This window comes from Streptomyces sp. 2P-4, from assembly GCF_030167965.1.
Lineage (GTDB): Bacteria > Actinomycetota > Actinomycetes > Streptomycetales > Streptomycetaceae > Streptomyces > Streptomyces globosus_A.
This window is the reverse complement of sequence record NZ_CP095011.1, coordinates 4846396-4956615: the sequence shown is the minus strand read 5'-3', so window position 1 is coordinate 4956615 and position 110220 is coordinate 4846396. Positions and strand designations below refer to the sequence as shown.

The 110220-nt window shown below is 72.7% G+C and carries 107 protein-coding genes and 4 tRNA genes (2 of these 111 cut by a window edge); 60 read left to right on the top strand and 51 right to left on the bottom strand.

Translation table 11 applies throughout. The features are described 5' to 3' along the window. Positions 1-108, bottom strand: partial view of a hypothetical protein gene (locus MUK52_RS21940; RefSeq protein WP_284579359.1) — the 5' end (the start) only. 300 nt of this gene lie to the left of the window's left edge; only the first 108 of its 408 coding nucleotides appear in the window; it begins with the start codon at positions 106-108; its stop codon lies off the left edge, out of view. Between the two features lie 399 nt (positions 109-507). Then, a complete protein-coding gene (locus MUK52_RS21935) occupies positions 508-1263 on the bottom strand; it encodes a GntR family transcriptional regulator (protein ID WP_284579358.1) in 756 nt (251 codons plus the stop codon). A gap of 79 nt (positions 1264-1342) precedes the next feature. On the opposite strand from MUK52_RS21935, the gene MUK52_RS21930 reads away from it, so the two are divergent. The 4 genes from MUK52_RS21930 to MUK52_RS21915 all read left to right on the top strand — a co-directional run bounded on the left by MUK52_RS21930 (position 1343) and on the right by MUK52_RS21915 (position 3154). Then, complete coding sequence (locus tag MUK52_RS21930; protein ID WP_284579356.1) at positions 1343-1621, top strand: hypothetical protein; 279 nt, start codon at positions 1343-1345, stop codon at positions 1619-1621. Positions 1622-1926: 305 nt separating this feature from the next. Further along, positions 1927-2097: a hypothetical protein gene (locus tag MUK52_RS21925; protein WP_312845886.1), complete on the top strand. Its 171-nt coding sequence runs from the start codon at positions 1927-1929 to the stop codon at positions 2095-2097. 8 nt (positions 2098-2105) lie between these two features. Continuing rightward, entirely contained in the window at positions 2106-2831 is a 726-nt protein-coding gene (locus MUK52_RS21920; RefSeq protein ID WP_284581750.1) for a GntR family transcriptional regulator, read from the top strand. Beyond that, a complete protein-coding gene (locus tag MUK52_RS21915) occupies positions 2828-3154 on the top strand; it encodes a hypothetical protein (RefSeq protein ID WP_284579352.1) in 327 nt (108 codons plus the stop codon). The genes MUK52_RS21920 and MUK52_RS21915 overlap by 4 nt, the downstream gene beginning before the upstream one ends. 176 nt (positions 3155-3330) lie before the next feature. On the opposite strand, the gene MUK52_RS21910 is transcribed toward MUK52_RS21915, so the two are convergent. From MUK52_RS21910 to MUK52_RS21900, 3 genes are all read right to left on the bottom strand, one after another. Further along, positions 3331-3717 carry a hypothetical protein gene (locus MUK52_RS21910; RefSeq protein ID WP_284579350.1) on the bottom strand — a complete coding sequence of 129 codons (387 nt, stop codon included), beginning with the start codon at positions 3715-3717 and terminating at the stop codon, positions 3331-3333. Positions 3718-5946: 2229 nt separating this feature from the next. After that, complete coding sequence (locus MUK52_RS21905) at positions 5947-6300, bottom strand: hypothetical protein (protein WP_284579348.1); 354 nt, start codon at positions 6298-6300, stop codon at positions 5947-5949. Further along, positions 6297-6767, bottom strand: coding sequence for an NUDIX hydrolase (locus MUK52_RS21900; protein ID WP_284579345.1), 471 nt, complete (start codon positions 6765-6767; stop codon positions 6297-6299). The genes MUK52_RS21905 and MUK52_RS21900 overlap by 4 nt, the downstream gene beginning before the upstream one ends. Here MUK52_RS21900 and MUK52_RS21895 point away from each other — a divergent pair, their 5' ends adjacent. From MUK52_RS21895 to MUK52_RS21845, 11 genes are all read left to right on the top strand, one after another. After that, positions 6768-7565: a GntR family transcriptional regulator gene (locus MUK52_RS21895; protein WP_284579343.1), complete on the top strand. Its 798-nt coding sequence runs from the start codon at positions 6768-6770 to the stop codon at positions 7563-7565. Positions 7566-7703: 138 nt separating this feature from the next. Next, the gene (locus MUK52_RS21890; protein WP_284579341.1) at positions 7704-8048 is read left to right on the top strand and encodes an SCO3933 family regulatory protein; all 345 of its coding nucleotides are present in this window, start codon (positions 7704-7706) and stop codon (positions 8046-8048) included. Between the two features lie 3 nt (positions 8049-8051). Then, positions 8052-9407, top strand: coding sequence for an FtsK/SpoIIIE domain-containing protein (locus MUK52_RS21885; RefSeq protein ID WP_284579338.1), 1356 nt, complete (start codon positions 8052-8054; stop codon positions 9405-9407). Positions 9408-9490: 83 nt separating this feature from the next. Beyond that, on the top strand, positions 9491-10195 hold the full coding sequence (locus tag MUK52_RS21880; RefSeq protein ID WP_284579336.1) for a DUF2637 domain-containing protein: 705 nt from the start codon (positions 9491-9493) through the stop codon (positions 10193-10195). 14 nt (positions 10196-10209) lie between these two features. Then, on the top strand, positions 10210-10386 hold the full coding sequence (locus MUK52_RS21875) for a hypothetical protein (RefSeq protein WP_284579334.1): 177 nt from the start codon (positions 10210-10212) through the stop codon (positions 10384-10386). Positions 10387-10389: 3 nt separating this feature from the next. Next, a complete protein-coding gene (locus MUK52_RS21870; RefSeq protein ID WP_240110302.1) occupies positions 10390-10581 on the top strand; it encodes a mobile element transfer protein in 192 nt (63 codons plus the stop codon). Positions 10582-10601: 20 nt separating this feature from the next. Continuing rightward, positions 10602-10760, top strand: a complete 159-nt coding sequence (locus tag MUK52_RS21865; RefSeq protein WP_107058081.1) for a hypothetical protein — start codon at positions 10602-10604, stop codon at positions 10758-10760. A gap of 11 nt (positions 10761-10771) precedes the next feature. Beyond that, positions 10772-11116, top strand: coding sequence for a SpdD-like protein (locus MUK52_RS21860; protein WP_284579325.1), 345 nt, complete (start codon positions 10772-10774; stop codon positions 11114-11116). 88 nt (positions 11117-11204) lie between these two features. Next, the gene (gene repSA / locus MUK52_RS21855) at positions 11205-12602 is read left to right on the top strand and encodes a replication initiator protein RepSA (protein WP_284579322.1); all 1398 of its coding nucleotides are present in this window, start codon (positions 11205-11207) and stop codon (positions 12600-12602) included. After that, on the top strand, positions 12599-12808 hold the full coding sequence (locus MUK52_RS21850) for an excisionase family DNA-binding protein (RefSeq protein ID WP_284579320.1): 210 nt from the start codon (positions 12599-12601) through the stop codon (positions 12806-12808). The genes repSA and MUK52_RS21850 overlap by 4 nt, the downstream gene beginning before the upstream one ends. Then, entirely contained in the window at positions 12808-13944 is a 1137-nt protein-coding gene (locus tag MUK52_RS21845) for a tyrosine-type recombinase/integrase (RefSeq protein ID WP_284579318.1), read from the top strand. The genes MUK52_RS21850 and MUK52_RS21845 overlap by 1 nt, the downstream gene beginning before the upstream one ends. Positions 13945-14044: 100 nt before the next feature. Here the strand turns inward: MUK52_RS21845 and MUK52_RS21840 are convergent. Further along, a tRNA-Val gene (locus MUK52_RS21840) sits at positions 14045-14119 on the bottom strand. A 104-nt stretch (positions 14120-14223) separates the two neighbouring features. On the opposite strand from MUK52_RS21840, the gene MUK52_RS21835 reads away from it, so the two are divergent. The 3 genes from MUK52_RS21835 to MUK52_RS21825 all read left to right on the top strand — a co-directional run bounded on the left by MUK52_RS21835 (position 14224) and on the right by MUK52_RS21825 (position 16699). Further along, positions 14224-15471 carry a coiled-coil domain-containing protein gene (locus MUK52_RS21835; RefSeq protein WP_284579315.1) on the top strand — a complete coding sequence of 416 codons (1248 nt, stop codon included), beginning with the start codon at positions 14224-14226 and terminating at the stop codon, positions 15469-15471. Positions 15472-15896: 425 nt separating this feature from the next. Further along, the gene (locus tag MUK52_RS21830; protein ID WP_114058893.1) at positions 15897-16442 is read left to right on the top strand and encodes a DUF4383 domain-containing protein; all 546 of its coding nucleotides are present in this window, start codon (positions 15897-15899) and stop codon (positions 16440-16442) included. A 47-nt stretch (positions 16443-16489) separates the two neighbouring features. After that, positions 16490-16699, top strand: coding sequence for an FmdB family zinc ribbon protein (locus tag MUK52_RS21825; protein ID WP_114057415.1), 210 nt, complete (start codon positions 16490-16492; stop codon positions 16697-16699). 41 nt (positions 16700-16740) lie between these two features. Here the strand turns inward: MUK52_RS21825 and MUK52_RS21820 are convergent, their stop codons facing one another. The 4 genes from MUK52_RS21820 to MUK52_RS21805 form a co-directional block, all read right to left on the bottom strand. Beyond that, positions 16741-17400, bottom strand: coding sequence for an O-methyltransferase (locus MUK52_RS21820; protein ID WP_114057416.1), 660 nt, complete (start codon positions 17398-17400; stop codon positions 16741-16743). After that, the gene (locus MUK52_RS21815) at positions 17397-18227 is read right to left on the bottom strand and encodes an HAD family hydrolase (protein ID WP_114057417.1); all 831 of its coding nucleotides are present in this window, start codon (positions 18225-18227) and stop codon (positions 17397-17399) included. Before MUK52_RS21815 ends, MUK52_RS21820 begins: the two co-directional genes overlap by 4 nt. Further along, a complete protein-coding gene (locus MUK52_RS21810; protein WP_502963630.1) occupies positions 18224-20806 on the bottom strand; it encodes a phosphoribosyltransferase in 2583 nt (860 codons plus the stop codon). The genes MUK52_RS21815 and MUK52_RS21810 overlap by 4 nt, the downstream gene beginning before the upstream one ends. A gap of 106 nt (positions 20807-20912) precedes the next feature. Next, the gene (locus tag MUK52_RS21805; protein ID WP_284579309.1) at positions 20913-22091 is read right to left on the bottom strand and encodes an HpcH/HpaI aldolase/citrate lyase family protein; all 1179 of its coding nucleotides are present in this window, start codon (positions 22089-22091) and stop codon (positions 20913-20915) included. 195 nt (positions 22092-22286) lie between these two features. Here MUK52_RS21805 and MUK52_RS21800 point away from each other — a divergent pair, with 195 nt between their 5' ends. Beyond that, a complete protein-coding gene (locus MUK52_RS21800; protein ID WP_114057420.1) occupies positions 22287-23096 on the top strand; it encodes a TerD family protein in 810 nt (269 codons plus the stop codon). A gap of 84 nt (positions 23097-23180) precedes the next feature. Here MUK52_RS21800 and MUK52_RS21795 read toward each other — a convergent pair whose 3' ends face one another. From MUK52_RS21795 to MUK52_RS21770, 6 genes are all read right to left on the bottom strand, one after another. Further along, positions 23181-23915 (bottom strand): TerD family protein, encoded by a 735-nt coding sequence (locus MUK52_RS21795; RefSeq protein WP_114057421.1) that lies wholly within the window; start codon positions 23913-23915, stop codon positions 23181-23183. A 162-nt stretch (positions 23916-24077) separates the two neighbouring features. Next, the gene (locus MUK52_RS21790) at positions 24078-25190 is read right to left on the bottom strand and encodes a DUF475 domain-containing protein (protein ID WP_114057422.1); all 1113 of its coding nucleotides are present in this window, start codon (positions 25188-25190) and stop codon (positions 24078-24080) included. A gap of 26 nt (positions 25191-25216) precedes the next feature. Further along, on the bottom strand, positions 25217-25792 hold the full coding sequence (locus tag MUK52_RS21785) for a TerD family protein (RefSeq protein ID WP_114057423.1): 576 nt from the start codon (positions 25790-25792) through the stop codon (positions 25217-25219). 156 nt (positions 25793-25948) lie between these two features. After that, positions 25949-26524 (bottom strand): TerD family protein, encoded by a 576-nt coding sequence (locus MUK52_RS21780; RefSeq protein WP_114057424.1) that lies wholly within the window; start codon positions 26522-26524, stop codon positions 25949-25951. A gap of 172 nt (positions 26525-26696) precedes the next feature. Next, entirely contained in the window at positions 26697-27155 is a 459-nt protein-coding gene (locus tag MUK52_RS21775) for a peroxiredoxin (protein ID WP_114057425.1), read from the bottom strand. Between the two features lie 151 nt (positions 27156-27306). Then, positions 27307-27735 carry a DUF3052 domain-containing protein gene (locus MUK52_RS21770; RefSeq protein ID WP_185902675.1) on the bottom strand — a complete coding sequence of 143 codons (429 nt, stop codon included), beginning with the start codon at positions 27733-27735 and terminating at the stop codon, positions 27307-27309. Positions 27736-28173: 438 nt separating this feature from the next. Here MUK52_RS21770 and aceE point away from each other — a divergent pair, with 438 nt between their 5' ends. Next, positions 28174-30906, top strand: a complete 2733-nt coding sequence (gene aceE, locus MUK52_RS21765; RefSeq protein WP_114057427.1) for a pyruvate dehydrogenase (acetyl-transferring), homodimeric type — start codon at positions 28174-28176, stop codon at positions 30904-30906. A 131-nt stretch (positions 30907-31037) separates the two neighbouring features. Then, the gene (locus MUK52_RS21760) at positions 31038-31850 is read left to right on the top strand and encodes a potassium channel family protein (RefSeq protein WP_114057428.1); all 813 of its coding nucleotides are present in this window, start codon (positions 31038-31040) and stop codon (positions 31848-31850) included. On the opposite strand, the gene MUK52_RS21755 is transcribed toward MUK52_RS21760, so the two are convergent. Both MUK52_RS21755 and MUK52_RS21750 read right to left on the bottom strand, forming a co-directional pair. Then, on the bottom strand, positions 31831-32301 hold the full coding sequence (locus tag MUK52_RS21755) for a peptidase inhibitor family I36 protein (RefSeq protein ID WP_284579298.1): 471 nt from the start codon (positions 32299-32301) through the stop codon (positions 31831-31833). The two genes, MUK52_RS21760 and MUK52_RS21755, sit on opposite strands and share 20 nt — an antisense overlap. 189 nt (positions 32302-32490) lie before the next feature. Next, complete coding sequence (locus MUK52_RS21750) at positions 32491-34107, bottom strand: MFS transporter (protein ID WP_284579296.1); 1617 nt, start codon at positions 34105-34107, stop codon at positions 32491-32493. A gap of 144 nt (positions 34108-34251) precedes the next feature. Between MUK52_RS21750 and MUK52_RS21745 the strand changes: the two genes are divergently transcribed. The 3 genes from MUK52_RS21745 to MUK52_RS21735 all read left to right on the top strand — a co-directional run bounded on the left by MUK52_RS21745 (position 34252) and on the right by MUK52_RS21735 (position 37204). After that, positions 34252-34896 (top strand): TetR family transcriptional regulator, encoded by a 645-nt coding sequence (locus tag MUK52_RS21745; RefSeq protein ID WP_284579293.1) that lies wholly within the window; start codon positions 34252-34254, stop codon positions 34894-34896. A gap of 133 nt (positions 34897-35029) precedes the next feature. Beyond that, positions 35030-36268, top strand: a complete 1239-nt coding sequence (locus MUK52_RS21740; RefSeq protein ID WP_114057432.1) for an alpha/beta hydrolase — start codon at positions 35030-35032, stop codon at positions 36266-36268. A gap of 75 nt (positions 36269-36343) precedes the next feature. After that, complete coding sequence (locus MUK52_RS21735) at positions 36344-37204, top strand: DUF4429 domain-containing protein (protein ID WP_114057433.1); 861 nt, start codon at positions 36344-36346, stop codon at positions 37202-37204. 114 nt (positions 37205-37318) lie between these two features. Here the strand turns inward: MUK52_RS21735 and MUK52_RS21730 are convergent, their stop codons facing one another. Both MUK52_RS21730 and MUK52_RS21725 read right to left on the bottom strand, forming a co-directional pair. Next, positions 37319-38335: an aldo/keto reductase gene (locus MUK52_RS21730; RefSeq protein WP_114057434.1), complete on the bottom strand. Its 1017-nt coding sequence runs from the start codon at positions 38333-38335 to the stop codon at positions 37319-37321. Then, positions 38332-38742 (bottom strand): MerR family transcriptional regulator, encoded by a 411-nt coding sequence (locus tag MUK52_RS21725; protein ID WP_284579286.1) that lies wholly within the window; start codon positions 38740-38742, stop codon positions 38332-38334. Before MUK52_RS21725 ends, MUK52_RS21730 begins: the two co-directional genes overlap by 4 nt. A 70-nt stretch (positions 38743-38812) precedes the next feature. On the opposite strand from MUK52_RS21725, the gene MUK52_RS21720 reads away from it, so the two are divergent. After that, entirely contained in the window at positions 38813-39640 is an 828-nt protein-coding gene (locus MUK52_RS21720) for a serine hydrolase domain-containing protein (RefSeq protein ID WP_284581749.1), read from the top strand. A 21-nt stretch (positions 39641-39661) separates the two neighbouring features. On the opposite strand, the gene MUK52_RS21715 is transcribed toward MUK52_RS21720, so the two are convergent. Beyond that, positions 39662-40321, bottom strand: coding sequence for a pirin family protein (locus MUK52_RS21715; protein WP_284579284.1), 660 nt, complete (start codon positions 40319-40321; stop codon positions 39662-39664). A gap of 70 nt (positions 40322-40391) precedes the next feature. Here MUK52_RS21715 and MUK52_RS21710 point away from each other — a divergent pair, with 70 nt between their 5' ends. The 5 genes from MUK52_RS21710 (at position 40392) to fabF (ending at position 45277) form a co-directional block, all read left to right on the top strand. After that, positions 40392-41597: a PucR family transcriptional regulator gene (locus MUK52_RS21710; RefSeq protein WP_114057437.1), complete on the top strand. Its 1206-nt coding sequence runs from the start codon at positions 40392-40394 to the stop codon at positions 41595-41597. Positions 41598-41686: 89 nt separating this feature from the next. Further along, positions 41687-42604 (top strand): ACP S-malonyltransferase, encoded by a 918-nt coding sequence (locus MUK52_RS21705; protein ID WP_114057438.1) that lies wholly within the window; start codon positions 41687-41689, stop codon positions 42602-42604. A gap of 19 nt (positions 42605-42623) precedes the next feature. Then, the gene (locus tag MUK52_RS21700) at positions 42624-43628 is read left to right on the top strand and encodes a ketoacyl-ACP synthase III (RefSeq protein ID WP_114057439.1); all 1005 of its coding nucleotides are present in this window, start codon (positions 42624-42626) and stop codon (positions 43626-43628) included. 55 nt (positions 43629-43683) lie between these two features. Continuing rightward, on the top strand, positions 43684-43932 hold the full coding sequence (locus MUK52_RS21695) for an acyl carrier protein (protein ID WP_114057440.1): 249 nt from the start codon (positions 43684-43686) through the stop codon (positions 43930-43932). A gap of 79 nt (positions 43933-44011) precedes the next feature. Further along, positions 44012-45277 carry a beta-ketoacyl-ACP synthase II gene (fabF, locus tag MUK52_RS21690; RefSeq protein ID WP_114057441.1) on the top strand — a complete coding sequence of 422 codons (1266 nt, stop codon included), beginning with the start codon at positions 44012-44014 and terminating at the stop codon, positions 45275-45277. Between the two features lie 68 nt (positions 45278-45345). Here the strand turns inward: fabF and MUK52_RS21685 are convergent, their stop codons facing one another. Further along, positions 45346-45840, bottom strand: a complete 495-nt coding sequence (locus MUK52_RS21685) for a DUF3145 domain-containing protein (protein WP_284579275.1) — start codon at positions 45838-45840, stop codon at positions 45346-45348. A gap of 251 nt (positions 45841-46091) precedes the next feature. On the opposite strand from MUK52_RS21685, the gene MUK52_RS21680 reads away from it, so the two are divergent. Then, on the top strand, positions 46092-46991 hold the full coding sequence (locus MUK52_RS21680; RefSeq protein ID WP_284579273.1) for an SGNH/GDSL hydrolase family protein: 900 nt from the start codon (positions 46092-46094) through the stop codon (positions 46989-46991). 68 nt (positions 46992-47059) lie between these two features. Here the strand turns inward: MUK52_RS21680 and MUK52_RS21675 are convergent, their stop codons facing one another. After that, positions 47060-47710, bottom strand: coding sequence for a hypothetical protein (locus MUK52_RS21675; RefSeq protein ID WP_284579270.1), 651 nt, complete (start codon positions 47708-47710; stop codon positions 47060-47062). Positions 47711-47848: 138 nt separating this feature from the next. On the opposite strand from MUK52_RS21675, the gene MUK52_RS21670 reads away from it, so the two are divergent. Then, entirely contained in the window at positions 47849-48562 is a 714-nt protein-coding gene (locus MUK52_RS21670) for a carbon-nitrogen hydrolase family protein (RefSeq protein WP_114057445.1), read from the top strand. A 15-nt stretch (positions 48563-48577) separates the two neighbouring features. Here the strand turns inward: MUK52_RS21670 and MUK52_RS21665 are convergent, their stop codons facing one another. The 3 genes from MUK52_RS21665 to MUK52_RS21655 form a co-directional block, all read right to left on the bottom strand. Continuing rightward, positions 48578-50170, bottom strand: coding sequence for a DUF2142 domain-containing protein (locus MUK52_RS21665; protein WP_114057446.1), 1593 nt, complete (start codon positions 50168-50170; stop codon positions 48578-48580). A 13-nt stretch (positions 50171-50183) separates the two neighbouring features. Continuing rightward, positions 50184-51890, bottom strand: coding sequence for a hypothetical protein (locus MUK52_RS21660; RefSeq protein WP_162793291.1), 1707 nt, complete (start codon positions 51888-51890; stop codon positions 50184-50186). Positions 51891-52218: 328 nt separating this feature from the next. After that, the gene (locus MUK52_RS21655; RefSeq protein WP_350205816.1) at positions 52219-52821 is read right to left on the bottom strand and encodes a DUF1707 and DUF4190 domain-containing protein; all 603 of its coding nucleotides are present in this window, start codon (positions 52819-52821) and stop codon (positions 52219-52221) included. 130 nt (positions 52822-52951) lie between these two features. Between MUK52_RS21655 and MUK52_RS21650 the strand changes: the two genes are divergently transcribed. After that, the gene (locus tag MUK52_RS21650) at positions 52952-53671 is read left to right on the top strand and encodes a PaaI family thioesterase (RefSeq protein WP_114057447.1); all 720 of its coding nucleotides are present in this window, start codon (positions 52952-52954) and stop codon (positions 53669-53671) included. An 89-nt stretch (positions 53672-53760) separates the two neighbouring features. On the opposite strand, the gene MUK52_RS21645 is transcribed toward MUK52_RS21650, so the two are convergent. Further along, positions 53761-54108: a winged helix-turn-helix transcriptional regulator gene (locus MUK52_RS21645; protein ID WP_114057448.1), complete on the bottom strand. Its 348-nt coding sequence runs from the start codon at positions 54106-54108 to the stop codon at positions 53761-53763. Between the two features lie 96 nt (positions 54109-54204). On the opposite strand from MUK52_RS21645, the gene MUK52_RS21640 reads away from it, so the two are divergent. Next, positions 54205-55089: an NAD(P)-dependent oxidoreductase gene (locus MUK52_RS21640; RefSeq protein ID WP_114057449.1), complete on the top strand. Its 885-nt coding sequence runs from the start codon at positions 54205-54207 to the stop codon at positions 55087-55089. Between the two features lie 3 nt (positions 55090-55092). Here the strand turns inward: MUK52_RS21640 and MUK52_RS21635 are convergent, their stop codons facing one another. The 3 genes from MUK52_RS21635 to MUK52_RS21625 all read right to left on the bottom strand — a co-directional run bounded on the left by MUK52_RS21635 (position 55093) and on the right by MUK52_RS21625 (position 57645). Then, a complete protein-coding gene (locus tag MUK52_RS21635) occupies positions 55093-56070 on the bottom strand; it encodes an EI24 domain-containing protein (RefSeq protein WP_284579260.1) in 978 nt (325 codons plus the stop codon). A gap of 68 nt (positions 56071-56138) precedes the next feature. Further along, entirely contained in the window at positions 56139-56561 is a 423-nt protein-coding gene (locus MUK52_RS21630) for an organic hydroperoxide resistance protein (RefSeq protein ID WP_284579258.1), read from the bottom strand. A gap of 64 nt (positions 56562-56625) precedes the next feature. After that, positions 56626-57645, bottom strand: coding sequence for an NADP-dependent oxidoreductase (locus MUK52_RS21625; protein ID WP_114057452.1), 1020 nt, complete (start codon positions 57643-57645; stop codon positions 56626-56628). A gap of 94 nt (positions 57646-57739) precedes the next feature. Here MUK52_RS21625 and MUK52_RS21620 point away from each other — a divergent pair, with 94 nt between their 5' ends. After that, positions 57740-58162 carry a MarR family winged helix-turn-helix transcriptional regulator gene (locus MUK52_RS21620; RefSeq protein WP_114057453.1) on the top strand — a complete coding sequence of 141 codons (423 nt, stop codon included), beginning with the start codon at positions 57740-57742 and terminating at the stop codon, positions 58160-58162. Between the two features lie 42 nt (positions 58163-58204). On the opposite strand, the gene MUK52_RS21615 is transcribed toward MUK52_RS21620, so the two are convergent. Then, positions 58205-58975, bottom strand: a complete 771-nt coding sequence (locus MUK52_RS21615) for an SCO2400 family protein (RefSeq protein ID WP_284579254.1) — start codon at positions 58973-58975, stop codon at positions 58205-58207. Positions 58976-59053: 78 nt separating this feature from the next. On the opposite strand from MUK52_RS21615, the gene MUK52_RS21610 reads away from it, so the two are divergent. Both MUK52_RS21610 and MUK52_RS21605 read left to right on the top strand, forming a co-directional pair. After that, positions 59054-59662 carry a hypothetical protein gene (locus MUK52_RS21610; RefSeq protein ID WP_284579252.1) on the top strand — a complete coding sequence of 203 codons (609 nt, stop codon included), beginning with the start codon at positions 59054-59056 and terminating at the stop codon, positions 59660-59662. Between the two features lie 429 nt (positions 59663-60091). Then, positions 60092-61129: a rod shape-determining protein gene (locus MUK52_RS21605; protein ID WP_114057456.1), complete on the top strand. Its 1038-nt coding sequence runs from the start codon at positions 60092-60094 to the stop codon at positions 61127-61129. Positions 61130-61211: 82 nt separating this feature from the next. Here the strand turns inward: MUK52_RS21605 and MUK52_RS21600 are convergent, their stop codons facing one another. Further along, entirely contained in the window at positions 61212-61652 is a 441-nt protein-coding gene (locus MUK52_RS21600; protein ID WP_114057457.1) for an Lrp/AsnC family transcriptional regulator, read from the bottom strand. A gap of 70 nt (positions 61653-61722) precedes the next feature. Between MUK52_RS21600 and MUK52_RS21595 the strand changes: the two genes are divergently transcribed. The 3 genes from MUK52_RS21595 to MUK52_RS21585 all read left to right on the top strand — a co-directional run bounded on the left by MUK52_RS21595 (position 61723) and on the right by MUK52_RS21585 (position 65439). Beyond that, positions 61723-62379 (top strand): LysE family transporter, encoded by a 657-nt coding sequence (locus MUK52_RS21595; RefSeq protein ID WP_284579249.1) that lies wholly within the window; start codon positions 61723-61725, stop codon positions 62377-62379. A 197-nt stretch (positions 62380-62576) separates the two neighbouring features. Continuing rightward, positions 62577-63929, top strand: coding sequence for a carboxyl transferase domain-containing protein (locus tag MUK52_RS21590; RefSeq protein WP_114057459.1), 1353 nt, complete (start codon positions 62577-62579; stop codon positions 63927-63929). Between the two features lie 322 nt (positions 63930-64251). Next, entirely contained in the window at positions 64252-65439 is a 1188-nt protein-coding gene (locus MUK52_RS21585) for a carboxylate-amine ligase (protein WP_162793293.1), read from the top strand. A gap of 130 nt (positions 65440-65569) precedes the next feature. On the opposite strand, the gene MUK52_RS21580 is transcribed toward MUK52_RS21585, so the two are convergent. From MUK52_RS21580 to MUK52_RS21560, 5 genes are all read right to left on the bottom strand, one after another. Next, positions 65570-66322 (bottom strand): pentapeptide repeat-containing protein, encoded by a 753-nt coding sequence (locus MUK52_RS21580; protein ID WP_114057461.1) that lies wholly within the window; start codon positions 66320-66322, stop codon positions 65570-65572. A gap of 205 nt (positions 66323-66527) precedes the next feature. Next, entirely contained in the window at positions 66528-67364 is an 837-nt protein-coding gene (locus MUK52_RS21575; RefSeq protein WP_114057462.1) for a DUF4397 domain-containing protein, read from the bottom strand. Between the two features lie 854 nt (positions 67365-68218). Continuing rightward, positions 68219-68292 (bottom strand) — tRNA-Ile (locus MUK52_RS21570). A gap of 184 nt (positions 68293-68476) precedes the next feature. Next, positions 68477-68549, bottom strand: a tRNA-Asn gene (locus tag MUK52_RS21565). Positions 68550-68554: 5 nt separating this feature from the next. Beyond that, positions 68555-68627 (bottom strand) — tRNA-Asn (locus MUK52_RS21560). Positions 68628-68771: 144 nt separating this feature from the next. Here MUK52_RS21560 and MUK52_RS21555 point away from each other — a divergent pair. From MUK52_RS21555 to MUK52_RS21540, 4 genes are all read left to right on the top strand, one after another. Next, positions 68772-69071: a YtxH domain-containing protein gene (locus MUK52_RS21555; RefSeq protein ID WP_114057463.1), complete on the top strand. Its 300-nt coding sequence runs from the start codon at positions 68772-68774 to the stop codon at positions 69069-69071. A 75-nt stretch (positions 69072-69146) separates the two neighbouring features. Next, positions 69147-70601 (top strand): FGGY family carbohydrate kinase, encoded by a 1455-nt coding sequence (locus tag MUK52_RS21550; protein ID WP_114057464.1) that lies wholly within the window; start codon positions 69147-69149, stop codon positions 70599-70601. 134 nt (positions 70602-70735) lie between these two features. Beyond that, the gene (locus tag MUK52_RS21545) at positions 70736-72469 is read left to right on the top strand and encodes an ABC transporter ATP-binding protein (protein WP_114057465.1); all 1734 of its coding nucleotides are present in this window, start codon (positions 70736-70738) and stop codon (positions 72467-72469) included. Further along, a complete protein-coding gene (locus MUK52_RS21540; protein WP_114057466.1) occupies positions 72466-74388 on the top strand; it encodes an ABC transporter ATP-binding protein in 1923 nt (640 codons plus the stop codon). Before MUK52_RS21545 ends, MUK52_RS21540 begins: the two co-directional genes overlap by 4 nt. Positions 74389-74446: 58 nt before the next feature. Here MUK52_RS21540 and MUK52_RS21535 read toward each other — a convergent pair whose 3' ends face one another. The 3 genes from MUK52_RS21535 to MUK52_RS21525 form a co-directional block, all read right to left on the bottom strand. After that, positions 74447-75610, bottom strand: coding sequence for an RNA polymerase sigma factor (locus tag MUK52_RS21535; protein ID WP_246042682.1), 1164 nt, complete (start codon positions 75608-75610; stop codon positions 74447-74449). Between the two features lie 159 nt (positions 75611-75769). After that, positions 75770-77848 carry a molybdopterin oxidoreductase family protein gene (locus MUK52_RS21530; protein ID WP_114057467.1) on the bottom strand — a complete coding sequence of 693 codons (2079 nt, stop codon included), beginning with the start codon at positions 77846-77848 and terminating at the stop codon, positions 75770-75772. A gap of 237 nt (positions 77849-78085) precedes the next feature. Then, positions 78086-78823 carry a SanA/YdcF family protein gene (locus MUK52_RS21525; protein ID WP_114058897.1) on the bottom strand — a complete coding sequence of 246 codons (738 nt, stop codon included), beginning with the start codon at positions 78821-78823 and terminating at the stop codon, positions 78086-78088. Between the two features lie 456 nt (positions 78824-79279). Between MUK52_RS21525 and MUK52_RS21520 the strand changes: the two genes are divergently transcribed. From MUK52_RS21520 to dnaG, 4 genes are all read left to right on the top strand, one after another. Further along, positions 79280-80011 (top strand): sirohydrochlorin chelatase, encoded by a 732-nt coding sequence (locus tag MUK52_RS21520; RefSeq protein WP_114057468.1) that lies wholly within the window; start codon positions 79280-79282, stop codon positions 80009-80011. 54 nt (positions 80012-80065) lie between these two features. Then, on the top strand, positions 80066-81454 hold the full coding sequence (locus tag MUK52_RS21515; RefSeq protein ID WP_114057469.1) for a deoxyguanosinetriphosphate triphosphohydrolase: 1389 nt from the start codon (positions 80066-80068) through the stop codon (positions 81452-81454). Between the two features lie 93 nt (positions 81455-81547). Continuing rightward, positions 81548-82822, top strand: coding sequence for an NAD(P)/FAD-dependent oxidoreductase (locus MUK52_RS21510; protein ID WP_114057470.1), 1275 nt, complete (start codon positions 81548-81550; stop codon positions 82820-82822). A gap of 33 nt (positions 82823-82855) precedes the next feature. Further along, complete coding sequence (gene dnaG / locus MUK52_RS21505; protein WP_284579230.1) at positions 82856-84772, top strand: DNA primase; 1917 nt, start codon at positions 82856-82858, stop codon at positions 84770-84772. A gap of 9 nt (positions 84773-84781) precedes the next feature. On the opposite strand, the gene MUK52_RS21500 is transcribed toward dnaG, so the two are convergent. Further along, positions 84782-85186, bottom strand: a complete 405-nt coding sequence (locus MUK52_RS21500; protein WP_284581747.1) for a gamma-glutamylcyclotransferase family protein — start codon at positions 85184-85186, stop codon at positions 84782-84784. A 382-nt stretch (positions 85187-85568) separates the two neighbouring features. Between MUK52_RS21500 and MUK52_RS21495 the strand changes: the two genes are divergently transcribed. Next, positions 85569-86087, top strand: a complete 519-nt coding sequence (locus MUK52_RS21495) for a GVDTG sorting domain-containing protein (protein WP_114057472.1) — start codon at positions 85569-85571, stop codon at positions 86085-86087. Between the two features lie 140 nt (positions 86088-86227). After that, a complete protein-coding gene (locus MUK52_RS21490; RefSeq protein WP_114057473.1) occupies positions 86228-86854 on the top strand; it encodes a class F sortase in 627 nt (208 codons plus the stop codon). 72 nt (positions 86855-86926) lie between these two features. Here the strand turns inward: MUK52_RS21490 and MUK52_RS21485 are convergent, their stop codons facing one another. After that, positions 86927-87703: a sulfite exporter TauE/SafE family protein gene (locus tag MUK52_RS21485; protein ID WP_114057474.1), complete on the bottom strand. Its 777-nt coding sequence runs from the start codon at positions 87701-87703 to the stop codon at positions 86927-86929. A 191-nt stretch (positions 87704-87894) separates the two neighbouring features. Between MUK52_RS21485 and MUK52_RS21480 the strand changes: the two genes are divergently transcribed. The 3 genes from MUK52_RS21480 to nirD are packed head-to-tail and all read left to right on the top strand — an operon-like array spanning position 87895 to position 92146. Beyond that, positions 87895-89250, top strand: coding sequence for an NAD(P)/FAD-dependent oxidoreductase (locus MUK52_RS21480; RefSeq protein WP_114057475.1), 1356 nt, complete (start codon positions 87895-87897; stop codon positions 89248-89250). A gap of 2 nt (positions 89251-89252) precedes the next feature. Continuing rightward, on the top strand, positions 89253-91802 hold the full coding sequence (nirB, locus tag MUK52_RS21475; RefSeq protein ID WP_284579224.1) for a nitrite reductase large subunit NirB: 2550 nt from the start codon (positions 89253-89255) through the stop codon (positions 91800-91802). Beyond that, positions 91799-92146, top strand: a complete 348-nt coding sequence (nirD, locus tag MUK52_RS21470) for a nitrite reductase small subunit NirD (protein ID WP_114057477.1) — start codon at positions 91799-91801, stop codon at positions 92144-92146. The genes nirB and nirD overlap by 4 nt, the downstream gene beginning before the upstream one ends. Positions 92147-92173: 27 nt before the next feature. Here the strand turns inward: nirD and MUK52_RS21465 are convergent, their stop codons facing one another. From MUK52_RS21465 to dusB, 4 genes are all read right to left on the bottom strand, one after another. Continuing rightward, positions 92174-92581, bottom strand: coding sequence for a VOC family protein (locus MUK52_RS21465; RefSeq protein ID WP_284579221.1), 408 nt, complete (start codon positions 92579-92581; stop codon positions 92174-92176). A 330-nt stretch (positions 92582-92911) separates the two neighbouring features. Then, positions 92912-93970, bottom strand: a complete 1059-nt coding sequence (locus MUK52_RS21460; RefSeq protein WP_114057479.1) for an ArsR/SmtB family transcription factor — start codon at positions 93968-93970, stop codon at positions 92912-92914. A gap of 390 nt (positions 93971-94360) precedes the next feature. Next, positions 94361-97069 (bottom strand): pyruvate, phosphate dikinase, encoded by a 2709-nt coding sequence (gene ppdK / locus MUK52_RS21455; protein ID WP_114057480.1) that lies wholly within the window; start codon positions 97067-97069, stop codon positions 94361-94363. Between the two features lie 376 nt (positions 97070-97445). Then, positions 97446-98588, bottom strand: a complete 1143-nt coding sequence (dusB, locus tag MUK52_RS21450; protein ID WP_284579218.1) for a tRNA dihydrouridine synthase DusB — start codon at positions 98586-98588, stop codon at positions 97446-97448. A gap of 119 nt (positions 98589-98707) precedes the next feature. On the opposite strand from dusB, the gene MUK52_RS21445 reads away from it, so the two are divergent. The 3 genes from MUK52_RS21445 (at position 98708) to MUK52_RS21435 (ending at position 101222) form a co-directional block, all read left to right on the top strand. Further along, positions 98708-99760 (top strand): aldo/keto reductase, encoded by a 1053-nt coding sequence (locus MUK52_RS21445; RefSeq protein ID WP_284581746.1) that lies wholly within the window; start codon positions 98708-98710, stop codon positions 99758-99760. Between the two features lie 21 nt (positions 99761-99781). After that, the gene (locus MUK52_RS21440; RefSeq protein ID WP_114057482.1) at positions 99782-100375 is read left to right on the top strand and encodes a TetR/AcrR family transcriptional regulator; all 594 of its coding nucleotides are present in this window, start codon (positions 99782-99784) and stop codon (positions 100373-100375) included. Positions 100376-100448: 73 nt separating this feature from the next. After that, a complete protein-coding gene (locus MUK52_RS21435) occupies positions 100449-101222 on the top strand; it encodes a VC0807 family protein (RefSeq protein WP_342777136.1) in 774 nt (257 codons plus the stop codon). 67 nt (positions 101223-101289) lie between these two features. On the opposite strand, the gene MUK52_RS21430 is transcribed toward MUK52_RS21435, so the two are convergent. Then, positions 101290-102672: a glycine--tRNA ligase gene (locus tag MUK52_RS21430; RefSeq protein ID WP_114057484.1), complete on the bottom strand. Its 1383-nt coding sequence runs from the start codon at positions 102670-102672 to the stop codon at positions 101290-101292. A 154-nt stretch (positions 102673-102826) separates the two neighbouring features. On the opposite strand from MUK52_RS21430, the gene MUK52_RS21425 reads away from it, so the two are divergent. The 4 genes from MUK52_RS21425 to MUK52_RS21410 are packed head-to-tail and all read left to right on the top strand — an operon-like array spanning position 102827 to position 106008. Further along, entirely contained in the window at positions 102827-103840 is a 1014-nt protein-coding gene (locus tag MUK52_RS21425) for a metal ABC transporter substrate-binding protein (protein ID WP_284579211.1), read from the top strand. Positions 103841-103863: 23 nt separating this feature from the next. Continuing rightward, on the top strand, positions 103864-104655 hold the full coding sequence (locus MUK52_RS21420) for a metal ABC transporter ATP-binding protein (protein WP_114057486.1): 792 nt from the start codon (positions 103864-103866) through the stop codon (positions 104653-104655). Continuing rightward, positions 104655-105524, top strand: coding sequence for a metal ABC transporter permease (locus tag MUK52_RS21415; protein ID WP_114057487.1), 870 nt, complete (start codon positions 104655-104657; stop codon positions 105522-105524). Before MUK52_RS21420 ends, MUK52_RS21415 begins: the two co-directional genes overlap by 1 nt. 49 nt (positions 105525-105573) lie before the next feature. Further along, positions 105574-106008, top strand: a complete 435-nt coding sequence (locus MUK52_RS21410; RefSeq protein WP_114057488.1) for a Fur family transcriptional regulator — start codon at positions 105574-105576, stop codon at positions 106006-106008. A 118-nt stretch (positions 106009-106126) separates the two neighbouring features. Here the strand turns inward: MUK52_RS21410 and MUK52_RS21405 are convergent, their stop codons facing one another. The 4 genes from MUK52_RS21405 to MUK52_RS21390 form a co-directional block, all read right to left on the bottom strand. Next, positions 106127-106954 (bottom strand): isoprenyl transferase, encoded by an 828-nt coding sequence (locus MUK52_RS21405; RefSeq protein ID WP_114057489.1) that lies wholly within the window; start codon positions 106952-106954, stop codon positions 106127-106129. Between the two features lie 11 nt (positions 106955-106965). After that, on the bottom strand, positions 106966-107712 hold the full coding sequence (gene recO / locus MUK52_RS21400; RefSeq protein WP_114057490.1) for a DNA repair protein RecO: 747 nt from the start codon (positions 107710-107712) through the stop codon (positions 106966-106968). A gap of 85 nt (positions 107713-107797) precedes the next feature. Further along, the gene (locus tag MUK52_RS21395) at positions 107798-109315 is read right to left on the bottom strand and encodes a nucleobase:cation symporter-2 family protein (protein ID WP_284579207.1); all 1518 of its coding nucleotides are present in this window, start codon (positions 109313-109315) and stop codon (positions 107798-107800) included. Positions 109316-109847: 532 nt separating this feature from the next. Further along, positions 109848-110220, bottom strand: the 3' portion of a protein-coding gene (locus MUK52_RS21390; RefSeq protein WP_114057491.1) for a TerB family tellurite resistance protein. Its footprint extends 323 nt past the window's final position; the window shows 373 of its 696 coding nt (coding positions 324-696); its start codon lies beyond the right edge, outside the window; its stop codon occupies positions 109848-109850.

Sequence of the window (110220 nt, the reverse complement as noted above, 5' to 3'; positions counted from 1 at the left end):
GTACATCTCCGCCGCCCCGGCGCACTCGGGTTCCAAGATCCCGGTCTCGACGTCTCGGGCCACCTCCGCCATCCAGACACGCCAGTTCTCAGGGGGGCTATTCGCCATGGCGAGAAACTACGCCGCAGCACTGACAACCCAGCTCACCTGGGGGGCTCCCCGGTGCGGTTGCAGCTCAGGAAGGGCGTCCATCGGCGTGGATACCAGTTGTGAAAGCCGTAGCGTCGTCGTACTCGTGCCGAGCCTCGGGCATCAGGCCCGCACGTTCCTGATGGGTCAGTGGACACCCGATCCTCGTGGCAATCTGCCCGAGAGACTCACCCGTACTGCCAGAACGATGTCCGGCGTCCGCGGGTCGCTGGCGACCGAAAGGAGCGCTCGACGGGCCTCCAGGGCATCGGACGCATAGAGATCCATGGCCGCGTCGTCCCGGCCTCCGGTGTCGGCCTCGATGTCGAGCAGCACCGAGATCAGGTCTTGTTCTGCTGAGCATCCACGATGCCGTCCTTAACGGTTGATGGGGATCTCGTAGACAATCTCGCAGAGGGCGGCAGGGACGACGATGTCCGCCGTCTCAACGGGCCGTCCTTCGTCGCTGTAGTACGTCCGCCGAATGTGGGTGACGAGCGAGGCTTTCTGAATCCCGAGAAGAGACGCCTCCTCAGCAGTGGCCTGCCGCGGCTCCGGCTGCTCGACGGCATGGCCGACGGTAACGCCGATCTGAGCCATCCGGTTCACGACGCCGGCCCCGGCGTGTGGCCCGCCCTCGGGAAGGACGACGAGAGTTCCGCCGGTGAGGTCGTACGGCTCCCAGCTCGTCGACAACTGCGCGGGCCGACCGTCGGCGAGGAACTCGTACACCGTGCGGACGCACAGGTCGCCCTCGACGATGCCGAGCCGTGCGGCGATCTCCGCCGGCGCCGGAACCTTGGCCTCGGTCTGACTCTCCCAGTCACCCTGCTTACCCAAGGCCTTCATGTCGGCTCGGAACGGCGAAGCGCCGCTCTGCTCACGCGCTGATGAGCGGACCACGCGCACACGCTGACGGGGCTCCGCGACGTACGTTCCGGAACCCGCCCGCCCCTCCAGGACCCCTTGGGAGATCAGCAGCTCCTGCGCCCGACGGACGACGTTCTCGCCGACGCCGCACTCCTGGCCGATCTGGGCACGCGAGGGGAGCCGGTCTCCGGGCTCCCACTCGTGCTCCGCGATCCGCTGCCGCAGGACGTCGGCGATGCGGAGATAAGGAGGCTGCTCAGGCATGTGGAAAATCTAGTCCACTAGCTCTAATCTAGTTAACTAGCTTCACTCAAAGTGATCGACCGGTGACGGAGGCTCTTCTGTGCCCGCTTCGGAAGCAAGGGCCGAGGACCTCGCCGCCCGGTTGTCGGCCCTCGGGCTGGCCTCGCGTGTGGAGCTGCACGCCACCTACACGTCGATCGAAGCGGAGGTTCCGGAAGTGCTCCCCGCCGAATCGTGGCGGGAGGTCTTGGAAGTCGTGGCGGAGGCCGACCGATTCGGGCTCCTCGCCAGCAGCTTGGCCGGCCGCATCCTCTGGGCCGCAGTAAACGAAGCGGTCCCCGCGACGGGCGACGTCCGGGGACCTGGCCATCAGCGATAGGAGCTGATCAGCGTGCACAACCGTATGACCCCTACCACCGCCCACACCAGTGGGCTGCCACTGCCCGCACTCTCCTACGCCACGCACGCGAGGACCACCTACCGGTCGAGCTCGTGCGCGATCGGCGCACACCGAGAGTGCACCCCGCCGTCCCCCTCCAGGGCGCCGGCAGGCGTCCCCGTGATCTACGAAGCCTGCGACTGCTCCTGCCACACGACGGACGACGCGCCGGAATCGCAGCAGGCGAACCAGTGAGGGGACCGACCCCCAGCGGTGCCCTCGCCGCCACCATTGAGATCACTTCGGTGAACGTGCAGCGTGGCGACGTCATCCAGATCGGCGGCCAGCCGTGCCGCGTAGCCGACCTCGTGCAGCTCCCCGCGGGCGCGAAGCGGCTGTTCTTCGAGACGGGCGAGGCGCTGACGATGCATGCCCAAAGCCGTTTCACCGCCCTCCGGATGACGAGGAAGTGGTGATCCGGGCCATGCCCTCCCGCCGTGACACCATCGCCGATGATCTCCGGCACCAGATCTCAACAGGCAACTTCAAGGCCGGCGAACGCCTCCCTTCCGAGGCCGAACTCGCCACCCGCTACGCGGTCAGCACACCAACCCTGCGAAGCGCCCTGGCGCTTCTCCAAGGCGAAGGCCTGGTCGAGAAGATCCACGGCCGCGGCAACTTCGTCCGCCGCCCTCACCGCAAAATCACGTACACCGGCGGTGGCGGCGAGGCGCCCACATGGGCCACCCCTTCCGCTCCCTTACACATGACCGCCCGCACCACGAACCTTGAGGCCTACGGCCACCTGGCAGCCCTGCTGGACGTGCCGCCCCGCAGCCCCCTGAGGTTGACCGAAGTCCTCTACATCACCCACGAAGGGAAGTCGCCGCACAGCCTGGCCCGCATCTACGTCCCTCACGACTTGGCGCCGGCCGATTCGCCTTTACGCGACGAGATAGCAGCGCGCGCGGCGGACCTCCGTCCGCCGCTGGCCGAGGTTCAGGAGCGGCTCAGCGCCCGCCTCCCGACCCAGGAAGAGGCAACCGTCCTCCGAATCGCCGCATCCATGGCGGTTCTCTCACTCACCCGCGTGGCGACCGATGTCACCGGCCGCGTGGTCGAGGCCGCCCTCTTGGTCCTTGCCGGAGACAGGGCGGACGCACTCTTCACCACCCGCCTCACGATTGGGGAGAGGAGTTCGAAGGAATGACACCGAGCAACGAACTGCGCCTCCTCCCGTGGTCGGGTCCCGACGACAAGCCCTGCTACCTGAGCGCTGACAACACCATCAGCTACCTGTCCCGCCTGGCCGACAACACCGAAGAGATCCAACTCGGATTGGGGGCCGAGCTCCTGGCCCACGCCCTCGAAGTACTCGCCGACGCGGACTCGGACCCGGAGGAACTCCGCCTCCTGGCAACGGACCTGACCGGCGCCCTCCGGGACGCGGTCCGCATAGCAACCAGCCGCGGCCACCGCCTCCAGCACTCCACCTACCCGGCTCGCGAGGGGCCCCGGCCGCATTTCAGCTAGCAGCAATTCGTACAAGCTAAGCGGCCCCAGACCCAGCTGGGGCCGCTCCTGTTTGGTGCACACGGCTCCGGGGGCCCGTGTGCGTCATGCGTGTGCGCAGGTCGGGGTCGATCTGCGGCCAGATTGGAGGCTCACCGTCCGTGAATAGGCCGCGGACGGCGGGCGCCGCCTACCTTCTACCAGCCGCCACCGAAGATCGGTTGAAGGGCTGCCGCTGCGCCTGACAGCAGTGCAAGCATTCCACCCATCGTTGTCAGCGCCGTGGTGGCGTTAGGAAAGAGTTCACGGCGTAGTTCACGCCAGCGTTTCCTAACTACGGCCCCCTGGAGCTTCTGCCACTTGTGCTGCCGAATGTGGCAGCCCATCATGACGCCCTTGCTGTTGTTCCTGCACGCGCCGTCTCGCCCAAGCGCCCCGCACCAGGCCGGAGCGAGAAAGAAGAAGTAGATCGTGCACACCCCGGATAACGTCAACAGCAGGCCTGGGCCGAGATCCGACGTGAGCCAGCCGGCCAACAGGACTGCGAAGACAGCCCATCCCCAGTACTTCCCGAAGCCCTTCATGCGCACCGGAACGTAACGAGGTAGGCCTCACGCTGGAAGGGAGCATGCGAGGCGCACCGGTGGCACATGCCAGCGCAGGTGGTTTGCTGCGTGTGAGGTCCCCCAGGACATCCCGGGGGCTTCATGGCCTTGTGGGGAGCCTTGGCCAGCCTCGGTTGCACGCGAGACGACCCAAGCCTCGCGCATCCGGCCGCAGGCGGTTGCGCGGATAGCTGAAGGGCGCTAGCTTTCCAACGTGCCTCCCCGAGTCTCCCGGGGCACCGGTAACGAGCTAAGCCGCTTTGACGGTCGGGAGAGCGCAGACGAGCAACTGCGTAGGGCATCAGAGATTGGCTATGGCCGTCTCCTGGTGCACCTGCGCACCGAGACGGTCACCTGACGATTGGGGCCGTTCGAAGTGGCTGCTCGTGACTGCAAGTCGCATTACGTTGCAATCATTCTCCTTTCATCTGGTATCTGTGCGCTCCTCGTTGGACAACTGGCCATGCTATTTGGCGAGGCGCCATGGTCGTCGTTGCGATGGGCAGCCGTCGCGTTTGCTGGCGTCTTTGCTGTCGGGGCGCAAGTCGCTAAGTTCCTCGGCTTGTTCAGCTCACAAGACGACAGTGGCTGAAACGTCGGAGACGACTCTAAGCTTGGAAATCCAGGCTCGCCGACTAACCTGTCGGCTGGCTCGCAACGACGCCGGTCATCGTGGTTGCGGTACCCGCTGCTGTACGCCTCTTCGTCCCGAAGCAATTCAGACCTTCGCAGACCCTCCCTGGTATCGGCCCTGACCTGAGTAAAGACGCCCCTGCCGTCCCCGGACGTCCGCCGCTGTACGGCCCCGTTGTCACTCAGTTAGACGCGCAGCCGCGCGGCTTCTCGGGGGCCTCTAGGCTAAGATCCCGCCTCGGCCAGCTTGCTGCCCGGGTTGACCCTGGCGCCTTACGCTCACTACGAGGCGGGCTCGATGTGGGCATACTCAGGCCGAAGCTGGAGCGGGCCAGTTTTCTTCCAAACTCGGGTGCATTCAAGCGGCTCATTCGGGGACCCGATTACTCCTCCGTACTCAAATCCTTCGTCCGTTTTGAAAGAGAACTCGTGTACTCCGTCCGCAGGTGAGTGAGTGTGAGACGTCTCCGTCAACTGTGCTTCGGTAAGGCCATAATGCAGGGTGATGTGGGAGTAGAGTAGACGGCGGGCTTCGTCGGCATCGACGGGACTCCGAGGGGTGCTAGGCGCATGGCCGCGTGATCTGATCTTCTCGAAGGCTGTGCGCAGAGCGCTGCCCAACGCTACAGCGCCAACACCCCCGACAGCACTGATCGATAGCTCCAATATGTACTCGCCGAAGGACGATGAAGCGCCCCAATCGAGCGAGCTCTCTCTCGCTGAAATAGAGTTTTCGGCGGGGAATTCCCTGTCTCCGTGAAGGGTCGTGATGTTGCGCAGCTCGGAGACAATTTCCTGGCTGCTCATCTCCAGCTCGCCGACTTCCAGAGTCCAGGCCGCCTCCGGATAGTAGATCAAGTGGTCCACAAGGCGAACGGAGATTATCGACTCTGTGCGCATGCCTGTCTCCCGGTCAATGCTAGTTCCCAGCGGCACGAATGCTGTCACTATACGGATTAACGCCAGGTTGAGATGGTGTTTTCGAATTGTGGCCCCCCGGGCACCAGCCGCCCCAACTCCCATCCCGTCTGCCATCGGCCCACACGCATGTGGAGCGGTCGCGGTGCCGGGCGTCAAGGTGGAGCGCGCGACTGTACGAACGACCTTGACGCCCGGCACCGCGACCGCTCGGTTTGTCCTGGGCCGATGGCAGACGGGATGGGAGTTCTCCACCGCCACACCCCACCGGCCGGCACCCGCGTACGGCGCCCCCGCCATCCCGGAGCTGGAGCGCCCCCGCCGGAGGCATCGCTCTAACCCGGGCATCTGCGCGGGCAGCCCGATTTGATTGCGGGGCAGCCGGTGGGTCCCACGGACTGGCCCATTGACGGCGGTGTTCAGGCGGCAGCCTCTCGAATGGGACCGGGCCCCTCCCGGTGACAGGGTCCGGCCGCGTTGACACGCCGCGGCCCAGGAAGTTTCAGCTGCTGAGGTTCGCCACCCATCAACCCGCGCCGTCCAGCCGCGCGGCCGGCGGCCGGGGTGGAGCGGGGCGGAGACAGGAGCGCAGGCCCGGCCGACGGGCGCGCTCGCCGCGCCGTGCGCGGCGGGTGCCTTGATGGAGTAGAGAAAGTCTTACCGCGCTTCCGGGCTTCGCTCGGCCTTGAACTCGCTCAACAGTTCGAAGAACAGGTCGACGCCTGCCCTGCCGCTCGCTTCGGCAGCCTTTGTGATCTCGATGGCCCATCCCAAGGAGCTGGCATAGGTGTGGCCAAGTCGCGGCCACAGCCACTCGGCGAACGGACCCTGATGTTCGAAGTCCGTCATGGCCTGGGGACCGTGGATCTCGGATGCGACTCGGTAGCCGTACAGCATCGCCTGGAGCTCCAGGAGAGAACCACCTCGCACGAACATCCCTGGCCGCATGCGGACCTGCTCCAGGAAGTCATAGACGTCGCGCCACTCGCTGACGGGCTTCGCGCCGGTCATGCGGACGTGTCCAGGAGGTGGCGGCCGTCGTTGCTGCGGACGTGGGGGCCCTTGTCGTCCAGGGCATCTAGGAGGCGGATCGCGTAGACCTCAGCCATGCGCTCTTCGACCTCGGCTGGCGTGAGCCAGTCGACCGCCGTGGACTCGTCCGAGGTTCGCTCGGTGCCGCCTGAAGGCTTGCAGCGGAAGACCAGGGCGACGATTCCTCGGGTGGTGTTCTTGTAGACGCCCGTCAGTTCGTCCACCTCGACGTGGATGCCCGTCTCCTCCAGGACCTCGCGGGCGACGCCTGCTTCCGGCGCCTCGGTAAGTTCGAGGACTCCGCCCGGGAGCTCCCATGTCCCGTTGTCCGCTCGGCGGATGGCCAGGAGGCGGCCGTCTTCGCGCACTACCGCTCCGGCCACAGACACCGAGTGGAGTGGCGTTGACTTTGTTCCCGCGCTCCCGTTACTCATGCACAGGAGCATATGAGAGTGGGTAGGACTGTGGGAACTCCAGCAGGAGCTGGCAGGGCCGTACCTCGGTACGTGCAGATCGCGGACGAGATCGTTCAGCAGATTCGGTCCGGCGTACTGAAGGCCGGCGACATGGTGCCCAGCGAGTCCGAGCTCGTCGAGCGGTACGGGGTCGCCGGCGGGACCATCCGTAAGGCCATGGTGGAGGTACGGGCCAGCGGGCTCGTCGAGACCCGGCACGGCAAGGGCTCCATCGTGAAGAACCGGCCGCCCGTACGGCTTCGGTCTTCGGATCGGTTCCGTGCGTCTCACCGGCGGGGCGGTAAGGCTGCCTACCTCGCCGAGTCCGAGCAGTCCGGCGCCACGGCCAAGGTGAGCGTCCTCTACATCGGGCCTATGGAAGCGCCGGCGGACATTGCTGAGCGGCTCGGTGTCGACGTGGGGACTCAGGTGCTCGCACGGCGTCGGCTGTACTTCCGGAACGGGACTCCCGTCGAGACCGCCTCGTCATACCTGCCATGGGACGTGGTGAAGGACATCCCCGAGCTGTTCGCCGAGAACCCGGGCCCTGGCGGCATCTACGCCCGACTCGAAGACTACGGCCACACCTTCGCCGAGTTCGTGGAGACGCTCCAGGCTCGGCCGGCCGCGAAGGCGGAGGCGTCGGAGCTCGCCCTGAGTCCTGGAGCTCCTGTGGTGCACCTGCTGCGGGATGCCGTGACGAAGAAGGGGCGGGTCGTGGAGGTCTGCGACACCCTCATGGCCGCTGACCAGTTCGTCTTCCAGTACCGGATCCCCGCGATCGACTGACGCTCGCTCAACTCCCCTCAGCCCGCTGCGGTTTCTTTCCGTGGCGGGTTGACTCATGTACAGGAGTGGTGCACTCTTCTTCATGGCACTCCTATACAGGAGTGAATGAGTCTAGCCTCTATAGAGGAGGGATCCACTGTGCGTCAGATCCCCGTCGACACGTCCGCCGCGATGGTGATGGTGGCCCAGCCCCCGGCCCCGAAGATCGCCAACCGCCAGACCGGCGAGATCGCCACCGACCGGGACACCGGTGCCCCGCTCATGACCGTCGACGTCATGTTCGTCATGGACGGAAACGCCGAGATCCTCAACCTGACCGTGCCCAAGACCGGCATCTCCGAGGAGCTGGCCATGGGCACCCCGGTCGCCCTGACCGGCGTCGTCGCCCGGCCGTGGGAGAACGAGTTCAACGGCCAGAAGCGCCACGGCATCAGCTTCCGCGCCGTCGCCGTCACCTCGCTCGCCGCCGCGAAGGTCGGCTGACCCATGACCGCCTTAACGGTCACCCTCGCGCTGGTCGCCACGGTCGCCCTGCTGCTGCGGTGGCAGCGTCCGGCCTGGTACTGGATGAGCTTCGGTGTCGTCTTCGCCGTGGTGCGGATCCTCGCCCGGTACGCGTCGGTCATGGACGCGTGTGGGCTGACCGTCCCGCCCTCGCGCTGGCGCCTGGCGCTGGCCCGGATGACCGGCCGGCCCATCCCCGACTCGCGGGCGCCCCGGATCCTGCGGCTGCGGCCGACTCGTACCGGGCTCGTACTGCGGGTGAAGCTCCGGCCCGGTCAGGATGCGTTCGACTTCTCCGCCGCCTCGGACCGGCTCCGGCACTCGTTCGTCATGCAGAACGTCACCGCCCGGGAGGTCCGCTCGGGTGTCGTCGAGCTGCGGATGACCGGATACGACGTCCTCAAGCGGGTCCAGATGCCCGCGGCTGCCCGCGGTGGGGTGATGCGCGTTCCGGTCGCCATGCGGGAGGACGGGGAGGTCTACTACCGCGACTACCGCCAGACCCCGCACGCGCTGAACGTCGGTGCCACACAGTCAGGGAAGTCCGTCTACCAGCGCAATCTTGTTGCCGCGCTCGCTCCGCTGGACGTCGCGTTGGTCGGGATCGACTGCAAGCAGGGTGTCGAACTCGCCCCGCTTGCCCGGCGGGTCACTGCTCTGGCCGACAACCCTGACGCCGCCGCCGGGCTCCTCGACGCCTTGGTCGAGCACATGGAGGACGTCTACCAACTGATCTGCCGCGAGCAGAGGTTGAGCGCGGATCTGCCGGATGCGGAGATCACGGCCGACATCTGGGACCTGCCCGATCACCTGCGCCCTACCCCGATCGTGCTCCTGGTCGACGAGGTCGCCGAACTCGCCCTCTACGCCACGAAGGACGAAGAGAAGCGGCGAGATCGGATCGTCACCTCCCTCGTCCGGCTCTCCCAGCTCGGCCGCGCCGCCGGTATCTACCTGGAGATCTGCGGGCAGCGCTTCGGCTCCGAGCTCGGCAAGGGCATCACCATGCTCCGTGCCCAGTTGACCGGACGGACCGCTCACCGCGTCAACGACGAGACCTCCGCCAACATGGCCTTCGGCGACATCGCCCCGGACGCCGTGCTCGCCACGGTCCAGATCCGTACCGACCGGCCCGGCACCGCTGTCGCCGGTGACTCCTCCGGTGGGTGGGTTCGCATCCGCACTCCCCACCTCACGCTCCGGCGGGCCGTGAACATCGCGAACTCCCACGCCCACCGCACGCCCGAGATCCCCGCGCTGGACGCCTTCCGGCCCGTCCTGCCGCCCCTGGGCAAAGCCGCGGCGCCCTCGACCGTCACGGCTCCCGCGATCGCCTGAATCCCCTCGCCCCACGGCGGCGTGACCGCTTCACGCCAGGTCCCTACCCCACCCATGCCCGAACCCGGAAGGAGGGCCCTCCGATGCGTCCCATCCGCCGACCGGACGCCGTCCTCGTACAAGCCGTGATCGCCGGCGCCCTGTCCTTCGCTCACCTCCACGACCTGGCTGCGGCTGCCGGACAGTCCGGTTGGAAGGCCTGGGCCTATCCGGTCTCCGTGGACCTCCTGCTCGTCGCCGCCTGGCACCGGCTGCGGACCTCGCGGGCTGCCGGTGTGCCTGCCCGCTCGGCCTGGACGTGGTTCATGGTCGCCCTGGCCGCGTCGCTCGGTGCGAACGTCGCCACCGCCGGTCTCCTCGACCTCGGCCACGTCCCCGCCTGGCTGCGCATCCTCGTCGCGGGCTGGCCCGCCCTCGCGTTCCTCGGCGGCACCCTCCTTGTCCACTCGCCTGGGCATCCGGTGGTCGCGCCGGTCGAACCCGACACGGCCGCCGAGGAGCCCTCGGCCGTGGAAGCCGTCATCGAGCGGGATGACCCAGCCGAGCCTGAGCCGGAGATCGGCGCCGCACCGGCCCTCCCCTCGCCGAAGCCGGAGCCGGTCCCGGAACCTGCACCGGAGCCCGAACCCGCCCCCGTCGCCGTACCGCCGGCGCTCGTCGCTCACGCCCGGAAGGTCGCCGACGACTACCGCGCCCGCACCGGCTACCCGATCGACGCCGACACCCTGCGCGCCCGCCTCGGCGTCCCGCCCCTGATGGCCAACGCCATCGCCGCCCAACTCACCTGAGAAGGAGATCGACCATGCGTGACTCGACCCGGCACGCCCTGGAGCGCGCCGCCGAACTGACGCGGAACAACCGCCTGGTGGAAGCCATGGCCACCGCCGAGCCGGTGATCACCGCCGCCGACGAGTACGAGTCGGCCGAGATCCGTCAGTGGCTCATCGACCACGCCGACGACTTCACCGGCGAGGCCTGAGCGATGGCCGCTCGCGACCACTTCCACTCCGTGATGCGGATCGGTCCGGTGCAGATCGGCACCCACCGCGACCGCCACGGCCGCACCAAGTACGCCGCCGTGTGCACGTCCGACGGCTGCGGCTGGTCCACCGAGTACTCCAGTTCCTCGGCCGCCCAGCTCGCCGCCCGAACCCACCGCTGCAAGCCCCGCTGACCTCGAAGGAGTCCCGCGTCATGGACGTTCCGCTCTGGCTCGCCCTGATCGTCGTCGGCGGCCTCGGCATCAAGCTCATCCGCCCACCCTGGTGGCTCGTCGCCGTGATCCTCCTCGGCGGCTACCTCCTAGCCGACAGCGTCCTCGCCCCGCTCATCGACAGCACGATCAACAAGTAGGGAAAACCGTCATGTTCCGGCCGCGCATCCCGGTCAACCCGCTCCCGACCGGCATCGTCACCCCGCTCGTCCACCCGACCGCCAGCGGCGACATCGAGCCCCACCACACCGCCCACGCGGCGGCCTGCAACCACCACCACGCCCCGGCCCCTGCTCCGGTCCCGGCGCAGTCCTCCGCCCTGCGCCTCACCCCGGCCGGCCTGGCTGTCGTCGTCGCCAGCGGCGTCGGAGCTGTCCTCGTCGTCGGCACGGTCCTGGTCTCCATGCTCCTCGCCGTCGCCGTCAGCTCCGCCTCGGTCGCCGTCTGCGCCGTCGTTCTGCGCTCGCTCCTCAACGGCCAGCAAAGGCACCGCTAGTCGGGCCTCCGGGCGGCTCAACCGCCAAGTCTCCGCCGCCCGGAAGCCCCGCTCCTACCCAGCTCGCAGAACCAGAAGGAAGCACTCCATGATGACCGTCCCAGCTGCCTCGTCGGCGGGGTTCGACACCGCCACCCTGGGCGACATGCTCCAAGTGGCCGGGTCCCCCGACTTCGACCGCTGGAAGGAGCAGATCCACCGAACCGGTGGCTGCTCCCACCCCATCCACCTCCAGGGCTGGACCCTCACCCGGGACAAGACCACCGGCGAGACCCTCCACCGCTACTCCACCGACACCGAACCGGGCGGACGGCTCCGGATCGCCTGCGGCAACCGCCGGGCCTCCCGCTGCCCCGCCTGCGCGTGGACGTACGCGGGCGACACCTACCACCTCATCCGCGCCGGCCTCGCCGGTGACAACGCCCGGGACATCCCGGCCGCCGTCTGCGAGTACCCCCGCGTCTTCCTCACCCTCACCGCCCCGTCCTTCGGCCCGGTCCACAACCGCCCCGGCACCCGTCCCTGCCGCTGCGGCACCCGCCACCCCGAAGACGCCGCCGAACTGGGCACCCCGCTCGACCCCGACGCGTACGACTACGCCGCCGCCGTCCTCTTCAACAACCACGCCGGACAGCTCTGGCAGAGGTTCACGAACCGTCTCCGTCGGGAGATCGCCGCTACGGCTGGCCTCTCTCAGCGGGAGCTGAAGGCTGTCGCCCGGATCTCGTACGGGAAGGTCGCCGAGTTCCAGAAGCGGGGCGCCGTCCACTTCCACGCCGTCGTCCGCATCGACGGCCCGGACGGTCCCGACTCCCCGCCTCCGTCGTGGGCGACCACCGACCGCCTCACCGATGCCATCCGCGCCGCCGCCACCCACGCATACACGACCGTCACCGTCCCCGCCGCTGGCGATCAGCCGTTACGTCGCCTCCGCTGGGGCACCCAGCTCGACATCCGGCCCGTGAAGGCATTCGGCGACGGCTCCGACATCACCGAACAGGCCGTCGCCTCCTACATCGCCAAGTACTCCACCAAAGCCGCCGAGACCACCGGCAGCCTCGACCGCCGCATCGGCAACCGTGAGGCCCTGGTCCTCCTCGGCGTCCCTGACCACACCCGCCGCCTCGTCGAAGCCTGCTTCGACCTCGACCCGCTCTACCCCGAGCGCCGCCTCCTCGCCTGGGCCCACATGCTCGGCTTCCGGGGCCACTTCTCCACCAAGTCCCGGCAGTACTCCACCACCCTGAGCGAGCTCCGCCAGACCCGCGCCGACTACCGCGCCGCCCAGGAGCGCACCGCCCGCGGCCTGGACGACATCGAGCCGGACACCGTTCTCGTCCTCACCTCTTGGACGTACGCCGGCCAGGGCCACTCCCCCGGCGAGGCCGCCCTCGCCGCCTCCATCGCCCGGGACATCCAGCTCAACCGCGAAACCGCCCGTGAAGCCCTACGCGACCAACTCGTCCTGGAAGGAGCACCCGCATGACCGGCCGACTGCTAACCGTGGGCCAGGCCGCCGAACTCCTCGGCACCAGCGAGAGGTTTCCGCGTCGGCTCATCGCCGAGCGCCGGATCGTCTTCGTCAAGGTGGGGCGGCATGTCCGCATTCCTGAGCGGGCCCTGGAGGAATTCGTCGTCGCCCACACCGTCCAGCCGATCACCACTCGCCGGCGATTCGCGGCGGTGGCCTGATGGCGAACAGCAAAGGAAAGCGGCGACGCTTCGGTGCCGTGCGCAAGCTGCCCTCAGGGCGGTTCCAGGCTCGCTATCAGGGGCCGGACGGGCTGACGCGATCCGCGCCCGAGACGTTCGCCTCGCAGACCGATGCCGATCGGTGGCTCGTCCGCAAGGAAGCAGAGATCATCGACGGCAAGTGGAAGAACCCGGACGACAAGGTTCTCTTCGGGGTGTACGCCGAGGCCTGGTTCAAAGAGCGCGACTACGCGGCCACCACCCGCGAACGCAACGGCAGCGCGCTGCGGCTCCACATCCTGCCGACCTTCGCGGACGTAGTTCTGAGTGAGATCACCACACCCCAGATCCGTCGCTGGCGTGCCGGCCTCCTGGAGTCGGGTGTCGGTGAGACGACGGTGGCCAAGGCGTACCAGATCCTCCGGGCCATCATGAACACTGCGGTCGACGACGAGCTGATCCAGCGCAACCCCTGCCGCATCAAGGGCGCCGGAGTGGCCAAGACGGCTGAGCGGCCGTTCCTCGACGTCGCCGAGGTCTTCAAGCTCGCTGACGCCGTGCCGGCGCGCTTCCAGGTGTTCATCCTGCTGGCAGCCTTCACCGGGCTCCGCTTCGGTGAGCTTGCCGCGCTTCAGCGCCACGACGTCGACATCGAACGACAAACCGTCGCCGTGCGGCGTTCCCTGGCCGAGACCCGGACGGACGGCATCCTGGTCAAGACACCCAAGAGCGCGGCCGGTGTGCGCACCGTTGCCTTTCCGGCCTCGCTGGCGGAAGCCTTGGCGACTCATCTCGCCGTCTACGCTGAGCCGGGTCGGACCGGGCTGGTCTTCACCGGAGCCCGCGGTGGGCAGCTGCGGCGGAACAACTTCCGCCGGCTGTGGTTGAAAGCCCTGAAGACCGCCGGCCTCCGCGACGTCCACTTCCACGATCTGCGCCATACCGGTAACACCCTCGCCGCGACCGGCGGCGCCACGACGCGTGAGCTGATGCAGCGGATGGGGCACTCGTCCGTGCGGGCCGCGCTGATCTATCAGCACCTGGTGAACGGGCGTGACCACGCCATCGCCGCCCACGTCGACGAGCAGATCAAGAAGGTCCGGCCGGACGAGTCCGGCGACGCATCTGGCACGTAACTGGCACGACGCCCCTCCGCCGCCCTCCCGGCCAGGAAACGAACAAGGCCCAGATCCCCGGTTCAGTACCGGTGACCTGGGCCTTTGTCGTGCTACCTGCTGGTGGGCGCGGACGGTTTCGAACCGCCGACATCTGCTTTGTAAGAGCAGCGCTCTACCCCTGAGCTACGCACCCGTGGACGAGCCGACAGCCTACATGGCGGGCGCACCCCCCACGCAAACCCGTTCGCTGGGGGAGAATGGAGCGGGGCACGGTGGCGGCGGTACGGGAGAGGGATTGTGACGACGGCATCCCGGCGGTGGTTCGGCGGGCGGGGAGACAGTCGCAGGGCGGATGCCCAGGCGGCCAAGGATGCCGCGGCGGCGGCGTTCTACGAGCTGGACACCGCGCAGCGGGATCTGCGGATCTCGCTGGAGACGATTGCCGCCGGTGACGGTTCGCCCGCGGCGCGGCAGGCGGCCGAGGCGTTCGCCGCGCTGGGGCAGCGGATCGACGAGGCCAGCCATGTGTACATCGAGGCGGTCGACGCGCACGACCTGGACCGGCCCGAGCTGGACGGGGCCGTGGCGGGGCGGGCGCGGGAGGAGCTGACGCGGGCGCGCGACGGGCTGGTCCGCGTGAAGGGCGAGCTGGACCGCTTCGCGCAGGGCATCCAGCCGCTGCTGGACCGGGCGGAGACGCAGCTGGCGCGGGTCGTGCCGGCCCGGGAGCGGGCGAAGGCAGCACTGCTTGCGGCGAGCACGGCGCTGGACGAGGTGCGTGCCCGCGGGATGCGGGCGGACGAGTTCGCGGCACGGCTGGCGGCGCTCGCGCCGGAGCTGACCCTGCTCAACCAGGGCGCGGCGCGGCACGGCGTGCAGGAGACGGTGCAGCGCGCGGACCGGATCCTGCGCGACGCCGAGGGGATACGGGCCGAGCTGGAGCGGCTGCCGGAGCGGGCGGCGGAGATCGACCGGCGGCTGGTCAGCCTGCGGACGCGGGCCCAGGCGCTGCGCAACCGGGCGGACCGGGTGGACCCGGTGCTGAGCGAGCTGCGCCGGAGGTTCTCGGCGGCGTGCTGGCAGGACCTCCAGCAGGTGCCGGAGCAGGCGGTGCAGGACGTGGGGCGGGCCGAGCAGGAGCTGGTCAGGGCGGCGCAGGCCCGCGAGGAGCAGCGGTGGGGTGACGTCGCGACGCTGATTGAGGCGGTGAGGTCCGCCCTGGACTCGACCGACGAGGCCGTGTCGGCGGCGCAGGACCGGCTGACCCGGCTGGAGGCGGTGGCCCGGGACCCGCAGGCGGAGGTGCAGCGGACGCGTTTCGCGATCCGGGATGCGCAGCGCCTGGCGATGGAGGGTCGCAGTGTGCCGGATCCCCGGCATGCGGGTCCGCTGGACCAGTCGGTGGCCCGGGTGGACCGTGCGGTGGCGTCCCTGGAGGGCCGGCACCCCGATTACTGGCACTTTCTCCGGGAGATGGAGGAGGTCCGGGCGGCGGTCGGCCGGGTGGTCGCCGACATGCGGGGCCGCCGCGGCGCCAACGGCTGAACCGGCCGGGCCGGCTGGACGGCAGGGGCGCGGGTCGCTGCCGAGCGGTGGGTGCGGGCCGCTTCCGGGTCCGGGCGGTCGCCTGCTGCGTGCAGGGTCGCCGGCCGGGATGCGGCTGGGGCGCCCCGCGCTCCGGGGGCCCGTCTGGGTGGGGTTGTCCGGGCATGGGTGGCGGCGGATGCTGGAGGGGCAGGGTCGGAGCTGAGGAGGGCGTCATGGCTGCCCATACGTTTCGCAGGGGGCGCAAGGAGCGCGGCGTACGGGGGCGGCAGGCGGCGCCCGCGTCTTCGTCCGTGGTGCACGAGGTCTATGCCCCGCATGCGGCGTACGGGTGTCATGAGGCGCACGAGAACTATGCGCCCTACACACCCCATGAGGACGCCGGGCAGCGGGCGCACAAGGTCGGGCACAAGCTGCTGCACCGGATGACGCATCCGGTCGAGGCGCAGCTCGACGAGCACCTGCCCGCCGACCACAAGCTCATCACCGTGTACCGGGTCGGTGCCGGGCTGACCGGGCTGCTGCTGGTGGTGTTCGGGGTGCTGGGGTTGATCGACCGTATCGGCTTCTTCGACACCGGCGGCGACACCGTCCTCTCCCTGAACACCAACGGGGCGCTCAGCGTCCTGTCGATCTGTGTCGGGCTGCTGCTGTTCGCCGGGATGGTGATCGGCGGGAACTTCGCGTCGACGTTGAACATCACGCTCGGGCTGGCGTTCATCGCGAGCGGGTTCGTGAACCTGGCGCTGCTGGACACCGAGCTGAACTTCCTCGCCTTCGAGATCCAGAACGTGTTGTTCAGCTTCGTCGTCGGCGTGATGTTGATGTGGTTCGGGATGTACGGGCGGGTGGGCAGCGCCCTGCCCCACGACAATCCGTACTGGCGGGCCCGCCATCCCGAGCAGGCCGCCAGGGAGGATCGGGCCCGGGAGCGGGCGCGGGCCCGGCTCCAGGCCCGCCACGGGCTGTAGCCTCCCGCTGCCTCCCGCCGCCTGCGCCGCCTCGGTAGCCTTGGCCCATGCCCCGTTACGAATTCCGCTGCCGGACCTGCGACGACACCTTCGTGGTGAGCCGTCCCATGGCCGAGTCGTCCGCTCCCGCCGACTGCCCCGCCGGTCATTCCGACACCGTCAAGCTGCTCTCCGCCGTCGCCGTGGGCGGGACCAGCAGTGCCCCCGCCCCGTCGGGCGGGGGCGGGGGCTGCTGCGGCGGCGGGGGCTGCTGCTGATCCCGGCCCCAAGGCCGGCCCGGCACGGCCCCCGGAGTCCGTCAGCGCTTGCGCGACAGCGTCAGGCCGTCGGAGATCGCCAGCAGTACGGACTCCATGCGCGAGTCGGCGGCGACGTGGTCGTTGAAGGCGCGCACGGCCGCCGCCGCGCCCGTCGCCGCCTCGTCCACGACCCTCCCGTGGAAGAGGGTGTTGTCGGTGACGACGAGCCCGCCGGTCCGCATCCGCGGGACGAGTTCCTCCCAGTACGCGATCTGGCTCTCCTTGTCGGCGTCGACGTACGCGAGGTCGATGTGCGGTTCCTGCGGCATCGCCCGGAGCGTCTCCAGCGCGGGGGCGATCCGCAGGTCGATGCGGTCGGCGACGCCGGCCTCCGCCCAGGCCTCGCGCCCGTACGCCGTCCACTCCTCGGAGACGTCGCAGGCGACGATGGCGCCGTCCTCCGGGAGGGCCTGTGCCATGGCGAGGGTGGAGAAGCCGGTGAAGGTGCCGATCTCCACCACGTGCCGGGCGCCGGTCAGCCGGACGAGGAACGCCAGCAGCGGCCCCTGCTCCTCCGCGGACTGCATGCCGGCGACGTCGGGGAACTCGGCGTAGGTCCGCTCCACCAGCTTCGCGGCGACCGGGTCGAGCGGCGGGTTGTGGTCGAGCATGTACCGGTACAGCTCGTCCGTGATCTTCGTACTGTTGCCCTTGGTCATGGGGCCAGTGTCCCGGCTGCGGCCGCCTTCCGGGTGAACGCCCGCACGATTTCCTCCCCGGCCGCGACTCCGCGTTCCGCGAGCGCCGTCACCGTCGGCGCCGTCCAGCCGCAGTCGGCCAGTTCGCCGTGGCCGGGCCTCCAGGCGGCGTCCGCCGCGAGCAGCAGGTCCGCGTCCAGCAGGGAGTCCCCGGCGGCGAGGGTGGTGGTCGCGCCGGTGCGGCGGGCCACTTCGCGCATCGCGGCGCTCTTCGTCAGCGGCCGCGGCACCGCGTACACCTTGCGGCCCTGGAGGGAGACGGTCCAGCCGCGGGCCTCGGCCCAGTCTGCCAGCGACTTGATCCACTCGTCGGGTACCCGTTCGCGTTCGACGACGAGGTAGGCGAAGAGGTCCTCCGCGACACGCGCCTTGCGCAGCCACGCCGGGTCGGCGGCCGCCAGCAGGTGGCCGTGCACCTCCTCCAGCGGGGCGCACTCCTCGGCGAGGCGGGCCGCGACCTGCCGCCGCCAGTCCCGGTCCGGTACGCCGTCCACCAGCAGCTGCCCGCCGTTCGCGCAGATCGCGTACCGGGCGGGGCGGCCGGGGAAGCGGATGCGCTGGTACTGCTTGCGCGTGCGGGTCGTGGTCGGGACGAACACCACCCCGGGGTCGGCGGTCAGTTCGGCGAGGAGTGCGGCCGCCGCCTCGGTCATGTAGGACAGCGGGCGGCTCTCGTGGACCTCGACGCACAGCAGCCGCGGGGCTGCCGCGTCGGGCATGGTGAGGGCGAGCGCCGCCGCCGAGTAGATGAGGGTGCGGTCGAGGTCGCTGGCTACCAGGACGGTCACTTGGAGGCCACAGCCTTTCCGTCGGCGCCGGTGGCGCCGCGCGTGTATCGGGGGTGGATGAGTCCCACGCACGTGTAGGGCAGCCCGTCGACCTCTTCCACCGGTACGCCGCGCTGCTCGGCGAGCAGCCGTACGTGGGCCAGGTCGGCTCCGGCGCCGCGCCGGGCCAGGATCTTCCAGGGCACGCGCCGCAGCAGCACGCGGGTGGTCTCGCCGACTCCGGGCTTGACCAGGTTCACGTCGTGGATGCCGTACTCCTCGCTGATCCGCTCCACGGCCGCCCAGCCCTCCCAGGTCGGCGTGCGGTCGGCCGCCAGGAGCTCCTTGACGTCGGCGGCGACGGTGTCGGCCACCTCGTCGAAGCAGGCGGCGACGGTGTCGACGAAGTCGGCGGACACGTCGGCCCCGGCGAGTTCGCGGTAGAACTTCGCGCCGTGGAAGTCGCCGGGCCCGACCAGGTCGTCTCGCAGCACGGTACGCGACACCAGGCCGGAGACGGTGGAGTTGAGGCAGGCGGAGGGGATGAGGAAGTCCTCGCGGGTGCCGTACGTGGAGACGCACGAGCCGGGGTCGGCGAGGACGACGACGTCCCCGTCGAACTCCGCGGCGCCGGGGCCCTCCTGGTCGCGGTACGCGCGCAGTGCGGCGGCGAGTTCGCGGGTGATGGCGCCCTTGCCGGTCCAGCCGTCGACGAACACCACGTCGGCCGGGTCGTGCCGGGCGGCCAGCCAGCGCAGCGCGTTGGCGTCGATGCCGCGGCCGCGGACGATGGAGACGGCGTAGTGCGGCAGGTCCAGGCCGTGCCGGGCGGCCGCCCAGCGGCGCATGAGCACGCCGACGGGCGTCCCGGCACGGGCCAGCGACACCAGGACCGGGGAGGGGGAGCGCTCGGCGAGGACGGTCTCGGTGACGGTGCCGACGGCCCGGGCGATGCGGGCGGCGGAGCCGGCGAGCGCGCTGCGGTACAGCTCCTGGTACTGCGGCGACGGCTGGTACTCGACGGGCAGGGACTCGGCGTAGTGGGCGCCGCCGGCCTGGATGGCCTCCTCGCGCTCTTCGGTCGGGGCCTCCAGGGCGACGTCGGAGAGGTCCTGGAGGAGCCAGCCGACGTCCTCGGGGGCGTACGAGGAGAAGGCGGGGCCGCGCAGCGGCTCGGACATGGTCGGCTCCTGCCGGTCGGCGGTGGCGGGGGTGGCGGGCCCGGCCGCGCCGACGGGGCGGCGGGCGGGGACGACGGCGAGCAGGACGCGGCCGGCGTGCGGGGCGAGGCGGGCGAGGAGCCCGTCGGGGGCGTGCAGGGCGGCGGTGTCGCCGTGGCTGTCCACGACGGCGACGACGGTGTCGAAGCCGGCGCCGGCGACGTTGTAGGCGTAGCGGTCGCCGGGCCCGTCGGCCGGGGCGTCGTGGGCGGGGAAGACGAGCCGGGTGCGGATCGCGTAGCCGGGGTCGTCGACGGCGAGGACGGGTGAGCGGGTCGTGGTGGAGAAGCGGACCTCGCGGGCGGCGCCGGACTCCTCCAGGGCGCGGGCGAGGCGCAGCGGCGCGTACATGAGCTCCTCGCTGCCGAGGACGAGGACACGGCCGGGTTCGGGGCCGAGGGCCGCGGCGAGCTGCCCCGCGAGCCGCGGCAGGGACGCCTCCAGCAGGGCGCGGTGGGCGGGGGTGAAGCCGTGGCGGCCGCCGTCGGGCAGGGCGGCGGGCCAGTCGAGGCGGACGCGTACGGCGGCCCCGGCGCCCGGGCGGGAGGCGGTGGCGGCCTCGGCCGCATCAGCCGCGCGGGCCTCAGCCGCAGCCGGAGCCGCACCTGCGTCACCCGCCGCGTTCGCACCACCCGGCGCGCCCGCGCCCCGCTGCTCGTACTCGGCGACGAGGGCCTGCCCGCGCGCCAGCACCCCCTCGGGCAGGTGCACCGTCCCGGAGGCGAGGGCCAGCAGGTCCACGCGGGCGCCGATGTCGGCGGCGAACGCGGCGAGGCGCTCGCGGTCGGCCGGGGAGCGGACGTCGACGAGGGCGACGACGACGTAGTGGGTGCGCGGGTTGCGGGAGTGCAGGTCGCGGATGGTGTTGAGGACCGTGCTGCCGGTGGAGAACTCGTCGTCGACGAGGACGAGCGGCCCGCTGCCGGCGAGCAGCTGCGGGTCCTCGGGCAGCAGCAGGTGCGAGGTGGCGTGGGAGTGGCTCTCCTCGAAGCCGCCGGACGCGGCCAGGCCGGGTACGGGGCGGCGGGTGGAGTGCAGGTAGGGGGCGGCGCCGAGGCCGTCGGCGACACAGTGGCCGAGGCCGGTGGCGGTTTCGGCGTAGCCGAGGACGACCGCGGTGGCGGGGTCCTCGCCGGAGGCGTCGAGGAGGGCGCGGACCCGCTCGCCGAGGCCGTGCCCGGCGGCGTAGACGGCCTGCGGGGACTGGGGGACGTGCTTGCCGAGGACGTTCGAGACGAGCAGGTGGGCCCGCTTGGGGTTGCGCCGCAGGGCGAGGCCCAGGAGTGCCTCCAGCCGTGGCGCCCCGGGGTCGCCGGAGGCTCCTTCCAGGCGTACGCCCAGCCGGTCCGCCACCCAGGTTCCCGACCACACCGCGTCGATCGTCTTGCCTTTCTCCGTGGCCGGGGCGGTCAATGCCGCCGGCCTTGCCTGCCGGTGCGCACGGGTTGCGCGCGCCGGATCCGCCCGTCCGTCCGCCACGGCCGGCTCACACCTGGAGTCCGGCGGTGAGCAGGTCGACGAAGCCGACGTTCTCCTTCGCCACCCCGAAGGCCTCGGCGCGCTGCAGGGTGCGCTCGGCCCAGGCCCGGTGGGGCTTCACCTCGTTCATCTTGTTCGTGTACGCGGAGCGCATGACGCCGCCGCCGCCGCGCTCGGGGCGCAGGATGTCCTGGGCGTCGCTGAACTCCTCGTGGGAGACGACGGACAGGGCGTGCACGGGGGTGGTGTGGGCGGGGTGGATGCAGGTCTTGCCGAGGAGGCCGTTGGCGCGGTCGAGTTCGATCTCGCGGAGCAGGCCGTCCAGGTCGTGTTCGATGAGGGCGGTGCGCAGTTCCTCGACGCCTTCCTCCAGGAAGGGGCTGCGGCGCAGCTGCGGCTTGAAGAGGCGCTGCTGGCGGCGGAAGTACTCCCAGACGGGGCCGGTGACGGTGAAGCCGGTGCCGTCGGCGCGGCTGAGGACGTTGACGACGTCGGCGATGACCCCGGCGACGATCTGGATGTCGTACGCGGTCATGTCGGGGGTGCGGCGCAGCCCGTACGCGGAGCAGAAGTCGGTGACACCGAGGCGCAGGGCGAGGACGCGGTCGCGGTGGCGGCCGACGGTGCGGGAGATGCCGGCGAGGGCTTCGGCGCGGGTTTCGAGGTGGAGGAGGTCGGGGGTCTCCAGGACGGGCATCGCGTACAGCCGGGGGAGCCCGGTGCACTGCTCGGCGTCGGCGACGGCATCGAGGAAGGCGTTGCCGCGACTCTGCGTGAACTTGGGGAGTACGAATCCGGCCAGGAGGCGGGCGGAGGAGCCGAGGCGGCGGGCGAGGTCGGGGATCTGCTCGGGGGTGCGGACGCGGATGAAGAGCAGCGGCGGCTCGGTGCCGTCCGCGGCGCTGAGGGCGTCGAGGTCGGCGAACTGGCGGACGAGGTTGTCCTCGGCGTCGGCGACGTCGCCGTCGCTGATGGAATCCTCCAGGCAGAGGACCATGGAGACGACGCCGCGGTCGGCCTGCTTGCGGATGTCGGCGGCGAGCTTGGGGCGGGTGGCCGGGCTGTAGAGGGTGGCGCCGAGGGCGGCCGCGAGCAGGCGGGCGGGGGAGGCGGCGGTGAACTCGGCCGGCTCCTGGTGGAAGAGGTTCTCGCGAACCGCGGGCGATACGTGCCCAAAGTGACGCATGTGCTCTCCCGTGCTGGCTCTGCGGCCCAAGTGTGGCGTGGCCGGTAATAGTACGTACGAACGTCAGCCCGGAGTTCCTCGAGCACATGAAGTTCAGGTAACCCTCTTGCACATGCCCACCCGTTCCGGCGGGGACACGGGTGCTGCGGGGGGCCGCGTTGTTCCGCGCGGCCCCGGGAGGGCAGGATGGCGGGCATGACGCGCGCGATGCAGAAGGGCTCGAACATCCCGGTGACCTCGGTGGCGGTCCGGGCGGTGCTGCGCTGGACGGGCGGCGCCGATGTCCCGGACGTGGACGCCTCCGCCCTGCTGGTGGGCCCGGACGGCCGGGTGCGGTCGGACGAGGACTTCGTCTTCTACAACCAGCCCCGCCACCCCTCGGGGTCGGTGTGGCGCCTGGGCAAGAAGCAGGTCGGTGATGCGGTCACCGACGCGGTGCAGGCGGACCTGCGGGCGGTGCCGTCCGCGGTGGACCGGGTCCTGGTGGTCGCCTCCGCCGAGGACGTGCCCTTCGAGCGGGTACGGGACCTGCGGATCCTGCTGTACGACGCCACGGCGAGCGGCGGCGGCGAGCCGGTGGCCTACTTCGACGTGCGGCCCGAGACGGGCGCGGAGACGGCCCTGATCTGCGGCGAGCTGTACCGGCGGGGCGAAGCGTGGAAGTTCCGCGCCCTGGGCGAGGGCTATTCGGACGGCCTGGTGGGACTGGCGACGGACCACGGGATCTCGGTCGACGAGAATGCCGCCGAGAGCCCCGCGGACGGCGCGTCCGCGGCTGCCGGGGCTGCCGCGGGGGCGGGCCCTGCGGGGGCGGGCGCCGCCGACCCGGACCGGACGGCCGCGATGGCACCGCCGACGCCGCTGCCGCAGCAGCCGGCTCCGCCGACGCAGGCGCCGCCGGCCGCGCCGCCCGCGTACGGGTACCCGCAGCCGGTGTCCCCCGGGCCGGGCGCCGACCCGGCGTTCCGGCTGCCGGTGCAGGGCCCGCAGTTCATGCGCCGCTGAGCCCGCCCGCCGGGAACGCCGGCCGGGGCCGCGGTCGGCATTCCCGGCCCGGCCCCCTGACCGGCCCGCCGCCCCGCGGGCCGGTCAGGCCTTGGTCTTGTAGCCGCGCCCCCACTGCAGGCCCCACCCGTAGAGCCGGTCCAGTTCGGACTGGAAGCCGTACACGAACTTCACCTCCCGGCGGACGACCAGCTCGCCCTTGACGTGCTCGATCGAGACGACCGCGCAGGAGCGGGCCTCCGGCTGCCGCTCGTCCAGCGGGATCTCGATCCGCGGCCCGGTGCCCGGGTAGAGGGTGACCAGGGCGTTCGTCCGGTCGAAGGCGGGTGTCTGGTCGTAGATGTAGACGAACACGAGCAGCCGTTTGATGTCGTCGGCGTGGTCGAGGTTGACGTAGACCGTCTCCCCGGAGGGCGCCCCGAACCGGTCGTCGCCGCTGAGCTTGACGTACGGCGGGTCGTTGAGGTCGCCGAGCAGGTTGCCGAGGGGCTGGACGACGCCCCGGGTGCCGTCGGCGAGCTCGTACAGGCAGCCGATGTCGAGGTCGACGTTGACCATGCCCTGTGTGTGGGCCTGCACCATGTCCGGTTTGAACAGCTTGAACGGGTGCCTCAGGAGCCCGGCGCCCAGGCCTCCGCGGCCGCTGATGTCGGAGGAGCGCATTCGCCAGGAGAGGTTCACGCGCAGGTTGCCGTGGACCGCGCCCTGCTTGGTCAGCGACACCGTCGGGCGCCTGCGGGTCAGCTCGATCGCCGACGCGGGGCCGCCCGCGTCGAAGTCGAGGGCCCGGCTCCCCCTGATCCCGTCGAAGAATCCCATCCCCTGTCCCCCCTCTGTTCCCGGGATCCCCTGATCCCCTCGGTCTCGTCTGGTCGCGTCCGCGCCGCCCGCGCGGGGGCGGTCACGCGGACGGGGCGGCCCGCCGGGTCCGTGGACCCGGCGGGCCGCCCCGCAGTTGAGCGTTCCGCATTACCGCCGCGGTCATGCGTCGACGGTGGCCACCTCCGGCAGCATCCGCTTGTTGCGGCGGACCGAGGACCAGAAGGAGGCGGCGATCAGGATGACGCCGATCGTGCCGGTGATGAGTTCGCTGATCTCGTGCTCGATGGTGACGAGCAGGATGAAGGCGAGGGCGCCGATCGCGTAGTGCGCGCCGTGCTCCAGGTAGACGTAGTCGTCGAGGGTGCCCTGGCGGACCAGGTAGACCGTCAGCGACCGGACGTACATGGCGCCGACGCCGAGGCCGAGCGCCATCCAGAAGATGTGGTTGGTGATGGCGAAGGCGCCGATGACGCCGTCGAAGGAGAAGGACGCGTCCAGGACCTCGAGGTACAGGAAGAGGAAGAACGCGGCCTTGCCGGCGAGGCCGACGGCGGAGACGGGCTTGCCCGCGGCCTTGGCCTTCTCCTCCTCCTCGTGCTCGCGCTCCTCTTCTTCTTCCAGCTTGTTCTCGAAGAAGGAGGACAGGCCGCCGACGATCAGGTACGTGATCAGGCCGGCGACGCCGGCGAGCAGCACGGTGGCGGACTTGTCCGCGTGGCCGGCGCTGGTGTGGGCGTTCGTGGCGAAGACCATCGCCGAGACCAGGAGGGCGATCAGGGCCACGCACACCGAGAGCATGTCGACCTTGCCGAGCTTGGCCAGGGGCCGCTCCAGCCACGCCAGCCAGGCGTGCTCGCGCTCCTCGAAGATGAAGTCGAGGAAGATCATCAGCAGGAACATTCCGCCGAACGCGGCGATCGCCGGGTGGGCGTCGGTGACGAGCGCCTCGTACTGCGCCGGGTTATCGAGGGCGAGCTGGACCGCCTCGATCGGGCCGACCTTGGCGCTGATCGCGACGATGGCCACGGGGAACACCAGCCGCATGCCGAAGACCGCGATCAGGATGCCGATGGTGAGGAAGATCTTCTGCCAGAAGGCGTTCATCTTCTTCAGGATTCCGGCGTTGACGACCGCATTGTCGAAGGACAGCGAGATCTCGAGGATCGACAGGATCAGTACGACCCCGAATGCCTCCCACCCCCACTGCCAAGCGGCGAAGGCAAGGGCGAGCGCCGTGATGGCGAACGACCAGCCGAAGGTTTTCAGAACCACTGGCACCCCATGATCTTGTACGGCTTTTACGAAACGTTGACCCCGAAGTCTAGAGCGATGCCCCTGAGGCCCGATGCGTACCCCTGTCCCACCGCCCTGAACTTCCACTCGCCCCCGTACCGGTAGACCTCGCCGAAGATCATCGCGGTTTCGTTGGAGGCGTCCTCGGTGAGGTCGTAGCGCGCGAGCTCCTGGCCGTCGGCGTCGTTCACGACGCGGATGAAGGCGTTGGTGACCTGGCCGAAGGTCTGGCGGCGGGCGTCCGCCTCGTGGATCGACACCGGGAAGACGATCTTGTCGACCTCGGCGGGGACCCTGCTCAGGTCGACGAGGATCGACTCGTCGTCGCCGTCGCCCTCGCCGGTGAGGTTGTCGCCGGTGTGCTCGACGGAGCCCTCCGGGCTCTTGAGGTTGTTGTAGAAGACGAAGTACCGGTCCCCCAGGACCCGGCCGTCGCGGCACAGCAGCGCGCTGGCGTCGAGGTCGAAGTCGGCCCCTGTCGTCGAGCGCGCGTCCCAGCCCAGACCGACCAGGACCCGGGTGAGGTTCGGTGCGGCCTTGGACAGGGAGACGTTGCCCCCCTTGGCGAGTGTGACGCCCATGTTGAAGTCCTCCCCGGACGACGTGGTGGTCGCGGCGCCCCCGGGGTGCTCCGGCGGGCCGGCGGTGGATCGGTGCCAAGCGCGTCCGGCGCCGTACACGCGGTGTGCACGACGCCGGACACGGGTGGGACTGCCGGCGGGCCGGCAGTCCGGGGCTCAGACGTTGACGCCGAAGTCCTGCGCGATGCCGCGCAGGCCCGAGGCGTAGCCCTGGCCGATGGCGCGGAACTTCCACTCCGCACCGTTGCGGTAGAGCTCGCCGAAGACCATGGCCGTCTCGGTCGAGGCGTCCTCGGAGAGGTCGTAGCGGGCGAGCTCGGTGTTGTCGGCCTGGTTCACGACGCGGATGTAGGCGTTGCGGACCTGGCCGAAGCTCTGCTGGCGGCTCTCCGCCTCGTAGATCGACACCGGGAAGACGATCCTGGCGACGTCGGCCGGGACGGACGCCAGGTTCACCTTGATCGCCTCGTCGTCGCCCTCTCCCTCGCCGGTGAGGTTGTCGCCGGTGTGCTCGACGGAGCCGTCCGGGCTCTTCAGGTTGTTGAAGAACACGAAGTTGGCGTCGCTGGCGACCTTGCCCTGGTCGTTGGTCAGGATCGCGCTGGCGTCGAGGTCGAAGTCGACACCGGTGGTGGTGCGGGCATCCCAGCCGAGACCGACGAGCACGGCCGTCAGGTTCGGTGCGGCCTTGGTCAGCGAGACGTTGCCGCCCTTGCTGAGGCTGACTCCCACGGGTCCTCCAATGGGTTCATGAGTGCGGGGTCGGTGCCCCTGTCGTGCGATGGGACCCTCCCGGCGGCGGGCCGGCAGGGCTACCCGATCAACGTGTCGATCCTAGTGACCGGTTCCCGCCCGGACGAGGTTTCACGCGGAACCCGGCCGGAGGGGAGCCCCGGGGGCCGGATCAGAGGCTGTCGAGGGCCTTGGTGTACTCGTTCAGGTCACGCGCGTCGGGCAGCCCGTTGACGACGGTCCAGCGCACGATGCCGTCCTTGTCGATGATGAACGTGCCGCGCAGCGCGCAGCCCTTGTCCTCGTCGAAGACGCCGTAGGCGCGGGAGGTCTCGCCGTGCGGCCAGAAGTCGGAGAGCAGCGGGTAGTCGAGGCCCTCCTGCTCGGCGAAGACGCGCAGGGTCGGCACGGAGTCGTTGGAGACGGCCAGGAGCTGGACGTCGTCGTTCTGGAAGCGGGGCAGCTGGTCGCGCAGCTCGCACAGTTCGCCGGTGCAGACGCCGGTGAAGGCGAAGGGGTAGAAGAGCAGCACGACGGCCTTCTCCCCGCGGAAGTCGGAGAGCCGCACCGTGGCGCCGTGGTTGTCCTTGAGTTCGAAGTCCGGAGCCTTGTTGCCGACCTCGATGGCCATCTGTCGCATCCCTTCGTTCCCGCATCCCTGCTCTGGGCTGTTCGGGTGGCCCAAGCCTAATGCGCCGTCGCCGAAGGGGAGCCGGGCGGGAACGCACACACCCCGCCGACGGGGTCGGCGGGGTGTGTCTCCGCTGGCTGCGGCGCGTGGCTCAGCGCTTGGACTTGGCGGCCTTCGGGGTCACCAGCTTGCTGGCGGCCCACTCCTTGCCGACGCTGACGGGCCGCGTCTGCGACAGGCCGGCCGTCTCGGCGGCCTCGCTGATGTCGCTGGCCTCGACGTAGCCGGGGCGGCCCGTCTTCGGGGTCAGCAGCAGGATCAGCGCGGCGTCCTCGACCAGCTCGGTGGCGTCGACGAGGGCGTCGGTCAGGTCGCCGTCCTCGTCGCGGAACCACAGCAGCACCGCATCGGCCACGTCGTCGTAGTCCTCGTCGACGAGGTCGTTGCCGATCAGTTCCTCGACCTCTTCGCGGAACTCCTGATCGACGTCGTCGTCGTAGCCGATCTCCTGGACCACCTGTTCGGACTGGAAACCCAGCCGGGCGGCCAGGCTCTCCGCGTGGTCCGCGGTCGCGCTCACGGGGTGCCTCCTGCTCATGTTCGGTGAATGTCTTCGAGCCGCGCGCGTGCGCGCAGCATTGGGCGTAGTCCACACGGGCGCGGCGGATCGCGCAAGTACCCGGCCGCGGAGACCGTCGAAACGGTGACGATTGCGGCCGTCTCGCCGCAACTTTCAGCCTTCCCGGATGTCCCTGTGGTGATTCATCCCACACCATTCCAGCTCATTCGGCATCACACGCTGACTTTCCCACCTGTTTGAGGGGCGAACGCCCTTGCGAACCGCTTGCCGGCGCGGAGCGGAGGCCGGGGCTCCGGCGGGAGCCCGTCGCGGCACGTCTTCGGCAATCCCCGGGACTCCAGGGATTACCCAGTGGTAGAGATGACGATTCCGACCGAGCGTAAGACCATGGGAGGCGGCGAAACCAAGGCACGACTCCCCTGACAGCGAAGGAACAGCGTGGCTTCCGCATCCGATCGCAATCCGATCATCATTGGCGGCCTGCCGAGCCAGGTCCCGGACTTCGATCCGGAGGAGACGCAGGAGTGGCTCGACTCCCTCGACGCCGCCGTGGACGAACGCGGTCGCGAACGCGCCCGCTACCTGATGCTGCGGCTGATCGAGCGGGCCCGCGAGCGGCGCGTGGCCGTGCCCGAGATGCGCAGCTCCGACTACGTCAACACCATCGCCACCAAGGACGAGCCGTTCTTCCCCGGCAACGAGGAGATCGAGCGCAAGGTCCTGAACGCCACCCGCTGGAACGCGGCCGTCATGGTCTCGCGCGCCCAGCGGCCCGGCATCGGCGTGGGCGGCCACATCGCCACGTTCGCCTCCTCGGCCTCCCTCTACGACGTCGGCTTCAACCACTTCTTCCGCGGCAAGGACGAGGGCGACGGCGGCGACCAGATCTTCTTCCAGGGCCACGCCTCACCCGGCGTCTACGCCCGCGCCTACCTGCTGGACCGGCTCTCCGAGCAGCAGCTCGACGCGTTCCGCCAGGAGAAGTCGAAGGCCCCGTACGGCCTGTCCAGCTACCCGCACCCGCGGCTGATGCCGGACTTCTGGGAGTTCCCGACGGTCTCGATGGGCCTCGGGCCGATCGGGGCGATCTACCAGGCCCGGATGAACCGGTACATGGAGGCGCGCGGGATCGCGGACACCTCCAGGTCACACGTTTGGGCGTACCTCGGCGACGGCGAGATGGACGAGCCGGAGTCGCTGGGCCAGCTGTCGCTGGCGGCGCGCGAGGGCCTGGACAACCTGACCTTCGTCGTCAACTGCAACCTCCAGCGGCTCGACGGTCCCGTACGCGGCAACGGCAAGGTCATCCAGGAGCTGGAGTCGATCTTCCGCGGGGCGGGCTGGAACGTCATCAAGCTGATCTGGGACCGCTCCTGGGACCCGCTGCTGGCGCAGGACCGGGACGGCATCCTCGTCAACAAGATGAACTCCACCCCGGACGGGCAGTTCCAGACGTACGCCACGGAGACCGGCTCCTACATCCGCGAGCACTTCTTCGGCGACGACCAGCGGCTGCGCGCGATGGTCGCGGACATGTCCGACGACCAGATCCTGCACCTGGGCCGCGGCGGCCACGACCACCGGAAGATCTACGCGGCGTACGCGGCGGCGCGCGCCCACAAGGGCCAGCCGACGGTGATCCTGGCCAAGACGGTCAAGGGCTGGACCCTCGGCCCGAACTTCGAGGGCCGCAACGCCACGCACCAGATGAAGAAGCTGACGGTCGACGACCTCAAGCGCTTCCGCGACCGCCTGCACATCCCGATCACCGACGCGCAGCTGGAGAGCGGCGCCCCGCCGTACTACCACCCGGGCCGCAACTCGCCGGAGATCCAGTACATGCACGACCGCCGCAAGGCGCTGGGCGGCTACGTCCCGACGCGGGTGGTGCGGGCGCGTCCGCTCGAACTGCCGGACGACAAGGCGTACGCGGCGGTCAGGAAGGGCTCCGGCCAGCAGTCGATCGCGACGACGATGGCCTTCGTCCGCCTGCTGAAGGACCTGATGCGGGACAAGGAGATCGGCCGGCGCTTCGTGCTGATCGCCCCGGACGAGTACCGCACCTTCGGCATGGACTCGTTCTTCCCGAGCGCCAAGATCTACAACCCGCTGGGGCAGCAGTACGAGTCCGTCGACCGCGAGCTGCTGCTCGCGTACAAGGAGTCCCCGACCGGGCAGATGCTGCACGACGGCATCTCGGAGGCGGGCTGCACGGCCTCGCTGATCGCGGCCGGCTCGGCGTACGCGACGCACGGCGAGCCGCTGATCCCGGTGTACGTCTTCTACTCGATGTTCGGCTTCCAGCGGACGGGCGACCAGTTCTGGCAGATGGCCGACCAGCTGGCGCGCGGCTTCGTCCTGGGCGCGACGGCGGGCCGGACCACCCTGACGGGCGAGGGCCTGCAGCACGCCGACGGCCACTCCCAGCTGCTGGCGTCGACCAACCCGGGGTGCGTGGCGTACGACCCGGCGTACGGGTACGAGATCGCGCACATCGTCCGGGACGGCCTGCGCCGCATGTACGGTCCCGAGGCCGAGGACGTCTTCTACTACCTGACGGTCTACAACGAGCCGATCCAGCATCCGGCCGAGCCCGACGGCGTGGACGTCGAGGGCATCCTCAAGGGCATCCACAAGGTGGCGGCGGGCACGTCCGGCGCGATCCCGGCGCAGATCATGGCCTCGGGCGTGGCGGTGCCGTGGGCGGTCGAGGCGCAGCGGATCCTGGCCGAGGAGTGGAACGTCAGGGCGGACGTCTGGTCGGCGACCTCCTGGAACGAGCTGCGCCGCGACGCCGTCGAGGCGGAGGAGCACAACCTGCTGCACCCGGAGGAGGAGCAGCGCGTTCCGTACGTGACGCGGAAGCTTTCGGGGGCGCAGGGGCCGTTCGTCGCGGTGTCGGACTGGATGCGCTCCGTGCCGGACCAGATCGCCCGGTGGGTGCCCGGTGCGTACACCTCGCTCGGTGCGGACGGCTTCGGTTTCGCGGACACGCGGGGGGCGGCGCGCCGCTTCTTCCACATCGACGCGGAGTCGGTGGTGCTGGCGGTGCTGACGGAGCTGGCGAAGGAGGGCCGGATCGACCGGTCCGCGCTGAAGCAGGCGGTGGACCGCTACCGGCTGCTGGACGTGGCGGCGGCCGACCCGGGCCCGGCGGGCGGCGACGCCTAGCAGGCGCGGGCAGGAGTCCGGCGGCGGGCCGGGGTGCGGAGTGCGCCCCGGCCCGCCGGCGTGTCCGGGGTGCCGCGGGCCGGGCCGGGCGCCGGCCCGGGCGGTTCCGGGCGTTCCCTACGATGCTGCGTATGAAGGAAGCCTCCCGCCGACTGCGATGGGAGCGGCGGACGCAGGCTCCGCTGCTCGTCCTCGCCGTGGCGTTCGCCGTCGCCTACGCCGTTCCGATCGTCCTCCCGGACGCGGGGGCTCGCGTGCTGCGGGCGTGCACGCTGGCCGAGTGGATGGTGTGGGGCGCCTTCGCCGCCGACTACCTGGTGCGGCTTTGCCTGTCGTCGGCCAGGCGGGCGTTCGTGCGTACCCACTGGCTCGACCTCGTCGCGGTGGTCCTGCCGATGGTCCAGCCGCTGCGGCTGCTGCGGCTGGTGGCCACTTTGATGCTGGTGGGGCGGCGGGCCAGGATGGCTCCGCAGATCCGGCTGACCACCTACGTGGCGGGTGCGGTGGTCGGCCTGATGATGTTCGGCTCGCTCGCCGTGCTGAGCGTGGAGCGGGACGCGCCCGACGGCAACATCAGGAACCTGGGCGACGCCGTGTGGTGGAGCTTCACGACGATGACGACGGTCGGGTACGGGGACCACTCCCCCACCACGGGCCTGGGCCGGGTCCTCGCGGTGGGCCTGATGCTGTCGGGGATCGCGCTGCTGGGTGTGGTCACGGCCAACATCGCCGCCTGGTTCATCTCCCGTTTCGAGCGGGACGACCGCGTGGAGCGGGAGCAGACCGCCGCGATCGCCGACCTGGCCGCGGAGGTGCGGGCGCTGCGCGCCGAGGTGGCCCTGCTGCGCGGGGCCTCCCCGGAGGCGCCGGCCGCGCTCGCGGTCCCCGCGCCGGCGGCGGCCCCGGCGGCCGGGGGCCCGGCGGCTACCGCTCCCACACCTTGAAGGCCCGTACGAGGTAGCCGGACTGGGGCAGTTGGACGCCGTCGCCGGGATACGTCTGGAACTCCCCGGTCTCGGCGCACTCGGCGGACTGGTACGTCGTCACCGGCCGCCCGGTGCGGTTGACGAGCGACTGGGCGCTGGCCCCGGCGGGCAGGGCGGTGCAGCTGTTGATGTCGAGGGTGCTCAGCTCGTACGCGTGCCGGGTGCCCTTGAAGTCGGGCTTGGCCCAGAGGCAGAGCTGGCCCGCGGCGCAGGGCACCGCCCGGGCGGGCGGCGGTCCGGCGGCCGGCCCGGCCTGGGCGGCGCGGGCGGTGCCGGGGAGGAGCGCGGTGAGCGCGAGGGCGGCCGCGGCGAGGGCGGTGACGGTACGGGCCGGGACGGTGCGGGCGGCTGCGGTGCGGGCGGCTGCGCCGGCGGTGGAAACGGCCCCGGCGGGTGAACTCGTACGCATGACGGATCGGCTCCTTCGTGGACGGGAGCGCCCCGGACCGCTTCCGGAAGCGCTGTGGGTCCACGCTGACCTGCGGCGACGGCCCGGCGGAAGGGGCCGCGGCCGGGTCCACCCTGATAGGCGCAAGCCCCGCCGGAACCGTCCGGCGGGGCTGTGCGGTGCACGGTGTTGACGCGCGGCGGGGCCTGCTCAGACGTGGGCGGCGCCCGCGCCCGCGGCGGCGTTCTCCCCGCGCTTGGTGAAGCAGGCCACGACGGCGGCGGCCGCGGCCACGACGCCGGCGGTGGTGAAGGCCGTGCTCATCCCGGACACGAAGGTGTCATGGGCGGCCTTGGTGATCGTCTCGGCGACCTGCGCGGGGACGCCTTCGGGGACGGGGGCGAGGCCGACCTGGACGCCCTTCTCGGCGAGCTCCTGCTGCTCCGGGCTGAGCGGCGGCAGCTGTGCGGCGGCCCACTTGTCCCCGAAGGTGTCGCTGACGGTGCCGGCCATGACGGCGCCGAGGACGGCCGTGCCGAGGCTGCCGCCGACCTGCATGGCGGCCTGCTGGAGCCCGCCCGCGACACCGGAGAGCTCCAGCGGGGCGTTGCCGACGATGACCTCGGTGGCGCCGACCATGACGGGGGCGAGGCCGAGGCCGAGGAGGGCGAACCAGAGCGACATCTCCAGGGTGCCGGTGCCGGGGGTGAGTCCGGCCATCCCGAAGCAGGCGGCGGCGGTCGCGGCCATGCCCGCGACGAGCGGGATGCGCGGGCCGACCGCGGTGATCGCGGCGCCGGCGAGCGGGGAGCCGATGATCATCATGCCGGTCAGCGGGAGCAGGTGCAGGCCGCTGTCGACGGGGCTCATGCCGTGGACGTTCTGCAGGTAGAAGGTGACGAAGAAGAGGCCGCCCATGAAGGCGAACGCCATCAGGACCATGAGCACGGTGCCCGCGGACAGCGGCAGCGAGCGGAACATCCCGAGCGGGATCAGCGGCTCGTCGGCCCGGGACTCCCACACGGCGAAGGCGGTGAAGAAGGCCAGGGACACGAAGAGGAAGAGGAGGGTCCACAGGTCGCCCCAGCCCCACTCGGAGGCCTTGATCAGCGCCCAGATCAGCGAGAACATCGCGACCGACAGCATCAGGATGCCGGGAACGTCGAAGGAGCGCGGGGCGTTCTCGGCGCGGTGGTCGAGCAGGATGACCAGGCCGAAGGCCAGGGCGATGACGCCGACGGGGATGTTGACGTAGAAGACGGACTGCCAGTTGACGTTCTCGACGAGGAGGCCGCCGACGATGGGTCCGGCGGCGGTCGAGGCGCCGATGACCATGCCCCAGATGCCGATGGCCATGTTGAGCTTCTCGGCGGGGAACGTGGCGCGCAGCAGGCCGAGCGCGGCGGGCATCAGCAGGGCGCCGAAGACGCCCTGGGCGACGCGGAAGCCGATCACGGACTCGACGGTGGTGGAGAGGCCGATCGCGGCGGACGCTCCGGCGAAGCCGACGATGCCGATCAGGAAGGTCTGCCGGTGTCCGAAGCGGTCGCCGAGCTTGCCGGCGGTGATGAGGGAGACGGCGAGGGCGAGCAGGTAGCCGTTGGTGATCCACTGGACGTCGGCGAGGGAGGCGCCGAGGTCCTGCTGGATCGCGGGGTTGGCGACGGCGACGACGGTGCCGTCCAGGGTGACCATCATGACGCCGATCGCCACGGCGAAGAGGGTCAGCCACGGGTGGCCGCGCAGTGCGCTGCCCGCCGGCCCTCCGCCCGGCTCCTTGACGGGTATGCGGTCGTCGCGGTCGTCGACGGTGCTCTGATGAGTCATGCCGCCACACTATTGACAGCGACTGACACTTCACAAACGGGTTAACGAGGCAGTCGCTGCCACGTCGCCCACAGGTACCCTGACCGCTCACTCAGCGTCAGATCAGGGGCGGCCGACCCGTCCCGGAAAGGACTCCCCGCGGTGATGACCGACGAGCGGCCCGCGCCCGCGACCGGCCTGCGCGAGCGCAAGAAGCAGCGCACCCGGGACGCGCTGCTGCGCGCCGCCCTCCTCCTCTTCATCGCGCAGGGGTACGAGCAGACCACCGTCGACGAGATCGCCGACGCCGTCGACGTCTCCCAGCGCACCTTCTTCCGCTACTTCGCCAACAAGGAGGAGGTCGCGTTCGCCGCGCAGGACCTCATCGACTCCCACTTCCTCACCGCCCTGCAGGCCCGCCCGGCCGGCGAGGGCCCCCTCACGGCACTGCGCGGCGCGCTCCGCGACTCCTGGGGCACCCTCGAGGAGGCCCTGTCCGAGGTGGTGTCCGTCGACCTCTACATGCGGACCTACCGGCTCATCGAGTCGACGCCGGCGCTGCTCGCCGCGCACCTGCGCCGCTCGGCCGAGGTGGAGGAGCGGATCGCCCGGCTGATCGCGGAGCGTGAGGGCCTGGACGTGGACGCCGACCCGCGCCCGCGGGTCGCCGTCGCCGCGTTCTCCGGGGTGATGAGGGTCACCGGCCGGCTGTGGGGGCAGGGCGACGACACCGGCATCACCGCGATCCGCGACCTGACCGAGGCCTACCTCGACCACATCGGCCCAGCTCTGGCGCCCGACTGGCGCTGATCACCGGCGGGACGGCGGCACCTGACGGGCCGCCAGGGCCGTGGCCCCCGGCCGCCGGGCGGCCCGCCCGGGGGCCGTGAGCCCCGTCACCCCGCGCATTCGGGCCCGCGGCGGTCTCCTACGCTGGTGCCAGATGAACGTGAACGTGCCCGGCTCCGCCCGCCCCTCCCCCGGTACCGACCCGCGCCCCGCCGCCCTGCGCGCCCTGCTGGCGCTGGGGGTCGTCTTCCTCATGCTGGCCACCACGGGCTGGACCGCCGTGCACCGGCCGGACGCCGGGACCTCGCTGCGGGCCGCCGGCCTCGCCGCCTGGTCGGCGACGCGCATCGGGGGCCGCGCCGTGCCGCCCGCCGACGCCCCCGTGCGGACCGTCGCCCGCTTCTTCGCGGGCCTCGACGCCGATGCCCGCACCCACCTCGCGGACGCCCACCCCTTCGTCGTCGGCAACCTCGCCGGCGCGCCCGCGGAGCTGCGCTACCGCGCCAACGCGCAGGCGCTCCTCCTCGCCGAGCAGGTGGAACTGGCCCGCAGCCGGGACGTCTCCCTCACCCCCGCCGACCGCACCGCGGCCGGCCGGCGCGCCCACCGCTTCGCCTCGCTGGCCGAGCCCGGCCGGCAGGTCCTCGCCTTCGACCCCACCGGCGGCGGCCGGGTCGCGGAGGTGTTCGGCGACCTCGACCGCGCCGAGCGGATCTCCGTCATCGTCCCCGGCGTCGACACCGACGCGGTCACCTTCGAGCGCACCCAGCGCCGCCTCACCTCACCCGTGGGCATGGCCGAATCCCTGTACGCGGCCCAGCGCGCGGCCGCGCCCGGCACCCGGACCGCTGTCATCGCCTGGGCCGACTACACCGCGCCCGCAGGCGTCGGCATGGACGCCGCGACCGGGCGCATGGCCGTCGACGGTGCCGCGCGCCTGGAGACCCTGGCCGCGGCGCTGCCCGGGGGCGCGACGGTCGCGCTGTTCTGCCACAGCTACGGCTCCGTCGTCTGCGGGGTCGCCGCGCACGCCCTGCCGGAGCGGGTGACGGACGTGGTGGCGGCGGGCAGCCCCGGCATGCGCGCCGGCTCGGTGGCCGAGCTGCGCACCTCCGCCCGGGTGTGGGCCATGCGGGACGCGGGGGACTGGATCGCGGACGTGCCGCACCTGGAGGTCGGCGGGCTGGGGCACGGCGCCGACCCGGTCTCCCCCGAGTTCGGTGCGCGGCTGCTGTCCTCCGCCGGGGCCCGCCTGCACACCGGCTATTTCGAGCCAGGCACGGATTCCCTGGACAACTTCGCCAAAATCGGAACCGGCGCGTTCGGTTCTGTTGCCTGCGCCACCGGCGGCGATGCCTGCCGCCACGGAATTTCCGGGACAGACGCGGACTGACACGCGTAGAGCCCCGAAAATCGGGCCCTGCGCCGAGGGGGACGCGCAAGGGCCCCTCCCCTTACGATGTGCCGCATGGGTGACGTACTGGCCGGAAATCATGCCGTCTGGGAGTTCGACTCGGACTCGGTGCTCATCCGCTTCGCACGGGGGATACGAACGCCGAGGCTCTGGCACGCCCTCGGGGCGCGGCGGATCCCCTTCGAGGCGCTCGCCGCGGTGGAGTTCTCCGCCGGCGGGGGCGGCAGACGCGACGCGGTGGTGCTGCGCGCCATACCGAGGCCGGGCGCGGACCCCCTGGCGGAAGCCGCCGCGGGGCAGCTGCGCGAGGTGTGCGACCCGTACCGGCTGGTCGTGCCGGCGGACCGGGGCTCGCAGGCGGCCGCGTTCGCCGAGGCGCTGCGCGAGCGGATCGGACCCGGCGGCGACGAGCCGGCCGGGCGGTTCCTGGTGCCCGTCGCGGAGCCGCCGCTCCAGCTGAAGGCGTACGACGCCCGCGTCTCCTTCGACGGCCTGCGCGTCACCTTCCAGTGGTCGCGCACCGGCGCGACGGGCACCAAGTGGAAGGCCGGCGACCAGAGTTACGCGCTCTCCGAGCTGGCCGGCGTCGAATGGCGCTCCCCGGAGGGGCCCGGCGGGCACCTGCGGCTGCTGCGCCGCGACACCGACGGCGACCCGCGGCCGGACCACGACCTGGCCAGCGCCGTCTTCGGGACGGGCTACGGGGCGGTGCAGGAGTCGCTGCCCTTCGCGGCGGCCGTCCTGGCCGCGCTCCGCTCGCGCACCCCGGTGGCGGCCGTCCCGGCCCCGCGGTCGGAGGAGCGCCTGCACCGCCTCGGCGAGCTGCACAGCGCCGGCCTGCTGACGGACGCCGAGTACACGGCCCTGTGCGACCGCTTCACGGCGGCCGACGGCCGGCTCGGCACGGAGGCGTAACCGCCTTCGGCCCCCGCCCCGCGGCCCCGGGCGGCGCCGGAAGGCGCGGCGCCCCGTCGCGGACGCCCGCCCCCGCCTCCCGGCCCGCACCCGTGCGGCCTTGCGGCCGTACGGCTACGCCTCGCGGGCCGCCGACGTGAAGGCCATGTTCGGGTAGCGGTCCCCCGCGACCCCGGCCGCGAGCGGCTCCAGCGCGGCCAGCTCCTGCTCCGCCAGCGTGATCCGGGTCGCCGCGGTGTTCTCGGCGAGCCGCTCCGGCTTGCGGGTGCCCGGGATCGGCACCACCGGCAGGCCGTGCACCTGTGCCCGCTGCTGCACCCACGCCAGAGCGATCTGCGCCGGCGTCGCCCCGTGCGCCTCGGCGATCTCCCGCACCGGCTCCAGCAGCGCCGCGTTGGCCCTGGCGTTGTCGCCGGTGAAGCGGGGCTGCTGGGCGCGGAAGTCGCCCTCGGACAGCTCCTCGGCGGAGGCGAACGTGCCGGTCAGGAAGCCGCGGCCGAGCGGCGAGTACGGCACGAAGGCCACCCCGAGCTCCGCCGCCGCGGGCACCGCGCTGCGCTCCACGTCGCGGCTGAAAAGCGACCACTCCGACTGGACCGCCGCGATGGGGTGGACCGCGTACGCCTCCCGCAGCTCCGCGCCCGTGACCTCGCTGAGGCCGAGGTGGCGCACCTTGCCCTCCTGGACCAGCTGCGCCATCTCGCCGACCGACTCGGCGAACGGCACCGCCGGGTCGTAGCGGTGCATGTAGTAGAGGTCGATCACGTCGGTGCCGAGCCGGCGCAGGCTGTCCTCGACGGCCTGGCGGATGTAGGCCCGGTCGTTGCGGATGCCCCGGTGGCGCGGATCGTCGCTGCGGACGAGCCCGAACTTGGTGGCGAGGGTGATCTCCTCGCGGTGGGCCGCCACGAACGGGGCGAGGAATTCCTCGTTCCGGCCGCGCCCGTAGGCGTCGGCGGTGTCGATCAGGGTGACCCCGGCGGCGAGGGCCGCCTCCAGCGTGGCGCGGGCCGCCGCCTCGTCCGTCTCCCCGTAGAACTCGCTCATGCCCATGCAGCCCAGGCCCTGGATGCCGACCAGGGGGCCGCCCTTGCCGAGTTCTGCCTTCTCGATGGTGGTGCTCTGCGTCATTGCCGTGCGGCCTTCCCCGTGTAGAGATCGATCTTGAAGTCCAGTACGGCGAGCGCGTCGTTCAGCTCCGAGATCCGCGCCCGCACCTCGTTCCTCGTCCGCTCCAGCAGCTCCCGCCGCTGGTCGACGGTGTGCTCCCCTTCGCGGACCAGCTCCGCGTACCTGACCATGTCCGCCACCGACATCCCGGTGGTGCGCAGCTTGCCCACGAAGGCCAGCCACTGCAGGTCGCCGTCGCTGAAGCGCCGCTGCCCCGAGTGGGAGCGGTCCACCTGCCGCATGAGGCCGATGCGCTCGTACCAGCGCAGCGTGTGCTGGGACAGACCGGTGCGTGCCTCGACCTCGCTGATCGTGTACCGCGGCGGCGTCTGCATCTGCGTCTGCGTCTGCGTCTGCGTCAGGCTCATGGCGACCACGCTAGGACCCTTGAGTGCACTCCAAGCAAGTAGGCTCGGCGGCATGGAGAGCGTGGAGAGGCTGGAAAGCCTTCAGATCATCGAGAACTGGCCGGTGCCGACCGCCGCCGCCGCGGTGGTGCGCGCCGACGGCGCCCTGGCGGGCTCCCACGGGCCGGTCGACCGCCGCTTCGCGCTGGCGTCCGTGACCAAGCCGCTCGCCGCGTACGCCGCGCTCGTCGCGTACGAAGAGGGGGCGGTCGAGCTGGACGAGCCGGCCGGACCGGAGGGGTCGACGGTCCGTCACCTGCTCGCGCACAGCAGCGGCCTCGCCTTCGACGAGCACCGCGTGATGGCACCTCCGGGGACGCGCCGGCTGTACTCGAACGCCGGCTTCGAGGTCCTCGGCGACCACATCGCGAAGGCCACCGGCATCCCGTTCGCGGAGTACGTGCACCAGGCCGTCTTCGAGCCGCTCGGCATGGCGTCGACCACGCTGGAGGGCTCGCCCGCGAAGGACGGCGTCTCCACCGTGTCCGACCTGGTCCGCTTCGCCGCGGAGCTCCAGGCGCCGCGCCTGCTGGACGTGCGGACGGTCGCCGAGGCGACGACGGTGGTCCACCCGGGCCTCAAGGGCGTGCTCCCCGGGTACGGCCACCAGTCCCCCAACGACTTCGGGCTGGGCCTGGAGATCCGCGGGGGGAAGTCCCCGCACTGGACGGGCGCGGGCTCCTCGCCCCGTACGTTCGGCCACTTCGGGCAGGCGGGCACGTTCCTGTGGGTGGACCCGGAGGCCCGGGCGGCGTGCGTGGCCCTGGCGGACCGCGCGTTCGGCCCGTGGGCGGTGGAGGCGTGGCCCCCGTTCACGGACGCCGTCCTCGCCGAGCTGTCGGGCCGCCCCGCCCGCTGACCCCCCTGCCGTCGCTGCCGCTCAGCCGGCCGGCAGCTCCCAGATCAGCAGCTCGCCCGGGGATCCGGCGACGGCCTCCAGGCCCTCCTCGCCGGTGATCCGGGCCGCGTCGCCGGGCCCGAGCTCCGCCCCGTCCAGGCGCAGGTCGCCGCGTACGACGTGCAGGTAGACAAGGGGCGCCGCGGGGACGGGGACGTGCTCGCCGGCGGCCGGCCGCCGCACGTGCAGGCGGGCCCCGGCCGCGGGTACCTCGTACGGGGTGCCGTCGGGGAGGCCGCGGACCAGCCGGTACGAGGGCTCGCCGCCGGGCTCCAGCGGAGCGAGCCAGGTCTGCACGAAGCACAGCGGGGCGGTGCCGTCGTTGCGCTCGACGTGCCGGGCGCCCGATCCGGCGCCGAAGTGCTGGACGTCGCCGGGGCGGACCTCGGTGGCCTCGCCGGTGCTGCCCTTGTGGGTCAGCTCGCCCTCGACGACCCAGGTGACGATCTCCGTGTGGCTGTGGGGGTGCTCCTCGAAGCCGGCGCCCGGCGCGAGGTGCTCCTCGTTGCAGGCCAGAACCGGCCCGAAGCGGAGGTTGTCCGGGTCGTAGAACCGGCCGAAGGAGAAGGCGTGCCGGGTCGTGATCCCGCTGTCCGGGTCGCCGCCCGGGTACCGGTCGGTGCCGCGGCGTACATCAATCATGGACCCACCGTAGACCCTGGGCGTGAGGCCGCTCTCGGCGCAGGCGCCCCGATAAGGCACTCTTGTCCCCGTGCCCCATCCCGAACGTGAGCATTCCCCCGCGCATCCCGCTCCCGCCCATCCGCATCACGCGACGCTGCGGCGGCTGGAGAGGTCCTCCGGCCGGCTCGCCGCCAACGCGATCGCCCGCATGGACGAGACCCTGCCGTGGTACCGGGCGATGCCCCCGGAGAACCGGTCCTGGATCGGCCTGGTCGCCCAGGCCGGCATCGCCGCGTTCACGGAGTGGTTCCGGCACCCCGACACGCCGCAGGCGATCTCGACCGACGTGTTCGGGACGGCGCCGCGGGAGCTGACCCGGGCCATCACGCTGCGCCAGACGGTGGAGATGGTCCGTACGACGATCGAGGTGATGGAGGCCGCGATCGAGGAGGTCGCGGCGCCGGGCGACGAGTCGATCCTGCGGGAGGCGCTGCTCGTCTACGCGCGGGAGATCGCCTTCGCGACGGCCCAGGTGTACGCGCAGGCCGCCGAGGCGCGGGGCGCGTGGGACGCCCGCCTCGAGTCGCTCGTGGTCAACGCGGTGCTGTCGGGCGAGGCGGACGAGGGGGCGCTGTCGCGGGCCGCGGCGCTGGGCTGGAACTCGCCGGAGCACGTGTGCGTGGTGCTCGGCACGGCGCCCGACGGGGACAGCGAGCTGACGGTCGAGGCGATCCGGCGGGCGGCCCGCCACCACAAGCTGCAGGTGCTGACCGGGGTGCTCGGCGACCGGCTCGTCGTCATCGCGGGCGGCAGCGACAACCCGCTCCAGGTCGCGAAGTCGCTGATCGGGCCGTTCGCGGCGGGCCCGGTGGTGGCCGGCCCGGTGGTGCCGGACCTGCTGAACGCGACGAAGTCCGCGCAGGCCGCGGCGGCCGGATTGAAGGCGTGCACGGCGTGGCAGGACGCGCCGCGGCCGGTCCTGGCGGACGATCTGCTCCCGGAGCGCGCGATCGCCTCGGATCCGTCGGCGCGCGAACAGTTGGTGGAGGAGATCTACAGACCGCTGGAGGAGGCGGGGTCGGCGCTCCTGGAGACGCTGAGCGTGTACCTGGAGCAGGCGAGCAGTCTGGAGGGCGCGGCGCGGATGCTGTTCGTGCACCCCAACACGGTGCGCTACCGGCTCCGACGTGTGACCGACGTCACCGGCTGGTCACCGTCCGATGTCCGCTCGGCGTTCACCCTGCGGATCGCGCTGATCCTCGGGCGCTTGGCCGACGCCGATCAGCAGCCCTAGGCTTTTGTCGGACATCAACAATTACCCTGACGGTTCTTGGTCCCTGTCCCCACGGGCGGCGGGGACCACCCACAAGAGAGAGTGTGAGGGTGCTCGTACTCGTCGCTCCCGGCCAAGGCGCACAGACGCCCGGCTTCCTGACTCCCTGGCTCGAACTGCCCGGCGCCGCCGACCGCGTCGCCGCGTGGTCGGACGCCATCGGGCTCGACCTCGCCCACTACGGCACGAAGGCCGACGCGGACGAGATCCGCGACACCGCCGTGGCCCAGCCGCTGCTGGTGGCCGCCGGCCTGCTGTCCGCCGCCGAGCTGGGCGCCCGTTCGGCGTTCGGCGCCGTCGCGGGCCACAGCGTCGGTGAGATCACGGCCGCCGCGTACGCGGGCGTGCTGTCGGACACGGACGCCCTGGCGTTCGTACGGACCCGCGGCCTGGCGATGGCCGAGGCGGCCGCGGTCGCCCCGACGGGTATGGCCGCCGTGCTCGGCGGGGACCGCGACACCGTCGTCGCGCACCTGGAGAAGCTCGGCCTGACGCCCGCGAACATCAACGGCGCCGGCCAGATCGTGGCCGCCGGCACCGAGGCCCAGATCGAGGCGCTGGCCGCCGAGAAGCCCGAGGGCTCGACGCGGGTCGTCCCCCTGAAGGTCGCGGGCGCCTTCCACACGCACCACATGGCCCCCGCGGTCGCCACGCTGGAGGAGGCCGCCAAGGCCCTCACCCCGGCCGACCCGGAGCTTGCGTACGTCTCGAACAAGGACGGCCTCACCGTCGCCACGGGTGCCGACGTCGTCGCCCGCCTGGTCGGCCAGGTCGCGAACCCGGTCCGCTGGGACCTGTGCATGGACGCGTTCGCCGAGCTGGGCGTCACCGGGATCATCGAGCTGTGCCCCGGCGGCACCCTGACCGGTCTGGCCAAGCGTGCGCTCAAGGGTGTGCCCGCGGTGGCCCTGAAGACGCCGGACGATCTCGCCAAGGCCGCCGAGCTCGTCGCCGGGCACGGGGCCTGAGAGAAGGAGCCCACACAGCATGTCGAAGATCAAGCCTGCCAAGGGCTCCCCGTACGCCCGCATCCTCGGCGTCGGCGGCTACCGTCCGAGCCGGGTCGTCTCCAACGACGTCATCCTGGAGAAGATCGACTCCTCGGACGAGTGGATCCGCTCCCGCTCGGGCATCGCGACCCGGCACTGGGCCTCGCCCGAGGAGACGGTCGCCGCGATGTCGGTGGAGGCCGCCGGCAAGGCGCTCGCCGACGCCGGCGTGACGCCCGGGCAGATCGGCGCCGTCATCGTCTCGACGGTCTCGCACTTCCGGCAGACCCCGGCCATCGCGACGGAGATCGCGCACCGGGTCGGCGCGGACAGGCCGGCCGCGTTCGACATCTCCGCAGGCTGCGCCGGGTTCGGCTACGGCCTGACCCTGGCCAAGGGCCTCGTCATCGAGGGGTCGGCCGAGTACGTGCTGGTCATCGGTGTCGAGCGGCTCTCGGACCTGACCGACCTGGAGGACCGGGCGACGGCCTTCCTGTTCGGCGACGGCGCCGGTGCCGTGGTCGTCGGCCCCTCGGACGTGCCGGCCATAGGCCCCACGGTGTGGGGTTCCGAGGGCGACAAGTCCGAGACGATCAAGCAGACCGTGCCGTGGGACGAGTACCTCGGCAAGGACGCCGGCGAGAAGTTCCCCGCCATCACCCAGGAGGGCCAGGCGGTGTTCCGCTGGGCCGTCTTCGAGATGGCCAAGGTGGCCCAGCAGGCGCTCGACGCCGCCGGGATCACCGCGGATGACCTGGACGTCTTCATCCCGCACCAGGCGAACATGCGGATCATCGACTCGATGGTGAAGACCCTCAAGCTGCCGGAGCACGTCACGGTCGCCCGTGACGTGGAGACCACCGGCAACACGTCGGCCGCCTCGATCCCGCTCGCGATGGAGCGGCTCCTGGCGACCGGCGCGGCGAAGAGCGGTGACACCGCGCTCGTCATCGGCTTCGGGGCGGGTCTCGTGTACGCCGCCACGGTCGTTACCCTCCCCTAGGGCCCGGGACACCCTCCCGCCCCGTTTCACCCAGTAGCTAGAGAAGGAGCGCCACATGGCCGCCACGCAGGAAGAGATCGTCGAGGGTCTCGCGGAGATCGTGAACGAGATCGCCGGCATCCCGGTCGAGGACGTCGAGATCGACAAGTCCTTCACCGACGACCTGGACGTCGACTCGCTCTCCATGGTCGAGGTCGTCGTCGCCGCCGAAGAGCGCTTCGACGTCAAGATCCCGGACGAGGACGTCAAGAACCTGAAGACGGTCGGCGACGCCGCCGACTACATCCTGAAGCACCAGGGCTGAGCCCGGACGAGCGTTTGTCGCCACCCGGCGGTGGCGCCGTGACATTCAGCACCCTCTGAGACGTGGAGAAAGAATTCCTGTGAGCCCGACCAATCGCACCGTGGTCGTCACCGGTATCGGCGCAACCACTCCGCTGGGTGGCGACAGCGCTTCGACGTGGGAAGGCATGCTCGCCGGCCGTTCCGGCGTGAAGCCCCTGGAGGGCGAGCGGTTCGCCGACCTCCCGGTCCGCATCGCCGCCCCGGTCGCCGTGGACCCGAGCGAGGTCCTGCCGCGGCCGCTGGCCCGCAAGCTGGACCGCTCCGCCCAGTTCGCCGTCATCGCCGCCCGCGAGGCGTGGGCCGACGCCGGCTACACCGCCCCGGCGGGCGAGGACGGCACCGTCGCCCCGGACCGCCTGGGCGCCGTGATCGCCTCCGGCATCGGCGGTGTCACCACCCTGCTCGACCAGTACGACGTCCTGAAGGACAAGGGTGTGCGCCGGGTCTCCCCGCACACCGTTCCCATGCTCATGCCGAACGGCCCGTCGGCCAACGTCGGCCTGGAGGTCAACGCCCAGGCGGGCGTGCACACTCCGGTCAGCGCCTGCGCCTCCGGCGCCGAGGCCATCGGCTACGCCGTCGAGATGATCCGCAGCGGCCGCGCCGACGTGGTCGTCGCCGGCGGCACCGAGGCGGCGATCCACCCGCTGCCGATCGCCGCGTTCGCCAACATGATGGCGATGTCGAAGAACAACGAGAACCCGGAGCAGGCCTCCCGCCCGTACGACAAGGGCCGCGACGGCTTCGTGCTGGGCGAGGGCGCGGGTGTCGTCATCCTGGAGTCCGCCGAGCACGCCGCCTCGCGCGGCGCCCGCGTCTACTGCGAGGTGCTGGGCCAGGGCCTGTCCGCGGACAGCCACCACATCGCGCAGCCGGAGCCGACCGGGCGCGGTGTCGCCGCCGCCGTGCAGAACCTGCTCGACAACACGGGCCTGGACCCGGCCGAGCTGGTGCACGTCAACGCCCACGCCACGTCGACCCCGCAGGGCGACACAGCCGAGATCAAGGCCCTGCGCAAGGTCCTCGGCGACGACCTCGACCACATCGCGGTGTCCGCGACCAAGTCGATGACGGGCCACCTGCTGGGCGGCGCCGGCGGCATCGAGACGGTCGCGACCGTGCTGGCGCTGTACCACCGGATCGCCCCGCCGACGATCAACCTCGACGACCTGGACGAGGACATCGACGCGGACATCGTCCGCGGCGAGCCGCGCAAGCTGCCGGTCGACGGCCCGATCGCCGCGATCAACAACTCGTTCGGCTTCGGCGGCCACAACGTGACGCTGGCGTTCCGCAGCGTCTGATCCCGCAGCATCCGGGAAGGGGCCCCGCCCGGCGCGTGCCGGGCGGGGCCCTTCCCGTACGGGCGGCCTCAGACGACCTGGTGGAGCCAGCGCACGGGTGCGCCCTCGCCGGCGTGGCGGAAGGGCTCCAACTCGTCGTCCCAGGGCTTGCCGAGCAGTGCGGCGATCTCCGCCTCCAGGTCGCTCTCGCCGCGCACGGAGCGGGCCAGGGCGGCGCGCAGCCGGTCCTCGGGGACGAGGATGTCGCCGTGCAGGCCGGTGACGGCGTGGAAGATGCCGAGGTCGGGGGTGGAGCTGTAGCGCTCGCCCTCGGCGGTGGCGCAGGGCTCCGCCGTGACCTCGAAGCGGAGCAGGTGCCAGCCGCGCAGGGCGGAGGCGAGTCTGGAGGCCGTCCCCGGCTCGGCCACGAAGGAGAACTCGGCTCTCCACGTGCCCGGCGAGGCGGGCTGCCGGATCCAGTCGAGGTTGACCCGCACTCCGAGCACGCCCCCCACGGCCCATTCCACGTGCGGGCAGAGCGCGCGCGGCGCGGAATGCACGTACAGAACTCCACGTGTCGTCACCGGGACCTCCAGGCTGGGACGAGGTCGGGAATAAACTCCTGAAAACGGACAGAATGTGACGCGATGTAATTTAGCGGACATCAACCGACATTGCGCTGCGGGACCTGCGGCCGAAACGCCACGGGGGAAAAGCTACCGTGCGGCGGGGGCCGTGGTGTGACGTACGGTCGGTCCGTAACCGCCCCGTACACAGCTTTCACTCAGCAGGACGCCCCCGCGACGGCGGGCGGCGAGGAGGAGGGACCCGTCCGATGCGCACCACCGCCCACCGCAGCCGGGCGCGCCGCGCCCTCGCCCGTACGGCCGCTGCAGCGGCGCTCGCGGCGGTGCTGACCGGGTGTCAGGCGGAGGGCGGCGGCAGGGCGGGCGAGCGCGGGGCGCAGGCGGAGGCCCGCCCGCGCTGGAACACCGCCCCCGCGTCGGTCGCGGCCGTCGGCGACTCCATCACCCGCGGTTTCGACGCGTGTTCGGTCCTCGCGGACTGCCCCGAGGCCTCCTGGGCCACCGGCAGCGACCCGGCCGTCCGCTCGCTGGCCGCCCGGCTGCTCGGCGAAGGGGCGCTGGCGACGCGCAGTTGGAACCACGCCGCCACCGGCTCCCGGATGTCGGACCTGGCCGGGCAGCTCTCCGCGGCCGCCGGGCACAAGCCCGACCTGGTCACGGTCATGGTCGGCGCGAACGACGCCTGCCGGGCGACGGCCGCGTCGATGACGCCGACGGCCGACTTCCGCGACGGCTTCGAGAAGGCCCTCGCCGCGCTGCGGGCCGGTTCGCCCGCCTCGCAGGTGTACGTCTCCAGCATCCCGGACCTCCAGCGGCTGTGGCAGCAGGGCAAGGACCTCCCGGTGGTCCGGCAGGTGTGGCGGCTGGGGATCTGCCAGTCGATGCTGGCGGACCCGCTGTCCTCGGCGGCGGAGGCGACCGCCCGGCGGGAGCAGGTCCGGGCGCGGGTGGTCGAGTACAACGAGGTGCTCCGCGAGGTGTGCGGAAAGGATCCGCTGTGCCGCTACGACGGCGGGGCGGTCTTCCGGTACCCCTTCGCGGCAGAGCAGCTGAGCCGCTGGGACTGGTTCCACCCGGGCAAGGCGGGCCAGGCGCGGCTCGCCGAGCTGGCCCACGGACAGGTGACGTCGGCCGAGCCGCCGAGCTGACGGCGGGCGGTGGAACGGCGGGCGGCGTCTTCCGGCCACCCGCCGGGCACGGGCGTACGCCCGGAGGCTCAGCCCCGGCCCAGCAGCGGGTCGTGGACGGTGCACGGCGGGCGCCGCGCCGCCGGCGGCACCCGGTAGACGCTCCGGTCGCGCAGCCGCCCGGTCCACGGCTCCTGCTCCGAGGGGCGTCTGACGAGGAGGTGGCGGCTGCTCCCCGCCGTCAGATGCGTGCGGTACTCGTCGAGCAGCGGTTCGGAGGGGCCGAGGAAGTCCCGTATCTGCTCCTCGACCAGGCAGAACGGGCATTCCGGTCCGGGCAGGAGCTGGAACCGGCGTCCCTCGGGCCGGGAGTCGTCCGCGAGGGCGGTCAGCGCCACCGACCCGGTGACCAGGACGCACACCCCCATCACCTGCGGGCCTGAGGCCTCCGCGACCTGGCGCACCAGCGCCCGGAACTCGGTCGGGCCGACGGCCCGGATCCGGGCCACGCCGTCGCGCGCCGCCCCGACCAGGTGGTACACCGCGGCCGCGAGGGACACCACCGCGACCACGGGGACACCCCACGGCGGCCCTGCCGCGGCGACCACCCACAGCAGGCCCGCGTTCAGGACGGCCAGGACGAGCACGGCCGCCCGCAGCCCGACACCGCTCCTGCGGACCACGCGGTAGGACACCGCCAGGAAGGCCCCGGTCAGCACCGGGTGGATCCAGTCGGGCATCGGCCGGCCTCCGTCAACTCCGAAGCGCACACGGACCGTTACAGCATCGCGGCGCCGCGCCCGCGCGTCGACCCCCGGTGCGGTGTGCGCCGGGCCCCGGCCTCGGGGTGCCGGGCGCGCTCCGGCATGCTGTCGCCCATGAAGATCGCCGCAGCGCAGCTGACCTGCGCCCCCGCCGACGTCGCCGCGAACACGGCCCGCGCGGCGGCCCTCGCGGAGCGCGCCCGGGAGGCGGGCGCCGAGCTCGTCGTGTTCCCCGAGCTCGCCCTCACCGGCTACGAGACGGAGGCCCTGGCGGCCGACCCCGCCCTGTGGCTGGCCGGTCCGGACGACGCCCGCCTGGACGCCCTCCGCTCCACCGGCACGGCCGTCGCGGTCAACGCCGCCGTGCGCACGGACGGCCCGCTGCCCGCCATCGCGACCCTGGTGTACGGCGCGGACGGCGCGCACGCGGCCGTATACGCGAAGCAGCACCTGTACGGGGACGAGCGGGCCGTCTTCGCGGCCGGCCGGCGGGACGGGCACGTGGAGCTCGGCGGCATCCGCTTCTCCCTCGGCATCTGCTTCGACAACCACGTCCCGCAGCTCGCCGCGCGCGCGGCGGCCGCCGGCTGCCGCGTGCACCTGGCCTCGTCCCTGTACGGCACCGGGGACGGCGCCGCCGAGCGGGCGGCGGTCCATGCGCGCATCGCCGCGGAGCACGGCCTGTACGTCGTCCTCGCCAACCACGTCGGCCCGGCCGGCCCGTGGACCGGCTGCGGGCGCGCCGCCGTGTGGGCGCCCGGCGGCGCACTGCTGGCCGAGGCAGACGACCGCACGCCCTCGTTCGCCCTGGCCGACGTGCCCGCCTGACGGCGGGCCGGGGGCTCAGCCCGCGACCGGGACCCGCTCGCGCTGCCCGGGCCGCGGCCCGCTGTCCTGCTCGGGGAGGCGGCCGCGGGCGGCCGGCTCGGGGTCCCGTACGAGGGCGAGCAGCACGATCGCGAACGCCGCGGCCGTGTGCACGCCGACCCACAGCGGCCAGCCGCCGGGCGGCGCCCAGTGCGCGGCGTACGGGATCCACGGCCCGGCGGTGCCGACAGCGAAGCGCCGCAGCGTCCAGAAGAACGCGGCCGCGTCGGCGACGGCCAGGGCCGCGACGGCGAAGCCGGTCAGGCGGCGCCAGGGGAGCCCGCCCTCGGGGGCCCGGCGGGCGGCGATGACCACGGCCATCAGCGGCAGGCCCACCGCAAAGGGCAGCAGGTAGCGGCCCTGCCAGATCATGCCGAGCTTCTCGGCCTGCGAGGCCTGGCCGAGAACCGGCACGACGACGACCGCCGCCAGCATGCCGAGCAGGGCGAGGACCTCCCGCGGGCGCCCGTACAGCAGGCCGAGGGCGGTCAGCACCGCGAGGACGCCGAGCCAGGCCAGCCAGGTGAAGGCGGGGGCGGGGGTGTCCAGCCAGCCGAAGTAGCCGAGCATCTGGTGGACGTAGTCCATGGTGTTGCCGAGGGTCTGCCGGACCGCTTCCTTCCAGGTCAGCGAATCGGGCACCTCGATCACCGAGTGGTCGGGGTGGGCGGCCGCCCACAGCATCGCGCCCACCGTGGACGCGCCGAGCAGCGCCGACCACAGCCACGTCGCCTTGCGGCGCAGCAGCGAGCGCAGCACGCCGCGCTCCTGGAGGAAGAGCGCGAAGAACACCGCTCCGGCGAACCAGATCAGCCCGAGCGGGCGGATGTTGACGAGGACGGCGCCGCCGATGCCGATCCGGGCCAGTCGCCGGTTCAGCAGGTGCGGATCGGGGGAGGCCATGACAGCCAGGAGGGCCGTCCACACCAGCAGGCCGGCGGCGATCTCACCGCCGCTGGGGTTGACCATGCCCGTCATGTACAGCGACATCGGGGTGGCCGCGGCGAACACGCCGAGCAGGACCGCGTTGCGGCGCCGGCGCCACTCGGCGGCCGTCACGACGGCGCTCGCGAGCAGGGCGGAGCACAGCGCCGCCGACAGCAGCCGCATCAGGTACAGCGCCGCCTGGCCGTCGGCGAGCAGGCTCGGCCAGCCCGTCGCCAGGTAGTAGGCGGGGTGGTAGCGGCCGGCCGCGGTCGTGGCCTGGGCGGTCTGCCCCGTGCCCTTGAGCGGCGGGGCGCAGGACGCCGGCTTCTCCTGGTCCCAGGAGTAGCACTCGTGCTGCGTGGGCAGCTGCCGGTACCAGTCGGGGAGGCGGACGGCGGTCTCGGAGAACTTGCCCTCGATGCCGCCGACGACGTGCGGGACCATCACCTCGGGGCCGTTGATCTGGCCCCGGGCGACGGCCGCCGCCCGGATGATGTGCGCGTGCTCGTCGGGCGAGCCGCCGAGCGGGGTGGCCGCCGACCAGGAGGCCGCGAGCGTGAAGAACAGCGCGAAGGAGACGGCCCAGAGCCGCTTGGGGCTCCGGGCCGCACGGTCGGCCAGCCGCGTCAGTGCGGAGATCATCGCTTCCCTCGGGTCATCGGACGTAGCTCAGCCAGGTCTGGTCGCCGTCCTCGGAGCACTCGCCCTTCGGGGCGAACCGGGGGCAGTTCCCGTCCTGCTGGCGGATCGTGTGCGACACGTACGGCAGGATCCGGTAGGTCCCGTCCTGGGCGGGCATGTAGCGGTCGGCCATCGACGAGGAGACCGTGCCGAGCAGCAGCAGGAGCGCGCACAGGGTGCCGATGACGGCGCCCTCGCGGCCGGGGAGCCCGGCGGCGGCGCGCCGCGGGGCGGAGGCGGCGACCGGGTCGGTGTCGGCGGGGCCGGCGGCGTCGGAGGGGCGTCGTTCGGCGAGCCGCAGCGACACCAGGTGGGCCACCAGGGCGCACAGGATGAGGCCGCAGTAGAGCAGCTGGTTGTTGGTGCGCGTGTACAGCTGGACGGTCTGCGTCTCGTACATGTGCGAGGCGATGTACATGCGCATCACCCATGCGCTGAGGAACATGGCGGCGATGGTCACGACCATCGGCTTGCGCAGGCCGAGCCAGATCGCCGCGCCCAGGCACACGAAGGTCACCAGCGCGAACAGCCCGACGCCGCCGTACTCGCCCGGCGGCGGCCAGTCGCCGGTCCTGCCGGGCATGTCGGTGCGCCACATCAGGTAGTAGGCCGGGTCGGTGAAGTTGTCGAACCGGAAGTTGTAGTCCTTGGTGGTCTGCCCCTCGGTCAGCATGACCGCCAGGTAGCGCCCGGCCACCGCCAGGAAGGCGCCCAGCGCGGCGCCCATGAACGCGGCCCCCTTGAGCCTGCCGGTCTTCCACGGGAAGTACAGCAGCGCGGCGAAGAACACCCCGCCCGCGCTCCACAGGAACCAGCCCGAGTACGTGAGGAAGAGGACGCCCAGCAGCGCGCCGAAGCCGGCGCCCTTCAGCAGCAGCGGCCGCCAGCCGTCGGTGCCGCTGCGGCGCAGCGAGACGACCATCGCGACGAGGACCGGCACGAGCAGCACGAGCACGGTCTGGCTGTACGGCTTGTACGCGTCGATCAGCGCGAAGGCGGGCACGACGCCGAAGGCCAGTGCCCTGACCGGGCTCAGCAGGAGGCGCCACGCCAGGTAGACGAGGGGGCCGAACGCGGCCGCGCCGAGGATCTGGAGGTCCTTGAAGGCGTAGGCGGTGTTCCCGCCGTGGAACCACTCGGCGTAGTAGCCGAGCGTGTACAGCGGCAGCGGCGGGTAGACCGGCGAGCCGGACGGGCGGCCGTTCGCGACGGCGTGGGCCCATTCGACGATGCGGCCGCTGTCGCCGTTGAGGCCGAACATCGGCCACGGCGTCCCGAGGAGGGAGACGACGGCGCCGGCCGCGACGAAGCCGCCGGCGAGGCCGGCGATCCCGGCGGAGGCCAGCCGGGCGGCCAGGTCGAAGTGGCGGCCGCGGCGCAGCCGCATCGCCAGGACGACGGCGGCGACGAGGACCAGGCCGAGCAGCGCGAACCGCAGCTGAAGCGCGGCCAGGCCGCTGACCTGGGCGATCCTGTTCAGCGGGTCGAGCTTGAAGCCGCGGGCGAGCAGGGGGAGCACGAGAGCCGCGGCGAACGCGACGGCCGCTTCCAGCAGCAGGAGTACGCTGCGGGAGCGGAGGGCGCGCCGCGGCGCCGGAACGGGCTCAGCAGCGGGTGCGGCCGACGGCACGGGCGGGTGGTCCGGGCGCACGGACGCCGCCCCCTCGGTACTGACTGTCACTGACGGTGTCCCTACTGCTCGGTCGGTGCGCGGCCGTGAGCGGCCCGGCGGCCGGCCGTCGTTGCCGGGTGCGCCACTGCCCGGTTCCGGGCCCGGTGTCCGGTTGCTCCGGATTCGGGCGGCGGACCGGGGACGGCAGGGGACAGCCTCGGCTTGTGCTGCCGTGCATCTTATCGGTCCGCCTCGGAGGGCTGCGGGGGCCTCGGAGGCGGCCGTACGGCGGCGCCGGGCGGGAGCCGGCAGCGGCGCGGTGCGGGCAGCGGCCGGTCGGCGACACCACGGCAGGGCGGCAAGCGGTCGGCCGGACGGCCGGTGGCGGGCGGCCGGGTCAGGCCGCGGCCGCGAGGAGGATCAGCAGCACCCAGCCGCCCATGGCGAGCCAGCCGAGGACGAGCCCGACGGTCGCCATCCCGGCGCCCTCCTCGCCCCGCGCCCGGACCTGCGCCTTCGCGATGTGGCCGGTGATCACGGCCCCGGGCGCGGAGACCCCGAAGGTCGGCAGGCTCATCACCCCCATGACGAGTGACGCGATGGCCAGCCCGTTGACCCGGCGCTGCGGCAGCGGCATCACCAGGGGTGCGGGGTGCGGGGCGAAGGCGGGCGGCACCGCGGCCGGCAGGGCGCCGAAGGGCCCCTGCATGGGCCCGGCGGGGAGGTCCGCGACCAGGCGGGCCAGCTCCCCGTACGTCTGGGCGCGGGCGGCGGCGTCGAAGCGCTGCCCGTACTCCTCGTGGGACAGGCGGCCCTCGGCGAAGGCGGCCTTCAGCACGTCCACGGTGCGGTCGCGGTCGGTGTGGGAGGCCCGCATCGCCGATGCGGGAAAGGGCCCGGCCGCCGGGACGGGGGCCGGCGCCGGCTGCCAGGGCGCGGGCGGGCCGTACTTCTGCGGGTGCGCCGGGTACTGCTGCCCCCACGGCTGCTGCTGGGCCATCCGGCCACCTCCGAGACCACCTGCTGTGCGCGCCGTGCGGCGCGCGTCGCTCCAGAATGGAGGACGATCGGGCCGCGGCAAAGGTTGCCGCCCCTCCCGCGGCGCCCGCCCGTGTGATGAGGTGTCGCGCATGACCGACTTCGAGACGATCACGGTTCCGGCCCGGCTGTGCGGATACCCGGGGGTGGCCTTCGGCGGATACGTCGCCGGGGTGCTGGCCTCGCGGGCCGCCGCGAAGACCGTACGGGTGGACTTCCGCCGGCCCGTGCCCACCGACTCCCCCGTGCGGCTCGCCCCGACCGCGGCGGGCGGCGCCGAGCTGGCCGCCGGCGACGCGCTGCTGGCCGCGGCGACCCCCGCCGAGCCGGCCGTCGAGGCGCCGGCCGCCCCGTCGTGGGAGCAGGCGACGGCGGCGGCCGACGCCTACCGGGCGGCCCCGCCGGACGGCATGGTCGACTGCTTCGGCTGCGGCCTGCACCGCACCCCGGACACCGGGCTCCGCCTGCACTGCGGCCGGATCCCCGGCACGGGCCTCGTGGCCGCGGCCTGGACCCCGGGGCCGGGGGTCGCGGACGCCGAGGGGATGCTGCCGCCGGAGCTGGTGTGGGGCGCGCTGGACTGCCCCGGCAACGCCGCGGGCCGCCTCCTGGACGACCGCCGTGCCGGCGCGGTCACGGCCTCCCTGACCGCACGGCTGCTGCGCCCGGTCCGGATCGGCTCGCAACTGGTCTCGTACGCCTGGCTGCTGGGCAGCGAGGGCCGCAAGTACCGTGTGGGCACGGCCCTGGCCACCGCTGACGGCGACCTCTGCGCCGTGGCCGAGGCCCTCTGGGTGGAACCGCGCACCTAGCGGCGTCGCCCGGTGGGCCCTCCCGGTCGCAGCACCGGCTGTACTGTGACCGCCCCGTTGCCCGTCCTGCGGTCGGGGCGCCGGGGCGGTCAGGCCGTGGCGGCGCCGGCGGCCGGGAGGAGGTTCAGGGCGCCCCATTCGCCCAGGGGCTCCAGGGCCGCGTTCAGCCGACGGCCCCGCGGGGTCAGGGAGTACTCCACCCGCGGCGGGACCTCGTCGTAGGCCTGCCGGTGGACGAGGCCGTCGGCCTCCAGCTCGCGCAGCTGCGCCGCGAGGACCTTCTCCGACACCCCCGGGACCAGCCGCCGCAGCTCGCCGAAGCGGCGCGGCTGCTGCTCCAGCTCCCACAGCAGCGACACCTTCCACTTCCCGTCGATCACGGACATCGCCGCGGCGACGCCGCAGTGGTCCGCGCCCGGCCTGCGCCCCCCGGCCATCCCACTCCCCTCCCACCTGTTCGCTCACCTCAGGGTAACCACCCACCTCGAAGTGCGTACTTGAGCGCCCGTCAGTTCGCGCCGAGGCTGGTCGCCATGACCGCAACGACTTCTGCACAGCGCCCCCTCACCCTTCTCGGCCTCGGCGACATGGGCACCGCCCTGGCCCGCACCTGGCTGGCCGCCGGCCATCCCCTGACCGTCTGGAACCGCACCGCCGCCAAGGCGGAGGCCCTCGCCGGCGAGGGCGCGGCCGTGGCCGCGACCGCCGCGGAGGCCGTCGCCGCGAACGGCCTCGTCGTGGTGTGCCTCCTCGACGACGCCAGCGTCGGCGCGGCCCTCGACGGCGCCGACCTGTCCGGCAAGGACGTCGTCAACCTCACCACCGGCCGGCCCTCCGAGGGCCGGGCCCGCGCCGCGTGGGCCGCCGAGCGCGGAGCCCGCTTCGTCGACGCCGGCATCATGGCAACGCCGGTGATGATCGGGAACCCGGGTGCGTACGTCCTCTACAGCGGCTCGCGTGCCCTCGTCGACGCGCACCGGCCGACGCTGGAGGTGCCGGCCGCCGTCCGCTACGTCGGCGAGGACCCCGGCCACGCCGCCCTGTACGACGTGGCCCTGCTCAGCGCCATGTACGGCATGTTCGGCGGCATCTCGCACGCCTTCGCGCTGATCGAGGGCGAGGACGTCGCCCCGAAGGAGCTGGCCCCGCTGCTGTCGGAGTGGCTGGGCGCGATGGGCTTCTTCGTCGGCAACGCCGCCGAGCGCCTGACCTCGCGGGACTTCACGAGCGGGGTGGTCTCGAACCTCGCGATGCAGGTCGCCGCGACCGGGACGCTGCTGCGGACCGCCGAGGAGCAGGGGGTCAGCACGGAGCTGATCCTGCCGTACGTGGAGCTGATGCGCCGCCGCCTCGCCGCCGGCGGGGGCGCGCACGCCGGCGAGGACACGGCGGGCGCGATCACCCTGCTGAAGCGGTAGGGACTACCGGCGGTACGGGTTGTGCGGCGCGGGCGGGTCCTGCCGGTACGGGTTGGCCTGCGGCGCGGGGGCCTGCTCGTACGGGTTCGCCTGCGGCGCGGCCGGGTGCTGCGGGTACGGCTGCGCGTAGGGGTTCGGGGCCTGCGGCGCCGGCTGCCCGGCGGGAGCCCCGCCCGCAGCACCTCCGGCATCTGCGGCGGACCCCGCCCCCTCGGCGCCCTCGGCACCCTCGGCGCGGTCGGTGTCCTCGCCCCGCAGCTCGCGTGCCATCAGCGTGGCCCCGGCCACCGCGCCCGGCATCAGGAACACCGCCACCACCGGCACCAGGAACAGCAGCACCAGCGGGACGCCGAAGCCGAGGGCCATCGCGCGTCGGCCGCGGAGCAGCGCGAGCCGCTCCTTGAACTCGACGCGGCGCCGCTGGAGGGCGACCGCGGTGAGCTCCTCGGCGAGGAAGAAGCCGGACACGCAGAAGCCGATGACCGGGATCACGGTCTGCCCGATCACAGGGATGAAGCCGAGGGCGAAGAGCAGGATCCCGAAGAGCGCGACGCGCAGGAGGACCTTCACGCTGTCCCGGGCGGAGATCCACAGCTCGCGCGCCAGCGGCAGCCCGGACTCGGGGGCGTCGCCGCCGATGCTGCGGTCGACCTCCTCGGAGAGGGACTCGTAGAAGGGCTGGCCGACGAGGAGCGTCACGGCGGTGAAGGTGATCACCGCGAGGAACAGGCCGAGCGCGAAGACGAGGCCGGTGAGGAAGCCCCGGAAGAGGCCGAGCCACGGCGAGCCCCAGTCGTCGGCGAACGGCGTCGCCCAGGCCGTCAGGTCGTCGGCGCCGTAGCCGAGGCCGACGAGCGCGCCGGCGTACAGCACCAGTGTGACGAGGCCGGGCAGCAGGCCGAAGCCCAGCCAGCGGCCGTGACGGAACACCCACTTCTGTCCGGCCAGCAGATGGCCGAATCCCCCCGCAAGATCGCGCATGGGGTCCAGCTTACGGCGAGGGCCGCCCCCCGGTGCCGGGGGACGGCCCTCTGCGAGCGGGAGCCGGGTCAGACGGCGAGCTCGACGGTGATGTTGCCGGCGGTGGCCTTGGAGTACGGGCAGACCTGGTGGGCCTTCTCGATGAGCTCCCTGGCCTTGGCCTCGTCGACGTTCGGGATCGCGGCGGAGATCTTCACGATCAGGCCGAAGCCGTCGTCGTTCTTGCCGATGCCGACCTCCGCGGTGACGGTGGCGCCGGAGACGTCGGCGTTCTCGTTGCGGGCGACGACGCCGAGGGCGCCCTGGAAGCAGGCGCTGTACCCGGCGGCGAACAGCTGCTCCGGGTTGGTTCCGGCGCCGTTGCCGCCGAGCTCCTTCGGCGGGTTCACCACGACGTCGAGCCGGCCGTCGTCCGTGGCGACGCGGCCGTCACGGCCGTTCTCCGCGGTGGCGACGGCGGTGTAGAGGACATCGGACTGCTGGATGGACATGCGGTTCGATCCTTCTGGTCATCGCCGCGACTCGCGCCCACGATCGCGACGGCTTGGGAGGAGCCTAACCGGTGAAGGAAACGATCATCTTTCCGGTGTTCTCGCCGCGCAGCATTCCGAGGAAGGCGCCGGTGGCGTTCTCGATGCCCTCGACGACCGTCTCGTCGGCCACGAGCCGGCCGGAGCGCAGCCACCCGGCGACGTCCTCGACGAACTGCGGCTGGAGTCCGGCGTGGTCCCCGACGAGCACGCCCTGGAGGCGCAGGCGCTTGCCGATGGCGAGGGCGAGGTTGCGCGGGCCGGGGGCCGGCTCGGTGTCGTTGTACTGGGCGATCGCCCCGCACAGCGTGGCGCGGCCGTGGACGTTCAGCGAGGAGATCGCGGCTTCGAGGTGGTCGCCGCCGACGTTGTCGAAATAGACGTCGATGCCCTCCGGGGCGGCTTCCCTGAGCGCCTGCGCGACGGGGCCGTTCTTGTAGTTGAAGGCGGCGTCGAAGCCGTACTTGTCCTTGAGGAGCTCCACCTTGGAGTCGGAGCCGGCGGAGCCGATGACGCGGGCGGCGCCCTTGATCCTGGCGAACTGGCCGACGAGGCTGCCGACGGCTCCGGCCGCGCCGGAGACGAAGACGGAGTCGCCCTCCTTGAAGGAGGCCACCTCGAAGAGGCCCGCGTACGCGGTGAGGCCCGGCATGCCGAGGACGCCGAGGTAGGCGGAGAGCGGGGCGAGGGAGGCGTCGACCTTGGTGGCGTGCGCGGCGTCCACGTCGGCGTACTCGCGCCAGCCCAGGCCGTGCAGGACGTGGTCGCCGGGCTCGAAGCCCTCGGCGGCGGAGGCGACGACCTCGCCGACGGCCCCGCCGTCCATCGGGTGGTCGAGGCGGAAGGGCGGCACGTACGACTTCACGTCGTTCATCCGGCCGCGCATGTACGGGTCCACGGACATGTGGAGGTTGCGTACCAGGATCCGGCCGGGGGCGGGGGCGGCGACGGGGGCCTCGCGCAGCGCGAAGTCCTCGGCGACGGGCCAGCCCTGGGGGCGGCGGATCAGGTGCCACTCGCGGCTGACGGCGGGGATCTGGGACATGGGGGCGCACCTCCGGACGGGAAATACTTCAGGACGTGAAACAACCATGCGCCTCGATATTTCATGTTGTCAAGTAAATGGGTAGGCTGGTGCCATGCCCAGTCGTCGTGTGGATCCCCTGACCGTCGAGGTCGTCGAGCTCATCGGCACCGTCGTGGCCCGCTACCACGAGGAGTACGAGCAGGCCGCCACCAGCCACCAGCTGACCGGCGCGCAGGCGCGCGTCCTGCACCTGCTGTCCGTCGAGCCGACGCCGATGCGCCGGATCGCGCAGAAGCTCAAGTGCGAGCCGTCCAACATCACCGGCATCGTCGACCGGCTGGAGTCGCGCGGCCTGGTCGAGCGCCGCCCCGACCCGGCCGACCGGCGGGTCAAGCTGGCCGCGGCGACCGAGGAGGGCCTGCGGACCGCGGACCGGCTGCGCGACTCGCTCGGCTTCGCGCGCGAGCCGCTGGCCGGGCTGTCGGAGGAGGAGCGGACGGCCCTGCGGGACCTGCTCCGGCGCATGCTGGGCTGAGCCCGGGGCGCCGCGGCCTCAAGCCCGCACCCCGGGCGCCCGTCAGGAGCAGAAGAACCACAGCACGCAGGTCTTCGGCGGCTTCGTCGGCGACGGGCTCGGGCTCGGCGCCCCCGTCGGCGGCTGCGCGCTGCCGGAGGCGCTGGGCGACGGCTGCCCCGATCCACCCGGCTTTACGGAGGGCCCCTTGCCGGATCCGCCGGGCGCTCCGGACGCCCCCGAGGCGGAGGCGGACGCCCCGGCTCCCGGCTGCGCGGAGCCCGGCGCGCTGCCCGCGGGCCGACCCGGCTGCGAAGCCCCGGCCGAGGCCTTCGCTCCCCCGGCGGCCTTGGCCGGCTTCGGCGTGGCGGGAGCGGCGGGCCCGCCGGAGCTGCTCGGCAGCGGCGCCGGCTCACCGGGGCCGTCCTCGTCGCTCAGCACCACGTTGGCGGCGCGGTCCGCGCTCTTCCCGTCGGCGATCATGCGGGCCACCGCCACCGATCCGCCGACCGCGAGCGACAGCCCGAGCCCGACGCTCAGCAGCACGCGCCGGCGCCGGCGGTTCTCGGCCCGGCGGCGCGCACCGGCGCGGCGCTCGTGCGGCCCGGCCAGCTCCACGAGGGAGTCGGCGAACGGATCTTCCGCCTCCGGCCCGCCGGCGCCCGGCCGGGCGGCCCCGTACGGCCCGGCCGCAGCCGGATGCGGCGCGGCGGCCCCGTACGGGGGTGCGGGGGCGGCGGGGGCCGCGGGGGGCAGGTACTCGGCCGGGGTTCCGCACCCGGCGCACGCCAGTGCGCCGTTGAGGTGCCTCCGGCAGGCGTGGCAGTAGTCCATGGCGCCTCGACGCTACGTGGTCGCCTGCAACAACTGCATCGCGAGTTCGTGGAGGTCCTGTGTGGAATCGTTGACTCCATGACAATTCCTCCTGCGGCAGGCCGTCCCGGCGCGGGCGGCGGGCCCTTCGGGCCGGCCGCCTTCCCACTCGTGCTGCTGCGCCGCATGGCGGACTTCCGGCCCGAGCTGGCCGAGGAGGCGCGGCGGCGGCTCGGCGCCACGGCCGCCGACCAGCGGGAGGCCAACCGGCGCTGGCAGGCGATGGTCCGCTCGCCCCGCGCCCGCGGCGCCCTCGCCCGCTACCGGTCCGTGCTCGGGCCGCCGGAGTCGGCCGCCCCGCGCACCATCGGCGACCTGCGGTGCGAGGCCCTGCAGTGGGCGCTGCCGCTCTGGCCGGACCTGCGCTTCGAGGTGCTGGCCGCCCCGGACGGGGCGGTGTGGAACGAGTGGCTCGTGCGCGCGCCGGGCGCCGCGGGCCCCGTACTGCTGACGCCGCGGGACCTGCGGCCGTGGTCGGCGACGGTGGACGAGGTGGCGCGCGCCTTCGCCCCCGTCCGGCCCATGGAGGGCAGCGCCCCGACCCGCTGGCGGCTGGCGTTCACGGCCGCGGGGCGCAGCTGCGTCGCGGAGTTCACGTACGGCCTGCTCCAGCGGGTCCTCGCGGACGGGGCCGAACTCGACACGTGAGCCGGCGGCCGACCCTCCCGGCCTGCCCTGCGCGACCGGACTCCCGTACGCCGGCCGCCCTGGCGGGGCCGCCCGGCAGAGCGTTGCGGCGCAGGCAGCCGACCGGCGCGCCGGCGGCGCGGGGACGGCGGCGCCGGCCGGGGTCGGGCGGGAGGAGGGCGGCACAGGGCGCCGCGACCGCCAACGCGCTCCGGCGGAGCGTCAGCATCCGATCCCCTTTACCTCGTTACGCGCCAGTAGCGCGTATGGTGCGCGCATCGCCGTGCCTGTCGGTACGGAAATCCACCCCCGTGCAGCACCCGGCGGCCCGTCGGCCGCTCCCCGGCCGGAGCACTTCAACGGGCGACATGCACCTTTCACCCGAGAAGATATGAAATGCAACCGGCATCCGCCGGGCTTCTTGCGTCAGCGCTCTCGGGAGGACCTGCCGTGACCGTCAGTCTTGAGCAGTTGCGCCGCTGCCACGTCGCCGTCGACCTCGGGGCGGCCCGGACCCGCGTCTACGTCAAGGGCGCCGGCCTCGTCGTCGACGAGCCCAGCGCCGCCGCCGTCAACACCCGCACCGGCGCGCTCATCGCGGTCGGCACGTTCGCCGAGCGGATGACCGGCCGCACCCCGGACTACATCCGCGTCGTCCGCCCCGTCTCCGGCGGCACCGTCGTCGACATCGAGATGGCCCAGCGGATGCTGCGCCACCTCCTCGGCGAGAAGCTCCGCCGCGCGCTGCGCCGCAAGCCGCGGCTGCGCGCCGCCGCTTGCACCCCGCACGACGCCGACCCGCTCGCCCAGCGGGCCGCGGTGGAGACGATGGTCGGGCTCGGCGCCCGGCGCGTCGAACTCGTCGACACCCTGATCGCGGCGGCCGTCGGCTGCGGCCTGCCCGTGGAGCAGCCGACCGCGACAATGATCATGGTGTGCGGGGCCGCGGCCACACAGGTCGCCGTCCTCTCCCTCGGCTCGATCGTCACCGCGCAGCGGATCCCCGTCGGCGGCGAGGCCATCGACCACGCCGTGGTCCAGCACCTGCGCCACGCCCACGAGCTGATGCTGCCCAGCCAGGCCGTCCGCCCGCTCCAGCTGGCCCTGCACGGCAACGGCCTCACCCCCGACGGCCCCGCCTCCACCCTGATCCACGGCCGGGACGTCGCCACCGGACTGGCCCGCTCCGTCCACGTCGACACCGCCGCCGTGCGCGACGCCATCCACACCCCGCTGACCGCCGTGCTCGACGGCATCGGCAAGGTCCTCCGCGACTGCCCGCCCGACCTGGTCGCCGACCTGACCGACCGCGGGATCATGATGGTGGGCGGCAGCGCGCTGCTCCCCGGCCTGGACCAGATGCTGCGCGACGCCACCGGCATGCCCGTGGCCATCGCGGAACGCCCGGACGTGTGCGCCGTGCTGGGCCTGGGCGCCATGCTGGAGGGCAAGGTCGCACCGATGGTCCTCAACCCCCTGGCCGGCTGAGCCCCGCCGCCCCCGGAAGGGCCGCCGCCACCGGGCGCTGCGGCCCATCCGGCGTTGCCGTCCGCAAGCGGGCGGGCGCGGTCTACCCGGCCCCGGGCCGGGTGGCGGCGCGGAGGGCCAGGCGGGTGCTGGACTGGGCCACGCCCGCCTCCCGCTTCAGCCTGCGCAGCAGGGCGTCGAGGGCCGCCGGGTCGGCCGCGCGGGCCCGTACGAGGTAGTCGTGGTCCCCCGTCACGTGCACCACCTCCGTGATCCCGGGCAGTCCGGCGACGCGCTGCTCGAACTCCTCGTTCGTGGTGTCCTGCCGCAGCGTGAGGTCGATGAAGACCACCAGCCCGCCGCGTGTGTCGGCGGCCGGGTCGACGATGACGGTGAAGCCGCGGATCACGCCGTCGCGCCGCATGCGCCGCACCCGGTCCGCCGCCGCGTTGGCGCTGAGGCCGACGCGGACGCCGAGGTCCCGGTACGAGATCCGCGCATCCTGCTGCAGGATGCCGAGGATTTCCCTGTCGAGGCGGTCCATACCGCGATTCTCGCAGCGCAGGCCGATATCCGCTGCCGCGGCCGGTCCTGCCCGCCGCACGCTTCCCCGCATGACGGAACTACTGAGTCCCGCGCTGGCGGGCACGGCCGCGGGCCTGGGCGTGGCGATGCCGATGGGGGCGATGAGCGTCCTGCTGCTCCAGGAGGCGGTGCGCGACCGCCGGACAGCCGTCGCCGCGGCGTCCGGCGTCGCCGCGGTCGACCTCGGGTACGCGGCACTGGCCACCGCGCTGGGCCCGTGGGTCGCCTCCCACGTGGCGCCGGTCGAGGCGTGGATCCGGCTGGCCGCGGCGGCCGTGCTGCTGGCCATCGCCGCGCACGGCCTGGCCGGGGCGGCGCGCGTCCGGGAGCCGGCACCGGCCCCGGGCGGCCCCGGAGCAGCATCCGAGGAGGCCCCCGGGGCAGGGCGCAGCCGGGGGGCGGTCTTCGGCCGGTACGCCGCCCTCACTGCCGTGAACCCCACCACTGCCCTGTACTTCGCCGCCCTGACGACGGCCCAGGGGGCCGCGCTGGGCAGCGGTGCCGCCGCGACCGCCTTCCTCGCCGGGGTAGCCGCGGCCTCCCTGCTGTGGCAGCAGGCGCTGGTCGTGCTCGGCTCCCTCGCCGGGCGGCGGATCTCCGCGACCACCCGGATATGGACGTTCCGCCTCGGCTACGGCCTGGTCGCCGCGTACGCCCTGAAGATCGCCTTCCCCTTGCCCTGGTAGGCCGCGGGACGACCGCGCAGGGCAGGCGGACGCGCGGTGCCGCCGGCGCCGCCGTCCGCAGCCCGCAGCCCGCCCCGCAGCGGGCGGGCCCGGAGCGACCCGGCCGAAGCCCCGGCCGCCCCGCGGCCCCCGGCAACCGCCCGAGAGCGGCTCGAACCGGCCGCCCCCGCCGCCCCGACCGGCCCTAGGGTGGCAACGTGACCACGACCCGCCTCTCGGCCCGCGCGGCCCTCGCCTCCGTGACCGACCCCGGCAGCTTCGCCGAACTCCCCGCCCCGGCGCGGACGTCCGCGCCGGACGGGCCGCTGGGCTGGACCGGCTACGACGCCTCCCGCGCCCGCGCCGCCGACCGCACCGGCGAGGAGGAGTCCGTGGTGGTCGGGACCGCCTCGATCGGCGGAAGCCGGACCGTCCTGATCGCCTTCGAGTTCGGCTTCCTCGGCGGCTCCCTCGGCGAACGCACCGGGGACCGGCTCGAAGCCGCGTACGAGCACGCCCGCGCGCACCGCCTGCCGCTGGTGTCCCTGATCGCCACCGGCGGCTCCCGGATGCAGGAGGGCATGCTCGCACTGGCGCAGCTCCAGCGCGTGGCCCGCCAGTCGGTCCTCACCCGGGCCGCGGGCCTCCCGCAGATCGCCGTGCTCCGCGATCCCACCACCGGCGGCGGCTGGGCCACCCTCGGCGCCGGAGCGGACGTCGTCCTCGCGCTGCCGGGCGCCCAGGTCGGCTTCGCCGGCTCGCGGGTGCGGCCCCACGGCGCCGACCCGGCGGCCTACACCGCCGAGGCGCAGTACGCCGCCGGCCACGTCGACGCGGTCGTGCCGCCCGCCGAGCTCCCCGGCGTCCTCGCCGACTGGCTGAGGCTCCTCGCCGCGCCCCGCTCCCCCGAGCCGGTCGAGCCCCCGGCGGCGCTGTCCGACGTACCGCCCCCGGCCGGCGGCTGGGACGCCGTACGGCAGGCCCGCCGCCCGGACCGGCCGCACGCCGCCGCCTATCTGGACGCGTACTTCCCGCTGCGGCTGGCGCTGTCCGGGGACCGGGCCGGGGGCCGCGACCCGGGCATGCTCTGCGGTGTCGGGCTGCACGCCGGGCGGGCCGTCGCGTACGCCGCCCAGTGCGGCACGGCGACCCGCCCGGCCGGATACCGCACCGCGGCCCGCGTGATCCGCCTCGCCGACCGGCTGGGCATCCCCGTCCTGACCCTGGTCGACACCCCGGGGGCGGCCAACGACGCCGCCGCCGAGCGGGAGGGCGCCGGCGCGGCCATCGCCGACACGTTCGCGGCGGTCGCGGAGGCCTCCGTCCCCGTCACCACGCTCCTGATCGGCGAGGGCGGCTCGGGCGGGGCGCTGGCGCTGGCCGCGCCGGGCAACACGTGGGTGACCCCGGACTCCTACTTCTCCGTGATCGCGCCCGAGCTGGCGGCGGCCATCCTCAAGCGCCCGGCGGCGGAGGCCCCCGCCACGGCGGACCAGCTGCGCATCCGCCCGCAGGACCTCGTCGCGCTCGGCGTGGCCCGAGGCGTCGTCGCCCCGCAGCCGCGCACCTGACCTCTGCCCCGCGGCCGGCCCGCTCAGGCCCGCTCAGGCCCGCCCAGGCCCGCCCAGGCCCGCCCAGGCCCGCCCAGGCCCGCCGGGGCGGGGGTGCCCGTACCGGTCACACGGGACGCCAACCAGCTGCCCGCACCGCGCCGCCGGGCCGTGGCCGGTTTCACGCAGCCGCCCCAGCCGCCCCACCCCGATCCGCGGCCCCACCCCTAACGGGCCTTGCCGCTAACGCGCCATGCCGCAGGGACATTTGACCGAATCGGCGCGCGCTCGCCGCCTGCCTCCCGCTCATGATGAAAAGACTCGTAATGTCCAGGGAGGCGTAGTGATCGAACCTGGCACCAGCACGACGAGCACCGACAAGGCGGACGACGGCGCCCCCGCCGTCTCCACCGCTCCCGCCCCCGTTCCCGGCACGGCACCGCTCACCGTCGGCGTGGAGGAGGAGTTCCTCCTCGTCGACGCCCGCACCTTCCGGGTGGTCCCGGCCGCCCCCCGCGTCCTGGAGACCGCCGCGGGCCTGCCCCACGAAGTGCACCCCGAGGGCACGCGCTACCAGGTGGAGATCTCCACCCCGGTCTCCGAGTCCGCCCTCGAACTGCGCAGGGAGCTGGCCGCCCTGCGCCGCACCCTCTCCCGGGCCGCCCGCGCCCACGGCTGCCGACTGCTGGCCGCGCCCTCTCCGGTCATGGCCGTGGACATGCCGCTGCACCTGACGGACGACGAGCCGCGCCAGCGCGAGCAGCACCGCCGCTTCGGGTCGCTCACCGACACCCTGGTCAGCTGCGGCCGCCACATCCACATCGGCACCCTCGACGTGGACACCGCGGTCGCGGTGTCGAACCGGGTCCGGCCGTGGCTGCCGACGCTGATCGCGCTGGCCGCCAACTCGCCGTTCTGGGGCGGACGCGACACCGGTCACGCCAGCTGGCGGACGATGGCCTGGTCGGGCTGGCCCTCGGCGGGGCTGCCCCCGCACTTCACGTCCACCGCCCACTTCCGGAGCTCCGTGCAGACCCTGCTCGGCTCCGGGGCAGCCCTCGACACCAAGATGGTCTACTGGGACCTCCGCCCGTCCGGACACTGGCCGACGCTCGAAATCCGGGCGCCCGACATGTCCTCGGACATCGACACGGCCATCCTCCAGGCCGAACTCGTCCGCGCCCTCGTGGCGACCGCCCTGAGGGAGATCGCCGAGGAACGCCCCGAGCCCGCCCTCCGCGACGACGTCCTGCGCCTGGCGCGCTGGCGGGCCGCCCACGACGGCCTGGAGGGCTTCGGCCTCGACCCGTACACCGGGGCCGAAGTCCCGGCGGCCGACCTGGCGGAGGCCCTCCTCGAACTGGTCGCCCCGGAACTGGCCGCCGCGGACGAGCTCGACCACGCAGCCAAGACCCTGGGCGGCCTCCTCCGCGACGGCTCGGGCGCCCACCGACAGCGCACGGAGTACACGCGCCGCGGCAACCTGGCAGACGTCCTGCGCCACTTGGCAGACGAGACGGAAGACGTCTGACCATCCACCCTCACTCCACCCGCAGGTGACGGCCGCCCGGCCCTGCTCTCCGCTGTCACGCCAGACCGTCCAGGGCGGCTCCGCCCCGCCGGGCCCCGGAGCCGCCCCCACCGGTCCCCCGGCCCCCCGATCAGCCCTCCGGCCGGACGCGCAGCCCGTTCTTCCACAGCGTGCAGTCGGGCACCTGCTGGCCGCCCTTGAGCTCGTCCTCCTCCACGTCCTCGTGTCCGGTGAGCGTCCTGCCGCTCTGCTCGTCCTCGTACGCCTGCACCTTCGTGTCGCGCAGGCGGTCCCGGAGCTCGTCCCGCTCCAGGCCCTTCGGCCAGCAGGTCCGCGCGTTCAGCAGTGCCCCCTCGAAGGAGGCCCTGCCGGGGAGGGAGGCGTGCGCGAAGTTGGCACTGTGCAGCAGGGCGCCGTTCAGCCTGGCCCCCGTCAGGTCGGCGTCCTGGAGGTTGGCGCCGATGAGGTTGGCGCCGCTGAGGTCCGCTCCCCTGAAGTCAGCCCCCGTCAGATCCGTGTCCCGGAACCTGAATCCCTGCAGCCGGACCCCCGCGAAGTCCGCGTTGCGCAGCGACTTGCCGCTGAAGTTGATGCCCTCGATGTCGTGATCGGCGACTGTGAACCCCGGGATGCTCGCCGCACCTTCGACACTCGCCCGCCACGTCGCGCGCTCCTGAGACGCAGAGATGGCCTGTTCGAGGAAGAGGGCCGACAGTCCGACGGCGATGCCGGTGACCAGTCCGCCCCCGATGCCGGCCAGCACCTCGATCCGCGGCTCGGACTCGGGCTCCTTGACCGCCATCGCCCAGGCGCGGCCCGCGAGGGCTCCTCCGACCACGAGCAGCACCCCGATCAGGATCAACTGCAGCAGATGATTCCACACAGGGACCCTCCCTGCGCGAGCGAGAACCGGGCTACGGGCCAACGCCGGGCCGACCGCCCCTCAGTTCCTCTATACGCCGCACCGGAAATGATCGCAAACGCCTTCGAATCGGCGGTGACTGCGGCCGCGGCCGAGCCGGCGGCGGCGGCAGACCAGGCCGAGCCTGCCGCCGCCGCGCCGCTTCGCACGCTGATGCTGTGGGCGGTCAGGCATCCCGCCGTGCCCGGGACCTCGCCGAGAGTGCCCCGGCCAGGCTGAACACCCCGGCGCCTGCTGCCCACGCCATCCACGCGTGGGAGGAGTTGCCCGGGAGCATCGCACCGTTTGCGCCGGCACCGCCTCCGGCGGGCGACGCGTCCATGCCTCCGACCGTCTGGACCTTCAGCGCCAGGTTCTTCTCGTCGGCGCTGCCCCAGGCGTAGACGATGTTGTTCGTGCCTTCCTTGAGGTCCAGATCCGCGGGGCCGATGGCGACGGTGTCCGTACCGGCAAGGACCACGTCGGCGGAGACTGTGCCTGCGTCGACCTCGGTGGTGTCCTCCTTCGGGTTCACCAGCCCCTCGAACACCACCGTGCCGTTGGCACGGACGTCCACGGCCGGGGCTGCGGCAACATGCCGCACCGTCAGGCGCGACTTGCCCGCTGCAACGGCAGAGGTGTCGTTGACGAAGGCGTTGAGCTGAGGCGTGCCGTCGGCCGAAAGGTGGGCCACGACCGTGGCGTTGGCGCCGGCGGGTACCTCGACGTTCTTCTGGATCGCGGGGGCCGCCGTCTTGGGGTCGGCACCGGCCTTGAAGACCTTCAGGTCGTAAGAGCCCGCCGGCAGCTCTTGCGGGTCGGTGAGAGTGCCGGGCTTGAAGTCCGGCAGGAGTTCGTCGCCGTTCGCGTAGACGTCCACCGTCAGACCGGGAACCGCGTGAAAGACGGAGACCGTCGCCGTCTCCTCGGTCTCCGCCGCGCCGGCGGGCACGGCTGAACCAAGGCTCAGAGCCCCGGCCCCGAGACAGGCGGCGATCACGACGCTGGTACGGGATTTCCTCATCTTGCGCTCCCTCCACGCACAGGCCTGCCCTTTGCAGGCCCTGTTGGTAGGTCTCGGATGCGGCGTCTGCCGGGATGTGCGCTGCCGGCTTCGCGGAACCGCGCGGTCCGGCCGCATGCCTGCCGGGGTCCTCCGGTCGACGACGCCACGCCCTTGGGGCACGGCAGGCCGGACAGGGACCGAGGCCGACAGGGTCGGACTCCGGTGTCCTCGCCGACCTGCGCGGCTGTGAGGGTCTCGTCGTGCTCGCGGGGGGCCGGGGCCTGTCCCGGAGCGGGGAGGGCCGGTGCCCGTTCCCCGATGAAGAGGCCTGACCGGTCAGCCCGCCCGGCCCCTCGGGACTCCGCGTTCACCGACACACCCGCCAGGGTGCGACCGGCAGGCCGGTCGAGGCGAAGCCTGTGCTGTCAGGGTGTTCGCCGGTCACGCCGATGTCGTGCGGTCTCTTTTGACAAGCATGCGCACGCCCCTCGGTCACGGGGCGCGGGTACCGCAGTCCTCAGCCGCAGTCCCCAGGGGCGTACCGACCGGGCAGCCCCACCATGCAAGCGCACCACACCCGGCACCCTCCCGCCACTGCGCTCTGCCGACGTCGCATCAGCCCGCCTTGCAGTCGCGCTCCTGACCGCCGCTGCCGGGCCTTCCTGTCGTGGCGCGCCCCCGAGCCGCTCGTGTCGGACACGTACAGGAGTGCGGCCGGGGTGCTGCCCGCATCGGCGCCGCGGGCCCGGCAGGCTGCCGGTTCGGGAACCGCTCCCGCACGAGGCCCGGGAACGACGAGGTGCCCCGACCCGGGAGTCCGGGCGGGGCACCAAGATCACCGGTCAGAACGTTTCTGCTGACCAGCCTTGCGGTGGGGCGGGTGGGACTCGAACCCACGGCCGACGGATTATGAGTCCGCTGCTCTAACCGGCTGAGCTACCGCCCCTTCTCGGCGTGGCGCGTACATGTGTGCGCGCCGTCTGCCGCAGCATAGCCGCTCATACGATCTCCTGCTCCGGATGCCCCGCGTGATCGGCTTCACCTGACGTGGGAGACCGCTTCCCGGGCCGATCGGTTCCCTCCGCGGGGCAAAAAAGAAGAGGACCCCGACCGGGGCCCTCTTCCCTCTGCTCCCCCGGCTGGACTCGAACCAGCAACCCTCCGGTTAACAGCCGAATGCTCTGCCAATTGAGCTACAGGGGACCGCGCTCCCCCGACTGGACTCGAACCAGTAACCTGCCGGTTAACAGCCGGCTGCTCTGCCAATTGAGCTACAGGGGATTGCTGCGTTGCGCCGAACGGCCCACCTCCGGCCAAGCCGGGGGGCGGGCGCCCGTTGCGAGACATAGATTAGCGCAAGCAGGGGGGTGCTCCGCCAATCGGTATCGAGCGCCGGCCGGGCACACACGACGAGAGGTGGCAGGCATGCGGTACAAGGTCGCGTTCGCGGTCGGACTGGGCCTCGGGTACGTCCTCGGCTCCCGGGCCGGACGCGAGCGCTACGAACAGCTGAAGAAGTCCGCGCGCGAGGTCGCGCAGAACCCGGCCGTGCGGAACGCGGCCGAGACCGCCGGCCAGGCCGGCCGGCAGTACGCGGGCAAGGCCGCCACGGTGCTCGGCGACAAGGTCGGCGGCGTCCTCCCGGCCCCGCTGGCCGAGCGGGTGCGCGCCCTGCGCGGCCGCGGCGGGGGCTACGACGACGAGTGGGGCACCAGCAACACCTGAGACTCCGGCTCCCTGCGGGATCCGCTGCCTCCCGGGGCGGCGGATCCCGCACTGCCGTGCGGCAGAATTCTCCGCATGGGGATAGTCGCCGGGCTGGACAGCTCTTCCGCCTTCACTCGCATCGTCGTCTGCGACACCGACACGGGTGCCGTACTGCGCCAGGGCTACGCGCCCCATCCCCAGCCCGCGGGTGATCCGGAGGGCTTCCACCCCCACGAGGCCGATCCACAGGCCTGGCTGCTGTCCCTCGGCGAGGCGGCCGGCGGAGGGCTCCTCGAAGGGGTCCAGGCCATCGGCGTCTCCGCCCAGCAGCACGGGCTGCTGCCGCTGGACGCGCAGGGCGCGCTCGTCCGCCCGGCCCTCGTCGGCAACGACAAGCGCGGCCAGGTCGCCGCGGCGGACCTGACCGAGGCACTGGGCGGCCGGCACGCCTGGGCGGAGGCCGTCGGCAGCGTCCCGCACTCGGCGCAGCCCGTTGCGAAGCTCGCCTGGCTGGCCCGCACCGAGCCGGACGCGGCGCGGCGCACGGCGGTGCTGATGTCACCGCACGACTGGCTCGTCTGGCAGCTGCTGGGCCGTCCCGCCCGGCGCACGACCGACCGGGGCGGCGCCTCCGGCACCGGCTACTGGTCGGCCCGGACCGGCTCCTACCGCCCCGACCTGGTCGAGCTCGCCCTCGGGCACATGGCGCTGCTGCCGGAGGTCCTCGCGCCGGCGGAGGCTGCCGGGATGACCCCTGAGGGGCTGCTGATCTCCGCCGGCACCGGCGAAACCATGGCCGCGGCACTCGGACTCGGCCTGGGCCCCGGCGACGCGGTGGTCTCCCTGGGCGCGTCGGGTTCGGTGATGGCCGTCCACCACGAGGCGCTGACCGAGCCGAACGGGCTGATCACCTCTCTCGCCGACGCCGGCGGGATGCACCTGCCGGTCGTGAACACGTCCAATGCGGTGCGGGCCCTGCGGGGCACCGCCGAGCTGCTCGGCACCGATCTCGACGGGCTGTCCGACCTGGCGCTGCAGTCGACGCCCGGCGCGCACGGACTGGTCCTCCTGCCGTACCTGGAGGGCGAGCGCACCCCGAACCTGCCGCACACGGCAGGCACCCTGTCCGGTCTGCGGCGCGACTCCATGAAGCCGGAGCACCTGGCGCGGGCCGCGTTCGAGGGCATGCTGTGCGGGCTGGCGGACGCCATCGACGTGCTGCGGATGCGCGGCGCCGACATCCGGCGGGTGTTCCTGCTGGGCGCCGCGGCCGGGCTGCCGGCCGTGCAGGCGGCCGCGCCCGGGCTGTTCGGGACGCAGATCGTCGTACCGGCGCCCGCCGACTACGCGGCGCTGGGCGCGGCGCGGCAGGCGGCGTGGGCGCTGGGGGTGCAGCAGGGGACGCTGGCCCCGCACACGCCCCCGGTGTGGCCGGGTCCGGCGGCGCAGGTCTTCGAGCCGGGCGAGGACTACCCGGCCTGGCAGGCGGTGCGCCAGCAGTACATCGCGACGCGCGAGCAGACGCACCCGGGCGCGTTCCAGGCGTAGGGCGCAGGAGTGCGGGCAGCGGGCCGCGGGGCGGTCTGCTCCTTTTGACCGTCCTTTGCGAAAACGGGTGGGTCCGGGCGCGGGGTTGGCCGAAGATGGGGTGACCCCCCTCGACCCCCGACCGGAGCCTGCGCGTGCTCATACGACTTCTGCGGACCCACCTGGGTCCGTACCGGAAACCGATCGCCCTGCTGGTGCTGCTGCAACTGCTGCAGACCAGCGCGAGCCTCTACCTGCCCACCCTCAACGCCGACATCATCGACAAGGGCGTCGTGACCGGCGACACCGGCTACATCCTGCGCTTCGGTGCGCTGATGCTGGCCGTCTCGCTCGTCCAGCTGGGCTGCAACATCGGCGCCGTGTACTACGGCGCCCGCACCTCCGCGGCGCTGGGCCGCGACGTCCGCGCCGCCGTCTTCGACCGGGTGCAGAGCTTCTCCGCGCGCGAGCTGGGCCAGTTCGGCGCGCCGTCACTGATCACCCGTACGACGAACGACGTGCAGCAGATCCAGATGCTGGTGCTGATGACCTTCACGCTGATGGTCTCGGCGCCGATCATGTGCATCGGCGGCATCGCGATGGCCCTGTCGCTGGACGTGGCGCTGTCGGGCGTGCTGCTGGCCGTGGTGCCGGTCCTGGGCCTGTCCGTCGGCGCGATCGTGTGGCGGACGCGCCCGCTGTTCCGCCAGATGCAGGAGCGGCTGGACGCGGTGAACCGGGTGCTGCGCGAGCAGATCACCGGCAACCGGGTGATCCGCGCGTTCGTCCGCGACGGCTACGAGAAGGAACGCTTCCGCGGGGCGAACACCTCGCTGACCGACGTGTCGCTGGCCTCGGGGCGGCTCCTGGCGCTGATGTTCCCCACCGTCCTCGTGGTCGTGAACATCTCCAGCGTCGCCGTCATCTGGTTCGGCGCGATGCGCATCGACAGCGGCGGCTTGGAGATCGGCCAGCTGACGGCGTTCCTCGCCTACCTGATGCAGATCGTCATGGCCGTCATGATGGCCACGTTCATGTTCATGATGGTGCCGCGCGCCGAGGTGTGCGCGGAGCGCGTGCAGGAGGTGCTGGACACCGAGTCCAGCGTCGCCCCGCCCGCAAACCCGGTGCGCGAGCTGTCCCGGCACGGTGTGCTGGAACTGCGCGGCGCCGACTTCCGCTACCCGGGCGCGGAGGCGCCCGTGCTGCGCGGGGTGGACCTGGTGGCCCGCCCCGGGGAGACGACGGCGGTCATCGGCTCGACCGGCAGCGGCAAGTCGACGCTGCTGGGGCTGGTGCCGCGGCTGTTCGACGCGACCGGCGGCGAGGTCCTCGTCGACGGCGAGGACGTGCGCCGCCTCGACCCGAAGCTGCTGGCCCGCACGGTGGGCCTGGTGCCCCAGAAGCCGTACCTGTTCTCCGGAACGGTGGCCTCGAACCTGCGCTACGGGCGCCCGGACGCCACCGACGAGGAGCTGTGGCATGCCCTGGAGGTGGCGCAGGCGCGGGAGTTCGTCGCCGCGCTCGAAGGCGGCCTGGATGCACCGGTCACCCAGGGCGGGACGAACGTCTCCGGTGGCCAGCGCCAGCGCCTGGCCATCGCCCGCACGCTGGTGCAGCGCCCGGAGATCTACCTGTTCGACGACTCCTTCTCGGCCCTGGACTACGCGACGGACGCGGCGCTGCGCGCGGCGCTGGGCCGGGAGACCGGGGACGCGACGGTGGTCATCGTCGCGCAGCGGGTCGCGACGATCCGCGACGCCGACCGGATCATCGTGCTCGACGAGGGGCAGGTCGTCGGCGAGGGCCGCCACCACGAGCTGATGGCGGGGAACGAGACCTACCGGGAGATCGTGCTCTCCCAGCTGACGGAGGCGGAGGCCGCATGAGCGGGCCCGGAGGACGGATGATGACGGGGCCCGGGCAGCGGTCCCTGGACTTCAAGGGCTCGGGGAAGCGGCTGCTGCGGCAGATCGCCTACGACCGGGTGAAGCTGTGGGGGATGGTCGCCGCCGTGTTCGGCAGCGTCGTCTGCACGGTGATCGGCCCGAAGATCCTCGGGCACGCGACGGACCTCGTCTTCGGGGGGATCGTCGGCCGGGAGATGCCGGCGGGCCTCACCAAGGAGCAGGCGCTCGACGCGATGCGCGCCCGCGGCGAGGACGGCACCGCCGACATGCTGTCGGGGACGGACTTCACGCCGGGCGAGGGCATCGACTTCGGCGCGGTCGGCGTCGTCGCGGTGTGGGCGCTGGTGGTGTTCGTGCTGGCCGGGCTGCTGATGCTGGTCGCGACGCGGCTGTCGAACCACATCATGAACGGCACCGTGTACCGGATGCGGGAGGAGCTGCAGGACAAGCTGTCGCGGCTGCCGCTGTCGTACTTCGACCGGCAGAAGCGGGGCGAGGTCCTCAGCCGGGCGACGAACGACATCGACAACATCGGGCAGACGCTCCAGCAGACGATGGGGCAGCTGCTGAACTCGCTGCTGACGATCGTCGGCGTGCTCGCGATGATGGTCTGGATCTCGCCGCTGCTGGCGCTGGTCGCGCTGGTGACGATCCCGGTGTCGGTGGTCGTGGCGGCGAGGATCGGCAAGAAGTCGCAGCCGCAGTTCGTGGCCCAGTGGAAGTCGACCGGCTCGCTGAACGCGCACGTCGAGGAGATGTACTCGGGGCACGCGCTGGTGAAGGTCTTCGGCCGGCAGGAGGAGTCCGCGGCGGTCTTCGCCGAGCAGAACGAGGCGCTGTTCCGGGCCTCGTTCAAGGCGCAGCTGGTCAGCGGCATCATGCAGCCGGTGATGTTCTTCATCTCGAACATCAACTACGTGCTGGTGGCGGTGGTCGGCGGTCTGCGGGTGGCCTCGGGCAGCCTGTCGATCGGCGACGTGCAGGCGTTCATCCAGTACTCGCGGCAGTTCTCGATGCCGCTGACGCAGGTCGCGTCGATGGCGAACCTGGTGCAGTCGGGTGTCGCGTCGGCGGAGCGCGTGTACGAGGTGCTGGACGCGGAGGAGCAGGAGCCGGACGTGGCGGTTCCGGAGCGTCCGCAGGAGGTCCGCGGCCGGGTCGTCCTGGAGAAGGTGTCCTTCCGGTACGAGCCGGACAGGCCGCTGATCGAGGACCTGTCGCTGGCGGTGGAGCCGGGCCAGACGGTCGCGATCGTCGGCCCCACCGGCGCCGGCAAGACGACGCTGGTGAACCTGCTGATGCGGTTCTACGAGGTCACCGGCGGCCGGATCGCCCTGGACGGAGCGGACATCGCGAAGATGGCCCGCGAGGACCTGCGCGGGGCCATCGGCATGGTGCTCCAGGACACCTGGCTGTTCGGCGGGACGATCGCGGAGAACATCGCGTACGGCGCCTCCCGGGAGGTCACGCGCGCCGAGATCGAGGAGGCCGCGCGGGCCGCACACGCCGACCGGTTCGTGCGCACCCTGCCGGACGGCTACGACACGGTGCTGGACGACGAGGGCTCGGGCGTCAGCGCCGGCGAGAAGCAGCTGATCACGATCGCGCGGGCGTTCCTGTCGGACCCGGTGATCCTGGTCCTCGACGAGGCGACGAGCTCGGTCGACACCCGTACGGAGGTGCTGATCCAGAAGGCGATGGCGCGGCTGGCGCACGGCCGCACCTCGTTCGTCATCGCGCACCGGCTCTCCACGATCCGGGACGCTGACGTGATCCTGGTGATGGAGAACGGCTCGATCGTCGAGCAGGGCGCGCACGAGGACCTGCTCGCGGCGGACGGCGCCTACGCGCGGCTGTACGCAGCGCAGTTCGCCCAGGCGGTGGCCGAAGTCGACTAGCGGCGGACGGCCGTTGAGGGGGCGGGGGGTGCACGCGGCTGCGTGCACCCCGCCGCCGTCAGTCGAGGTAGCCGCGCAGCTGGTCGGCGAAGGCGTGGTCGCGGAGCTTGCAGAGGGTCTTGGACTCGATCTGCCGGATGCGCTCGCGGGTCACGCCGAAGATGCGCCCTATCTCCTCCAGGGTGCGCGGCCGCCCGTCGGCGAGGCCGTACCGCAGCTGGACGACCTTGCGTTCGCGTTCGCCGAGGGTCGACAGGACGGCTTCCAGGTGCTCGCGCAGCAGGAAGAACGCGGCGGACTCCATCGGCGAGGCGGCGTCGCCGTCCTCGATGAGGTCGCCGAGGGCGACGTCATCCTCCTCGCCGACCGGGGAGTGCAGGGACACGGGCTCCTGGGCGAGCCGCAGCACCTCCACGACCCGCTCGGGCGTCAGCTCCAGGTGGACGGCGACCTCTTCGGCGGTGGGCTCGTATCCGCGCTCCTGGAGCATGCGCCGCTGCACGCGGACGACGCGGTTGATCAGCTCCACGACGTGGACGGGCACGCGGATGGTGCGCGCCTGGTCGGCGAGGGCGCGCGACATGGCCTGCCGGATCCACCACGTGGCGTAGGTGGAGAACTTGTAGCCGCGGGTGTAGTCGAACTTCTCAACGGCCCGGATCAGGCCGAGGTTCCCCTCCTGGACGAGGTCGAGCATGGTGAGGCCGCGGCCGACGTAGCGCTTGGCGACGGAGACGACGAGCCTCAGGTTCGACTCGATGAGGCGGCGCTTGGCCATGCGCCCCATGACGACGAGCTTGTCCAGGTCGAGGGCGAGCCTCAGGTCGAGGCCGGGGTCGCCGGCGAGCTTCTCCTCGGCGAACAGGCCGGCTTCGACACGCCGGGCGAGCTCGACCTCCTCGGCGGCGGTGAGCAGCGGGATCCTGCCGATCTCGCGGAGGTACTGGCGGAACAGGTCCGCGGAGGGCCCGGTCGCGGCGCTCTCGGCGCGCCGCTGGTCCGGGACGTGCTCGAGGGGTTCCGGCGCCTCGGGCTCTTCGCCGGCGTCCTCGAACCCGGTGCCGGGCCCGGCTGCCGGCTCCTTGTCGGGCTCCTCGGCCGCGGGGGCCCCGGTCTCTCCGGCGGGCGGGCTCGCGTTGACGGTCGGGATCCGGGTCTGCACGGGGGCGACCTCCAGGGCTCCGAGGACGGTGGCACCGCACCTCAGTGTGGAGTACGGCACACGGCCGCCACGAGGGGCGTGCGGGCACTTTCTGAGTCCGGTGCGTGACCGGATGGTTACCCGCTGCGGGGAACGCCGATGCGGATCGGACTGATGTCCGACGGATCGCCCGTCGGCCCCGGCACCTCCCGGGCCCCGCGGCTGCCCGCGGCGCCGGTGTCAGCCGAGCGGCTCGACGCGGACCGCGCACACCTTGAACTCGGGCATCCGGGAGGTCGGGTCGAGCGCCGGATTGGTCAGCGTGTTGGCGCGCCCCTCCCCCGGCCAGTGGAACGGCATGAAGACCGTGTCGGCGCGGATGGAGTCCGTGATGCGGGCGGGGGCGACGGCCCTGCCCCGGCGGGAGGTGACGGCGAGCGGGGTGCCCTCGACGGCTCCCAGGCGGGCCGCGAGCCGCGGGTGCAGCTCCACGAACGGGCCGGGGGCTGCGGCGTTCAGCTCGTCGACGCGGCGGGTCTGCGCCCCGGACTGGTACTGGGCGACGACACGGCCGGTGGTCAGCAGGATCGGGTAGTCGGCGTCGGGGAGTTCGGCCGCGTCCCGGTGGGAGACGGGGGCGAAGCGGGCGCGCCCGTCCTCGGTGGCGAACCGGTCGAGGAACAGCCGTGGCTGCCCGGCGGAGCCCTGCGGGCAGGGCCAGAAGACGCCCTGTTCGGCCTCGATGCGGGCGTAGGTGATGCCGGAGTAGTCGGCGGGCCCGCCGGCGGAGGCCCGCCGCAGCTCCTCGAAGACCTCCTCGGCGGCCGTGGGGAAGCCCTTCTCGACGCCGAGGCGGGCGGCGAGGCCGTGCAGCACCTCCAGGTCGCTGCGCACGCCCGGCGGCGCGGTCAGGGCGCGGCGGCGCAGCAGGACGCGGCCTTCGAGGTTGGTGGTGGTGCCGGTCTCCTCGGCCCACTGGGTGACGGGCAGGACGACGTCGGCGAGGGCGGCCGTCTCGGAGAGGACGACGTCCGCGACGGCGAGGAAGTCCAGGGAGCGGATGCGGTCCTCGACGTGGGCGGCGCGGGGCGCGGAGACGACCGGGTTGGAGCCCATGAGGAGCAGGGCCCGGACGTCGGTGCCGAGCGCGTCGAGGAGTTCGTAGGCGCTGCGGCCCGGACCGGGCAGGGAGTCCGGGTCGACGCCCCACACGGACGCGACGTGGGCGCGGGCCGCCGGGTCGGTCAGCTTGCGGTAGCCGGGGAGCTGGTCGGCCTTCTGGCCGTGCTCGCGGCCGCCCTGGCCGTTGCCCTGGCCGGTGAGGCAGCCGTAGCCGGAGTGGGGGCGGCCGGCCCGGCCGGTGGCCAGGCACAGGTTGATCCAGGCGCCGACGGTGTCGGTCCCCTTCGACTGCTGCTCGGGGCCGCGGGCGGTGAGGACCATCGCCGAGGACGGGGCGCAGAACAGGGACACCGCCTCGCGGAGCTTCGGCACGGGGACGCCGGTGATCCGCTCCACCAGCTCCGGCCAGTGCGCCATGGCCGCGGCCCGCGCCTCCTCCCAGCCGGTGGTGCGCTCCGCGATGAACGCGTCGTCGGTGCGGCCTTCGGCGACGACCAGGTGCAGCAGGCCGAGCGCGAGGGCGAGGTCGGTGCCGGGGCGGGGGGCCAGGTGCAGGTCGGCCTGTTCGGCGGTGCGGGTGCGGCGCGGGTCGACGACGATCAGGGTGCCGCCGTTGGCCTTGAGCTCGGTGAAGTAGCGCAGGGCCGGCGGCATGGTCTCGGCCGGGTTGGAGCCGACGAGGATCACGCAGCCGGTGCGCGGGATGTCCTCCAGCGGGAACGGCAGCCCCCGGTCCAGCCCGAAGGCCCGCTGGTGGGCGGCCGCGGCCGAGGACATGCAGAACCGGCCGTTGTAGTCGATCTGCGAGGTGCGCAGGGCAATGCGGGCGAACTTGCCGAGCGCGTACGCCTTCTCGTTGGTGAGCCCGCCCCCGCCGAACACGCCGACGGCGTCGGGCCCGTGTGCGTCCCGGGTCCGGGCGAGGCCGGCGGCGACGGCGTCGAGGGCCTCCTCCCAGGTGGCCGGCTCCAGCTGCCCGGCGCGGGAGCGGACGAGCGGCTCGGTCAGGCGGACCCGGGAGGAGAGCACGGCGGGCGCGGTGCGGCCCTTGCCGCACAGGGCGCCCCGGTTGACGGGGAACTCCGCCCGTTCCTCCACCGCCGCCCCCGCCCCGTCCGGCGCGGGGCGCAGGTTCATCCCGCACTGGAGGGCGCAGTAGGGGCAGTGCGTGGCGGTGGCGGCGTCGGGCGTGTGCATACGGCCAGCCTGCGCCGTCGGTGTTACACGGGCCGCCGCCTCCGGTTACACCTCCCGTACGGGCGCCTCAGCGCCCCGCCCGCCCCCCGGTGAGGCGATGCCCCCGGCCCCGCCGGTGACGACCACGGCCTTGCCGCCGAGATCCACCACAGCCACGCTCTCCCCCTGCCCTCCCCGGCGGCCGGCCGCTCCGGCGACGTGCGCTCCCGCCGGGTCGGCCGGGCCCGGAGCGCCGCGTCAGTGGCGCAGAGCCCCCAGGGCCTGCGACACCCCGTGCTCCCTCGGGCCCAGGAAGCGCGGCGCCGGCTGCAACGCCGCGTCCAGGGCTGCCTTGCCCGCCGCGAACACCTCGCGCGCGCCGCCGTAGTACCAGGTGAGGTCGTGCTCGTCGGGCACGCCGACCCCGTACGACTCGACACCCGCCGCCTCGCACAGGGCGACGGCCCTGCGTATGTGGAAGCCCTGGCTGATCAGCACGGCCCGCTCCACCCCGAATATCCTCCGGGCCCGTACGCACGAGTCCCACGTGTCGAACCCGGCGTAGTCGCTGACGATCCGCTCCTCCGGCACCCCGTGCGCCGTCAGGTACGTGCGCATCGCGCTCGGCTCGTCGTACTCGGTGCGGCTGTTGTCCCCGGTGACGAGGACAACCCTGACCTTCCCGGTCCGGTACAGCTCGGCCGCCGCATCGAGCCGGCGGGCCAGGTACGGGGTGGGCCGGCCGTTCCACAGCCCCGCCCCGAACACGACCGCGACGTCGGCCGAAGGGCTGTCCGCCGTGCCGTGCAGCCGGTCCGCGGCCACCGCGTGCGTCCACGCCGAGGGCAGGAGCGCCAGGACGCAGCCCGCCATCACCGCCTGCACGGCCCGCCGCCGCCCCCGCACCCCGCGCGGCAGCCCCGCCCGCAGGCGCGCGGCAGCACCTGCCGCCCGCGCCGCCGCCCACCTGCCGATCCGACGCGCGACCCTTCCCATGCCCCTGCCCCAGCCCTTCGTCCTGCCCGTTCCACTGCCCTCGGCCGTTTCCATGGCCCTGCCCCTCCCGATGCCCGCACCCACATCCCTGCCCCTTCCCATCCCGCCCCGCCCCGCCCTGCCCTGCCCTGCGCTGTCCCGGCCTGCCCCGGCCTGCCCCGGCCTGCCCCGGCCTGCCCCGGCCCTGCCGCCCTGGTGGAGCCGCGGACCGCGCGCCGTTCGCACGGATTGACGAACCGGCCCGGCGCCCGAGTTCCACCCACCCCCTCTTTCACTCGTACGAATGACCGAGTGAGTTCCCTTGAAAGCCCCCGTCACGACGGCGCAACGCCGGCGCAACCTGCACCCCCCAGGATCGGAGGCACGACGGACCCGGCGGACCGGTGCATTCCCTCCGGGTCCCCTCACGCCCGCTCCCCCGCCCCCCGCCGCGGGCCCGGCCCCACGGAGCCACGCATGCAGCCCACCCTCGTCGCCGTCGCCCACGGCAGCCGCGACCCGCGCGCCCTCCCCGCCGTGCAGGCCCTCCTCGCCCGCGTCCGCGAACTGCGCCCCGGCCTCGACGTCCGCCTCGGCCACGTCGAGCTGAACCGGCCCCTCCTCCCCGACACGCTGCGCCACACCGCCGGCCCGGCCGTCCTCGTGCCCCTGCTCCTCAGCCGCGGCCACCACGTCAAACGCGATCTCCCGGAGGCGGCCGCCGGCCATGCCGACGCCCGCGTGGCCGCCCCGCTCGGCCCGCACCCGCTGCTCGTCGAGGCCCTGTACGACCGCCTCCACGAGGCCGGCTGGCATCCGGCCCGCCACACCGCGGCCGTCCTCGCCGCCGCCGGATCCCGCGACCCGGACGCCGCGGCCGACACGCGCCGCACCGCCGCCCTGCTCTCCGAGCGCCTCGGCGGCGTCCCCGTCCTCCCGGCCTACGCCTCCGCCGCCCCGCCCGCGGTCGCCGACGCGGTCCGTGCGCTCACCGCCCGCGGCCACCGCCGGATCGCCGTGGCCTCGTACTTCACCGCGCCCGGCCGGTTCGCCGCGCAGAGCGCCGCCGCCGCGACCGGCCCCGCCGCAGCCCCGCTCGGCGACCACCCCGCCCTGGCCCGCCTGGTACTCCGGCGCTACGACGAGGCGCTCGCCCTGCCGCGGCCGCGGACCGCGCCGGCGCCGCTCCTGGTGCCGGCCTCCGCATGAGGGACTCGGGTGCGGATTGCTCCGATTGTCGGTGTCTCCGGTTAACGTCTCAGCATGGAAGGCATGGCAGGCACCGCACCCGTCCGTCCGCGCGGCTCCGGCGAGCCGCAGAACACCCCCGGCCCGCAGGATCCACCCGCCCGCAGCGAACCGGCCCCGCCCTACGTCCCGGCCGACACCGAGCGCTGGGTCCCGGAGCCCGACAAGCGCCCCGGCCGGACCGCCTTCCAGCGCGACCGGGCCCGCGTCCTGCACTCCGCCGCACTGCGCCGCCTCGCCGGGAAGACCCAGGTCGTCACCCCGGGCAGCCGCTCGTACGACTGGGACGCCAGCCCCCGCACCCGCCTGACGCACTCGCTGGAGTGCGCCCAGGTGGGCCGCGAGCTCGGCGCGGCGCTCGGCTGCGACCCGGACCTCGTCGAGGCGGCCTGCCTCTCCCACGACATGGGCCACCCGCCGTTCGGGCACAACGGCGAGGAGGCCCTCAACGAGTTCGCCGCGGACTGCGGCGGCTTCGAGGGCAACGCCCAGTCGCTGCGCCTGCTGACCCGGCTGGAGCCCAAGCGGTTCACCGCCGACCGGGAGACCGGCGCCCCCGTCAGCGTCGGGCTCAACCTCACCCGGGCCAGCCTTGACGCGGCGACCAAGTACCCGTGGCCGCGCGGCGGCCACCCCGCCGATCCCGGCTCGGTGAAGTTCGGGGCGTACGAGGACGACCTGCCTGTCTTCGAGTGGCTGCGGCGCGGCGCCCCCGCCGACCGCAAGTGCTTCGAGGCACAGGTCATGGACTGGTCCGACGACGTCGCCTACTCCGTCCACGACTTCGAGGACGGCCTGCACGCCGGGCACGTCGACCCCAACCTCCTCTTCGCCGAACCCGAGCGCTCGGCGATCGCCCGGGTCGCCATCGGCCGGTACGTGCCCGCCGACACGGACCCGCAGGAGCTGCTGGAGTCGCTGGACCGGCTGATGGAACAGGAGTGGTGGCCGCACGGCTACGACGGCTCGGCTGTCGCCCAGGCCCGCCTGAAGGACGCCACGAGCCAGCTGATCGGCCGGTTCTGCCTGGCCGCCGAGGGCGCGACAAGGAAGGCGTACGGCTCCGGCCGGCTGACCCGGTACGCGGCCGAGCTGGTCGTCCCCCGCGAGGCCCGCACCGAGTGCGCGGTCCTCAAATCGGTCGCCGACCTGTACGTGATGCAGCGCGCCGAGCAGGAGCGGCTGCGGGCCGAGCAGCGCATCGTCCTGGCCGAACTCGCCGAGGCCCTGCTGGCCCGTGCGCCCGACGGGCTGGATCCGCAGTTCCGGGCGATCTTCGACACCGCCGCGGACGACCGGGGGCGCAAACGCGCGGTCATCGACCAGATCGCCTCCCTGACCGACGCATCCGCGCGCTCCCTGCACGCCAGGCTCACCCGGCGCACGCGCCGCACTGCGGGGTGATCCGATCGGGCCACTCCCCCTTCACGCGGCCCGCTCGGTGCGGGACCCTCGCAGGTGCTCGCAAGTGGCGCTGAGGTTATGAGGAGGCATCAGGTGGTCGACGCACACAGGACGTTCGTCATCGTCGGCGCGGGACTGGCCGGGGCCAAGGCGGCGGAGGCGCTGCGGTCCGAGGGGTTCAGGGGGCGGGTCATCCTGATCGGTGACGAGCGCGACCACCCGTACGAGCGGCCCCCGCTCTCCAAGGGCTACCTCCAGGGCAAGGAGGAGCGCGACAGCGTCTTCGTCCACGAGCCGTCCTGGTACGCGCGCGCCGACATCGAGCTGCACCTCGGCCAGCCCGCCGTGCACCTGGACCGGGCCGCCCGCAAGGTGGTCCTCGGCGACGGCACCGCCGTGCACTACGACAAGCTGCTGCTCGCCACGGGCGCCGAGCCGCGCCGCCTCGACATCCCCGGCACCGGCCTGGCCGGCGTGCACCACCTGCGCCGGCTGTCCCACGCCGAGCGGCTGCGCGGCGTCCTGGCGACCCTGGGCAGGGACAACGGGCACCTGCTGATCGCGGGGGCCGGCTGGATCGGCCTGGAGGTCGCGGCGGCGGCCCGCGGCTACGGGGCCGAGGTGACCGTGGTGGAGCCGCTGGCGACGCCGCTGCACGCGGTGCTCGGTCCGGAGATCGGGCGGCTCTTCGGCGACCTGCACGCCGAGAACGGCGTCCGCTTCCACTTCGGGGCACGGCTCACCGAGATCGTCGGCCAGGACGGGATGGTGCTGGCCGTCCGCACCGACGACGGCGAGGAGCACCCGGCGCACGCGGTGCTCGCCGCGATCGGGGCCGCGCCGCGCACCGCGCTCGCCGAGGCCGCCGGGCTGGCGCTGGTGGACCGGGAGCACGGCGGCGGCATCGCCGTGGACGCCTCGCTGCGCACCTCCGACCCGGACATCCACGCCGCCGGCGACGTGGCGGCCGCCCACCACCCCCTGCTGGGCACCCGGCTGCGCGTGGAGCACTGGGCGAACGCGCTCAACGGCGGCCCGGCCGCCGCGCGGGCGATGCTGGGGCAGGAGGTCTCGTACGACAGGGTGCCGTACTTCTTCTCCGACCAGTACGACGTCGGCATGGAGTACTCCGGATACGCCCCGGTGGGCGGCTACGACCAGGTCCTGATCCGCGGCGACGCCGCCCGGCGCGAGTTCATCGCCTTCTGGCTGTCGCAGGGCCGGGTGCTCGCCGGGATGAACGTCAACGTGTGGGACGTCACCGGCCACATCCAGGCCCTGATCAGGTCGAAGGCGGTCGTCGACCGCGAGGCGCTGGCGGACCCGTCCGTCCCGCTGGCCTCCCTGGTTCCGGGCGAGGGCGCCTGAGGGATTCGCGGCGCCCCGCCGTAGACTTCACGGGTGGCAGGACGGATCAACGACGACGACGTGAAGGCGGTACGGGACGCGGTCCCGATCGACGCCGTGGTCTCCGACTACCTCCAACTGCGCAACGCGGGCGGCGGCAACCTCAAGGGCCTGTGCCCCTTCCACGACGAGAAGTCCCCGTCCTTCCAGGTCAGCCCGAGCAAGGGGCTCTACCACTGCTTCGGCTGCCAGGCGGGCGGGGACACCCTCGACTTCATCATGAAGATCGACCACCTGTCGTTCTCGGAGGCGGTCGAGCGGCTGGCGGCCCAGGCCGGCATCACCCTGCGCTACGAGGAGGGCGGCTACACCGCGGGCACCAGCGGCCGCGGCGAGCGGATCCGGCTGGTCGAGGCCCACAAGGCCGCGGCCCAGTTCTACATCGACCAGCTCGGCGGCCCGGAGGCGGAGATCGCCCGCCGCTTCCTGGCCGAGCGCGGCTTCGACCAGGCCGCGGCCGAGCACTTCAGCGTGGGCTACAGCCCGGCCGGCTGGGACCACCTGACCCGCTTCCTGCGCGGCCGCGGCTTCACCGACCGCGAGCTGATCACCTCGGGCCTCGCCCAGGACAGCCGCAGCGGCAAGCCCATCGACCGCTTCCGCGGCCGCCTGATGTGGCCGATCCGCGACATCAGCGGCGAGGTCGTCGGCTTCGGCGCGCGCAAGCTCCGCGACGACGACAACGGCCCGAAGTACCTGAACACGCCGGAGACCCCGATCTACCGGAAGTCCCAGGTCCTGTACGGCATCGACCTGGCCAAGAAGGAGATCGCGAAGACCTCGCGCGCCGTCGTCGTCGAGGGCTACACCGACGTGATGGCCTGCCACCTGGCGGGCGTGACGACCGCGATCGCGACCTGCGGCACCGCGTTCGGCGGCGACCACGTCAAGATCCTGCGCCGACTGCTGATGGACAACGCCACCGCCGAGGTGATCTTCACCTTCGACGGCGACGCGGCCGGGCAGAAGGCCGCGCTGCGCGCCTTCGAGGACGACCAGAAGTTCGCCGCCGAGACCTCGATCGCGATCACGCCCGGCGGCATGGACCCCTGCGACCTGCGCCTCGCGCAGGGCGACGGGGCGGTGGCGTCGCTGGTGGAGTCGCGGACCCCGCTGTTCGAGTTCGCGCTGCGGCACATCGTCTCCCGGCACAACCTGGAGAACCCGGCCGGCCGGGCGGCCGCCCTCGACGAGGCGGCCCCGGTCGTCGCCAACATCAAGAACATCGCCATCCAGCACGAGTCGGCGGTCCAGCTGGCGGGCATGCTCGGCATCCGCGACGAGCAGTTCGTCGTGAAGCGGGTCGCGCAGCTCGCGCGCTGGGCCCGCGAACGCGGCGGCCGGCCGAACGGCGACGGCCCCGGCCCCAGGCCGGCCTCGCCAAGGCGCCCGTACGAGGCCGTGCCCGCGCCGGCGGCGCCCGCCGGCGGGCCCGCGCTGAACCTGCGCAGCCCCGCGCACCGCACCGAGCGCGAACTGCTCAAGCTGGCCCTGCAGCGCCCGGAGCTGGTCTCGCCCGCGTTCGACGCATACGGGGTGGACGAGTTCACCGCCCCGCCGTACGCGGCGGTCCGGCAGGCCGTCCAGGACGCGGGCGGCGCCTCCGCCGGCGGGGACGGCTACCTGGCCCGGGTCCGGGATGCCGCGCCGAACGACACGGTCCGCGCCCTCGTCACCGAACTCGCCGTGGAGGCCATCCACTCCAGGACGGTGGACGAGGTGTACGCCGGCGTCCAGCTGGTCCAGGTCCGGCTGCGCGCGGTCGACCGCCGGGTCCACGAGATCACGGGCACCATGGCCCGCATGGGCCCGCACGCCCCGCCGGAGCAGCTGGCGGCCGTGCAGGAGGAGCTGTGGGTGCTCCAGCAGTACGCGCAGCGCCTGCGCAACCGCGGCGCCGAAGGCCTGTGAAGCCCGCCTTCAGCGGCTGAGCCAGTCCCCGCCCGGTATCCGGCTGCCCGACTTCCGCAGCCGCCGGGCCAGCGGCGCGGCCGCCAGGTACACCCAGGCCGCGGTGCGGGTGCCGTCGGGGCGGAGCGCGTCGCAGCGGACCCGGTCGTACAGGTTCCGCGGCAGCCCGGGGCCGTGGTACTCCTCCAGCCGGTCCAGTTCGGCCAGCAGCGCCCCGTACGCGCCCGGCGCCGCCGTGACCAGCTCGCCGACGACGTGGGCCCCCGGGTGCCGGACGGCGTACGGGTAGCCGGGGCCGTCGTACAGCTCGGCGCCGGGCAGCCGGGCGGGCTCCTCGGCCGCGGTGCGGCCGCGCAGGAACACCGCGTGGTTGGCCTCGCCGGGGCGCAGGGTCCCGTACACGAAGAACGGCAGCTCGGCGGCGGTGGCCGGCGGGCGGACCGCATGCGGGTCCTCGGGCCGGACGGACGGGCTCACTGGGCCTCCCTCGGGTGCGGCGGACGGGGACGGGACGTGGCCGGGCGGGCCGCGTCTTCGGCGGCGGCCCGCGCGGTCCCGGCCGGGCCGCCTCCACGGTACGCACCGCGGCCCGGGCCCGGAACGGGGGTTCCGGCTCCGTGTCACCCGGACGGCGCCCGAACGGTACCCGTCACCCGTTCGGCCCAGCCCCCGGCCCGTGACCAGCGCGGACGCCGGCGCACGGGCTACGGCCTGACGCACCATCAGCATGCGGTGGGGGCGCGGGCCGGGTTACCACGGGAGCACGCCCCGTGTCCGTGTGCCACCAGGAGCCGCCATGCGACGCCGCACCGCCCGTGTGCTCACCGCGACCGCGCTCACCGCCGCCGCGGTCGCCTGCCAGTCCGCCGGGGCGGCGGGTTTCGCCCCGGGCGACTTCGCCGTGCTGGAGGTGTGGCCGAAGAAGGCGGCGCCGGGTGCCATGGTCACCGCGAACACGACCGCCTGCGGGTCGGGCGGGCATGCGGACGGCGACGCCACCATGGTCGGCGGCGGCCGTTTCAAGCTGGTCCGGGGCACGCACGAGGAGGTCGCCGTCGGGCAGTTCCAGGTCGCCGGCGGCACCCGCCCCGGTACGTACGCCATCGGCGCCACCTGCGCGAACGGCACGTACGCCACCGGAAATCTGGAAGTCACCGAACGCGGCCCGCAGGGCCACGTCCGCACGGGTGTCGGCGGTGGCACGACCACCGCCGCGGACCCCGCCAAGATCACGGCGGGAGCGGCCGTCCTGGCCGCGGCCGCCGTCGGCGGTACCTGGCTCCTGCGTCGCCGGGCGAGCGGCACGCAGGGCTGAGGGGCGCCCGCCGCGGCCCCCGGCCGCGGCCCCGACCCGGTACCGTCCCCCGCCGCCCGGCCCCGCGAGGTCCCCCCGTTCGCGGGGCCGGGCGACGGCCCGTCCCACGCAGTGCACACCGACCGCCGAGGGGGTCGTCCATGGGCACCGGCCAGGCCGGCCGCGGCGGGATCGTCGCGCTCACCGCCTGCATCGGCATCTGGCTCGTCGGCAGCGGCACCGCGGAGCGCATCGGCCCCCCGCTGCCCTCCCCCGCCGAGGCGCTGGCCGGGGGCGGGCAGCCGGGCTACCCCGGCGGGATCGACCCGCTGCCCGGATCCCCGCCCGTCCGCGTACGGATCCCCTCCATCGGCGTGGACGCCCCGCTGACCGGGCTCGGGCTCGGCGCCGACGGCAGCCTCGACGTGCCGCCCCCGGCCCGGCGCGACCTGGCGGGCTGGTACCGCGACGGCGCGACCCCCGGCGCGGTGGGCACGGCCGTGGTCGTCGGCCACGTCGACCACGCCTCCGGCCCGGCGGTCTTCTACCGGCTGGGGGCGCTGCGGCGCGGCGCCGCGATCGAGGTGCGGAGGGCCGACGGGCGCACCGCCGTGTTCACGGTCCACGCGGTCGAGGTGTACGACGCCGACCGCTTCCCGGACACCCGCGTGTACGGGCCGTCGCCCCGCGCCGAGCTGCGGGTGATCACCTGTGGCGGGGACTTCTCGCCGCGCACCGGCTACGAGGGCAACGTGGTCGTCTTCGCGCACCTGACGGGCACGTACTGACGGTGTCGGCGCCCCGGCGCCCGCCTGGCCGGGCGCCGGTCGCGGGGCGCGGGGCGCTGCGGGCGGCGGGCCTCAGCCCCACTGCTCGAAGCCGAGCTTGACCACCAGGGCGCCGACGACGCTCAGGAGCACGCCGCGGACGAAGCCGCTGCCCTTCTTCAGCGCCATGCGGGCGCCGATCATGCTGCCGGCCAGGTTGAACACGGCCATCAGCGCGGCCAGCTGCCAGAGCACCATGCCCTGGTAGGCGAACATCGCGAGCGCGCCCGCGTTCGTGCACACGTTGACGATCTTCGCGGTGGCGGAGGCGGTGACGAGGTCGAGGTGGAGCAGGGCGGTCAGCGCGAGCACGAGGAAGGTGCCGGTGCCGGGACCGATGAGCCCGTCGTAGAAGCCGATGCCCAGCCCGGCCAGGCCGATGGCGAGCAGGACGCGCTGCCGGCTCACCGGGGAGGCCGACGGGGCCGTGCCGAAGGCGGGCCGGAAGGCGACGAACGCGCCGACGACGAGGAGCACCGCCATGATCAGCGGGCGGAGGGCGTCCTTGCTGATCCCGCCGGCCAGGGCGGCGCCGCCTGCGGATCCGGCGACGGCCGCCGTGCCGATCCTGAAGGCGAGCCGCACGTCCACGGGCGCCTTGCGCAGGTACGTCACGGCGGCGCCGGTCGTGCCGACGACGGCGACGGCCTTGTTGGTGCCGAGGACGGTGGCAGGGTGGGCGTGGGGCAGGCCGAGGAGCAGGGCCGGCAGGAGGAGCAGGCCGCCGCCTCCCACCACGGCGTCGATCCAGCCCGCTGCGGCGGCCGCCGCACACAGGACGATGAGCATGGTCGTTGATATGTCAGGCACACGAAGACCCTAGGGACGAGGTCCGTGCAGCACCCAACGATCGTCGGAAACTTGCGCAAAGGTTGAGGTTGGGGGCCTTCCGGCGGCCCGGAGCGGCCTCACGGCGGGTCCGGCGCGGCGCTGAGGCAGGCGTTCCGTTCGGGTAACAAGCGTGATGCCGCGGGGAAACAGCCTCCCCGCACGCTCGTGCCATGACCTCGGAACAGCAGCGCGTGGTGGTGATCGGCGGCGGTCTCGCGGGCCTCAGGCTCGCGGAGCGGCTCGGCGGCTCCCCGGCCGTGCGGGTCGCCGTCCTCGGCGAGGAGCCGCACGTCCCGTACAACCGGGTCCTGCTCGCCGAGGTGCTGGCGGGCCGGTACGCCCCGGAGGTGGCGGCGCTCCCCGAGCCCGGAGCGGTACTGCGGCGCGGGGTGCGGGCGGTGAGGATCGACCGGGCCGACCGGACGGTGCACTGCGACGACGGCAGCACGGAGCCGTACGACACCCTGGTGCTGGCCACCGGCTCCAACCCGGTGCTGCCGCCGCTGCGCGGCCTGTTCGACCCCGGCGGCGCGCCCGCCGCGTCGGCCCCGGGCCGGGAACTCCCCGACGGGGTGCACGCGTTCCGCACCATGGACGACTGCCTCGCCCTGTCGGCGGCGGTGGCAGCCGGGACGGCCGTGCGCGCCGTGGTGATCGGCGGCGGCCTGCTCGGCGTGTCCGCAGCCCGCGCGCTGGCCGAGCGGGGCGCCCAGGTCGTCCTCGCCCAGCAGGGCGAGCGGCTGATGGAGCGCCAGCTGGACGAGGGCGCAGCGGCGCTGCTGCACGCCCACCTGGCCGGCCTGGGCATCGAGATCCACACCGAGTGCCGGGTGCGCGGACTGACCACCGCCCCCGTCCCGGCCGGATCCGCGGCCGGGCCCGGGCCCGCCGGCCGACGCCGGGTCACCGGCGTGGAGCTCGCCGACGGCTACCGGCTCGACGCCGACGTCGTCGTCCTGGCCTGCGGCGTACGGCCCCGCACCGGCCTGGCCCGCGCGGCCGGCCTGGAGGTCCGCACCGGCATCGTCGTGGACGACCTGCTGCGCACCGGCGACCCGGCGATCCACGCCATCGGCGACTGCGCCGAGCACGCCGGCCGCGTGTACGGCCTCGCGGGTGCGGCGCTGGAGCAGGCCGACGCCCTCGCCGCCGTCCTGGCCGGCACCGCGCCCGGCCCCCACCCGCCCCGCACCGGAGGCCCCGCGCCTTCGACCGCGCCCGCATCCGCGCCGCCGCAGTACACCGGGACGCGCGCCCTCACCCGCCTCACCCTCTCGGCGGGCGGCGGGGGCACCCTCGACCTCGCCGCCTTCGGCGAGACTGACGCGCTCCCCGGCGACGACGTGCTCCGGCTCTCCGACGCCACCCGCCGCACCTACCGGAAGGTCGTCGTCCGCGGCGACCGCCTCGTCGGCGGCGTCCTCCTCGGCGAACTCTCCAGCGTCGCGGCACTGGCCCGCAGCTGGGAGGACGAGGAGGCCCTGACCGACCTGTTCCACCTGATCACCGACGACGGAGGCTCCTGATCATGGCCGCACCCACGCCCACCCCCGCCATCGTGCTCATCGGCCACGGCATGGTCGGCCAGCGCTACCTGGAGGCACTCGCCGAGCGCGGGGCCACCGCCACGCACCGGATCACCGTGCTGTGCGAGGAGCCCCGGCCGGCGTACGACCGCGTGCACCTCACCTCGTACTTCTCCGGCACGACCCCGGAGGAGCTGTCCATGACGCCCGCCGGGTTCATGGAGCAGCACGGCATCGACCTGCGGCTCGGCGACCCCGCCGAGAGCATCGACCGCAAGGCCCGTACCGTCACCTCGCGGTCCGGGAGCGTGATCCCGTACGACGTGCTCGTCCTGGCGACCGGCAGCTATCCGTTCGTGCCGCCCGTGCCCGGCAAGGACGCGCCCGGCTGCTTCGTGTACCGCACCGTCGAGGACCTCCTCGCGATCGAGGAGTACGCCAAGACCCGCACCACCGGCGCCGTCGTCGGTGGCGGGCTGCTCGGCCTGGAGGCGGCCGGCGCCCTCCAGGGCCTCGGGCTGTCCTCCCGCATCGTGGAGTTCGCGCCGCGCCTGATGCCGGTCCAGGTCGACGAGGGCGGCGGTGCGGCCCTGCTGCGCACCATCGAGGGGATGGGCCTGGCGGTCCACACGGGCGTCGGCACGCAGGAGGTCCTCACCGGGCCGGACGGGCACGTGCGGGGCATGCTCCTGTCCGACGGCTCCACGGTCGACACCGAGCTCGTCGTCTTCTCCGCGGGCGTCCGGCCCCGCGACCAGCTGGCGCGCGAGGCGGGCCTGTCCGTCGGCGAGCGCGGCGGCATCGCCGTGGACGCCCGCTGCCGCACCTCCGACCCGCACGTGTACGCCATCGGCGAGTGCGCGCTGGCCTCCGACGGCCGCGTGTACGGGCTGGTCGCCCCCGGCTACGAGATGGCCGAGACCGCCGCCGAGGACCTGCTGGGCCGCGACAAGGAGTTCACCGGCGCCGACCTGTCGACCAAGCTCAAGCTCCTCGGCGTGGACGTGGCCTCCTTCGGCGACGCCCACGGCACGACCGCCGACTGCCTCGACGTCGTCTACTCCGACTCCCGCTCCGGCGTCTACAAGAAGCTCGTCGTCTCCCCCGACGGGGTCCTGCTCGGCGGCGTCCTCGTCGGCGACGCCGACTCCTACGGCCTGCTGCGCCCGCTGACCGGCAGCGTGCCGCCCGTCAGCCCCGACCAGCTGGTCCTGCCCGCGGGCCTCGGGCCTGCGACGCAGCTGGGCCCCTCCGCGCTGCCCGACTCCGCGGTGATCTGCTCCTGCCACAACGTCACGAAGAAGGAGATCACCGCCTGCACCACCCTCCCCGAGGTCAAGAAGTGCACCAAGGCCGGCACCGGCTGCGGCAGCTGCGTCAAGGTCATCGGCCAGCTGCTGCCCGCCTCCACGGACAAGGGGCTGTGCGGCTGCTTCCCCTTCACCCGCGCCGAGCTGTACGAGATCGTCCGGACCCGGCGGCTGACCACGTACGAGCAGCTCCTCGACGGGCACGGCCGGGACTCGGCGCGCGGCAGCGACGGCTGCGACGTCTGCAAGCCGGCCGTCGGCTCGATCATCGCGTCCCTCGCGCCGACGCTCGGCGCCAGCGGGTACGTTTTGGACGGCGAGCAGGCCGCCCTGCAGGACACCAACGACCACTTCCTCGCGAACCTCCAGCGCAACGGCTCCTACTCGGTCGTGCCGCGCATCCCGGGCGGGGAGATCAGCCCGGAGAAGCTCATCGTGATCGGCGAGGTCGCGCGGGAGTTCGGGCTGTACACGAAGATCACCGGCGGGCAGCGGATCGACCTGTTCGGGGCGAGCGTGGACCAGCTGCCGCGGATCTGGGCGCGGCTGGTGGACGCCGGCTTCGAGTCCGGGCACGCGTACGGCAAGGCGCTGCGGACCGTGAAGTCCTGCGTGGGGCAGACGTGGTGCCGCTACGGGGTCCAGGACAGCGTGCGGATGGCGATCGACCTGGAGCTGCGCTACCGGGGCCTGCGCGCGCCCCACAAGCTGAAGTCGGCGGTGTCCGGGTGCGCCCGCGAGTGCGCGGAGGCGCAGAGCAAGGACTTCGGGGTGATCGCGACGGCGAACGGCTGGAACCTGTACGTCGGCGGGAACGGCGGGGCCACGCCGCGCCACGCCGACCTCCTCGCCCAGGACCTCTCGGACGCCGAACTGGTGCGGCTCATCGACCGGTTCCTGATGTTCTACATCCGCACCGCCGACCGGCTGGAGCGCACCTCGGCCTGGCTGGACCGGCTGGAGGGCGGCCTGGACCACCTGCGGGACGTGGTGGTCCACGACTCGCTCGGCCTGTGCGCCGAACTGGAGGCGCTGATGGCCGACCACGTCTCGAACTACCGCGACGAATGGGCCGAGACGCTGGAGGACCCCGAGCGGCTGCGCCGGTTCGTCTCGTTCGTCAACGCGCCCGGCGCCCCGGACCCCACGGTCCGGTTCGTGCCCGAGCGCGACCAGGTCAAGCCCGACCTGGCCGTACTGGACCGGCAGCTGCCGCTGGAAGTTGTGGGAGGCACCCGATGATGACCGTGGAACTCAAGGTGGACGAGGGCTGGCTGACGGTGTGCGAGCTGTCCGAGATGACGCCCGGGCGGGGGGTGGCGGTGCTGCTGCCGGACGGGGGCCAGGCCGCGGTGTTCCTCGGCCGCTCGGGGTGGACGTACGCCGTCGACAACCGGGACCCGTTCACGGGGGCGTCAGTGCTCTCCCGGGGGCTGGTCGGCTGCGTGGAGGGCAGGCCGTTCGTGGCGTCGCCGCTGCTCAAGCAGCGCTTCGACCTGGAGACGGGCCGGTGCCTGGACGACGAGGAGGTGGCGGTCCGGACCTACCCGGTGCGGACCGCCGCCACCTCCACCGCCGTCGCCTGAGGGCCGCCGCCGGGGCGGCCGGCCGGCTCATCCCCGGACGGCGGCCGGGTCCATCCACACGATCTCCCAGGTGTGGCCGTCGAGGTCCTCGAAGGCCCGGCCGTACATGAAGCCGTGGTCCTGCGCGGGCCGCGGCTCGGAGGCCCCCGCGGCGAGGGCGGCCCCGACGAGGGCGTCGACCTCGTCGCGGCTGTCGGCGCTCAGGCAGAGCAGCGCCTCGGTGCTGGTGGCGGTGTCCGCGATCGACTTGTGGGTGAACTCCTTGAAGCGGGCCTCGGTCAGCAGCATGGCGTAGATCGTGTCGCTGATCACCAGGCAGGCGCCGCGGTCGTCGCTGAACTGCGGGTTGCAGGTGTAGCCGACCTTCTCCCAGAACGCCTTGGCCGCCTCGAGGTCCTTGACCGGCAGGTTCACGAAGATCATGGTGGCGGGCATCGCGGTTCCTCTTCCCTCGTGCGGCGCGCGGCCTGTCCGGCGCCGTCGAAAGGGAGACCGGGGGGCCGCGGGGAACTCATCGCTCCCCGCGGAACTTTTTTCGAGCCGCCCGCGGGCGGGGGCGGGCCGGTCACGCAGCGCTGCCGGAAGGCGGCCCCGCCCCGGCGCGGGGGCACTGCGGGGCCGACGGCCCGAGTGTCCGGAAATCGCCCTCACAGGACCGGCCCCGCGCCGGTATCCGAACGCCGCTCCGCGGAAATCGGTGCCCGGGGGCCCGTACGGCGCACCGCCCCGGACCGCGGCGGTCCGGGGGCCGGGCACTCGCGCCCGCTAAGAGGCGACCGCGCCGCCCTTGAGGAGGGCGGCCCCGAGCGGCGTCACCGTGTGCAGCACGGCATTTCCGCGGCGCAGCGTGGTGACCAGCCCGGCCTCCCGCATGACGCACGCGTGCTGGCTCGCCGAAGCAAGGGAAACACCGGCCCGTCGGGCGAGTTCGCTGGTGGTCGCCCCGTCGCCGATGGCGCGGAGGACGACGGAACGCGTGTGCCCGACGAGTTTGCCGAGGGTGCGCTGGCGCTGCTCCTCCAGGGGGCGAATCGATTCGCTTCCGGCGGCCGCCGAGACGAGCTGCGCCGCGGCCGGGTAGACCAGCACGGGCGGCAGCTCCGGGTCGTGCAGCGTGACAGCGGTGCGCCGGCAGAAGAACGACGGCTGGAGCAGCAGCCCGCGCCCGCACAGCCGCACGTCGCGGTCGACGGGGTAGTCGCACTCCAGGACGGGCGCCCTCCAGCGCAGCATCGGCGGCAGGGAGGCGAGCAGCTCGTCCGCGCCGCCGTCGAGCAGGGCGCGGCCCCGTGCGGCCCGCTCGGCCTCGATCTGGGCCTGGATGTGGGTCCAGTACGGGGCCACGGCCGCGCGGTGGTAGCCGCGCAGCTCGGCGAGGAGCCGCGGCAGGTGCGCCTCGGTGTCGTCCATGAGCTCCCGCAGCCGCCGCGGCACGGCGCCGTCGGCACCGCCGGAGGCGCCGGCGCCCGGCGGCATGCCGAAGGCGGCTCCCACACGCGCGCCGGTGCCGAGCAGGGCCAGCTCCCGCCGGATCCGCTCGGGCTCCAGGCCGCGCAGCGCGTCGAGGCCCACGTCCCAGCCGTACTGCCCCTCGGCGGGCGTCAGGAAATCCGGGAAATAGCCGCGGCTCGGTATGAGCGCGCCGAGCAAGCGTGTTTCACTATTCAACCTGCTGCGGGTTTCCGTACGCCAATCACCGAAGAGACGTGCATCACGCCGGTCTCTTAAGCGGTGAAAACTCAGAATCGTTTCCCACAACGCATCGGGACGCCCTGCCATCCGTACGCGTGCCAGGTCCACTCCAGTGAAATGGATACGCAGCACCGAACCCCCACCTGTGCAACCGCAATCCCCCCGCCCCATGAGTATGCACGCCGTCACACGACGTCACCACGCCCTTTCGGCCACAGTTGAAACCCCTTTCGGCGAGGGCGTGACAACCGAAATGCTGTACTCCGCCAGGCACACTCCGGCGCGACCGAAACGCTCCGTGAAGGCCGTGGGGGGCTTTGCGGGGCCTGGCGGTCGGTCGCACCGGGAAGCGCCGACGTGCCTGGCGGATTGCCGGCAGGCGGTGGACGGGTGGGGATCCGTCCACCGCCTGCTGGCGTATGGATTTGTTGAACGGCAAAAGAAATGCCCGCCTGCCCTCGGGCGTCAGGGAACCCGGGGGCAGGCGGACGGTTTCGGGCGGCCCTTGGGGGGCCGGGCGGGTCAGCGGCTGTCGCTGCCGGCGGACTCGGCGGCCGCGCGGCCGGCCTCCAGGCGCGCCACCGGAATCCGGAACGGCGAGCAGGAGACGTAGTCCAGGCCGACCTCGTGGAAGAAGTGGACCGACTCCGGGTCGCCGCCGTGCTCGCCGCAGACGCCGAGCTTCAGGTCGGGGCGGGTGGCCCGGCCGGCCTCGACGGCGCTGCGGACCAGGGAGCCGACGCCGTCCTTGTCGATGGTCTCGAAGGGCGAGACACCGAAGATGCCCTTCTCCAGGTAGGCGGTGAAGAAGCTGGCCTCGACGTCGTCGCGGGAGAAGCCCCACACGGTCTGGGTCAGGTCGTTCGTGCCGAAGGAGAAGAACTGCGCGGCCTCGGCGATCTGGGCGGCGGTCAGCGCGGCGCGGGGCAGCTCGATCATCGTGCCGATGGTCAGCTTGAGGCTGGTGCCGGTGGCGGCCTCGACCTCGGCGATGATCGCGTCGGCCTCCTCGCGGACGATCTCCAGCTCCTGGACGGTGCCCACGAGCGGGATCATGATCTCGGCGCGCGGGTCGCCCTTGGCGTCCTTGCGTACGGCCGCGGCCTCGGCGATCGCCCGTACCTGCATGGCGAAGAGGCCGGGGATGACCAGGCCGAGGCGGACGCCGCGCAGGCCCAGCATCGGGTTCTGCTCGTGCAGCTTGTGGACGGCCTGGAGCAGGCGCAGGTCGTTCTCGTTGTGGTCCTTGCGGGCCTCGGCGAGGGCGACGCGCACCGACAGCTCGGTGATGTCGGGCAGGAACTCGTGCAGCGGCGGGTCGAGCAGGCGGACGGTGACGGGCAGGCCGTCCATCGCCTCGAACAGCTCGATGAAGTCCTTCTTCTGGAGCGGCAGGAGCTCGGCGAGGGCGGCCTCGCGCTCGCCCTCGGTGTCCGCGAGGATCAGGCGCTCGACCATCTCGCGGCGCTCGCCGAGGAACATGTGCTCGGTGCGGCACAGGCCGATGCCCTGGGCGCCGAAGCGGCGGGCGCGCAGCGCGTCTTCGGCGTTGTCGGCGTTGGCGCGGACGCGCAGGCGGCGCACGCGGTCGGCGTAGGCCATGATCCGGTGGACGGCCTGGACGAGCTCGTCGGCGTCGTCGGCGCCGGCGTGCATGCGGCCCTCGAAGTACTCGACGACCGGCGACGGCACGACGGGCACCTCGCCGAGGTACACCTTGCCGGTGGAGCCGTCGATGGAGACGACGTCGCCCTCCTCGATGACCCGGTCGCCGACGGTCATGCGGCGGCGCTTGGTGTCGACGTCGAGCTCCTCGGCGCCGCAGACGCAGGTCTTGCCCATGCCGCGGGCGACGACGGCGGCGTGCGAGGTCTTGCCGCCGCGCGAGGTGAGGATGCCCTCGGAGGCGATCATGCCGTCGAGGTCGTCGGGGTTGGTCTCGCGGCGGATCAGGATGACCTTCTCGCCGGAGCGGGACCACTTGACGGCCGTGTAGGAGTCGAAGACGGCCTTGCCGACGGCGGCGCCCGGGGAGGCGGCGATGCCACGGCCGAGGAGCTCGGTCTTCGCGTTCTCGTCGAAGCGCGGGAACATCAGCTGCGCGAGCTGGGCGCCGTTGACGCGCTGGAGGGCCTCGGCCTCGTCGATCAGGCCCTGGTCGACGAGCTGCGTGGCGATGCGGAAGGCGGCGCCGGCGGTGCGCTTGCCGACACGGGTCTGGAGCATCCACAGCTGGCCGCGCTCGATCGTGAACTCGATGTCGCAGAGGTCCTTGTAGTGGGTCTCCAGCGTCTCCATGATCTGCATCAGCTGGTCGTAGGACTTCTTGTCCAGCTGCTCCAGGTCGGAGAGGGGGACAGTGTTGCGGATGCCCGCGACGACGTCCTCGCCCTGCGCGTTCTGGAGGTAGTCGCCGTAGACGCCCTGGTGGCCGCTGGCCGGGTCGCGGGTGAAGGCGACGCCGGTGCCGGAGTCGGGGCCGAGGTTGCCGAAGACCATCGAGCAGACGTTGACGGCGGTGCCGAGGTCGCCCGGGATGCGCTCCTGGCGGCGGTAGAGCTTGGCGCGGTCGGTGTTCCAGGAGTTGAAGACCGCCTCGACGGCGAGGTCGAGCTGCTCGCGGGCGTCCTGCGGGAACTCGCGGCCGGCCTCCTTCGCGACGATCTTCTTGAAGACCGTGACGAGCTTCTTCAGGTCGGCGGCGTCGAGGTCGGTGTCGACGGTGACCTTCTTGGCCTCCTTGGCGGCGTCGAGCGCCTCCTCGAAGAGCTCGCCCTCGACGCCGAGGACGGTCTTGCCGAACATCTGGATGAGGCGGCGGTAGGAGTCCCACGCGAAGCGCTCGTTGTCGGCCTGGGCGGCCAGGCCCACGACGGAGGCGTCGGAGAGGCCGATGTTGAGGACCGTGTCCATCATGCCGGGCATGGAGAACTTGGCGCCGGAGCGGACGGAGACCAGCAGCGGGTCGTCGGACTGGCCGAGCTTCTTGCCCATCTTGGCCTCGAGGGCGGCCAGGTGGGCGCTCACCTCGTCGCGGAGCTCGGCCGGGGCCGCGCCGCTCTCGAGGTAGACCTTGCAGGCCTCGGTCGTGATGGTGAAGCCGGGAGGGACCGGAAGACCCAGGTTGGTCATCTCGGCGAGGTTGGCTCCCTTGCCGCCGAGAAGGTCCTTGAGGTCGCGGTTCCCCTCGGTGAAGTCGTAGACGAACTTCTGGTTCTTGTTTTCCGACACGGGTCTCGACTCCTCGAGGACTCGGTGGCTGCCCTGACGGCGAGGAACATACCCAGATCGAAGGCTTCTGGGTACGTCCACTTGGCCGTCATGAGCCTGTAACCACCCGCTCGCCACCAGATCGAAAGTAACCGATGGGTAGCCCGAACATACGAAGAGCGTTCACCTCCCGAAGGGGAGGGGGGCCACTGAGGCGTGTTTGCGCTCGGATGAGCGATCATCGATACATTTGCGTTCAAGAGTTGAACAAACAAAGGGTGGCACCCAGTGCCACCCTTTGGAAGTCTTAGCCGTGATTCTTGCGCTCATGTGAGCGCAACCCCACCCATGCGTGGCGTATGTCACGCCGCCGACGGCATAGTTTGTCAGCTGGTTCTCACCCTCCGGACGTGTCCAGTTCGGCGTCCTCGGTCACACCGGCACAGTCGTACGGGTCCTTCAGCCAGCCGTCGGGGAGGACAACCCGGTTGTTTCCGGACGTGCGGCCCCGCGGGCCGTCCGCACCCTCCGGCCACGGCTGGTCCAGGTCGAGCTCGCTCAGATGAGCATCGAGTTCCGCCAGGGACGAGGCGACGGCGAGCTTCTGGCGCATCTCGGATCCGACCGAGAAGCCCTTCAGGTACCAGGCCACGTGCTTACGGAAGTCGATCACCCCGCGGGACTCGTCGCCGATCCACTCCCCCAGCAGCCGGGCGTGCCGGACCATGGTCCCCGCGACCTCGCGCAGCGAGGGCCGGTGGAAGTCCTCGGGGCGCCCCTCGAAGGCCGCGACGAGGTCGTTGAACAGCCACGGGCGGCCCAGGCAGCCGCGCCCGACGACCACACCGTCGCAGCCGGTCTCGCGCACCATGCGCAGCGCGTCCTCGGCGCACCAGATGTCGCCGTTGCCGAGGACGGGGATCTCCGGGGCGTGCTCCTTCAGCCGGGCGATGGCCTCCCAGTCGGCGGTGCCGCCGTAGTGCTGGGCGGTGGTGCGGCCGTGCAGGGCGATGGCGGTGACGCCCTCCTCCACGGCGATCCGGCCGGCGTCGAGGTAGGTGAGGTGGTCGTCGTCGATGCCCTTGCGCATCTTCATGGTGACCGGCGTGTCGCCGGCGCCCGCGACCGCCTCCCGGAGGATGGCGCGCAGCAGGTTCCGCTTGTAGGGCAGGGCGGAGCCGCCGCCCTTGCGCGTGACCTTGGGAACGGGGCAGCCGAAGTTCAGGTCGATGTGGTCGGCGCGGTCCTCCTCGACGATCATGCGGACCGCCTTGCCGACCGTGGCGGGGTCGACCCCGTACAGCTGGATCGACCGGGGCTTCTCGGACTCGTCGAACCGGATCAGCTGCATGGTCTTGTCGTTGCGCTCGACCAGCGCCCGCGTGGTGATCATCTCGCTCACGAACAGCCCCTTGCCACCGCTGAACTCGCGGCAGAGCGTGCGGAACGGGGCGTTGGTGATGCCGGCCATGGGCGCGAGCACCACGGGGGGCTGCACGGTGTGCGGGCCGATCGCGAGGGGCGGGGGGAGCGTGGTCATACCCCCCATTGTCGCCCAGCCGGCCCCTCCGTCGCCGATACGGGTGACAGATATTGAAATCTGTCACCCGTCATGCCATTCTCGTTGGCATGACGACGAACGAGAGCACTTCCGCGACCATGACGACCACCCCGGCCGCTGCGGCGGCCGCCGCCGGGGCCCCCGGCGGGCCCGTGCGGTCCCTCGGCTCGACCGGGCCCGCCGTCTTCCCGCTGGGGCTGGGCTGCATGGGCATGTCCGCGCTGTACGGGGAGGCCGACCGCGGCGAGTCGCTGGCGACGATCCACGCCGCGCTCGACGCGGGCGTGACCCTGCTCGACACGGGCGACTTCTACGGCATGGGCCACAACGAGCTGCTGATCGGCGAAGCCCTGCGCACCGCCCCCGCGGCCGCGCGGGAGCGAGCGCTGACCAGTGTGAAGTTCGGCGCGCTGCGCACAGTCGAGGGCGGCTTCACCGGGTACGACGGCCGCCCCGAGGCGGTGCGGAACTTCCTGGCCTACTCGCTGCAGCGGCTGGGCCGGGACCACATCGACATCTACCGGATCGCCCGCGTCGACCCGGCGGTGCCGATCGAGGAGACGGTCGGCGCCATCGCCGAAGCCGTCGAAGCGGGGCACGTGCGGCACATCGGCCTGTCGGAGGTCGGAGCGGACACCCTGCGCCGAGCCGCTGCCGTGGCTCCGATCGCGGACCTCCAGATCGAGTACTCGCTGATATCCCGCGGCATCGAGCGGGAGATCCTGCCGACCGCGCGGGAGCTCGGCATAGGCGTCACGGCGTACGGGGTCCTCTCCCGCGGCCTGATCAGCGGGCACTTCACGCGCGACCGGGAACTGGCCCCGGGCGACTTCCGCGGGATGAGCCCCCGCTTCCAGGGCGAGAACCTCGACCGCAACCTCGCCCTCGTCGAGGCCCTGCGCACGGTGGCCGACGGCAAGGGCGTCAGCGTGGCCCAGACCGCCATCGCCTGGGTGCTCTCCCGCGGCGGGGACATCGTGCCGCTGGTGGGAGCCCGCCGCCGCGACCGGCTCGCCGAGGCACTGGGTGCCATGGAGGTGGTGCTGTCGGCGGCCGACCTCGCGGCCGTCGAGGAGGCGGTCCCGGCCGGAGCCGCAGCCGGCGAGCGCTACCCGGCCGCGCAGATGGCCCACCTGGACAGCGAGCACTGACTCGGCGGTACGGTCGTACCCATGTCACCCGCTGCCGCCGAGCCCCTGACCCCCGAGCGCATCCTGGAGACCACCGAGGAGGTGCTGCGCCGCTACGGCCCGGCCAAGGCGACCGTGGTCGACGTGGCGCGGGCCCTGGGCGTCAGCCACGGCAGCGTGTACCGGCACTTCCCGTCCAAGGCCGCCCTGCGCGAGGCGGTGACCGAGCGCTGGCTCGGCAAAACGGTCGGGCGCCTGGAGGAGATCGCCTCGGATGGCGCGGAGAGCGCCCCCTCCAAGCTGGAGGCGTGGCTGGAGGCGCTGTTCGACGCCAAGCGCCACAAGGCGGGCGACGACCCGGAGCTGTTCGCGACGTACACGGTGCTGCTCGCCGAGAACAGCGGGGTCGTGGAGGCGCACCTGGCCGAGCTGGTCGAGCAGTTGGGGCGGATCATCGCCGAGGGCGTGGAGGCGGGCACGCTCGACGTGCCGGACGTGCCGGCCGCGGCCCGCGCCGTGTTCGACGCGACCGGGCGCTTTCACGACCCGCAGTACGCGGCCGAGTGGACCTCCCCGACGATCAGCCGCGAGTTCGAGGCGGTCACGTCCCTGGTGGTCCGCGGCCTGCGCGCCTGACACAACCCCGATATGGCCGGAATGCACCACTCCACACGGCTTGATGATCTTTTGGTGCATCTCATGCCTGTTCGTGACCAGTCAAAACATACGGTTTCTCCCGTACGTCATCAGGCATGTCCCGGGGGAAACCTTGTCCACGCACCCATCTCAGGCAGAACGGCCGACGCCTCCGGCGCGCTCCGGCGGCGCCGCCGCGACCGGCTGGATCCTGACGATCGCCCTTAACGTGGTCGCTCCGATCATCACCTACCACCAGCTGCAGGACCACGGCTGGAGCGAGGCCGGCTCCCTGCTGGTCAGCAGCGCCTGGCCCGTGGTCGACAACATCGTCGTCCTCGCCTGGCGCCGCAAGCTCGACGAATTCGCCATGGTGACACTGGCGTTCCTCGCCATCACGGCCGCGGTGTCGCTGGTCGGCGCCAACTCCGCCCGCACGCTGCTCGTGAAGGACTCCTGCGTCACCGGACTGTTCGGGCTGCTCTGCCTGGCCACCCTGCTCGCGCCGCGGCCGCTGATCTTCTACTTCGGCCGCAAGTTCGCCACCGACGGCACACCGGAGAGCACGGCCTGGTGGAACGGCCTGTGGCAGTACCCGGGGTTCCGCCGCTCGATGACCGTGATGACCGCGGTGTGGGGCGTGGGCTACCTCCTGGAGGCGGGCGTACGCGTCGCCCTGGCCTACGTGCTGGACACCGACACGATGGTGGCCGTCAGCCCGATCATGATCTACGGCGTGCTCGCCGGCCTGGCCCTCTGGACCGTGTACTACGGAAAGAAGTCCAAGGCCGAGGGCGAGCGCCGCGCCGCCGCAGCAGCAGCCGAGGCCGGGGCGGCCGCGGCCTGACCCCGCGAAGAAGGCGGTGGCCCGGTGCGCGGCATGCGCACCGGGCCACCGTCCGCTGGAGCGGGCCCTAGCAGCCGAGGAGGCGGGTGGCCAGGTAGCTCTGGATCTGGTCCAGGGAGACGCGCTCCTGCTTCATGGTGTCGCGCTCGCGGACGGTCACCGCGTTGTCGTCGAGGGTGTCGAAGTCGACGGTGACGCAGAACGGCGTGCCGATCTCGTCCTGGCGGCGGTAGCGGCGGCCGATGGCGCCCGCGTCGTCGAACTCGATGTTCCAGTTCTTGCGCAGGTCGGCGGCGAGGCCCTTGGCCTTCGGCGACAGCTGCGCGTTGCGGGACAGCGGCAGGACGGCGACCTTGACCGGGGCCAGGCGCGGGTCGAGGCGCATCACGGTGCGCTTCTCCATGACGCCCTTGGCGTTCGGGGCCTCGTCCTCGTTGTACGCGTCGAGCATGAAGGCGAGCATGGCGCGGTTCACGCCGGCCGCGGGCTCGATGACGTACGGGGTGTAGCGCTCACCGGCCTCCTGGTCGAAGAAGGTGAGGTCCTGGCCGGAGGCGGCGGAGTGGGCCTTGAGGTCGTAGTCCGTGCGGTTGGCGATGCCCTCCAGCTCGGAGAACTCGCTGCCGCCGAAGTTGAAGCGGTACTCGATGTCGGCGGTGCGCTTCGAGTAGTGGGACAGCTTCTCCTTCGGGTGCTCGTACCAGCGGATGTTCTCCTCGCGGATGCCCAGGCCGCGGTACCAGTTCCACCGCTCCTGCATCCAGTACTCCTGCCACTGCTCGTCCTCGCCCGGCTTGACGAAGAACTCCATCTCCATCTGCTCGAACTCGCGGGTGCGGAAGATGAAGTTGCCGGGCGTGATCTCGTTGCGGAAGGACTTGCCCATCTGAGCGATGCCGAAGGGCGGCTTCTTGCGCGAGGAGGTCTGCACCAGGGCGAAGTTGGTGAAGATGCCCTGGGCGGTCTCGGGGCGCAGGTACGCCTTGGAGCCGGTGTCCTGGGTCGGGCCGAGGTGGGTCTCCAGCATGCCGGAGAACTGCTTCGGCTCGGTGAACTGGCCCTTCACGCCGCAGTGGGGGCAGTTCACGTCGGCCAGGCCGTTCTCGGGGAGGCGGCCGTGCTTGGCCTCGTACGCCTCCTCGAGGTGGTCGGCGCGGTGGCGCTTGTGGCAGGCGGTGCACTCGGTGAGCGGGTCGGAGAACGTCGCGACGTGGCCCGAGGCCACCCAGACCTCGGGGGCCAGGATCACGGACGAGTCGATGCCGACGATGTCCTCACGGCCGGTCACCATCGCCTTCCACCACTGGCGCTTGATGTTCTCCTTGAGCTCGACACCCAGCGGACCGTAGTCCCAGGCAGCCCGGGAGCCGCCGTAGATCTCACTGCACGGGTAAACGAAGCCACGGCGCTTGCTCAGGCTGACGATGGTTTCGATCTTGTCGGCGGCCACGGTGCTCTCTTCATTACGAGGACGAACGCGAATGCCTCAGGTTACCGGCGCCCGCACCCCCTCCATCAAATCGGTTCCCCTTCCATGGTGCCCCCGGGGGCCCGCAGCCAGGGCTTTTTGACAACGGTTTCCATATTTGATGAAAATGGATGTCATGAACGTACGCCGCCTCATACCCACCGCCGCCCTCGCCGGGGCCGTCGCGCTCGCCGCCCCGGCCCTGACCGCCTGCTCCGGCACCGCCGGTGCCGACGCCGGAGCCTCCCCCGCCGGCGCTGCGGAGGGCAGGCTCGCCGTGACGGCGTCGTTCTACCCCATGCAGTTCCTCGCCGAGCAGATCGGCGGGGACCGCGTCCAGGTCGCCTCCCTCACCAAGCCGGGCGTCGAGCCGCACGACCTGGAGATCACCCCCAAGCAGACCGCACAGCTCGGGGAGTCGGACGTCGTCCTCTACCTCAAGGGCCTCCAGCCCGCCGTCGACGAGGCCGTCGCCCAGGCCGGTGTGAAGAACACCGTCGACGCCGCGACCCTCACCAAGCTCGACTCCCACGACGCCGGCGGCGACGACCACGGCCACGGCCACGAGGACGGACACGGCGAGGAGGCGGGCCACTCCGAGGGCGACGGCCACGGCCACGGCGAGGCCGGCGGCGACCCGCACGTCTGGCTCGACCCGTCCAAGTACGCCGAGATCGCCAAGGGCGTCGGCGCCGCCCTGGAGAAGGCGGACCCCGGCCACGCCGCCGACTACCGCAAGAACACCGACGAGCTGGTCGGCAAACTGACCGCCCTCGACACGGAGTTCAAGGACGGCCTGAAGAACACCGCCACCAAGACCTTCATCACGACCCACGCAGCCTTCGGCTACCTCGCCGAGCGCTACGGCCTCGACCAGGAGGGCATCTCCGGCGTCGACCCCGAGTCCGAGCCCAGCCCGGCCCGGATGAAGGAGCTCCAGGAGCGCGCGAAGAAGGAGAACGTCACCACGGTGTTCTTCGAGACCCTGGCCAGCGACAAGACCGCCAAGTCCCTCGCCGCCGACACCGGCCTGAAGACCGACGTCCTCGACCCGCTCGAGGGAATCACCGACAAGTCCCAGGGCGCTGACTACTTCGAGGTCATGCGGTCCAACCTCAAGAACCTCCAGAAGGCCCTCGGGGCCAAGTGATGACGTCGACGGAGGCGCCCCCCATGGAGTCCAAGCCCGCGGAACCGGCGCAGCAGCCGGTCATCTCCCTGCGCGGCGCAGTCGCCTCGCTCGGCTCGCGCCCCGTCCTGCGCGGCGTCGACCTGGCGGTGCGCCCCGGCGAGGTCGTCGCCCTCCTCGGCGCCAACGGCTCCGGGAAGTCGACGGCCGTGCGCGCCGTCGTCGGCCAGGTTCCCCTGTCGGGCGGCGAGCTGTCGCTGTTCGGCACGCCCTTCCGGCGCTTCCGGGACTGGTCGCGCATCGGGTACGTGCCCCAGCGCACCACCGCGGCGAGCGGCGTCCCGGCGACGGTGCGCGAGGTCGTCTCCGCGGGCCGGCTCGCCCGCACCCGCTTCGGCCTGCTGCGCAGGGCCGACAAGGAGGCCGTCGGGCGCGCCCTGGCCCTGGTCGACATGGACGGGTACGCCGACGCCTCGGTCAACGCCCTCTCCGGCGGCCAGCACCAGCGCGTCCTGATCGCCCGCGCCCTGGCCGCCGAGCCCGAGCTGCTGATCATGGACGAGCCGATGGCCGGCGTGGACCTCGCCAACCAGGAGGTCCTCGCGAGCGCCGTCCGCGAGCAGGTCGCCGCCGGCGCGACCGTCCTGCTCGTCCTGCACGAGCTCGGCCCGCTGGAGCCGCTGATCGACCGCGCGGTCGTCCTGCGCGACGGCTGCGTCGTCCACGACGGCGCGCCCCCGGAGGCCGTGGGCCAGCACGCCCTGCCCGGCCACGACCACGTACACCCCCACGCGGCGCACGACGCCGAACCCCTGCGCACCGGACTGCTGAGCTGATGGACCTCCTGAACTACGCCTTCATGCAGCGGGCCCTGCTCGCCGCCGTCCTGGTGGGCCTCACCGCCCCCGCCATCGGCACCTACCTCGTCCAGCGCCGCCAGGCGGTCATGGGCGACGGCATCGGCCACGTGGCCCTGACGGGCGTCGCGCTGGGCTTCCTGCTGAACGCCAGCCCGGTGTGGCTCGCGACCCTGGTCGCGGTCCTCGGCGCGGTCGGCATGGAGCTCATCCGCTCGCGCGGCCGGACCAGCGGCGACATCGCCCTGGCGATGCTCTTCTACGGCGGCCTGGCCGGCGGCGTAATGATCATCAATCTGGCGCCGGGCGGCTCCACCAGCAACCTGACCAGCTACCTCTTCGGCTCGATCACCACCGTCTCGGCCGAGGACATCACGGCCGTCGTCGTCCTCGCCGCGTTCGTGCTCGCCGTGGCCCTGGGCCTGCGCCGGCAGCTGTTCGCCGTCTGCCAGGACGAGGAGTTCGCCCGGGTCACCGGCCTGCCCGTGCGGCTGCTCAACCTGCTGCTCGCGGTCACCGCGGCCGTCACGGTGACCGTCGCCATGCGCATCGTCGGCCTGCTCCTCGTCAGCGCCATGATGGTGATCCCCGTCGCGGCGGCGCAGCGCGTCACCCGCGGATTCGCCGCCACCCTGGCGACCGCGATGGGCATCGGCGTCCTGGTCTCGCTCTCCGGCACCGTGGCCACGTACTACATCGACGCCCCCTCCGGCGGCACCATCGTGCTCCTGGCCATCGCCGTCTTCACGGTCCTCACGGCGGTGTCCGCGCCGCTGGCCCGGCGCCGGGCCGAGGCGGCGCGCACCGCCGAAGAGGTCTGTACGCGCGACGACGTGAAGGTCCAGTAGCGGCGGCCGCCTGGCACAATTGGGCCGAGGCCGATACGAGGAGGAACCGGTGGCGACTGCGCCTGGCGAGACGAGTACCGCGCCAGTACGAGGGCGATCCACCCGGCAGCGGGCGGCGGTGGCGGCCGCGCTGGACGAGGTGGACGAGTTCCGCAGCGCCCAGGAGCTGCACGACATGCTCCGGCACCGCGGCGACTCCGTGGGCCTGACCACGGTCTACCGCACCCTCCAGTCCCTGGCGGACGCGGGCGAGGTCGACGTGCTGCGCACCAGCGACGGCGAGTCCGTCTACCGGCGCTGCTCCACCGGGGACCACCACCACCACCTGGTGTGCCGCGGCTGCGGCAAGGCCGTCGAGGTGGAGGGCCCGGCCGTCGAGAAGTGGGCCGAGTCGATCGCGGCCGAGCACGGCTTCGTGAACGTCGCCCACACCGTCGAGATCTTCGGCACCTGCTCCGACTGCGCGGCCGCGGCAGCCTCCTGAGCGCGGTCCGGGCGCTTTCCGGCCGCGGGCCGAAGCGATCCGGACGACTTCGCAGGACACGGCGGAGGGCCCGCCCCGGAAAACCCGGTGGCGGGCCCTCCGCCGTGTCCGCGGCCCCTCAGCCGGCAGCGCCGCCCGGCTCCACCTGGTTCGGGACGGCCCCGCCGAAGCGGCGGTCGCGCTGGGCGTACTCCAGGCAGGCCTGCCACAGGTTGCGGCGGTCGAAGTCCGGCCACAGCACGTCCTGGAAGACCATCTCGGCGTACGCGCTCTGCCAGAGCAGGTAGTTCGAGGTGCGCTGCTCGCCGCTGGGGCGCAGGAACAGGTCGACGTCCGGCATGTCCGGGTAGTAGATGTACTTCGCGAAGGTCTTCTCGTTGACCTTCGACGGGTCCAGCTTCCCGGCGGCCACGTCCCGCGCTATGGCCTGCGCCGCGTCGGCGATCTCGGCGCGGCCGCCGTAGTTGACGCAGAAGTACAGCGTCATCTTGTCGTTGTCGACGGTCTGCTCCTGGGCCACCTGGAGCTCCTGGACGACGGACTTCCACATCTTCGGCATGCGGCCGACCCAGCGGATGCGGATGCCCAGCTCGTCCATCTCGTCGCGGCGGCGGCGGATGACGTCGCGGTTGAAGTTCATCAGGAAGCGGACCTCTTCCGGGGAGCGCTTCCAGTTCTCCGTCGAGAAGGCGTACAGCGAGAGGTTCTTGACGCCCATCTCGATGCAGCCCTTGAGGACGTCGAGGACGACGCCCTCGCCGACCTTGTGGCCCTCGGTGCGGGGCAGCCCGCGCTCCTTGGCCCAGCGGCCGTTGCCGTCCATGACGATCGCGACGTGGTTGGGGACCAGCTCGCCGGGGATCTTCGGCGGGCGCGCACCGGACGGGTGCGGCTCCGGAACCTTGTACTCGCGGCGAGAGCGTCCCAGAATCCCGCGTCGTGCCATGTGCCCAGCTCCTATTTCTCGACGTAACGCAGCGAGCGTAGCCCGCGCTCCAGATGCCAGTGCAAATAGGCCGAGACGAGCCCGCTGCCCTCCCGCACGTGGCGTGCCTCGCACGCGTCGGCGTACCCCCAGTCGCCCGTCAGCAGGGCGCTGAGCAGGGCGACGGCCTCCGACGAGGGTACGACGCTGCCGGCCACCCGGCAGTCGCCGCAGACGACCCCGCCCGCGGCGACGGAGAAGTGCCGGTTCGGGCCGTGGATGCCGCACTTCGCGCAGTCCTCGAAGCTCGGCGCGTAGCCGTTCACGGCGAGGGAGCGCAGCAGGAAGGCGTCGAGGATGAGGTTCGGCTCGTGCTCGCCGCGGGAGAGGGTGCGCAGGGCGCCGATGAGCAGCAGGTACTGCTGGACGGCCGGCTCGCCCTCGTTCTCGGTGAACCGCTCGGCGGTCTCCAGCATCGCGGTGCCGGCCGTGTAGCGGGCGTAGTCGGTGACGATGCCGTTGCCGTACGGGGAGATGATCTCGGTCTGCGTGCAGAGCGGCAGGCTGCGCCCGACGAGGTCGCTGCCGCGGGCGAAGAACTGGACGTCGGCGTGGGAGAAGGGCTCCAGCCCGGCGCCGAACTTCGACTTGGTGCGGCGTACGCCGCGGGCGACGGCCCGCACCCGTCCGTGGCCGCGGGTCAGCAGCGTGATGATGCGGTCCGCCTCGCCGAGCTTCTGGGTGCGCAGCACGATGCCGTCGTCGCGGAACAGACTCATGCGCCCATTGTCGCCTGTGCGGGTGCGGCGGCGGCCCCCTGCCCCGGACCGGCTCCGGGACGGGGGGCCGCCGCGGCCCGCGGGGTCAGCGGGCGGGGGCGGGGGCCGGATCGGCGTCGGGGTCGGCGTCGGGCTCGGGGTCCCGGTCGGCCGCGGGGCCGGCGGGGGCCGGAACGGGTACCGGTGCGGCGGCCGGGGCCGCAGGCGGGGCGGGCTCCGCGGTCAGGGCTCCGGCGGCGTGGGCGTCGTCCTTGCCGAGGCCGTTGAAGACGGCGTTCAGCACGATGGCGGCCGTCGCGCCGAGCGTCACGCCGCTGTTCAGCAGGGAGGACAGGTCGGCGTCCATGTGCTCCTTGAACAGCACCGGGACGGTGGCGGGCAGCAGCGCGAAGGCCAGGGAGACGCCCACGACCAGCGCGTTCTTCTCCTCCTTCAGGTCGACCTTGGCAAGGGTCTGGATGCCGGCCAGGGCGACCATCGCGAACATGACGGTCGCGGCGCCGCCGAGGACGCCGTGCGGCACGGAGGCCACGATGGCGGCGGCCTTCGGCAGCAGCCCCAGGATGATCATGAACACGCCGGCCGCGACGACGACGAAGCGGCTCTTGACCTTGGTCATCCGCACGAGTCCGACGTTCTCGGCGAACGCGACGTACGGGAAGGAGTTGAGGACGCCTCCGAGCGCGGTCGCGGCGCCGTCGGCGCGCAGTGCACGGGCCACGGTCTCGCTGTCGACGTCCTTGCCGACGATGTCGCCGACCGCGTACGTGTCACCGGTCGTCTCGACCATGGTGATCAGCATGACGATGAGCATCAGCACGATCGGGAACCACTCGAACTTCGGCGCACCGAAGTGGAAGGGTGTCGTCACGCCGATCCAGTCGGCCTTCGAGACGCTGTCGAACCGGGCGTCGCCGAGCAGGAAGGCGACGGCCGTCCCGCCCACGAGGCCGAGCAGGATGGCGATCGAGGAGAGGAAGGGCCGACCGAGCCTCATCAGCAGCAGGATGAAGAGCATGGTGCCTCCGGCGTACGCGAAGTGCTTCGGATCTCCGAAGTCGGGGCTGCCGAGGCCGCCCGCCGCGTCGTTCAGGCCGACCGGCAGCAGCACGATGCCCAGTACGGTGATCACGGTGCCGGTGACGACCGGCGGGAAGAGCCGCATGACCGCGCGGAACGCCCGGGCCGGCAGCCAGGCGAACGCGAACGTGGCGACGCCCGCGGTGATGACGGCGCCGTAGATGACCAGGAGGGCGGCGGTGCCGCCGCCCGCGCCGAGGCCTATCGCGATCATCGGGGAGACGGCGGTGAAGGTGACGCCCTGGATGAGCGGCAGTCGCGCGCCGACCCTGCCGATGCCCCACGCCTGGATGATGGAGGCGATGCCGCAGGTGAAGAGGTCGGCGTTGATCAGGTAGACGAGTTGTTCGGGGGTCAGCCCGAGCGCGCCTCCGACGATGATCGGGACGATCACGGCGCCGGCGTAGAAGGCGAGCACGTGCTGGAAGCCGTACAGCGCGAGCTTGGGGACGGGGAGCACCTCGTCGACCGGGTGGGTGCTCTGCTCTCCGTCGGCGGAGAGCCGGGCGGCGACACGTGCCATCGGGCTTGCCCTTCAGAAGGTGGTGAACGGGGAGGGTCTGGTTGTCCCCGGGCGGAGCGGGTCGTGTCCCGTGGGTCCGCCGGGGTTGTCAGGTGCGTTCGTTCACGTGGCCGAAGCCCGCCGGGTCGCGCTCCGGCGGCGTTCGTCGTGTGTCCGGAATTGAACGCCTGTGGGAGGGGACACAGATATCGTCGACTTCCACAAAGTGTTGACCCGTGGGGGCGCCCGATCTGTGGGTTCCTCCAGTGGCGCAGGGCGGTGCGGCGGGGTAGCCCGGCACGGCTCCCGCCCTCCCGACCGCCCTCGTACGGACGATGCCCCTTGCTGTGACGTGCGGCGATGCCCTCCGGGGCGCCGGGGGCGGCGCACGGGCGCGCGGCAGCGCCGCCGTCCGCCTGCTGGGACGGCCCGGCGGCGGACGGCGCGGTTCCCCGAGCCCTACGGCCGGATTCAGGCCCCGTGAGGCCGGATCGTTACCTCGATCGGAGCCGTTTCGGCCGGATCCGGCGGTCGCCCGGCGGTCGTCCGGTGGTCAGGAGGAGCGCACGGCGGACAGCAGCCGCGCCACGTCGTCCGAGCCGATCCGCAGGGCGGAGCCCACGGTGGCGAGCACCTCGCGCTCGGCCGGGGTGTACGGGCCGTCGGCGAGCGCGATCCGCGCGCCCTGGAGCAGGATCGACTCCCGCCCAGGGCCTGCCAGGTGCGGGGCGAGCGGCTCCAGCGCCTCGTGGAGCTCGATGGCCAGCGCGGCCCCGCAGCAGTCGGGGGCGTCGTACAGCCCGAGGCGGCCCTGGTCGCTGGCGAGCGCCTGCACAAGGGATTCCAGCTGCTCCCCGGTGCAGTCCTGGAAGCCGGCGGCGCGGACGGCCGACACGGCGGTCTCCAGGACGGCCCGCGCCTCGGTG

What these genes read in the sequence shown, in the direction of transcription:
- MUK52_RS21935 (WP_284579358.1), bottom strand. Translation starts at nt 1,263, where the DNA reads ATGCCTGAGCAGCCTCCTTATCTCCGCATCGCCGACGTCCTGCGGCAG.
- MUK52_RS21920 (WP_284581750.1), top strand. Translation starts at nt 2,106, where the DNA reads ATGCCCTCCCGCCGTGACACCATCGCCGATGATCTCCGGCACCAGATC.
- MUK52_RS21915 (WP_284579352.1), top strand. Translation starts at nt 2,828, where the DNA reads ATGACACCGAGCAACGAACTGCGCCTCCTCCCGTGGTCGGGTCCCGAC.
- MUK52_RS21910 (WP_284579350.1), bottom strand. Translation starts at nt 3,717, where the DNA reads ATGAAGGGCTTCGGGAAGTACTGGGGATGGGCTGTCTTCGCAGTCCTG.
- MUK52_RS21905 (WP_284579348.1), bottom strand. Translation starts at nt 6,300, where the DNA reads ATGACCGGCGCGAAGCCCGTCAGCGAGTGGCGCGACGTCTATGACTTC.
- MUK52_RS21900 (WP_284579345.1), bottom strand. Translation starts at nt 6,767, where the DNA reads ATGCTCCTGTGCATGAGTAACGGGAGCGCGGGAACAAAGTCAACGCCA.
- MUK52_RS21895 (WP_284579343.1), top strand. Translation starts at nt 6,768, where the DNA reads ATGAGAGTGGGTAGGACTGTGGGAACTCCAGCAGGAGCTGGCAGGGCC.
- MUK52_RS21885 (WP_284579338.1), top strand. Translation starts at nt 8,052, where the DNA reads ATGACCGCCTTAACGGTCACCCTCGCGCTGGTCGCCACGGTCGCCCTG.
- MUK52_RS21880 (WP_284579336.1), top strand. Translation starts at nt 9,491, where the DNA reads ATGCGTCCCATCCGCCGACCGGACGCCGTCCTCGTACAAGCCGTGATC.
- MUK52_RS21875 (WP_284579334.1), top strand. Translation starts at nt 10,210, where the DNA reads ATGCGTGACTCGACCCGGCACGCCCTGGAGCGCGCCGCCGAACTGACG.
- MUK52_RS21870 (WP_240110302.1), top strand. Translation starts at nt 10,390, where the DNA reads ATGGCCGCTCGCGACCACTTCCACTCCGTGATGCGGATCGGTCCGGTG.
- MUK52_RS21865 (WP_107058081.1), top strand. Translation starts at nt 10,602, where the DNA reads ATGGACGTTCCGCTCTGGCTCGCCCTGATCGTCGTCGGCGGCCTCGGC.
- MUK52_RS21860 (WP_284579325.1), top strand. Translation starts at nt 10,772, where the DNA reads ATGTTCCGGCCGCGCATCCCGGTCAACCCGCTCCCGACCGGCATCGTC.
- repSA (WP_284579322.1), top strand. Translation starts at nt 11,205, where the DNA reads ATGATGACCGTCCCAGCTGCCTCGTCGGCGGGGTTCGACACCGCCACC.
- MUK52_RS21850 (WP_284579320.1), top strand. Translation starts at nt 12,599, where the DNA reads ATGACCGGCCGACTGCTAACCGTGGGCCAGGCCGCCGAACTCCTCGGC.
- MUK52_RS21845 (WP_284579318.1), top strand. Translation starts at nt 12,808, where the DNA reads ATGGCGAACAGCAAAGGAAAGCGGCGACGCTTCGGTGCCGTGCGCAAG.
- MUK52_RS21830 (WP_114058893.1), top strand. Translation starts at nt 15,897, where the DNA reads ATGACGCATCCGGTCGAGGCGCAGCTCGACGAGCACCTGCCCGCCGAC.
- MUK52_RS21825 (WP_114057415.1), top strand. Translation starts at nt 16,490, where the DNA reads ATGCCCCGTTACGAATTCCGCTGCCGGACCTGCGACGACACCTTCGTG.
- MUK52_RS21820 (WP_114057416.1), bottom strand. Translation starts at nt 17,400, where the DNA reads ATGACCAAGGGCAACAGTACGAAGATCACGGACGAGCTGTACCGGTAC.
- MUK52_RS21805 (WP_284579309.1), bottom strand. Translation starts at nt 22,091, where the DNA reads ATGCGTCACTTTGGGCACGTATCGCCCGCGGTTCGCGAGAACCTCTTC.
- MUK52_RS21800 (WP_114057420.1), top strand. Translation starts at nt 22,287, where the DNA reads ATGACGCGCGCGATGCAGAAGGGCTCGAACATCCCGGTGACCTCGGTG.
- MUK52_RS21795 (WP_114057421.1), bottom strand. Translation starts at nt 23,915, where the DNA reads ATGGGATTCTTCGACGGGATCAGGGGGAGCCGGGCCCTCGACTTCGAC.
- MUK52_RS21785 (WP_114057423.1), bottom strand. Translation starts at nt 25,792, where the DNA reads ATGGGCGTCACACTCGCCAAGGGGGGCAACGTCTCCCTGTCCAAGGCC.
- MUK52_RS21775 (WP_114057425.1), bottom strand. Translation starts at nt 27,155, where the DNA reads ATGGCCATCGAGGTCGGCAACAAGGCTCCGGACTTCGAACTCAAGGAC.
- MUK52_RS21760 (WP_114057428.1), top strand. Translation starts at nt 31,038, where the DNA reads ATGAAGGAAGCCTCCCGCCGACTGCGATGGGAGCGGCGGACGCAGGCT.
- MUK52_RS21755 (WP_284579298.1), bottom strand. Translation starts at nt 32,301, where the DNA reads ATGCGTACGAGTTCACCCGCCGGGGCCGTTTCCACCGCCGGCGCAGCC.
- MUK52_RS21750 (WP_284579296.1), bottom strand. Translation starts at nt 34,107, where the DNA reads ATGACTCATCAGAGCACCGTCGACGACCGCGACGACCGCATACCCGTC.
- MUK52_RS21745 (WP_284579293.1), top strand. Translation starts at nt 34,252, where the DNA reads ATGACCGACGAGCGGCCCGCGCCCGCGACCGGCCTGCGCGAGCGCAAG.
- MUK52_RS21740 (WP_114057432.1), top strand. Translation starts at nt 35,030, where the DNA reads ATGAACGTGAACGTGCCCGGCTCCGCCCGCCCCTCCCCCGGTACCGAC.
- MUK52_RS21735 (WP_114057433.1), top strand. Translation starts at nt 36,344, where the DNA reads ATGGGTGACGTACTGGCCGGAAATCATGCCGTCTGGGAGTTCGACTCG.
- MUK52_RS21730 (WP_114057434.1), bottom strand. Translation starts at nt 38,335, where the DNA reads ATGACGCAGAGCACCACCATCGAGAAGGCAGAACTCGGCAAGGGCGGC.
- MUK52_RS21725 (WP_284579286.1), bottom strand. Translation starts at nt 38,742, where the DNA reads ATGAGCCTGACGCAGACGCAGACGCAGACGCAGATGCAGACGCCGCCG.
- MUK52_RS21715 (WP_284579284.1), bottom strand. Translation starts at nt 40,321, where the DNA reads ATGATTGATGTACGCCGCGGCACCGACCGGTACCCGGGCGGCGACCCG.
- MUK52_RS21700 (WP_114057439.1), top strand. Translation starts at nt 42,624, where the DNA reads ATGTCGAAGATCAAGCCTGCCAAGGGCTCCCCGTACGCCCGCATCCTC.
- MUK52_RS21695 (WP_114057440.1), top strand. Translation starts at nt 43,684, where the DNA reads ATGGCCGCCACGCAGGAAGAGATCGTCGAGGGTCTCGCGGAGATCGTG.
- MUK52_RS21680 (WP_284579273.1), top strand. Translation starts at nt 46,092, where the DNA reads ATGCGCACCACCGCCCACCGCAGCCGGGCGCGCCGCGCCCTCGCCCGT.
- MUK52_RS21675 (WP_284579270.1), bottom strand. Translation starts at nt 47,710, where the DNA reads ATGCCCGACTGGATCCACCCGGTGCTGACCGGGGCCTTCCTGGCGGTG.
- MUK52_RS21670 (WP_114057445.1), top strand. Translation starts at nt 47,849, where the DNA reads ATGAAGATCGCCGCAGCGCAGCTGACCTGCGCCCCCGCCGACGTCGCC.
- MUK52_RS21665 (WP_114057446.1), bottom strand. Translation starts at nt 50,170, where the DNA reads ATGATCTCCGCACTGACGCGGCTGGCCGACCGTGCGGCCCGGAGCCCC.
- MUK52_RS21655 (WP_350205816.1), bottom strand. Translation starts at nt 52,821, where the DNA reads ATGGCCCAGCAGCAGCCGTGGGGGCAGCAGTACCCGGCGCACCCGCAG.
- MUK52_RS21650 (WP_114057447.1), top strand. Translation starts at nt 52,952, where the DNA reads ATGACCGACTTCGAGACGATCACGGTTCCGGCCCGGCTGTGCGGATAC.
- MUK52_RS21645 (WP_114057448.1), bottom strand. Translation starts at nt 54,108, where the DNA reads ATGGCCGGGGGGCGCAGGCCGGGCGCGGACCACTGCGGCGTCGCCGCG.
- MUK52_RS21640 (WP_114057449.1), top strand. Translation starts at nt 54,205, where the DNA reads ATGACCGCAACGACTTCTGCACAGCGCCCCCTCACCCTTCTCGGCCTC.
- MUK52_RS21635 (WP_284579260.1), bottom strand. Translation starts at nt 56,070, where the DNA reads ATGCGCGATCTTGCGGGGGGATTCGGCCATCTGCTGGCCGGACAGAAG.
- MUK52_RS21630 (WP_284579258.1), bottom strand. Translation starts at nt 56,561, where the DNA reads ATGTCCATCCAGCAGTCCGATGTCCTCTACACCGCCGTCGCCACCGCG.
- MUK52_RS21625 (WP_114057452.1), bottom strand. Translation starts at nt 57,645, where the DNA reads ATGTCCCAGATCCCCGCCGTCAGCCGCGAGTGGCACCTGATCCGCCGC.
- MUK52_RS21620 (WP_114057453.1), top strand. Translation starts at nt 57,740, where the DNA reads ATGCCCAGTCGTCGTGTGGATCCCCTGACCGTCGAGGTCGTCGAGCTC.
- MUK52_RS21615 (WP_284579254.1), bottom strand. Translation starts at nt 58,975, where the DNA reads ATGGACTACTGCCACGCCTGCCGGAGGCACCTCAACGGCGCACTGGCG.
- MUK52_RS21610 (WP_284579252.1), top strand. Translation starts at nt 59,054, where the DNA reads ATGACAATTCCTCCTGCGGCAGGCCGTCCCGGCGCGGGCGGCGGGCCC.
- MUK52_RS21600 (WP_114057457.1), bottom strand. Translation starts at nt 61,652, where the DNA reads ATGGACCGCCTCGACAGGGAAATCCTCGGCATCCTGCAGCAGGATGCG.
- MUK52_RS21595 (WP_284579249.1), top strand. Translation starts at nt 61,723, where the DNA reads ATGACGGAACTACTGAGTCCCGCGCTGGCGGGCACGGCCGCGGGCCTG.
- MUK52_RS21575 (WP_114057462.1), bottom strand. Translation starts at nt 67,364, where the DNA reads ATGAGGAAATCCCGTACCAGCGTCGTGATCGCCGCCTGTCTCGGGGCC.
- MUK52_RS21555 (WP_114057463.1), top strand. Translation starts at nt 68,772, where the DNA reads ATGCGGTACAAGGTCGCGTTCGCGGTCGGACTGGGCCTCGGGTACGTC.
- MUK52_RS21550 (WP_114057464.1), top strand. Translation starts at nt 69,147, where the DNA reads ATGGGGATAGTCGCCGGGCTGGACAGCTCTTCCGCCTTCACTCGCATC.
- MUK52_RS21540 (WP_114057466.1), top strand. Translation starts at nt 72,466, where the DNA reads ATGAGCGGGCCCGGAGGACGGATGATGACGGGGCCCGGGCAGCGGTCC.
- MUK52_RS21530 (WP_114057467.1), bottom strand. Translation starts at nt 77,848, where the DNA reads ATGCACACGCCCGACGCCGCCACCGCCACGCACTGCCCCTACTGCGCC.
- MUK52_RS21525 (WP_114058897.1), bottom strand. Translation starts at nt 78,823, where the DNA reads ATGGGAAGGGTCGCGCGTCGGATCGGCAGGTGGGCGGCGGCGCGGGCG.
- MUK52_RS21520 (WP_114057468.1), top strand. Translation starts at nt 79,280, where the DNA reads ATGCAGCCCACCCTCGTCGCCGTCGCCCACGGCAGCCGCGACCCGCGC.
- MUK52_RS21515 (WP_114057469.1), top strand. Translation starts at nt 80,066, where the DNA reads ATGGAAGGCATGGCAGGCACCGCACCCGTCCGTCCGCGCGGCTCCGGC.
- MUK52_RS21495 (WP_114057472.1), top strand. Translation starts at nt 85,569, where the DNA reads ATGCGACGCCGCACCGCCCGTGTGCTCACCGCGACCGCGCTCACCGCC.
- MUK52_RS21490 (WP_114057473.1), top strand. Translation starts at nt 86,228, where the DNA reads ATGGGCACCGGCCAGGCCGGCCGCGGCGGGATCGTCGCGCTCACCGCC.
- MUK52_RS21480 (WP_114057475.1), top strand. Translation starts at nt 87,895, where the DNA reads ATGACCTCGGAACAGCAGCGCGTGGTGGTGATCGGCGGCGGTCTCGCG.
- nirB (WP_284579224.1), top strand. Translation starts at nt 89,253, where the DNA reads ATGGCCGCACCCACGCCCACCCCCGCCATCGTGCTCATCGGCCACGGC.
- nirD (WP_114057477.1), top strand. Translation starts at nt 91,799, where the DNA reads ATGATGACCGTGGAACTCAAGGTGGACGAGGGCTGGCTGACGGTGTGC.
- MUK52_RS21465 (WP_284579221.1), bottom strand. Translation starts at nt 92,581, where the DNA reads ATGCCCGCCACCATGATCTTCGTGAACCTGCCGGTCAAGGACCTCGAG.
- dusB (WP_284579218.1), bottom strand. Translation starts at nt 98,588, where the DNA reads ATGACCACGCTCCCCCCGCCCCTCGCGATCGGCCCGCACACCGTGCAG.
- MUK52_RS21445 (WP_284581746.1), top strand. Translation starts at nt 98,708, where the DNA reads ATGACGACCACCCCGGCCGCTGCGGCGGCCGCCGCCGGGGCCCCCGGC.
- MUK52_RS21440 (WP_114057482.1), top strand. Translation starts at nt 99,782, where the DNA reads ATGTCACCCGCTGCCGCCGAGCCCCTGACCCCCGAGCGCATCCTGGAG.
- MUK52_RS21425 (WP_284579211.1), top strand. Translation starts at nt 102,827, where the DNA reads ATGAACGTACGCCGCCTCATACCCACCGCCGCCCTCGCCGGGGCCGTC.
- MUK52_RS21420 (WP_114057486.1), top strand. Translation starts at nt 103,864, where the DNA reads ATGGAGTCCAAGCCCGCGGAACCGGCGCAGCAGCCGGTCATCTCCCTG.
- MUK52_RS21415 (WP_114057487.1), top strand. Translation starts at nt 104,655, where the DNA reads ATGGACCTCCTGAACTACGCCTTCATGCAGCGGGCCCTGCTCGCCGCC.
- MUK52_RS21405 (WP_114057489.1), bottom strand. Translation starts at nt 106,954, where the DNA reads ATGGCACGACGCGGGATTCTGGGACGCTCTCGCCGCGAGTACAAGGTT.
- recO (WP_114057490.1), bottom strand. Translation starts at nt 107,712, where the DNA reads ATGAGTCTGTTCCGCGACGACGGCATCGTGCTGCGCACCCAGAAGCTC.
- MUK52_RS21395 (WP_284579207.1), bottom strand. Translation starts at nt 109,315, where the DNA reads ATGGCACGTGTCGCCGCCCGGCTCTCCGCCGACGGAGAGCAGAGCACC.